Source organism: Actinomadura mexicana (assembly GCF_900188105.1).
GTDB classification, from domain to species: domain Bacteria; phylum Actinomycetota; class Actinomycetes; order Streptosporangiales; family Streptosporangiaceae; genus Spirillospora; species Spirillospora mexicana.
Genome location: NZ_FZNP01000003.1, coordinates 1 through 113,118 on the forward strand (window position 1 = coordinate 1; position 113,118 = coordinate 113,118).

General features: G+C 73.4%; 106 protein-coding genes and 1 rRNA gene (1 of these 107 only partly in view). 46 read left to right on the forward strand and 61 right to left on the reverse strand.

Features of this window, described 5'->3' with window-relative positions:
- Positions 1 to 94, forward strand: a 5S ribosomal RNA gene (rrf, locus tag CHC11_RS08555); the annotation flags it as partial.
- A 95-nt stretch (positions 95 to 189) separates the two neighbouring features.
- On the opposite strand, the gene CHC11_RS08560 is transcribed toward rrf, so the two are convergent.
- The 4 genes from CHC11_RS08560 to CHC11_RS08575 form a co-directional block, all read right to left on the reverse strand.
- Complete coding sequence (locus CHC11_RS08560; protein WP_089311116.1) at positions 190 to 1,842, reverse strand: DNA repair helicase XPB; 1,653 nt, start codon at positions 1,840 to 1,842, stop codon at positions 190 to 192.
- A gap of 182 nt (positions 1,843 to 2,024) precedes the next feature.
- A complete protein-coding gene (locus tag CHC11_RS42510) occupies positions 2,025 to 2,504 on the reverse strand; it encodes a hypothetical protein (RefSeq protein WP_089311117.1) in 480 nt (159 codons plus the stop codon).
- Positions 2,505 to 2,644: 140 nt separating this feature from the next.
- Positions 2,645 to 5,005, reverse strand: coding sequence for a helicase-associated domain-containing protein (locus tag CHC11_RS08570; protein ID WP_089311118.1), 2,361 nt, complete (start codon positions 5,003 to 5,005; stop codon positions 2,645 to 2,647).
- A gap of 95 nt (positions 5,006 to 5,100) precedes the next feature.
- A complete protein-coding gene (locus tag CHC11_RS08575) occupies positions 5,101 to 5,718 on the reverse strand; it encodes a TetR/AcrR family transcriptional regulator (RefSeq protein ID WP_179278751.1) in 618 nt (205 codons plus the stop codon).
- Between the two features lie 168 nt (positions 5,719 to 5,886).
- On the opposite strand from CHC11_RS08575, the gene CHC11_RS08580 reads away from it, so the two are divergent.
- On the forward strand, positions 5,887 to 6,369 hold the full coding sequence (locus CHC11_RS08580; protein WP_245918952.1) for a GNAT family N-acetyltransferase: 483 nt from the start codon (positions 5,887 to 5,889) through the stop codon (positions 6,367 to 6,369).
- Here CHC11_RS08580 and CHC11_RS08585 read toward each other — a convergent pair.
- Entirely contained in the window at positions 6,366 to 6,728 is a 363-nt protein-coding gene (locus tag CHC11_RS08585; RefSeq protein ID WP_089311120.1) for a hypothetical protein, read from the reverse strand. The two genes, CHC11_RS08580 and CHC11_RS08585, sit on opposite strands and share 4 nt — an antisense overlap.
- 212 nt (positions 6,729 to 6,940) lie before the next feature.
- On the opposite strand from CHC11_RS08585, the gene CHC11_RS08590 reads away from it, so the two are divergent.
- Positions 6,941 to 7,582: an HAD family hydrolase gene (locus CHC11_RS08590; protein WP_245918955.1), complete on the forward strand. Its 642-nt coding sequence runs from the start codon at positions 6,941 to 6,943 to the stop codon at positions 7,580 to 7,582.
- Between the two features lie 175 nt (positions 7,583 to 7,757).
- Entirely contained in the window at positions 7,758 to 8,153 is a 396-nt protein-coding gene (locus tag CHC11_RS43345; RefSeq protein WP_089311121.1) for a cold-shock protein, read from the forward strand.
- A gap of 18 nt (positions 8,154 to 8,171) precedes the next feature.
- On the opposite strand, the gene CHC11_RS08600 is transcribed toward CHC11_RS43345, so the two are convergent.
- On the reverse strand, positions 8,172 to 9,566 hold the full coding sequence (locus CHC11_RS08600; protein WP_089311122.1) for an MFS transporter: 1,395 nt from the start codon (positions 9,564 to 9,566) through the stop codon (positions 8,172 to 8,174).
- Positions 9,567 to 9,807: 241 nt separating this feature from the next.
- Here CHC11_RS08600 and CHC11_RS08605 point away from each other — a divergent pair, with 241 nt between their 5' ends.
- Positions 9,808 to 10,584 carry a DUF3027 domain-containing protein gene (locus CHC11_RS08605; RefSeq protein WP_218826013.1) on the forward strand — a complete coding sequence of 259 codons (777 nt, stop codon included), beginning with the start codon at positions 9,808 to 9,810 and terminating at the stop codon, positions 10,582 to 10,584.
- 4 nt (positions 10,585 to 10,588) lie between these two features.
- Positions 10,589 to 13,567 carry a sacsin N-terminal ATP-binding-like domain-containing protein gene (locus tag CHC11_RS08610; RefSeq protein WP_089311124.1) on the forward strand — a complete coding sequence of 993 codons (2,979 nt, stop codon included), beginning with the start codon at positions 10,589 to 10,591 and terminating at the stop codon, positions 13,565 to 13,567.
- A 13-nt stretch (positions 13,568 to 13,580) separates the two neighbouring features.
- Here the strand turns inward: CHC11_RS08610 and CHC11_RS08615 are convergent, their stop codons facing one another.
- Positions 13,581 to 13,841, reverse strand: a complete 261-nt coding sequence (locus tag CHC11_RS08615; RefSeq protein ID WP_089311125.1) for a DUF2530 domain-containing protein — start codon at positions 13,839 to 13,841, stop codon at positions 13,581 to 13,583.
- A 4-nt stretch (positions 13,842 to 13,845) separates the two neighbouring features.
- Entirely contained in the window at positions 13,846 to 14,418 is a 573-nt protein-coding gene (locus CHC11_RS08620; RefSeq protein ID WP_089311126.1) for a TetR-like C-terminal domain-containing protein, read from the reverse strand.
- A gap of 101 nt (positions 14,419 to 14,519) precedes the next feature.
- On the opposite strand from CHC11_RS08620, the gene CHC11_RS08625 reads away from it, so the two are divergent.
- The 3 genes from CHC11_RS08625 (at position 14,520) to thpR (ending at position 17,440) form a co-directional block, all read left to right on the forward strand.
- A complete protein-coding gene (locus tag CHC11_RS08625; RefSeq protein WP_089311127.1) occupies positions 14,520 to 14,990 on the forward strand; it encodes a MarR family transcriptional regulator in 471 nt (156 codons plus the stop codon).
- A 287-nt stretch (positions 14,991 to 15,277) separates the two neighbouring features.
- A complete protein-coding gene (locus tag CHC11_RS08630; protein WP_281258292.1) occupies positions 15,278 to 16,702 on the forward strand; it encodes an MFS transporter in 1,425 nt (474 codons plus the stop codon).
- A 114-nt stretch (positions 16,703 to 16,816) separates the two neighbouring features.
- Entirely contained in the window at positions 16,817 to 17,440 is a 624-nt protein-coding gene (gene thpR, locus CHC11_RS08635; RefSeq protein WP_089311603.1) for an RNA 2',3'-cyclic phosphodiesterase, read from the forward strand.
- Here the strand turns inward: thpR and CHC11_RS08640 are convergent.
- The 8 genes from CHC11_RS08640 to CHC11_RS08665 form a co-directional block, all read right to left on the reverse strand.
- Positions 17,377 to 19,491 (reverse strand): hypothetical protein, encoded by a 2,115-nt coding sequence (locus tag CHC11_RS08640; RefSeq protein ID WP_089311128.1) that lies wholly within the window; start codon positions 19,489 to 19,491, stop codon positions 17,377 to 17,379. The two genes, thpR and CHC11_RS08640, sit on opposite strands and share 64 nt — an antisense overlap.
- A gap of 152 nt (positions 19,492 to 19,643) precedes the next feature.
- The gene (locus CHC11_RS08645) at positions 19,644 to 20,666 is read right to left on the reverse strand and encodes a hypothetical protein (RefSeq protein ID WP_089311129.1); all 1,023 of its coding nucleotides are present in this window, start codon (positions 20,664 to 20,666) and stop codon (positions 19,644 to 19,646) included.
- Between the two features lie 50 nt (positions 20,667 to 20,716).
- Positions 20,717 to 20,848, reverse strand: a complete 132-nt coding sequence (locus CHC11_RS43350) for a hypothetical protein (RefSeq protein ID WP_281258293.1) — start codon at positions 20,846 to 20,848, stop codon at positions 20,717 to 20,719.
- 10 nt (positions 20,849 to 20,858) lie between these two features.
- The gene (locus tag CHC11_RS08650; RefSeq protein WP_089311130.1) at positions 20,859 to 21,482 is read right to left on the reverse strand and encodes a prepilin peptidase; all 624 of its coding nucleotides are present in this window, start codon (positions 21,480 to 21,482) and stop codon (positions 20,859 to 20,861) included.
- A gap of 215 nt (positions 21,483 to 21,697) precedes the next feature.
- Positions 21,698 to 22,117, reverse strand: a complete 420-nt coding sequence (locus CHC11_RS08655) for a DUF3592 domain-containing protein (RefSeq protein ID WP_143226976.1) — start codon at positions 22,115 to 22,117, stop codon at positions 21,698 to 21,700.
- Positions 22,117 to 22,374, reverse strand: coding sequence for a hypothetical protein (locus tag CHC11_RS08660; protein WP_143226977.1), 258 nt, complete (start codon positions 22,372 to 22,374; stop codon positions 22,117 to 22,119). The genes CHC11_RS08655 and CHC11_RS08660 overlap by 1 nt, the downstream gene beginning before the upstream one ends.
- 107 nt (positions 22,375 to 22,481) lie before the next feature.
- Positions 22,482 to 22,673, reverse strand: a complete 192-nt coding sequence (locus CHC11_RS40145; RefSeq protein WP_143226978.1) for a hypothetical protein — start codon at positions 22,671 to 22,673, stop codon at positions 22,482 to 22,484.
- A gap of 9 nt (positions 22,674 to 22,682) precedes the next feature.
- The gene (locus tag CHC11_RS08665) at positions 22,683 to 23,843 is read right to left on the reverse strand and encodes an OmpA family protein (protein WP_143226979.1); all 1,161 of its coding nucleotides are present in this window, start codon (positions 23,841 to 23,843) and stop codon (positions 22,683 to 22,685) included.
- 797 nt (positions 23,844 to 24,640) lie between these two features.
- Here CHC11_RS08665 and CHC11_RS08670 point away from each other — a divergent pair.
- Entirely contained in the window at positions 24,641 to 25,552 is a 912-nt protein-coding gene (locus CHC11_RS08670) for a class II glutamine amidotransferase (RefSeq protein ID WP_089311134.1), read from the forward strand.
- Positions 25,553 to 25,600: 48 nt separating this feature from the next.
- Here CHC11_RS08670 and serC read toward each other — a convergent pair whose 3' ends face one another.
- Entirely contained in the window at positions 25,601 to 26,737 is a 1,137-nt protein-coding gene (gene serC, locus CHC11_RS08675; protein ID WP_089311135.1) for a phosphoserine transaminase, read from the reverse strand.
- A gap of 44 nt (positions 26,738 to 26,781) precedes the next feature.
- Positions 26,782 to 27,165 carry a hypothetical protein gene (locus CHC11_RS08680; protein WP_143226980.1) on the reverse strand — a complete coding sequence of 128 codons (384 nt, stop codon included), beginning with the start codon at positions 27,163 to 27,165 and terminating at the stop codon, positions 26,782 to 26,784.
- A gap of 159 nt (positions 27,166 to 27,324) precedes the next feature.
- Here CHC11_RS08680 and CHC11_RS08685 point away from each other — a divergent pair, with 159 nt between their 5' ends.
- Complete coding sequence (locus CHC11_RS08685; protein WP_089311137.1) at positions 27,325 to 30,216, forward strand: type 1 periplasmic-binding domain-containing protein; 2,892 nt, start codon at positions 27,325 to 27,327, stop codon at positions 30,214 to 30,216.
- Positions 30,217 to 30,316: 100 nt separating this feature from the next.
- Here the strand turns inward: CHC11_RS08685 and CHC11_RS08690 are convergent, their stop codons facing one another.
- Positions 30,317 to 31,429, reverse strand: coding sequence for a citrate synthase 2 (locus CHC11_RS08690; protein ID WP_089311138.1), 1,113 nt, complete (start codon positions 31,427 to 31,429; stop codon positions 30,317 to 30,319).
- A gap of 174 nt (positions 31,430 to 31,603) precedes the next feature.
- Here CHC11_RS08690 and pdxH point away from each other — a divergent pair, with 174 nt between their 5' ends.
- The 5 genes from pdxH (at position 31,604) to CHC11_RS08715 (ending at position 37,954) form a co-directional block, all read left to right on the forward strand.
- On the forward strand, positions 31,604 to 32,263 hold the full coding sequence (gene pdxH, locus CHC11_RS08695; protein ID WP_425427293.1) for a pyridoxamine 5'-phosphate oxidase: 660 nt from the start codon (positions 31,604 to 31,606) through the stop codon (positions 32,261 to 32,263).
- A complete protein-coding gene (locus CHC11_RS08700) occupies positions 32,260 to 33,555 on the forward strand; it encodes an MFS transporter (protein WP_245918961.1) in 1,296 nt (431 codons plus the stop codon). The genes pdxH and CHC11_RS08700 overlap by 4 nt, the downstream gene beginning before the upstream one ends.
- A gap of 183 nt (positions 33,556 to 33,738) precedes the next feature.
- Positions 33,739 to 34,440 (forward strand): iron-dependent transcriptional repressor DtxR, encoded by a 702-nt coding sequence (locus CHC11_RS08705; RefSeq protein ID WP_089311141.1) that lies wholly within the window; start codon positions 33,739 to 33,741, stop codon positions 34,438 to 34,440.
- Positions 34,441 to 34,626: 186 nt separating this feature from the next.
- On the forward strand, positions 34,627 to 36,954 hold the full coding sequence (locus CHC11_RS08710) for an ATP-binding SpoIIE family protein phosphatase (protein WP_089311142.1): 2,328 nt from the start codon (positions 34,627 to 34,629) through the stop codon (positions 36,952 to 36,954).
- 4 nt (positions 36,955 to 36,958) lie between these two features.
- Positions 36,959 to 37,954, forward strand: coding sequence for a zinc-dependent alcohol dehydrogenase family protein (locus CHC11_RS08715; protein WP_089311143.1), 996 nt, complete (start codon positions 36,959 to 36,961; stop codon positions 37,952 to 37,954).
- 14 nt (positions 37,955 to 37,968) lie between these two features.
- Here the strand turns inward: CHC11_RS08715 and CHC11_RS08720 are convergent, their stop codons facing one another.
- Together CHC11_RS08720 and CHC11_RS41185 are read right to left on the reverse strand one after the other, a co-directional pair.
- On the reverse strand, positions 37,969 to 38,883 hold the full coding sequence (locus tag CHC11_RS08720; protein ID WP_179278753.1) for a class I SAM-dependent methyltransferase: 915 nt from the start codon (positions 38,881 to 38,883) through the stop codon (positions 37,969 to 37,971).
- Between the two features lie 219 nt (positions 38,884 to 39,102).
- On the reverse strand, positions 39,103 to 39,264 hold the full coding sequence (locus CHC11_RS41185; protein ID WP_179278754.1) for a hypothetical protein: 162 nt from the start codon (positions 39,262 to 39,264) through the stop codon (positions 39,103 to 39,105).
- A gap of 103 nt (positions 39,265 to 39,367) precedes the next feature.
- On the opposite strand from CHC11_RS41185, the gene CHC11_RS08725 reads away from it, so the two are divergent.
- The 4 genes from CHC11_RS08725 to CHC11_RS08740 all read left to right on the forward strand — a co-directional run bounded on the left by CHC11_RS08725 (position 39,368) and on the right by CHC11_RS08740 (position 44,028).
- Positions 39,368 to 39,769, forward strand: a complete 402-nt coding sequence (locus CHC11_RS08725) for a hypothetical protein (protein WP_218825996.1) — start codon at positions 39,368 to 39,370, stop codon at positions 39,767 to 39,769.
- 111 nt (positions 39,770 to 39,880) lie between these two features.
- Positions 39,881 to 41,914 carry an MFS transporter gene (locus tag CHC11_RS08730; protein ID WP_089311146.1) on the forward strand — a complete coding sequence of 678 codons (2,034 nt, stop codon included), beginning with the start codon at positions 39,881 to 39,883 and terminating at the stop codon, positions 41,912 to 41,914.
- 106 nt (positions 41,915 to 42,020) lie between these two features.
- Positions 42,021 to 43,166, forward strand: a complete 1,146-nt coding sequence (locus tag CHC11_RS08735; RefSeq protein WP_089311147.1) for an acetyl-CoA C-acetyltransferase — start codon at positions 42,021 to 42,023, stop codon at positions 43,164 to 43,166.
- Positions 43,167 to 43,233: 67 nt separating this feature from the next.
- Positions 43,234 to 44,028: an enoyl-CoA hydratase-related protein gene (locus tag CHC11_RS08740; protein ID WP_089311148.1), complete on the forward strand. Its 795-nt coding sequence runs from the start codon at positions 43,234 to 43,236 to the stop codon at positions 44,026 to 44,028.
- A gap of 5 nt (positions 44,029 to 44,033) precedes the next feature.
- Here CHC11_RS08740 and CHC11_RS08745 read toward each other — a convergent pair whose 3' ends face one another.
- Positions 44,034 to 45,161, reverse strand: coding sequence for a hypothetical protein (locus CHC11_RS08745; protein ID WP_089311149.1), 1,128 nt, complete (start codon positions 45,159 to 45,161; stop codon positions 44,034 to 44,036).
- 52 nt (positions 45,162 to 45,213) lie between these two features.
- On the opposite strand from CHC11_RS08745, the gene CHC11_RS08750 reads away from it, so the two are divergent.
- Positions 45,214 to 46,314, forward strand: coding sequence for a DUF6183 family protein (locus CHC11_RS08750; protein ID WP_089311150.1), 1,101 nt, complete (start codon positions 45,214 to 45,216; stop codon positions 46,312 to 46,314).
- Here CHC11_RS08750 and CHC11_RS08755 read toward each other — a convergent pair.
- Positions 46,291 to 46,776 (reverse strand): YcxB family protein, encoded by a 486-nt coding sequence (locus CHC11_RS08755; protein WP_089311151.1) that lies wholly within the window; start codon positions 46,774 to 46,776, stop codon positions 46,291 to 46,293. The genes CHC11_RS08750 and CHC11_RS08755 overlap by 24 nt on opposite strands.
- A 196-nt stretch (positions 46,777 to 46,972) precedes the next feature.
- Between CHC11_RS08755 and CHC11_RS08760 the strand changes: the two genes are divergently transcribed.
- From CHC11_RS08760 to CHC11_RS43355, 6 genes are all read left to right on the forward strand, one after another.
- A complete protein-coding gene (locus tag CHC11_RS08760; RefSeq protein WP_089311152.1) occupies positions 46,973 to 47,410 on the forward strand; it encodes an SRPBCC domain-containing protein in 438 nt (145 codons plus the stop codon).
- On the forward strand, positions 47,407 to 47,760 hold the full coding sequence (locus tag CHC11_RS08765; RefSeq protein ID WP_089311153.1) for an ArsR/SmtB family transcription factor: 354 nt from the start codon (positions 47,407 to 47,409) through the stop codon (positions 47,758 to 47,760). The genes CHC11_RS08760 and CHC11_RS08765 overlap by 4 nt, the downstream gene beginning before the upstream one ends.
- Positions 47,761 to 47,859: 99 nt before the next feature.
- Positions 47,860 to 49,335 carry an MFS transporter gene (locus CHC11_RS08770; protein ID WP_089311154.1) on the forward strand — a complete coding sequence of 492 codons (1,476 nt, stop codon included), beginning with the start codon at positions 47,860 to 47,862 and terminating at the stop codon, positions 49,333 to 49,335.
- Entirely contained in the window at positions 49,269 to 50,006 is a 738-nt protein-coding gene (locus tag CHC11_RS08775; protein WP_089311155.1) for a hypothetical protein, read from the forward strand. Before CHC11_RS08770 ends, CHC11_RS08775 begins: the two co-directional genes overlap by 67 nt.
- A gap of 111 nt (positions 50,007 to 50,117) precedes the next feature.
- The gene (locus tag CHC11_RS08780) at positions 50,118 to 51,149 is read left to right on the forward strand and encodes a CaiB/BaiF CoA transferase family protein (RefSeq protein WP_089311156.1); all 1,032 of its coding nucleotides are present in this window, start codon (positions 50,118 to 50,120) and stop codon (positions 51,147 to 51,149) included.
- 42 nt (positions 51,150 to 51,191) lie between these two features.
- Positions 51,192 to 54,080 (forward strand): helix-turn-helix transcriptional regulator, encoded by a 2,889-nt coding sequence (locus tag CHC11_RS43355; protein ID WP_281258294.1) that lies wholly within the window; start codon positions 51,192 to 51,194, stop codon positions 54,078 to 54,080.
- Positions 54,081 to 54,370: 290 nt separating this feature from the next.
- Here the strand turns inward: CHC11_RS43355 and CHC11_RS08790 are convergent, their stop codons facing one another.
- The 10 genes from CHC11_RS08790 to CHC11_RS08835 all read right to left on the reverse strand — a co-directional run bounded on the left by CHC11_RS08790 (position 54,371) and on the right by CHC11_RS08835 (position 66,761).
- Positions 54,371 to 55,192 carry a class I SAM-dependent methyltransferase gene (locus CHC11_RS08790; RefSeq protein ID WP_089311158.1) on the reverse strand — a complete coding sequence of 274 codons (822 nt, stop codon included), beginning with the start codon at positions 55,190 to 55,192 and terminating at the stop codon, positions 54,371 to 54,373.
- Positions 55,193 to 55,383: 191 nt separating this feature from the next.
- Positions 55,384 to 57,345 (reverse strand): acyl-CoA dehydrogenase family protein, encoded by a 1,962-nt coding sequence (locus CHC11_RS08795; RefSeq protein WP_089311159.1) that lies wholly within the window; start codon positions 57,343 to 57,345, stop codon positions 55,384 to 55,386.
- Between the two features lie 99 nt (positions 57,346 to 57,444).
- Positions 57,445 to 58,587 carry a pyridoxal phosphate-dependent aminotransferase gene (locus CHC11_RS08800; protein ID WP_089311160.1) on the reverse strand — a complete coding sequence of 381 codons (1,143 nt, stop codon included), beginning with the start codon at positions 58,585 to 58,587 and terminating at the stop codon, positions 57,445 to 57,447.
- Positions 58,584 to 59,462 carry a carbon-nitrogen hydrolase family protein gene (locus tag CHC11_RS08805; protein WP_089311161.1) on the reverse strand — a complete coding sequence of 293 codons (879 nt, stop codon included), beginning with the start codon at positions 59,460 to 59,462 and terminating at the stop codon, positions 58,584 to 58,586. The genes CHC11_RS08800 and CHC11_RS08805 overlap by 4 nt, the downstream gene beginning before the upstream one ends.
- Before the next feature lie 13 nt (positions 59,463 to 59,475).
- A complete protein-coding gene (locus tag CHC11_RS08810; RefSeq protein ID WP_089311162.1) occupies positions 59,476 to 60,243 on the reverse strand; it encodes an amino acid ABC transporter ATP-binding protein in 768 nt (255 codons plus the stop codon).
- Between the two features lie 13 nt (positions 60,244 to 60,256).
- Complete coding sequence (locus CHC11_RS08815) at positions 60,257 to 61,246, reverse strand: amino acid ABC transporter permease (RefSeq protein ID WP_089311163.1); 990 nt, start codon at positions 61,244 to 61,246, stop codon at positions 60,257 to 60,259.
- Positions 61,230 to 62,165, reverse strand: a complete 936-nt coding sequence (locus CHC11_RS08820; protein ID WP_089311164.1) for a transporter substrate-binding domain-containing protein — start codon at positions 62,163 to 62,165, stop codon at positions 61,230 to 61,232. Before CHC11_RS08820 ends, CHC11_RS08815 begins: the two co-directional genes overlap by 17 nt.
- Positions 62,162 to 63,010 (reverse strand): urea carboxylase-associated family protein, encoded by an 849-nt coding sequence (locus CHC11_RS08825; RefSeq protein WP_089311165.1) that lies wholly within the window; start codon positions 63,008 to 63,010, stop codon positions 62,162 to 62,164. Before CHC11_RS08825 ends, CHC11_RS08820 begins: the two co-directional genes overlap by 4 nt.
- Complete coding sequence (locus CHC11_RS08830; protein ID WP_218825997.1) at positions 63,007 to 65,073, reverse strand: hydantoinase/oxoprolinase family protein; 2,067 nt, start codon at positions 65,071 to 65,073, stop codon at positions 63,007 to 63,009. The genes CHC11_RS08825 and CHC11_RS08830 overlap by 4 nt, the downstream gene beginning before the upstream one ends.
- Complete coding sequence (locus CHC11_RS08835) at positions 65,070 to 66,761, reverse strand: hydantoinase B/oxoprolinase family protein (RefSeq protein ID WP_089311166.1); 1,692 nt, start codon at positions 66,759 to 66,761, stop codon at positions 65,070 to 65,072. Before CHC11_RS08835 ends, CHC11_RS08830 begins: the two co-directional genes overlap by 4 nt.
- A gap of 229 nt (positions 66,762 to 66,990) precedes the next feature.
- Here CHC11_RS08835 and CHC11_RS08840 point away from each other — a divergent pair, with 229 nt between their 5' ends.
- From CHC11_RS08840 to CHC11_RS08850, 3 genes are read left to right on the forward strand one after another with little or no spacing between them, the layout of a single operon-like run.
- Positions 66,991 to 67,737 carry a PIG-L deacetylase family protein gene (locus CHC11_RS08840; RefSeq protein WP_089311167.1) on the forward strand — a complete coding sequence of 249 codons (747 nt, stop codon included), beginning with the start codon at positions 66,991 to 66,993 and terminating at the stop codon, positions 67,735 to 67,737.
- Positions 67,738 to 67,765: 28 nt separating this feature from the next.
- Entirely contained in the window at positions 67,766 to 68,500 is a 735-nt protein-coding gene (locus tag CHC11_RS08845; RefSeq protein ID WP_089311168.1) for a 4-carboxy-4-hydroxy-2-oxoadipate aldolase/oxaloacetate decarboxylase, read from the forward strand.
- A gap of 32 nt (positions 68,501 to 68,532) precedes the next feature.
- Positions 68,533 to 69,582, forward strand: a complete 1,050-nt coding sequence (locus CHC11_RS08850) for a 4-oxalomesaconate tautomerase (protein WP_089311605.1) — start codon at positions 68,533 to 68,535, stop codon at positions 69,580 to 69,582.
- 21 nt (positions 69,583 to 69,603) lie between these two features.
- On the opposite strand, the gene CHC11_RS08855 is transcribed toward CHC11_RS08850, so the two are convergent.
- Positions 69,604 to 70,281, reverse strand: a complete 678-nt coding sequence (locus CHC11_RS08855; RefSeq protein ID WP_245918964.1) for a GntR family transcriptional regulator — start codon at positions 70,279 to 70,281, stop codon at positions 69,604 to 69,606.
- Between the two features lie 254 nt (positions 70,282 to 70,535).
- Here CHC11_RS08855 and deoC point away from each other — a divergent pair, with 254 nt between their 5' ends.
- From deoC to CHC11_RS08870, 3 genes are read left to right on the forward strand one after another with little or no spacing between them, the layout of a single operon-like run.
- Entirely contained in the window at positions 70,536 to 71,465 is a 930-nt protein-coding gene (deoC, locus tag CHC11_RS08860) for a deoxyribose-phosphate aldolase (protein WP_089311169.1), read from the forward strand.
- 2 nt (positions 71,466 to 71,467) lie between these two features.
- Entirely contained in the window at positions 71,468 to 72,898 is a 1,431-nt protein-coding gene (locus CHC11_RS08865; RefSeq protein ID WP_089311170.1) for an aldehyde dehydrogenase family protein, read from the forward strand.
- On the forward strand, positions 72,891 to 73,745 hold the full coding sequence (locus CHC11_RS08870) for an aldehyde dehydrogenase family protein (RefSeq protein ID WP_089311171.1): 855 nt from the start codon (positions 72,891 to 72,893) through the stop codon (positions 73,743 to 73,745). The genes CHC11_RS08865 and CHC11_RS08870 overlap by 8 nt, the downstream gene beginning before the upstream one ends.
- A gap of 62 nt (positions 73,746 to 73,807) precedes the next feature.
- Here the strand turns inward: CHC11_RS08870 and CHC11_RS08875 are convergent, their stop codons facing one another.
- Complete coding sequence (locus tag CHC11_RS08875; RefSeq protein WP_089311172.1) at positions 73,808 to 74,851, reverse strand: hypothetical protein; 1,044 nt, start codon at positions 74,849 to 74,851, stop codon at positions 73,808 to 73,810.
- A gap of 2 nt (positions 74,852 to 74,853) precedes the next feature.
- On the opposite strand from CHC11_RS08875, the gene CHC11_RS08880 reads away from it, so the two are divergent.
- Together CHC11_RS08880 and CHC11_RS08885 are read left to right on the forward strand one after the other, a co-directional pair.
- Complete coding sequence (locus tag CHC11_RS08880; protein ID WP_089311173.1) at positions 74,854 to 75,099, forward strand: DUF2630 family protein; 246 nt, start codon at positions 74,854 to 74,856, stop codon at positions 75,097 to 75,099.
- On the forward strand, positions 75,096 to 76,058 hold the full coding sequence (locus tag CHC11_RS08885) for an LLM class flavin-dependent oxidoreductase (RefSeq protein WP_089311174.1): 963 nt from the start codon (positions 75,096 to 75,098) through the stop codon (positions 76,056 to 76,058). Before CHC11_RS08880 ends, CHC11_RS08885 begins: the two co-directional genes overlap by 4 nt.
- A 27-nt stretch (positions 76,059 to 76,085) precedes the next feature.
- Here CHC11_RS08885 and argS read toward each other — a convergent pair whose 3' ends face one another.
- The 6 genes from argS to CHC11_RS08915 form a co-directional block, all read right to left on the reverse strand.
- Entirely contained in the window at positions 76,086 to 77,831 is a 1,746-nt protein-coding gene (gene argS / locus CHC11_RS08890) for an arginine--tRNA ligase (RefSeq protein WP_089311175.1), read from the reverse strand.
- Positions 77,832 to 77,883: 52 nt separating this feature from the next.
- Complete coding sequence (gene plsX / locus CHC11_RS08895) at positions 77,884 to 79,005, reverse strand: phosphate acyltransferase PlsX (RefSeq protein WP_089311176.1); 1,122 nt, start codon at positions 79,003 to 79,005, stop codon at positions 77,884 to 77,886.
- A 383-nt stretch (positions 79,006 to 79,388) separates the two neighbouring features.
- Positions 79,389 to 79,802 (reverse strand): flagellar basal body-associated FliL family protein, encoded by a 414-nt coding sequence (locus CHC11_RS08900; RefSeq protein WP_089311607.1) that lies wholly within the window; start codon positions 79,800 to 79,802, stop codon positions 79,389 to 79,391.
- A 102-nt stretch (positions 79,803 to 79,904) separates the two neighbouring features.
- Positions 79,905 to 80,276, reverse strand: a complete 372-nt coding sequence (locus tag CHC11_RS08905; protein ID WP_089311177.1) for a hypothetical protein — start codon at positions 80,274 to 80,276, stop codon at positions 79,905 to 79,907.
- On the reverse strand, positions 80,273 to 81,193 hold the full coding sequence (locus CHC11_RS08910) for an alpha/beta fold hydrolase (RefSeq protein ID WP_245918966.1): 921 nt from the start codon (positions 81,191 to 81,193) through the stop codon (positions 80,273 to 80,275). Before CHC11_RS08910 ends, CHC11_RS08905 begins: the two co-directional genes overlap by 4 nt.
- Positions 81,190 to 81,915, reverse strand: a complete 726-nt coding sequence (locus CHC11_RS08915) for a DUF998 domain-containing protein (RefSeq protein WP_245918967.1) — start codon at positions 81,913 to 81,915, stop codon at positions 81,190 to 81,192. Before CHC11_RS08915 ends, CHC11_RS08910 begins: the two co-directional genes overlap by 4 nt.
- 370 nt (positions 81,916 to 82,285) lie before the next feature.
- On the opposite strand from CHC11_RS08915, the gene CHC11_RS08920 reads away from it, so the two are divergent.
- Positions 82,286 to 83,602 (forward strand): KamA family radical SAM protein, encoded by a 1,317-nt coding sequence (locus CHC11_RS08920; protein WP_245918968.1) that lies wholly within the window; start codon positions 82,286 to 82,288, stop codon positions 83,600 to 83,602.
- Between the two features lie 46 nt (positions 83,603 to 83,648).
- On the opposite strand, the gene CHC11_RS08925 is transcribed toward CHC11_RS08920, so the two are convergent.
- On the reverse strand, positions 83,649 to 84,842 hold the full coding sequence (locus CHC11_RS08925; protein ID WP_089311180.1) for an MFS transporter: 1,194 nt from the start codon (positions 84,840 to 84,842) through the stop codon (positions 83,649 to 83,651).
- 59 nt (positions 84,843 to 84,901) lie between these two features.
- Here CHC11_RS08925 and CHC11_RS08930 point away from each other — a divergent pair, with 59 nt between their 5' ends.
- On the forward strand, positions 84,902 to 85,876 hold the full coding sequence (locus tag CHC11_RS08930) for a winged helix-turn-helix domain-containing protein (RefSeq protein ID WP_218825998.1): 975 nt from the start codon (positions 84,902 to 84,904) through the stop codon (positions 85,874 to 85,876).
- Positions 85,877 to 85,937: 61 nt separating this feature from the next.
- Here CHC11_RS08930 and CHC11_RS08935 read toward each other — a convergent pair whose 3' ends face one another.
- Positions 85,938 to 86,624, reverse strand: coding sequence for a DUF4386 domain-containing protein (locus CHC11_RS08935; RefSeq protein ID WP_089311181.1), 687 nt, complete (start codon positions 86,622 to 86,624; stop codon positions 85,938 to 85,940).
- Positions 86,625 to 86,706: 82 nt separating this feature from the next.
- Between CHC11_RS08935 and CHC11_RS08940 the strand changes: the two genes are divergently transcribed.
- On the forward strand, positions 86,707 to 87,210 hold the full coding sequence (locus CHC11_RS08940) for a MarR family winged helix-turn-helix transcriptional regulator (protein WP_089311182.1): 504 nt from the start codon (positions 86,707 to 86,709) through the stop codon (positions 87,208 to 87,210).
- 51 nt (positions 87,211 to 87,261) lie between these two features.
- On the opposite strand, the gene CHC11_RS08945 is transcribed toward CHC11_RS08940, so the two are convergent.
- The 3 genes from CHC11_RS08945 to CHC11_RS08955 all read right to left on the reverse strand — a co-directional run bounded on the left by CHC11_RS08945 (position 87,262) and on the right by CHC11_RS08955 (position 89,563).
- Positions 87,262 to 87,783, reverse strand: coding sequence for a YbhB/YbcL family Raf kinase inhibitor-like protein (locus CHC11_RS08945; protein ID WP_089311610.1), 522 nt, complete (start codon positions 87,781 to 87,783; stop codon positions 87,262 to 87,264).
- Between the two features lie 93 nt (positions 87,784 to 87,876).
- Positions 87,877 to 88,668, reverse strand: a complete 792-nt coding sequence (locus CHC11_RS08950) for an ABC transporter ATP-binding protein (RefSeq protein WP_245918969.1) — start codon at positions 88,666 to 88,668, stop codon at positions 87,877 to 87,879.
- The gene (locus tag CHC11_RS08955; RefSeq protein WP_245918970.1) at positions 88,661 to 89,563 is read right to left on the reverse strand and encodes an ABC transporter permease; all 903 of its coding nucleotides are present in this window, start codon (positions 89,561 to 89,563) and stop codon (positions 88,661 to 88,663) included. Before CHC11_RS08955 ends, CHC11_RS08950 begins: the two co-directional genes overlap by 8 nt.
- 179 nt (positions 89,564 to 89,742) lie before the next feature.
- Between CHC11_RS08955 and CHC11_RS08960 the strand changes: the two genes are divergently transcribed.
- From CHC11_RS08960 to CHC11_RS08980, 5 genes are all read left to right on the forward strand, one after another.
- Positions 89,743 to 91,365, forward strand: a complete 1,623-nt coding sequence (locus CHC11_RS08960) for a bifunctional phosphatase PAP2/diacylglycerol kinase family protein (protein ID WP_089311184.1) — start codon at positions 89,743 to 89,745, stop codon at positions 91,363 to 91,365.
- Positions 91,366 to 91,398: 33 nt separating this feature from the next.
- Entirely contained in the window at positions 91,399 to 91,629 is a 231-nt protein-coding gene (locus tag CHC11_RS08965) for a DUF6158 family protein (protein ID WP_089311185.1), read from the forward strand.
- A 149-nt stretch (positions 91,630 to 91,778) separates the two neighbouring features.
- Positions 91,779 to 92,657, forward strand: a complete 879-nt coding sequence (locus CHC11_RS08970; RefSeq protein ID WP_143226981.1) for a VanW family protein — start codon at positions 91,779 to 91,781, stop codon at positions 92,655 to 92,657.
- A 22-nt stretch (positions 92,658 to 92,679) separates the two neighbouring features.
- Entirely contained in the window at positions 92,680 to 93,201 is a 522-nt protein-coding gene (locus CHC11_RS08975; protein WP_089311187.1) for a YceI family protein, read from the forward strand.
- Between the two features lie 94 nt (positions 93,202 to 93,295).
- On the forward strand, positions 93,296 to 94,609 hold the full coding sequence (locus CHC11_RS08980; protein WP_089311188.1) for a serine hydrolase domain-containing protein: 1,314 nt from the start codon (positions 93,296 to 93,298) through the stop codon (positions 94,607 to 94,609).
- A 7-nt stretch (positions 94,610 to 94,616) separates the two neighbouring features.
- On the opposite strand, the gene CHC11_RS08985 is transcribed toward CHC11_RS08980, so the two are convergent.
- From CHC11_RS08985 to CHC11_RS09015, 8 genes are all read right to left on the reverse strand, one after another.
- Complete coding sequence (locus tag CHC11_RS08985) at positions 94,617 to 95,402, reverse strand: hypothetical protein (protein WP_089311189.1); 786 nt, start codon at positions 95,400 to 95,402, stop codon at positions 94,617 to 94,619.
- Entirely contained in the window at positions 95,399 to 96,514 is a 1,116-nt protein-coding gene (locus tag CHC11_RS08990) for a glycosyltransferase family 4 protein (RefSeq protein ID WP_089311190.1), read from the reverse strand. Before CHC11_RS08990 ends, CHC11_RS08985 begins: the two co-directional genes overlap by 4 nt.
- The gene (locus tag CHC11_RS08995; RefSeq protein WP_089311612.1) at positions 96,514 to 96,867 is read right to left on the reverse strand and encodes a hypothetical protein; all 354 of its coding nucleotides are present in this window, start codon (positions 96,865 to 96,867) and stop codon (positions 96,514 to 96,516) included. Before CHC11_RS08995 ends, CHC11_RS08990 begins: the two co-directional genes overlap by 1 nt.
- Entirely contained in the window at positions 96,864 to 97,592 is a 729-nt protein-coding gene (locus CHC11_RS09000; protein WP_089311191.1) for a hypothetical protein, read from the reverse strand. Before CHC11_RS09000 ends, CHC11_RS08995 begins: the two co-directional genes overlap by 4 nt.
- 10 nt (positions 97,593 to 97,602) lie before the next feature.
- The gene (locus CHC11_RS09005; RefSeq protein WP_245918972.1) at positions 97,603 to 98,775 is read right to left on the reverse strand and encodes a glycosyltransferase family 4 protein; all 1,173 of its coding nucleotides are present in this window, start codon (positions 98,773 to 98,775) and stop codon (positions 97,603 to 97,605) included.
- Positions 98,772 to 99,743: an NAD-dependent epimerase/dehydratase family protein gene (locus CHC11_RS09010; protein ID WP_245918975.1), complete on the reverse strand. Its 972-nt coding sequence runs from the start codon at positions 99,741 to 99,743 to the stop codon at positions 98,772 to 98,774. Before CHC11_RS09010 ends, CHC11_RS09005 begins: the two co-directional genes overlap by 4 nt.
- Before the next feature lie 171 nt (positions 99,744 to 99,914).
- A complete protein-coding gene (locus CHC11_RS41190; RefSeq protein ID WP_179278756.1) occupies positions 99,915 to 100,091 on the reverse strand; it encodes a hypothetical protein in 177 nt (58 codons plus the stop codon).
- A gap of 171 nt (positions 100,092 to 100,262) precedes the next feature.
- Entirely contained in the window at positions 100,263 to 101,906 is a 1,644-nt protein-coding gene (locus CHC11_RS09015; protein ID WP_089311192.1) for an ABC-F family ATP-binding cassette domain-containing protein, read from the reverse strand.
- Positions 101,907 to 102,155: 249 nt separating this feature from the next.
- Between CHC11_RS09015 and proS the strand changes: the two genes are divergently transcribed.
- Positions 102,156 to 103,604, forward strand: coding sequence for a proline--tRNA ligase (proS, locus tag CHC11_RS09020; protein WP_245918977.1), 1,449 nt, complete (start codon positions 102,156 to 102,158; stop codon positions 103,602 to 103,604).
- 273 nt (positions 103,605 to 103,877) lie between these two features.
- Positions 103,878 to 104,294, forward strand: a complete 417-nt coding sequence (locus CHC11_RS09025) for a hypothetical protein (protein WP_143226982.1) — start codon at positions 103,878 to 103,880, stop codon at positions 104,292 to 104,294.
- Between the two features lie 114 nt (positions 104,295 to 104,408).
- On the opposite strand, the gene CHC11_RS09030 is transcribed toward CHC11_RS09025, so the two are convergent.
- The 7 genes from CHC11_RS09030 to CHC11_RS09060 all read right to left on the reverse strand — a co-directional run bounded on the left by CHC11_RS09030 (position 104,409) and on the right by CHC11_RS09060 (position 110,768).
- Positions 104,409 to 104,921: a DUF6328 family protein gene (locus CHC11_RS09030; RefSeq protein WP_089311195.1), complete on the reverse strand. Its 513-nt coding sequence runs from the start codon at positions 104,919 to 104,921 to the stop codon at positions 104,409 to 104,411.
- A gap of 51 nt (positions 104,922 to 104,972) precedes the next feature.
- Positions 104,973 to 106,958: a SpoIIE family protein phosphatase gene (locus tag CHC11_RS09035; protein WP_089311196.1), complete on the reverse strand. Its 1,986-nt coding sequence runs from the start codon at positions 106,956 to 106,958 to the stop codon at positions 104,973 to 104,975.
- Between the two features lie 112 nt (positions 106,959 to 107,070).
- Positions 107,071 to 107,889, reverse strand: a complete 819-nt coding sequence (locus CHC11_RS09040) for an ANTAR domain-containing response regulator (protein WP_245918980.1) — start codon at positions 107,887 to 107,889, stop codon at positions 107,071 to 107,073.
- 81 nt (positions 107,890 to 107,970) lie between these two features.
- Positions 107,971 to 108,393 carry a CBS domain-containing protein gene (locus CHC11_RS09045; RefSeq protein ID WP_089311197.1) on the reverse strand — a complete coding sequence of 141 codons (423 nt, stop codon included), beginning with the start codon at positions 108,391 to 108,393 and terminating at the stop codon, positions 107,971 to 107,973.
- 116 nt (positions 108,394 to 108,509) lie between these two features.
- Positions 108,510 to 108,884, reverse strand: a complete 375-nt coding sequence (locus CHC11_RS09050; RefSeq protein WP_089311198.1) for an SSI family serine proteinase inhibitor — start codon at positions 108,882 to 108,884, stop codon at positions 108,510 to 108,512.
- A 116-nt stretch (positions 108,885 to 109,000) separates the two neighbouring features.
- Complete coding sequence (locus CHC11_RS09055) at positions 109,001 to 109,621, reverse strand: sigma-70 family RNA polymerase sigma factor (RefSeq protein WP_089311199.1); 621 nt, start codon at positions 109,619 to 109,621, stop codon at positions 109,001 to 109,003.
- A 424-nt stretch (positions 109,622 to 110,045) separates the two neighbouring features.
- Complete coding sequence (locus CHC11_RS09060) at positions 110,046 to 110,768, reverse strand: TetR/AcrR family transcriptional regulator (protein ID WP_089311200.1); 723 nt, start codon at positions 110,766 to 110,768, stop codon at positions 110,046 to 110,048.
- A 200-nt stretch (positions 110,769 to 110,968) separates the two neighbouring features.
- Here CHC11_RS09060 and CHC11_RS09065 point away from each other — a divergent pair, with 200 nt between their 5' ends.
- Positions 110,969 to 113,118, forward strand: the 5' portion of a protein-coding gene (locus CHC11_RS09065; protein ID WP_089311201.1) for an ATP-binding SpoIIE family protein phosphatase. Its footprint extends 307 nt past the window's final position; the window shows 2,150 of its 2,457 coding nt (coding positions 1-2,150); the start codon lies at positions 110,969 to 110,971; the stop codon falls past the right edge of the window.

A 113,118-nucleotide genomic window follows, 5' to 3' on the forward strand; every position in this document is an offset into this window, starting at 1 on the left:
AACACCCGGTCCCATCCCGAACCCGGAAGTTAAGCCCTTCAGCGCCGATGGTACTGCATGGGAGACCGTGTGGGAGAGTAGGACACCGCCGGACTTATATTGCAGAAAGGCCCCGCCGTCACCGGCGGGGCCTTTCTCATTTTCCCGGTCCTCGGCGCCGACACTCGGCCCCGGCCGGAAGAGGATTGATCAGAACTCGTCGCCGGCGAGGACGGTGTCCGCGTCGACGATCCGGTAGGCGTAGCCCTGCTCGGCCAGGAAGCGCTGCCGGTGGGCGGCGTAATCCTGGTCCAAAGTGTCGCGGGCCACGACGGCGTAGAAGCGCGCTCCCGTACCGGAGGCCTTGGGCCGCAGCAGGCGACCCAGTCGCTGCGCCTCCTCCTGCCGGGACCCGTAGGCGCCCGAGACCTGGACGGCTACGGACGCCTCGGGCAGGTCGATGGAGAAGTTCGCGACCTTCGAGACGACCAGGACGTCGATCTCCCCCTGGCGGAACGCCTCGAACAGCCGCTCCCGCTCGCGGATGCGGGTCTCGCCCTTGATGACCGGAGCGTCCAGGAGTGCGCCCAGCTCGTCCAGCTGGTCGATGTACTGGCCGATGACGAGGGTCTGCTCGCCGCGGTGCCGGTCGACGAGCGCCTGGATGAGCTTGGTCTTGGTGTCGGTCGTGGCGCAGAAGCGGTACCGCTCCTCGGGCTCGGCGGTCGCGTAGGCGAGGCGCTCGGAGTCGGTGAGGGTGACGCGCACCTCGACGCAGTCGGCGGGCGCGATCCAGCCCTGCGCCTCCATGTCCTTCCACGGTGCGTCGTACCGCTTGGGGCCGATGAGGGAGAACACGTCCCCCTCGCGGCCGTCCTCGCGGACGAGGGTCGCGGTGAGGCCGAGGCGGCGGCGGGCCTGCAGGTCGGCGGTCATCCGGAAGATCGGCGCGGGCAGCAGGTGGACCTCGTCGTAGACGACCAGGCCCCAGTCGCGGGCGTCGAAGAGCTCCAGGTGCGCGTAGGCGCCCTTCCGGCGCGTCGTCATGATCTGGTAGGTGGCGATGGTGACCGGCCGGATCTGCTTCTTGGTGCCGGTGTACTCGCCGATCTCGTCCTCGGTGAGGGACGTGCGGCGCAGCAGCTCCTGCTTCCACTGGTGCGCGGAGACGGTGTTGGTGACGAGGATCAGTGTGGTCGCCTGGGCGCGGGCCATGGCGGCGGCGCCGACGATCGTCTTGCCGGAGCCGCAGGGCAGGACGACGACGCCGGAGCCGCCGTGCCAGAACGCCGAGGCGGCCTCGCTCTGGTAGGAGCGCAGCTCCCAGCCGTCCTCGGCGAGGGAGATGGCGTGGGCCTCGCCGTCCACGTAGCCGGCGAGGTCCTCGGCGGGCCAGCCGAGCTTGAGCAGGGCCTGCTTGAGGGCGCCGCGCTCGCTCGGGTGGACAGCGACGGCGTCGTCGCCGACCCTGTCGCCGATCATGCCCTTGATCTTCTTGGCGCGCAGCACCTCCTCCAGGACCGACCGGTCGGAGGACGACAGGACGAGCCCGTGCTGGGGGTCCTTCTCCAGCCGCAACCGCCCGTACCGGGCCATGGTGTCGGCGATGTCCACGAGGAGGGCGTGCGGCACGGGGTACCGGGAGAACCGGATCAGGGTGTCGACGACCTGCTCGGCGTCGTGGCCGGCCGCGCGCGCGTTCCACAGCGCGAGCGGCGTCACCCGGTAGGTGTGGACGTGCTCCGGCGCCCGTTCGAGCTCGGCGAACGGGGCGATCTCCTTGCGGCAGGGGCCGGCCAGGTCGTGGTCGACCTCCAGCAGCAGCGTCTTGTCGGACTGGACGATGAGCGGACCGTCGGTCAAAGCAGAAGCCCCCGTCGGGTTTCGGAAGATCGATGCCTCGTCCGGATGAGGGCATCGCTGCCGCACGCTACCCGAGCGGCGACGGCGCTTCGCGCGTTCCGGAGAGGACTGCGGTCTTCAACGCCCGGGCCGCCGCCTTTATTGCGACCGGGCGGCGCGGGCGGGTTCCGGCGCGGCGCGGGTCAGATCCCCTCGGAGGAGCCGTAGCCGGGGTCGGACATGACACCGACCGCGATGTAGATGATCAGAAGGACGATGCCGATGAGGATGGACGCGGCGAAGAGCGACCAGCTCCAGATCGTCAGTCTCCGGGCGGACGGCGGGTCGGTCTGGGTACGGCCGAGGGCGATCGCCGCGGTGATCACGCCGGGGATCGCCACGATGTTGCAGCACAGCACGATCGCGACGGCGTTGCAGACGAGGGCGGCGATGGTGGAGCCGTTGCTCCCCGCCTGGTGGGGGACGCCCGGTGGCCCGTACCCGTACCCGTAGCCGGGCTGGCCGTAGCCGGGCTGTGTGTAGCCGGGCTGTGTGTAGCCGGACTGTGTGTAGCCGTAGCCCTGCCCGTACGGCTGCCCGTAGGCGTCGCCGGCGTCCCAGTTCTGGTTCCCGCCGTAAGGGTCGTCCCAGCCCGACGGCGGACGCCCTCCGTACCCGCTCATCGGGAGCCTCCTCACACCACTCGCCCGGACACGCTATCCCGTCCGATGGGCCGTTGATTGGACCGTATGCGAGGTTCGCCGGTTCCCACCGTTTCCAGCGTCCGTTTCCGGACAGCAGCGGGTTTCGCCGGGGGGTGCCTTCAGGAGGCGTCGTCGAGTTCGGAGACGCCGGTGATGCGGTGCAGCGCGAAGCGGTGCACGGCGGCGCGGGTCGCGTCGTAGCCGGTGAGGAAGCCGCCCTCGACGCGGACGGGCTCGACGATGCGGCTGGACGCCTGGCCCTGCTGGTCGAGGTAGCCGATCCAGACGCGGCCGCCGCGCTCGACGGCGCCGCGGAGCCGCTCCACGGTGGCCATCGCGGGAGAGCGGGGCGGTTCGCCGGACGGGGTCTGCCGGGCGTGCTCGGCGCCGTGCAGGGACGCCTCGTCGCCGGCGCGCAGCGCCCGCACGGCCGCGGAGATCATCGAGGCGTCGGTGCGGTCGTCGGGGCGGAGCCGGACGATCTCGGCGGTGGGCGGCGGATCGGCGCGCTGCGCGTCCGGCCGGGTCACGATCACGCCGCCGCCGGGCGCCTCGGCGACCGGGGCGAGGCCCATGGCGCGCAGGCCGTCGAGCAGGTCGGCGCGCTGCACCCCGGACGCCAGGACGGTCGGGGCGAGCCGGTACAGGCGCAGCGGCGCGGCGCGACGGTCGGCGAGGATCTCGTCGAGGGTGGCGGGCGCGTCGGTGCGGACGTAGGACGACAGGGCGCCGACGCGCAGGTGGCCGTGCCGGCGGCCGACGTCGTCGATCAGGTAGACGAGCGGCTGCGGGAGCGGGGTCGCCGAGTGCCGGGTGAGCAGGTCGGTGACGTCGGCGGCGGTCCGTCCCGCGTCCAGGGCCCGGCGGATGGACTCGGGGGTGAAGCGGTACACGGTGGCGCCGCCGGTGGACTCGACGTCCGCGGCGAGCGCCAGCTCCCGGGCGAGTTCGGTGACCAGCGGGCCGGGCGCGACGGCGGTCAGGTCGGCCTGGACGAGGATCTCGTCGACGGGCTCCGGCAGGTACTTCTCCAGCGCGGGCTCGGGGTCGTCGCCGGCGAGCAGGTCGCGGCCGAACGGGGCCAGCTCCCCGAACCCGGTGAGACCGAGGGCGGCGGCCTCGCGGAGCGTCCAGCCGACGAAGCGGTCGCGGGCGGGGCCGCCGTGGCGGGGCCGCAGCCACGCCAGCCGGGCGAGGAGCGCGTCCTCGCCGACGACGACGCCGCGGCCCGCGCCGGCGAGGACGTCCAGGGCGGCGCGGCGGGTGGACGGCGCGCTGCTGCGCACCATCGCCTCGCTGAGGGCGTTGATGAGACGGTCGCGGTCGTCGCGTTCCCCGGCGAGCCCGGCGGCGCGGACGGACTTCAGCCAGCCGCGGGCCAGCTCCGTCCAGCGCCCGGCGGTGTCGCGCATCAGCCACAGGTCGTAGGCGGGGGTGGGCAGCCATTCGCCGTCGAGGTCGCCGCTGCGGGTCAGCAGGCCCGCCGCGTAGGCGACCTCGACGAGCAGGGCGGCCTTCCACTCCGGGACGTCCAGGAGCGTCGCGGCGGCGCGCAGGTCGCGGACGGCGAGGCCGCCGCTGCGCAGGACGGGCGGCGGTTCCAGGCCCCAGCGCTCCAGCAGTTCCTCGATCAGCCGGACGGCGCCCGCGGCCTCGCCCGCCGCGGCGCGCACGACCACGTCCTCGCGGCGCGGTCCGGCCGCCGGGGTGAGCGGGGGCGGCTCGGCGGGGACGTCCCGCAGCAGCCGCCCGCCGCGCAGGTGCAGGGCGACCTCGCGGGGCAGGGTGACCGTGCGGTCGTCCTCGGCGGCGAGGAGGCCGCGGGCCAGGAGCCGTTCGATGGGGGTGGTCGCGGTGTCGAGCCGGACGGGACGGCGCGCGTCGGCGACCCGCCCGACCGGCGGTCCCCACGCGAGCTGGTCGAGGGCGGCCCGTGCCTCGGGTCCGGCGTCCTCGACCAGCGCGGCGGGGTCGCTCAGCAGCTCGGTGAGCCGGGTGAGGAGGCGGCCGGAGTCGGCGAAGCCGCGCGGCGCCTCGCCGTCCAGGTCGGTGACCAGGTCGGTGAGCCGCTCGACGGAATGGCCCGCGAAGACCTCCCGGGCGGGCGGCCCGAGCCCGGCGGGGTGCGGCAGGCTCTGCCGGACGCCGGGCGCCGCGGCCGGGGCGTCGTCCCCCCAGGCCAGCCCGAACCGGCGGAGTGTGGCGAGCGCGCCCTCGACCTGCTCGGGGGTGGCGTCGAGGGCGGCGGCGAGCGCGTCCGGCGCGGCCGGGGAGGGCAGGACGAGCAGGGCCTCCAGGACGGCGAGGGTGAAGCGGTCCAGCCGGTCGAGCGCCCGGGACACGGCGGCGGGCGTGGCGGCGCGGGCGGCGAGCGCGGTCAGATCGGCGGGGACGGGGGCGAGCAGCTCGGGGCGCGCGGACAGCAGCGCGCGCAGTTCGTCGTCGCCGCGCGCGCGCAACCAGTCCGCATACGTTTCCATGCCGTTCCCCAACTTTAAGTGCGCGTGCATGCCGCAGGCACGCGGGCCTCCAGGTTAGAGGCCCGCGCGAGGTGGGGAACTCCGGTGTGCCGCGATCAGGTGGCCGGCGTGCGCTCCAGGTGCACCAGTCCGAGGCCGAGGCGCGCCCAGCTCTCCACGAACCGCTTCTCGTCGATGCGCGTGGGCGGCTCGTACATCGCCTCGTTCGCGAGCCAGTAGTTCACCACGGCGCCGCCGAGGATCGACGCGACCGCCGGCCAGTCCTCGTCGAAGCCCTCGAACTCGGGCTGCGCCGCCAGCCAGGTGGCGATCCCGTCGTACAGCGGGTTGACGATGCCCTCGCGCATCTCCGCGACCAGGTTCGGGAACTGGTCGAGGTCGCGGAACAGGACCCGGATGAGGTCCTGCTCCTCGCGCATCTTGGCCAGTCCGGCCTGGCACGTCATGCGCAGCCGGGTCTCGAGCGGGCGCTCCTTGAAGGCGGTGGACTGCGTGAGGACGTCGCTGATCTGCCGGCGGGTCCGCTCGATGTGCTCGCGGATGGCCGAGGAGAGGACCTCCTCCTTGGAGCGGAAGTGCCGGTAGAGACCGCCCGCGCCCGGGGACAGGCCGGCCGCGGCCTCGATCTCGGCGACCGACGTCGCCGCGTAGCCCCGGTCGGCGAACAGCCGGAGCGACTCGGTCACGATGCGGTCGCGCGTAGATGTCGTCATGTTGATGAATTCCTCCGCAAGAACAGTAAGGCATGTTCCTGCGGCGGGTCCCCGCGTCACGCGCGGCGCGCCCGAATCCGTGATGCTGCTCGCGGCGGGGCGCCCGGCGACTAGAGTTCCCTCGTCCGCGCCCCGTCGCCGGAAGGGGCGTCGTCGGAAAGGTCGGCGATGTTCAAGTCTCCGCGGAAAGCGGCCGACGGGGCCTTCCTGCCCGAGGACTTCGTGGTGCCCACGCTGGTGGCCGGGCCCGACTTCCAGATCCGTCCGATCACCGTGCACGACGTGGTGAAGGACTACGGCGCCGTCATCGGCAGCCTGGACCGGCTGGCCGGCCGGTTCGGGCCCGAGTGGGGCTGGCCCGACCGCGAGTTCACCTTCGAGCAGGCTCTGATCGACGTCGCGTGGCTGCAGAAGCAGGGGCAGCTGCGGCGCTCGTTCAGCTACGTCGTGATCACCCCGGACGGGGAGCGGCAGCTCGGCCGCATCCACGTCGCCCCGTCGGACCGTCCCGGCTCGGACGCGGTGGTGGTGTTCTGGGTGCGCGCGGACGAGGAGAACTCCGTCCTGGAGAAGGAGCTGGAAGGGTTCGTCCGCGAGTGGGTCGGCACGGCGTGGCCGTTCGACAAGGTCCGCTTCCCCGGCCGCATCTAGCCCAGGCGGCGGACGAGGCCGACGAGGACGCGGCCGACCACCAGGTAGACGAGGGCGGCCAGGCCGTAGTTGACGGCGACCTCCACCTTGGGGTCGCCCGGCTGGAAGACGTCCCTGAACTGCCAGCACAGGTCGGTGGCGCGGTCCCCGAACCAGCGGACGAGGTCGTTGGCGGTGTTGGCCTCGAAGACGACGAAGACGATGTGCACGGCCAGGACCGTCACCACGAGGGTGGTGGCGATGGACACCGCCGCCGCCAGCAGGCCGACGCCGCGGCGGCGCGCCGCGGCGGCGGTGGGAGTCCGGCGGGCGCGCGGGGCGCGGTGGTCACCGCCCGGCTCGGTCTGGGTCCCTGCCATGTGCGGCCTCCTTCACCGGTCGGACGCTGATGGTCCTTGGGGCGGGGATGGGGGGTTCGTATGCTGCGTTTTCCCTGGTCAGGTGGTTTGTGGGCGAGGGCCCGGGTATATCCGGAGCACGGTCCCGCGCTCTCCTACTCGGATCCCGTCGCATCGCCACTACCAGGAGAGCGCGGGTCCTTGCGCGTGTCCAGCCCCATTAGCCTGTGGACGTGCTCGATCTCGCCTCCTCCACCCCGTCCCGCGACGGCCTCGCCATCGGTTTCGACCTCGACCTGACCCTCGCCGACACCCGCGCCGGGATCAGTGCCGTCTACGCGGCCCTGGCGGCGGAGACGGGCGTGCCGATCGACACCGGGCAGGTGGTGAAGCGCATCGGGCCCCCGCTGGAGGAGGAGCTGGCCTACTGGTTCCCGCCGGAGCGGGTGCCGGCGATGGCGGCGCGCTACCGGGCGATCTACGCCGACGTCGCGGTCCCGGCGACCGTCCTCATGCCGGGGGCGTCCGCCGCGCTGGAGGCGGTGCGGGCCCGCGGCGGGCGGGTGGTCGTCGTGTCGGGCAAGAACCAGGCCGACACCGAGCGGACCGTCCGGTTCCTCGGGCTGGCGGCGGACGCGGTGGTGGGCGGCCTGTTCGGCGCCGACAAGGGCGCCGCCCTGCGCGAGCACGGCGCCGGCGCCTACATCGGCGACCACACCGGCGACGTGGACGCCGCCCGGGCCGCCTCGGCGGTGTCGGTCGCCGTCGCGACAGGCGCGTTCGACTCGGCGGCCCTCACCGCCTACGGCGCGGACGTCGTCCTGCCGGACCTGCTGGCGTTCCCCGGCTGGCTCGGCGGTTTCCGGGCGGGCTGAGCCGCCACCGGCGGGCTGAGCTGGGGAGCGATATCCGGGTGCCGTTCCGGGGCGTCCGGGATAGCGTCGATCGCGTTGCCCCGTAGGCGTCGCGGGGCCCCCGGCATGTTCCCCGGCCCGCGGCGAGGGACTAATCTTGGGGTCGATTCAGGACGATTACCGAACGAGGTATCCGGTGCCGACTGGCAAGGTCAAGTGGTACGACTCCGACAAGGGGTTCGGCTTCCTCACCCGCGACGACGGCGGTGAGGTCTTCGTGCACTCCTCGGCGCTGCCGGACGGGGTCACGACCCTCAAGCCGGGCCAGCGCATCGAGTTCGGCGTGGTCGAGGGGCGCCGCGGTCAGCAGGCACTGCAGGTGCGGGTGCTGGAGACGCTGCCGTCGGTGGAGAAGACCATCGCCAAGCAGCGGCGCAAGAAGCCCGACGAGATGGTCGTCATCACCGAGGACCTGATCAAGCTGCTGGACGGGATCTCCAACACCTACCGGCGGGGCAAGCACCCGGCCCCCGCGGACGCCAAGAAGATCGCCATAGTGCTGCGCGCGGTCGCCGACGACCTGGCGTCCTGACGCCTCCCGGCGCCGGGGTCAGGCGCGCATCTCGTGGTGCGCGTCCTTGAGCGGGCCGGTGCGGCCGGGCCCGCCGGCCTGACGCCGGGCTCCGGCCTGCCGCATGACCAGCAGCCCGGACGCCAGGGCCAGCGCCGCCGCGACGACCGCGAGCGCGAGCCGCCCGTCCGCGACGATCGACATGCCGAGGCCGAGCAGCCCGCCGAGGACCCAGCTGAGCTGGTGCAGGGTCTCCGACACCGCGAAGGTGGACGAGCTCACCTCCTCGCCGATCTCGCGCTGCACGACCGCGTCCATGGACAGCTTGCCGAGCACCTGCCCGAGCCCGGCCGCGGTCGCCACGGCGAGGGCCGCCCACAGCCCGAAGAACGCGGCGCCCGCCGCGGTGACGCCGGTGACGGACGCCAGCGTCGCCGACACGATGAACCGCGGCGCCCGCGCCTTCATCCAGGCGCCGAGCGCGGTGCCCATCAGTCCGCCCGCGCCCGCGCACGCCGCCAGCAGGCCGAGGGCGACATGGTGCGACACCGGGTCGAACCGCTCCTGGCGCAGCAGGAACGCCAGGTAGATGATCAGGAAGCCGGAGAACGCGCGGAGCACCGCGTTCGCCTGCATCGCCTCGGCGACGACCGGGCCGACGCGCGGCAGCGCCCGCCACGCGCGGCGCGGGGCGCCCTTGTCCGCACCCGGTTCGGTTTCGGGGACGTCCACGTGCCGGGGCAGCCGCATGGTGAACACGGCGCCCAGCAGGAACAGGATCGTGCCGATGCGCAGCACCCATCCCGGCCCGATCAGCACGGCGAGGCCGGCCCCGGCGGGCGCGGCGATCGACGCGGTGATGAGCCCGGCGAACGAGCAGCGCGCGTTCGCCGTCACCAGCGGGATCTCCTCCGGCAGGACGCGCGGGGTGACCGCGGCGCGCAGCACACCGAAGGCCTTGGACAGCACCAGCACGCCGAACGCCGCCGGCAGGAAGGTGACCTGGTCGCCGTGGGGGAGCGCGCTCGCCAGCGCCCAGCACAGCAGCGCCCGCATCACGAACGTGCTCGCGATGGCGTAGCGGCGGACGTGCCGGGCCCGGTCCAGCGCCGGGCCGATCAGCGGCGCGACGAGCGCGAACGGCGCCATCGTGACGACGAGGTAGAGGGCGACCTGGCTGCGCGCCTGGTCGACGTCCAGGCCGAAGAACAGGGTTCCCGCGAGCGCGACCGTGACCAGCGCGTCCCCGGCGGAGTTGAACGCGCACGTCTCGATCAGGCTGCCGAGCCCGCTGCGGCCGGCGCCCTGCGCGTGGGTGGCGCGGCGGGTGAGCCGTCCCGTCCCGAGCGCGGCCGAGCGCGCTGCGCGGCACGCCCGCGCCGCACCCCCGGTGACGGCGCGCGCGGACCGACCCGCCCGTGTCCGGTCTGCCATGCGCCCTGATCTCTCCTCGCGGTCGTCCCGGCTCGGGGCCGGGGGCGGCCATCGGAGTCCTCGACTGAGAGTACGTTCCCCGCTGGAATGCGGGATCACCTCGCGGACGACGCCCGTCTTGTGCGGGTCACGTGCCCGCATGGGCGAGAATTGACGTGTGAGCCCACAGCGCCAGTCCAGCCCCGCGCGTTCCGCCGCCGCGCGCACCACGTCCGGGGCCGCCCGCCGGCCCCGCACGCCCATCGTCGACTCCGCCTGCGCCGAGGCGGTCGACCTCGCACGCGAGGCCGCCGAGGACACCGCCGGCCCGGCCGAGGTCGGCGAGCACCTCGGCCTGCTCGCCGAGGGCGACCGGGTCGTCACGCACTACTTCGTGTGCCTCGACCCCGCCTACACGGGCTGGCGGTGGGCCGTGACGGTGACCCGCGCGTCGCGCGCCAGGAACGTCACGGTCAGCGAGTGCGTTCTGCTCCCCGGCGACGACGCGCTCCTCGCGCCGCCGTGGGTGCCGTGGCTGGAGCGGCTGCGCCCGGGCGACCTCGGCCCCGGCGACCTGCTGCCGACCGCGCCCGACGACGTGCGGCTCGCGCCCGGCTTCACGCAGGTGGACGAGTCGACCGACCGCGAGACCCAGTGGGAGCTCGGCCTCGGCCGCGTCCGGGTGCTGTCGCGGGAGGGCCGCGACGAGGCCGCCGCCCGCTGGTACGACGGCGTCGCCGGGCCCCGCGCCCCGATCGCCGCGTCCGCCCCCGCCCAGTGCTCCACCTGCGGCTTCTACGTGGTGCTGGCGGGTGCGCTGCGGCAGGTCTTCGGCGTCTGCGCCAACGAGTACGCGCCCGACGACGGCCGCGTCGTCTCCGCCGACCACGGCTGCGGCGCGCACTCCGAGGCCGTCTCCCTCCCGGCGGTGTCCGAGCACAACCCGCCCGTCATCGACGAGCTCGGCTACGAGATCGTCCCCACCGGCGGTGACGAGGACGCCGCGGCCCTCGATGACGAGGCGCTCGGCCACAGCTGAGCCGATGGAGGACGTGTTCGGCGCGCGGGCGCTGCGTGAGCGGGTCCTGCGCGCCTGGGCCGAGTCCCCGGCGCGCTTCCGCGAGGACGCCAACGCCGAGGAGGACCACGCGCTCGGCGGCTACCGCGACCGCGTCGTCATCGAGCTGGCGCAGAACGCCGCCGACGCCGCCCGGCGTGCGGCCGTGCCCGGCCGCCTCAGGCTGACGCTGCGCACCGGCGGGGAGCCGCTGCTGATCGCGGCGAACACCGGCGCACCGCTGGACGCCGCCGGCGTGGAGGCCCTGTCGACGCTCCGCGCCTCGGCCAAGCGCGACGAGCCGGCCGCCGCCGGCCGCTTCGGCGTGGGCTTCGCCGCCGTCGTCGCCGTGACCGACACCCCTGCCATCGCGTCCGGGACGGCGGGCGTCGAGTGGTCGTCGCCGCGGGCCAGGGAACTGGTCGAGGGGATCGCGGGCCTGGCCGGGGAGCTCGGGCGGCGCGGCGGGCACGTGCCGCTGCTGCGGCTTCCGTTCGCCCTGGAGCGGGCCGTCGAGGTCCCGGCGGGCTTCGACACCGTCGTGCGGCTGCCGCTGCGGGACGAGGCGGTCGAGCCGGTCCTGCGGCAGCTCCGGCAGGTGGGGGCGGCGCTCGTGCTGGCGCTGCCCGTCCTGGAACACGTCGAGATCGACGTCGACGGGGACGTCCGGACGCTGACCGCCGAACGGCGCGCCCCGGGCGAAGTGGTCATCGACGGCGGCCTGTGGCGGACGGTCGAGGAGCACGGGGAGATCCCCGCGGCGCTCCTGCGTGACCGTCCCGTGGAGGAGCGGGCCCGGCCGTTCTGGCAGGTGCGGTGGGCCCTGCCCGAGGGCGGGCTCCCCGAGGGCACGCCCGGCGTGCTGCACGCGCCCACGCCGAGCGACGAACGCCTCGACCTCCCCGCGCTGCTCATGGCGTCGTTCCCGCTCGCGCCCGACCGGCGGCACGTCGCGCCCGGCGCGCTGACCGACTTCCTCGTCGACCGGGCCGCCGACGGCTATGTGCGGCTGCTGGGCGAGCCGCCCGTCTCCCCGAAGGTGCTGGAGCTCGTGCCGGGGCCGATCGCCGCCGGCGAGCTGGACGCGCGGATCCGGCGGGGGATCCGGGAACGGCTCCCGGAGGCGCCCGTCCTGCCCCACCGGACGCGCGGGCGGGACGCGGTCGCCGTGGACGCGCCCGCCGCGTTCGTCGATGTGCTCCGCGGCCGGGACGCCGAGGGGGACACCGGGGGCGACGTCGTCGTCGGCGGCCTGCTGCCGCCGGAGTGGCCCGCGCGGAGCCCGGCGCTGGCCGCGCTCGGCGTGCGGCGGGTGGAACTGGCCGACGTGATCGACGAGCTGGCCGCTGTGGACCGGGAACCGGCGTGGTGGAAACGGGTGTACGAGGCGCTCGCCGGGGCCTCCACGGAGGCTCTGGGGGCTCTCCCGGTGCCACTGGCGGGTGAGGCGGGACGCGTGGTGCGGGGGCCGCGCGGGCTGCTGGTCGCGGACGGCGTCGATCCCGCGGGTCTGGACGCGCTGGGGCTGCGCTTCGTCCACCCGGAGGCCGTGCACCCGCTGCTGACGCGGCTCGGCGCGGTCGAGGCGGGGCCGCGGGCCGTGCTGGCGGACGCCGCCGTGCGGGCGGCCGTCGAGGAGTCCTTCGACACCGACGATCCCGACGCGGTCGCCGAGGCCGTGCTGGGACTGGTCGCGGCCGCGCACGCCGATCCCGGCGACGAGCCGTGGCTGGCCGCGCTGGCCCTGCCCGGCGACGACGGCGAGCTCTACCCGGCGGGCGAACTGCTGCTGCCGGAGAGCCCGCTGCGGGGGCTCATGGCCGATGACGCGCCGTTCGGCGTCGTGGACGGCGGGATCCTGGAGCAGTGGGGCGCGGAGACGCTCACGGCCGCCGGCGTCCTGGACGGGTTCGCGCTGGCCAAGGCCGAGGACGTGGACCTCATGGGCCTCGCCGACGAGGCCGAGAGCCTCGACCTCGACGACGAGGACCTGTGGGCGGACGACGTGCTGCGCCGGATCGGCGAGCAGGACCTTCCGCCGCTCGTCCCCGAGTTCACGGCGGTCCGCGACCTCGAACTCGTCGACGACTGGGCGGCGGCGCTGAGGGTTCTCGCCAAACCGCCGTGGCGGTCCGCGATCGTGGATCCCGCCCACGCCACCCTGCACAACGGGCGGCGTGTCGCCGTCCCGTCCTACACGGCGTGGTGGCTGAGCCGCCGTCCCGTTCTGGACGGCCGAAGGCCGGGCGAGTTCCGCCTGGGCGGCGACGAGGCGCTGGCAGGGCTCTACGACGTCGCGCCGCAGGGCCTGGACGAGCACCTCCTGCTCGCCCTGGGCGTCCGCACGTCACTGGTGGAACTGCTCGATGAGCCCGGGGGCGCGCAGGAACTGCTCGATCGCCTGGGCGATGCCCGGCGGTCGGTGGGACGGGCCCAGCTGGGCGGGCTCTGGACTGCGCTGGCAGATGCCCCGGACGCGGCCGTCGAACCGCCCGACCGCGTGCGGGCGGTCGTGGACGGCGGCGTCGAGGTGGTCGACGCGGCGGACGCCCTCGTGCTCGACGGCCCCGACGTCCTGCCCCTCCTCGAAGGGCAGCCCCTCGTCATCGCCGCGCAGGGCCGCGACGTGCGCCTCGCCGAACTCCTGGACCTGCCGCTCGCCGGGGAGGAGATCCCGGGCCTCGTGGAGCCGGACGGCGAGAAGCGTCCCGTCCCGGAGGCCGTCAGGGCGGTCCTGCCCGACGCCCCCGCCGACTACCTCGCCCATGAGCGCCTCATCGTGGACGGCCAGGACGTCCCGTGGTGGACGAGGGACGGACGGGTCCACGCGAGCGGCGTCGCCGGACTGGCGCGGGCGCTCGCCTGGTCGGCCGGGCACTGGGGCGACCGGCTCCTGCTGGAGGCCGTCCTGCGCGCCCCCGAGGCCCTGCCGGTCCTGCTCGCCGAGGACGATCTGGAGCACTAGGGCCCGGCCGGTCTCAGCGGGACGCCTCGCGCTTGGCGGCGCGGTCGGCCTCCTGCCGGGCCCGCCCGGCCTGGAGCCGGGGGGTGTACCACATGCCGAACAGCCCGATCACGATGCCGACGCAGCACACCCACAGCCACCAGCGGTCCTGCGACGGCAGCCCGACGATCAGCAGCACGACGAGCCCCACCGCCCACGCGGCCGCCCCGGCGGCCGCGATGCGGACGTCGTTGGTCTGCATCGGCGGCGGATCCGGGCGGCGCGGAGGGCTCATGGGCTCAGGCTACGCGGCCCCGGCCCGCCAGTCCGCCGATGACCATCGTGACGAGCAGCTCATAACTGGCCTCCAGGTCCGCGGGCAGCCCGAAACCGCCCGCCGCCTCCAGGACGGCGAACCCGTGGACGGCCGAGCGCAGGCAGCGCGTCGCGTGGACGAGTTCCGGCCCTTCCAGGGCGTAGCCGCGCAACGTCCCGTACAGGATGTTCACCAGCCGCTCCGCGGCGCCGTCCACCGACCCGCCCGCCGGGGCCGCCGTCTGCTCCATCGCCCCGTAGCGGCCCGGATGCTCCACCACGTACGCCCTGTAGGCGTACATCAGCGCCCGGACGGCGTCGTCGCCGGACCGCCCGAGCGCGGCCTCCCCGAGCCGTCCGGCGAGCTCCTCCAGGACGCGCGCGGTCACCAGGTGTCGCAACTCGGCGAGATTGCGGACATGCTTGTACAGGGAGGGCGTCGCGACCCCGGCCCTTCCCGCCACCGCCGCCAGCGTGAGGGCACCGGGGCCCTCGGCGTCCACGACGGCGACGGCGGCGTCCACGACCGCGTCGGGCGACAGTCCCGCACGGGGCATCGCGACCCTCCTCTACGATTCTTTAGCTGTGAGGCTAAGAAGATTAGCGAAGGTGTCAAGCGGCGGCGTGGCAGCATGGGCAGCACAGGAGACCGAAGACGATGACTATGCCACCGATCCGCGGCCGCACGGCGTCCGCGCCCGGGCTGGCCGAGGAGCTGCGCATCTCGATCGCGCGGCTGTCGCGCCGGCTGCGCACGCTGCGGCCGTCCGCGGCGGGCGAGGGCGGCCCGAGCCCGCTGTCGCTCACGCAGTTCGCCGCGCTCGCCGCCATCGAGCGGCACGGGTCGATGACGCCGCGCGAGCTGGCCGACCACGAGAAGGTGCAGCCGCCGTCGATGACCCGCGTCATCGCCTACCTGGAGGAGCGGGGGCTGGTCGCGCGCAGCCCGCACCCGACCGACGGGCGCCAGGTCGTGCTGAACGCCACCGAGGAGGGCGCCGCCCTGCTCGCCGACGAGCGCCGCCGCAAGGAGGCATGGCTCGCGATGCGCCTCAGCGAGCTGACCGACGAGGAGCGAGAGATCCTCCGCCGCGCCGCCCCCGTCATCGACAAGCTCAGCCGGTCCTGACCCCGCCCTCCGGGCCGGGGCGGGCGTGATCGGGTCTCCTCGCACTTGCCGGAATGAGGGTGGGGCGATTACCGTTAGCGTTGGTAATGACTTCTGCTAACGAAACCCCCGACGAACCCGAGGGAACCGCGACGCGCGGGGCCCGCGGGCGGCGGGCCGCACATCCAGCCCGGGCCGCCGCCGTGGCGAGTCCTGCCCGCTCCCGCCGTCGCCGGCCCGCCCCGCGTCCCGCCCCGCGTGCGTCCGCCCGCCCCGTCACGCGGCCGGACGCCGCCCCCTCCGCCCCCGTGAAGGACCAGGCCGGAACGTTCCACGAGGCCGTGGCGGACGTCCCGGAGCAGCCCGAGCCCGCACCGTCCGCCCCCGCGACCCCGGACCCGGAACGGCCCGACAGCGCCGAGACGCCCCCCGAGGAGCCCGAGGGCCGCGCCGGCATGTTCCGCTCCCTCCACAACCACAACTTCCGCCTGTACACCGCGGGCCAGGTCGTCTCCAACACCGGCACGTGGATGCAGCGGATCGCGCAGGACTGGCTCGTCCTCGATCTCGCCCACGGCAGCGGTACCGCGCTCGGCATCACGACCGGCCTGCAGTTCCTGCCGATGCTGCTGTTCGGCCTGTGGGGCGGCGTCATCGCCGACCGCTACTCCAAGCGCCGCCTGCTGATGCTGACGCAGGTGGCGATGGGCGTGCTCGCGCTGGTCCTCGGCCTCCTCGTGATCTCCGGCACGGCGCAGGTGTGGCACGTGTACGTGCTGGCGTTCGGGCTCGGCGTCGCGACCGTCGTGGACAACCCGGCCCGCCAGTCGTTCGTGGTCGAGATGGTCGGCAGGCGCGACCTGCCGAACGCGATCGCGCTGAACAGCGCCACCTTCAACGGCGCACGGCTGCTCGGCCCGGCCGTCGCCGGAGTGCTGATCGCGCTGATCGGCACCGGCCCGGTCTTCCTGGTGAACGCCGCGTCCTTCGGCGCCGTCCTGTTCGGCATCTACGCGATGCGGACGGACGAGCTGCGCCAGGCCGCCCCCGTCAAGCGCGCCAAGGGCCAGCTCCGCGAGGGGCTCCGCTACGTGCGCGGGCGCCGCGACCTGATGCTCGTGCTCATCCTCATCGGCTTCCTCGCGACGTTCGGCATGAACTTCAGCACCACGGTCGCCCTGGTGGCGAAGCAGGTCTTCCACACCGACGCCTCCGCGTTCGGCCTCGCGTCCAGCATGCTGGCGCTGGGCGCGCTCGGCGGCGCCCTGCTGGCCGCCCGCAGGGTCGCCCGGCCCCGGCTGCGGCTGCTGGTGGCGATGGGCCTGGCGTTCGGGGTGCTGGAGGTCCTCACCGGCCTGATGCCGACGTACTGGTCGTTCCTGGCGCTGCTGGTGCCGACCGGGATCGCGATGATGACGATCATGACGGCGGCGAACGCGTCCGTCCAGCTCGGCGTCGCGCCGGAGATGCGCGGCCGCGTCATGGCCCTCTACATGCTGGTGTTCCTCGGGACGAACCCGCTGGGCGCGCCCGCGGTCGGCTGGCTGGCCGAGCACTTCGGCGCGCGGGCCTCCCTCGTCCTCGGCGGGCTGGTCTCCGTGGTCGCCGCCCTCGCCGTGGGCGCCCTGGCCCTGCGGTGGAGGACCGACGAGCAGAAGGGGACGGCGGACGAGCACGGGGCGGTGCGTCCCGCCCTGGCCCGGCTCCGCCGCGCCCGGGCCGCTGAGCGGTAAAGGTCGCGCGCGGTCCATAAGACCGGCCGGGTGAGGCGATTCGGTTGGCCCTATTTGCGTGACAAGGAACGCCGCCTGCTGAAAAGCTGGCGGGGTGGCCCTGTGGAAGCGTTCATGAGGCTTTTCGTGGCGCTCGTCCCGCCGCCGGAGGTTCTGGACGAGCTCGCGGAGGCCGTCCGGCCCCATCTCGGCACGGTCTCCGAGCTGCGCTGGATCCGGCGCGAACTGATGCACGTCACGCTGACGTTCCTCGACGAGGTCGACGACCGCACCCTCGAGCGGCTGCTCCCGAGGCTGGAACGCGCCGTCCGCCGCCACGAGCGGATGACGCTGTCGCTGGCGGGCGCGGGCGCGTTCCCCGGCAGCGGCGCGCACGCCCGCGTCCTGTGGACGGGCCTGTACGGCGACCGCCGCGCCCTGGCGAGGCTGGCCGCCTCCACCACCGCCGCGGGCCGCCGCGTCGGGACGATCCCCGACAAGCACCGCGGCTTCCGCCCGCACATGACGCTGGCGCGGTCGCGGCTGCCGGTGGACGTGCGGTCGCTCGTCGAGGCCCTGTCCTCGTTCGCGGGGACGCCGTGGACGGCGGACTCGGTCCACCTGATGCGCAGCCACCTGCCCGGAAAGGACAACGCCCAGCTGGAGTACGAGCCGCTGATGACGTGGCCGCTGCGTCACAGCTCCGGCGGCGGAGGGGCGGGGCGGTCGGCGTCCGGCGGGCCCCAGGGGACGCCGTAGCGCTCGCAGGCGCGGCGCAGCTCGGCGAGGTCGGGCGGGAAGGTGATCTGGCGCAGCACCCGTCCGGACGGCGCCCACACCACCAGCCGGGGCATCCGCTCGACCGCGTCGTCGATGCCGACGCCGCCGAGGCGGTCGCGGGCCAGGTCCCACTCGACCCGGCCGCGCCGGGTGACGACGGCGACCCCGGCGGACGACACCCGCAGTTGCGACCGGTTGCGGTCGTACAGCCAGTAGCCGAGAAGCCCGATCACGAGCCCGGCCGGCATCGACCACAGGGCCGTGGTGTTGAACCCGCCCAGGTCGGGGCCGAGCCACACCGCGCCCAGCAGCGCCACCGCCTCGCACAGCAGGACGCTCATCCCGTAGGTGCCGGCACGGGACCGGCGGGTCGCGTCCAGGACCGTGCCCGGCGCGGTCGCCGGGGTGGGCGGAGTGTGGGCGGGGAAGACGAAGCCGGGCTCCTCGGACGGCTCCGGCCGGGACGCCGCGCCCTCGTGCGCGACGCCCTGCGCCGACTGGGCCGCGGCGGGCTCGGGGCCGGGGGCCGACAGCGAGGACATGGCCGAGTGGAACGCGGCGCTCAGGTAGGCGTCGTACTCGGCGTCGTTGACCGGGAGCCCCGCGCGGCGGGCGGAGTCGCGCAGGTCGGTGCGGGAGATCCGCAGCGCCGACAGGGGCGAGGAGAAGAACTCGTCGCCGTCGGAGTCGTACAGCCGGACCCAGGCGTGCCCGGACACGGTCAGCAGCTCGATGCCGCCGATGCGGTCGTGGGGCATCTTGAGCACCACGTCGCCGGCGGCGTCCGCCCAGCCGAGCCCGTCGCCCTCGACGACCAGGCGCCCGCCGGGCACCTGGGCGAAGATCTCCGGCAGCCCTTCGAGCCCGTAGTCGGGACGGCGCGGCGACCGCGCCCCCGGGGTGATCACGCGGTAGCCGTGGTCGTCGAGGGCGTGCGCGAGCTGGAAGCCGTCCAGGCCGTGCGCGGGCAGCCGGGCGACCAACTCCAGCCGGTGCCCGAACGCCAGCGCGGCGAGGTCGGCGCGGCGCGGCTCGCCGCTCACCGGGTCCAGGCGCAGGCCGGGCCCGACGACGACCGCCGCGACGTTCTCGGCGGGCAGGTCCTGGGTCTCGCGGCGGCGGCCGGGGCGGGCCCGCACCAGCAGCCGCTCCGCCGTGATCGTCCAGCGGACCTGCGCGGCCCGCAGCAGCCGGCGGCGCGCCGCGAGGACGCCGCCGATCGCGGCGAGCGCCCAGCAGCCCGCGGCGAGCCGGGCGCCGAACTCGCCCGTCCCGTCCAGCGCGATCCGGACGATCATGACGGCGCCGAGCAGGGCGGTGAGCGCGCCGAGGAAGACGATCCGGCGGCGGCTCGGGAGCGGCTCGGGCGTGGCCAGCCGCTGCTCGTCGGGCGCCGCGCGCGACGCGCGGCGCGAGGGCGTCTCGGGGGGCGGCTCGTGCGCCGCCGCCAGCAGGGCCGCCTCCTGGTCCAGCAGGCGCTTCTCGGCCGCGTGGTCGCGCGGCAGGGGGCCGCCGCCGGGGACGTCGTCCTCCAGCCCGGACACGCGCAGGGCCTCGTCGAGCGCCGGGTCGAGCAGGTCGGTGGCCTCGCCGTCCAGGACGTGCATGGGGATGCCGAGCCTGCGGGCCGCCACGAACACCGCGAGCGGCTCCAGGCCCATCGCCGTCATCCCGCCCACGGCGGTGCGGCCGAACCGGTGGAAGACGGTCAGGACGCCATCGCCGGTGGTGATGGCCAGGCCGTCGATCCGGGACCGCTCGTAGGAGACCATCGTCAGCCCGCCGGGGCCGACGCGTTCCAGACCGGCCGCCGACAGCCGCCAGTACGGGCGCGGGCGGCGGCGGCGCGCCTCCGGGATCGCGCCGAGCAGCCACGGGAACGCTGCGACGGCGCCGATCAGCGCGGCCCACAGCCACACCGGCCTGATCGGCAGCAGCGCCAGCGCCACCGCGAGGACGGTGAACGGGCCCGCGGCGACGGGGCGCCACCGGCCGCCGGATCCCGCGAGGCCCACCAGCTCATGCTCCACAGTCCGCATCCTCACACGGGTCCCCGCGGGACCGTCGCCCCCTTCCACGATCCGGTCGCCCTCCGGAACCGACATCCATCGCGCCGGTCAGGTCGGGGCTCCACCGCCGTCATATGAGTCTCACCGGTCACGTGAGTCCCGCAGCCGTGCTTTCACCGCCGGCGCCGCAGCAGGCCGTAGCCGACCGCCGCCGCGATCGCGAGGGCGAGGAACAGCGCCGTGCGGGTGTTGGTCGCGTCCCGGCTGCCGCCCGTGGTGTCCTTTTCCGCGCCCGCGTTCCCGGGGGAGGACGCCGGGGACGGGCGCGCCTCCTCCGGCAGCGGCAGCCGGTAGACCGGCTGGTTCCTGCCCTCGGACCCCACCAGCAGCGACCTCCCGTCGGGGGTGTAGGTCACCGACTCGCCCTGCACCTGCCTGGGCAGGTCGAGGGACTCGATCGTCTTGCCGGGACGGCCGTCGGCGCCGACCGAGTACAGGCGGGCCCCGAAGTAGGTGCGGATGACGCAGGTCCGCCCGTCGGGGGCGAACGCGCCGTCGGTCGCGATCGCCGGGGCGTCCCCGACCTTGCGCAGCACGTTGGAGCCGCCGGTCCGCAGCCGCGCCGGCGCCTCGTAGACGTCGCCGCCGAACAGCTTGCTGACGATGTAGAGCCGGTTCGTGCGCGGATTGATCATCATGGTCTCGGCGTTGCGCGGCCCGTCCTCGTACTTGATCTGGAACCGGGTCGCCCGGAGCGTCTGGCTCACCAGCCGCGCCGGCTCGGGAATCCGGTAGACGGTCACGTAGGGCCACGCGCCGCCGAGGTTGTCGCCGATGTCCGCGACGAAGATCGCCGGACGGCCGCGGCCGTCCTTGCCGATCGCCATCGCCTCCCAGTCGCGGGCCCCCGCGCCGGCGAGCGTGAGCACGGCGGCGACCCGCCCGTCCGGGCCCAGCGCGTAGACCTTCGGGACGCCGCCGGAGTCGTTGTGGGTGTACACGACGCCCCGGTGCCGGGCGCTGGCGGCCAGGCCGCTGGACTCGGTGATCCGCGGGTCCTTGATCGTGAAGGCGACCGCGTCGCCGCGGCCCGTGCGGGCGGCGGCGGAGGCGGAGGCGGGGGAGAGCAGGCAGACCGGGGCGCCGGCGAGGACGATCGCGGCGCCCGCGCGGACGGCGGCCCGGCGTGCTGACATGGATCGATCATCCCCGTTCCGCGCCCCGACGATCACCTGATCCGCGCCGCTCAGCCCAGCAGCGCCCCGACGACCACGGCCAGGATGAGCGCGGTCAGCACGGTGGGCAGCAGCCATTGGGGCGCGCGGTTCACGCCCCTGAGCTTATTCGGCCTCCCGGCCGCCGCGAACCGTCCGCCCATGATCTGCATCTCATCCCGCGGGCAGGGACAGCACCGCGACGAGCGCACCGGCGAGCATGCAGGGGCCGAACGGGAACTCGCCCTTGCGCGACCTGCGGACGATCATGATGCCCACGGCCACGAGGCCGCCGAGCAGGTAGGTCGCCAGCAGGCCGACGACCCACGCGTCCCGGCCGTACCAGCCGAGGTAGAGGCCGAGCACGCCGGACAGCTTGACGTCCCCCAGCCCGATCCCGGACGGGACCGCGAACGCCTGCGCGAAGTACAGCGCGAGCAGCGCGGCCATGCCGACGAGTGCGTGCCCGAACCGCTCCGGGCCGTCCTCGGTGAACGGCGCGGCCGCCGCCAGCAGCGCCGCGGCGATTCCGTAGGAGGGGAGTGTGAACCGGTCGGGCAGCCGCTTGACGCCGACGTCGATGAAGCCCAGGAGCGCGCCCACGGCCGCGAGGTACAGCAGCGCGGGCAGGACGGGCCCGAACCCGACCCGCCACCCGAGCACGCCGAAGAGCGCCGCGGTGACCAGGCCCAGGACGACGCCGTGCCGGCGCGGGACGTCACCGACGTACGGCGCAGCCAACGGCACCGCGAGCAGGCCGACGGCGAGCCCGACGGGCACCAGCACCAACGCGACCATCGACCCTCGCCCCGATCCGCACTCTGCCACGCCCCGGCACCTGACCGGACGGACGCCGGCGGCGGAGGGCCCCGCGCCATTCAACCCGCCGCACCGGCCCCCGCGCATGGGCCCCCGGACCCCGATCGGGGCTCCGGGCGTTGTGCGGGCCCTTCCGGGCGAAGGCGGATGTCATGTCGAATCTGACCCCGGGGCGCTGCGGCCCGGGCTCCCTGTCAGAGCCGGCTCGCGAAGAGCAGGCCGACGCCGAGCAGGACGAGGAAGAAGCCGAAGGCCACCATGCCGACCGAACTGGCCGTCCCCCTCCCGGACGAGGTGTCCATCCGTGCCGCGCGCGGGTTCCGCGGGTCGTAGAACACGGCCACCTGCCGGCCCTTGAGCCGGGTCAGCTCGAACGACCCGCCCCTGGTCTGGCCGACCGTCTCGATCTCGGCGCCCTCCAGCGTCCGGAAGCGCAGCACCGGGAAGAACTCGGAGGTGTCGGTCCTGTCGACCCGGTGGACCCCGGCGACGACTCCCGCGACCCGGTGCGCGGAGGCCATGAACGCCCGGCCCGCCCGGTAGCGGTGGACGCCGACGGCGCAGAAGGCCGCACCGAACCCCAGCGCCATGAGACCGAACAACCACACCGGCATCACCAGTACCCGCCGAGTTCCGAACGTCTGACGCTGATGAGCGAGGCCAGGGCCAGACCGGCGGCCGCCCCGGCCACCCCCTCGGCAACGTACAGCACCGCGGAGAGCGCGCCGGCGTCCCCGGCGACCGGGGCCGCCGACCCGGCGAGGACGGCCAGCAGCGGCGGCGGAAGGACGCTCGCGAGCCAGCGCGCCCGCCGCGTCCGGTCGCGCTGGACGGCGCCGGCCACCACGACCACGGCATTACCGTCCGGCAACGAATTGGGTCCCAGGGCCCAAGCCCTACCGAAGAACGATGAACCGCCGCTGACCGGAGCGTTCCGGGCCGCCCGCGTGGCGCCCGGAACACGCCGGTTCGCGTCGGCTAACTGACGGCTATGCCCTTCATCCGGAGACCTTCCTGGCCGGACCAGGGGAAGTCGATGTCCACGGTCCGGGCCTCGGGGGGAAGCCGGTAGACGCCCGAGTAGGTCACGCTGTCTCCGGGGTTGAGGACCTTCTTCGCGTCAGCGCGGGGCAAGGAGGTGCAGACGCACTCGGCGCTCGATGCGCGCAACGGGTAGTATCAGACGCCACTGGCCGTGTCGCGAATGGAGATGCCGTCGGTGCTCTGCGAGACGGGGCTCAGCCTGCCGTTGTACTGGAGGTCCAACTGGAAAGCCGAGCCCGCGTCCGCCTGGGACTGCCCGTTGTTGCGCAGCGTCCAGACGAAAGTGGTCAAGCCTGCCGGATCGCGGTGCATGGAGTTCACCTCCACCTGGAGGTTCTCGGCCTCTGCCGCGGTGAAGGCGGCCGTCTTGGACGAGGTCGGCTTGCCGGGCGCCCAGCGGTAGGGCTGCCCGCCCGCCGGGGCGGGCGGGGGTGGCGGCATGGTGAAGCTCGCGGTGACCCGGCGGTTCTTGCGGCGTCCGCTGCCGGTGCTGTTGGAGGCCACGGGGTCGGCCGATCCGTGCCCGGCGGTCTGGAAGGCGACGCCGGTGCGGGTGACCAGTTGCCGGAGCCGGTCGGCCACGGCCTTGGCGCGCCGCTCGGACAGCGGCTGGTTGATGGCGTCGTTGCCGCTGGAGTCGGTGTAGCCGTCGACCTTGACCGTGCTGCCGCGGGAGGCGTCGACCTGCTTGGCGACGCCGCGCAGGAGCTCGTCGGCCTGCGGGGTCAGGTCGGCCTTGTTCAGCGCGAACAGCACGTCCGACGACAGCCGCACGGCACGTTTGTCGCCGTCGTCGTTTACGGACTGCTCGTCGCCTTCGGCGACCCCGGCCACGGTGAGGATGCGCGGCGCCGCCAGCGGCACCGAAGCCGGATCGGTCTGGTCCGGCAGTGCCCGGAGAGGGCCGTTGGAGATCGGCACGTCCTGCATCGGCACGGTCAGCGGGAGCGTCACCGTCACCCTGTTCACCCCGGCGGGCGGGGCGGGGAACACGGCGTAGACGTCCAGTGAGGCGCCGGGGGCGAGACTCTTGTCGCCGAGTGCGGAGCACAGGCACTTTCCGTCGGCCGTCCTCAGCGGCATGTAGAGCTTGCCGCCGACACCGTCGAGCAGTCCGATGCCGTTGGCCTCCAGGCTGCGGATGTCGCCCTCACGGCCGCCTTCGAACAGGCTGATGTGCAGGTTCAGTTCGCTCTGCCCGTCGTTGACGATGCGGAACTGGCCGGTGACGGCGCTACCGGATGTGCGGGCTAAGGCGAGGAGTTCGACATGCGCGGGCCCGGCACGGTGCGCCATGGGAACCGCGACTCCTGTGCCGGGATTCTTACCGGCCGGCCTGCCGGTCGTCTTCGGCGGGTCGGAGCCGTCGTCGCCGCCGCCGCACGCGGACAGGGCCAGGAGAAGGGCGACCGCACCCACTCCGAGCCGAAGAACCCAAGACTGATCCCGGCCACGTTCAACCATTTCTCTGCTCCCGTCCCACGGAATGAAGAATCCATGCGAAAGCGACAGGGAGAGCCACCGGCTCGGCCGGTGGCTCCACGGGCACCTCGGATGATCTTTGGGCCTCACCGGGCGGATCCCTCCCGTCCTGAACGGCGACCGAACGGCAGGCGGCCTTTTCGCCTGGTCACGGAATCGCTGACTATAGTCATTACGGCTGTAACCATTCAAGAGATTGGTCCTTCCGGCAGGGGTGTCGGCCTCAAAACCGGGAGCAACGCATTGTTCGATGTCAGGCGCGGCGCCAAGGTTCCCCTCGGGGGTGACACGTTCGAGAAAGCTTGTCACGTCCGTCCTGACATGCGCCTACGGAAAGAGTGTCCTGCCTGGCCGGGGCGTGTGCGGGCCGGGAGTCGGCCGCCGTCGTCGCCGACGTACTCCCGGAAGAGTGGAATTTTCCACTCTTCCCTTCCGGGCCGCCCCACCTGGCCATTCTCGCCGGAGCGCCGACTGTTGATCAACGGCGAGCGAAAGGTCCACATTCGGCGGGAGGTCACACCCGGCCCGGCGGTCCTCGCCGGTCGGCGGCGGGCAGGCCGACCGGTGCGAGAAGGCCGAACCGTCCGCCCAGGATCTGCATCTCATCCTGCATGTGCGGATTGTTCGGGGTGGTGCGCTCGCCGTTCGCGCCCGACCCGGGTCGGGCGTCGGACGTGTTCGTCATGCTGGGCGCGTTCGCCGAGGAGCGGGGGACCGACTCGGCCGGCCTGGCGCTGCTCGGCGCCCCGCCGGGGCTCGGCGGGGAAGGCGGCGGGGGCTGCCGGGTGGTGAAGGGGCGCGGCCGGTTCTCGGGGGTCTGGCGGCCCGAGTTCCTGCCCGGGCTGGACCGTGCGGCCGTGGCCATCGGGCACACCCGCTGGGCGACGCAGGGCTCCCCGACCGAGGCGGCCAACGCCGGCCCCATGGTCGTCCCCGGGCCGTCGGCCACGGTCGTGGGTACGCACAACGGCGACATCGACGCCGCGGGCCTTCGGGAGCGGTTCGCGCCGCCGCCCGCGTCCGGCGCCACCGACAGCGAGCCGATCTTCCAGCTGCTGGCCGGCCGCCGGGCCCCGGACGACATCACCGGCGTCCTCCAGGCCCTGGTCGGACGGGTCGCGCTGGCGTGGGTCGAGCGCGACCGCCCCACCGAGGTGCACCTGGCGCGCGGCGCGCTCAGCCCGCTGACCGTGGCCGTGGACACCGACCAGAACATCTACTGGGGGTCCAACCCGCGCTGGTTCCGGGAGGTCGAGCGGCACACCCGGGTCCGGTTCGCCACCGTCGTGCTGCTGCGCGAGGGCACCTACCTGAAGGTCGGCATGGAGCGCCGCCCAGGGCGCCGCGACCTGCCCGAGGTCCTCGCGACGGCGGCCTTCGCGCCCACGGCGCGGGACACCGACATGGACCCGCGCGTCTGGACGGGCTTCACCCCGGCCGACGCCGAGGCCGACAAAGCCCGCCTGCTCCACCGCGTGGTGGAACGGGCGGGCGGCACCGGCGGTCTGCTGACCGTCGCCTGAACCGGCCCTCGGGGGAGCGGCGTGGCCCCCCGAGGGCTCCGGCTCGTCTCAGAGGCGCTCGACGACGTAATCGACGCAGGCGGTCAGCGCCTCGACGTCGGCGGGGTCGATCGCGGGGAACATGCCGATGCGCAGCTGGTTGCGGCCCAGCTTGCGGTACGGCTCGGTGTCGACGATGCCGTTGGCGCGCAGCGCCTTGGCCACGGCCGCCGCGTCCACCTCGTCAGAGAAGTCGATCGTGCCGACGACCTGCGAGCGCTGCGCCGGGTCGACCACGAACGGCGCCGTGTACGAGGTCTTCTCGGCCCACGTGTAGAGCCGCTGGGACGAGTCCGCCGTGCGGGACGTCGTCCAGCGGAGGCCGCCCTGCCCGTTCATCCACTCGATCTGCTCGGCGAGCAGCAGCAGCGTGGCCACGGCGGGGGTGTTGTACGTCTGGTCCTTGGCGGAGTTGTCGACGACCGTCTTCAGGTTGAAGAACTCCGGGACGTACCGGTCGGACGAAGCGATCTCGTCGATCCGCTCGAGCGCCGCCGGGGACGCGAGCGCGACCCACAGGCCGCCGTCCGCCGCGAAGCACTTCTGCGGAGCGAAGTAGTAGACGTCGGTCTCGGACACGTCCACGGGCAGGCCGCCCGCGCCGGACGTGGCGTCCACCAGGACGAGGCCGTCCCGCGCGGTCGTGCCCGCCGGGCGCTTGATCGGCATGGCGACGCCGGTCGAGGTCTCGTTGTGGGTGAGCGCGTAGACGTCCACGTCCTGCTCGGCGGACGCCTCGGGGTGCGTTCCGGGCGGGGCGGAGATGACGGTGGGGTCCCCCAGCCAGGGCGCGCCCGTGGTGACCTTGGCGAACTTGCTGGAGAACTCGCCGAAGGTCAGGTGCTGCGACCGCCGGCGGACGAGGCCGAACGCGGCCGCGTCCCAGAACGCCGTGGTGCCGCCGTTGCTGAGCAGGACCTCGTACCCCTCGGGCAGCGAGAAGAGCTCGGCCAGCCCCTCCCGGACGCGGCCGACGAGGGACTTCACCGGCTTCTGCCGGTGCGAGGTGCCCATGTAGGTCGAGCCGGACCCGGCCAGGGCCGCCAGCTGCTCGGGACGGACCTTGGAGGGACCGCACCCGAAACGGCCGTCGGCGGGCCTGAGATCGGCGGGGATGTCGATGGTGGGATTCGCGCTGTCGGTCACTCACACGAGGCTATCTGACCTGCGGCGAAGATCGTGGCTCGGGTTCACATCCCGAGACGCCGCCGGCGCCACCCCCAGGTCAGCAGGGCGACCAGGCAGGCGGCGCAGGCGCCGCCGACCACGGCCGGGGGGTAGATCCAGGCGTCGCCCCTGGAATGCGCCCGCACGGCCGTGGTGGTGGAGTCGTAGGTGAGGAAGACCAGGAAGAGGGCGGCGACCGCGACGGCGATCCGTCCCGCGACGGCGTTGGTGGCGCGGCGGCGCTCCTCGCGCTCCGCGTCGAACCGCCTCAGCGCCTGCGCCGCCTCCACCGCCTCCGGGACCGCGGGCGCCGCGGCGGGGCCGGACGCCGCATGGGAGGCGCCGCCGGCCGCGGGGCCGATGTCGCCCTCAAGCGGCTCGTCGTGTCCGGCGGGGGCTTTTGTCATGCCGCCCATGATGACAAAGTGGCCGGGTTTCGGGAACCGGCGCACGATCAGCGGAAAGTTTCGATCCGATCGACCGTTCACCGCGTCCAACCTGAACGAGGGCGGGCGAGTCGGGGGGCCGGGCAGAGGCGGGCGAGACACGGAAGCGAGGCGTGGCGCATGGCGGGCGACGGCGACCGGATCCTGAGCGAGGATCGGCTGCGCGGGGTCCTCGACCTGTTCGAGCGGCTGCGGGAGCGGCCGCCGTGGCGGTGGCGGGAGCGGCTGCGGCCCCTGCTCCTGCTGCTCGGGCCGGACCGCGCCGCCTCCCACGCCGCCGAGATGCTCAAGTCCCGCTGCGAGGACGAGCGGGCCCCGGTGTCGCACATCGCCGCCGACACGCCCGCCACCGACGTCGCGGGCGTGCTGCGCGAGGCCAAGCGCGAGCTGTCGCAGCCGAGCAGCCGCGCCCGGGGCGAGCCGGCGCTGCGGTTCCCGCTGCTGGAGATGGCCCTGTGGCTGCGCGACCTGCGGGAGATCCGGCTGGCCGGCGAACGCCCGCCGCCGCGCGGCGCCGCCTCCTCCGAGCGCGAGAACCACCTGCTCGTCCGGCGGCTGACGCACCCGCCGGTCGGCGACAACGAGAACACGCGCCGCCGCGAGCTCAACCGGGTGATCCGGCGGCGCGGCCGGGACGTGCTGCGCGACCTTGAGGAGGTGCCCGGCAGGCGCGCCACCTTCTTATCGTTCCTGGAGCAGATCGCCCCCATCGGCATCGCCGTCGTCGCGCTGGTCAGCGCGGGGACGGCGGCGGCGCTCGACCTGGCCTACGCCGTGCTGGCGGCCGTCGTCGGGCTGGCGTTCGTGACCGTGCAGATCGTCGCCCGGACGCGCGGCTGGTACGGGGTGCGGCGGTTCGGCTGGTTCCTGCGCCAGCCCTACGTCGACCGCGACTCCACCGGCTTCCTCGGCTTCGCGCTGGGCGTGTTCGACCCCCGCCCGGTCGAGCCGGACGACCACGGCGAGCAGCTCGACCTGCTGCTCGTCGCCGCGTTCCTGGAGGACCTGCGCCGCAACTACCGCCGCGACTACCGGCGGGCCGCGTGGGCCCGGGTCCGCTACCCGGTGCTGATCTTCGAGCACCTGTCCGCCGGGCATCCCGGGGTGGCGTTCGTGGAGCTGGTCGAGCGGGTCCGCGCCGACGGCCGGGCGAGCGACCGGCTGCCCGGCTTCGACCCGCTCATCGTCGTCGCCGGAGTGGACCCGGCCGCCCCCGCGAGCGTGGATCCGCCCGACCCGTCCGGGCTCCGGCTGCTGGAGCGGCTCGCGCGGGCCGTCCGGGTGGACGTGGCCTCGGACGAGCCGCAGAGCGTCATCGCCGCGCGCGGCCTGTGGGACCGCTACACGCGCGAGCAGCGGCGCGTCGGCGCCCTCGGCTCGCGCCGCGAGCTGCGCGTGGACGTCACCCGCGACCCGGGCGGCGACCTGCCGCCGGTGCGCCCGGTGCGGCGCCGCCCGCGGCTCGCCCATCCGGCGCTGCCGTGGATCGCCATGGTCGCGGTCGCCGCCGCGTCCGTCTCGGTGATCTCCGTGCAGGTGGTGCGGTACTGCTCGCCGTTCGGTATCAGCCGGATGCCGAACGGCGAGTGCGTCGGCATCACCGACGGGTCGTTCCGCTTCGGCGAGGACTCCGGCGGCAAGAACAACGACAACCGGCTCAACAAGGTCCTCGACCGGATCGAGTCGCTGAACGACCACGTCATGGAGTCCGGCAAGCCGTACGCGACCGTGGTCTACCTCGGTCCGGTGACCGCCGACCCGTCCATCAAGAACAAGCGGATCGACCTGCTCGCCGGGGTGCAGGGCGAGCTGATCGGGCTGGCGATCGCGCAGAAGCGGTTCAACGACGCCGCCGAGGGCGACGACCTGCGGCTGCGGCTGCTGGTCGCCAACGCGGGCGCCAAGTTCCGCTACGCCGAGGACGTCGCCGAGCAGATCCGCGGGCGGGCGCTGAAGGACCGCTCGATCGTCGCGGTGATCGGGTTCGAGCAGAGCCGCCGGCAGACCCAGCAGGCGATCAGGCTGCTGGCCAAGTCCGCGCTGCCCCTCGTCGGCACCGCCAACAGCTACGACGGGACGGCGCTGCTCGACGGCGACGCCGGCTACTCGCCGTACTACTTCCGGCTCGCGTCCCCCAACGCGCGGACCGCGCGGCACGCCGCGTTCTGGGCGCGGCACGGCGACGTCGGCGGCAGGAAGGCGGACGAGGCGGTCGTCATCTACGACGGCGACCCCGACGACCTCTACAGCGCGAACCTGGCGACCGACTTCCAGAAGTCGTTCCGGCCCGGCAAGGCGCTGATGCGCCCGTACAAGAACCCCGGCGAGCTGAACAAGGCGGTCAGGGAGGCGTGCCAGGACCAGCCCGACCTGTTCTACTACGCGGGGCGGTCGGACGAGTTCCGCTCGTTCGTCAACGTCCTGGAGCTCTCCTGCCCCAAGCGCCCGCTGGTCCTCGCCGACGACGAGATCGCCAAGTACGTCAGCGACAACGCCGAGGAGCTCGGCCGCAAGAACACCTTCGACCTGTTCTTCACGCCGCTGGCCGCCCGGGAGGCGTGGACGTGGCGCTGGATCGGCGACCAGTCGCCGCAGACGTTCTACTCCGACTACGACCCGGGGGTCCGGGAGATGACCGACGACGGAAACGACCCGTCGGGACGGCGGCCGTCCATCACCCGCGCCGCCGTCAGCTACGACGCGGCGACCCTCGTCGCGACCGTGGCGAGCAAGGTGTACTGGCAGGAGAAGGCGCTGCCGTCGGCCGGCTCGGTGTTCGCGGCGCTCAACGACCCCGACCACGACGTGCTGCGCAACGGCGCCAGCGGCGTGCTGCGGTTCGGCTCCCGCAACGGCGGCCACCAGGTGATCGACCGGCCGGTGATCCTCGCGACGATCCGGCAGGACGGGACGACGGAGGTCAAGCAGGTGTGCGGGCGCCTCGTCGCCGGCGGGCAGGGCCCGGCCGACTGCCCGCCGGGGGGAGGGCGGGGCGGCGCCTCGCCGAAGTAGCCGGGCACGGCGGCGCCCCGGACACGGCGCCCCGGACACGGCAAAGGCCCCCGGTTCGACCGGGGGCCTCAGGCGCGTCGGTGCGGGGGGACGGGCCGGATCAGCCGCCCTGGCGCTTGAGGACCTCCGCCGCGCCGGCGACCTCGTCGAGGGAGCGGGTGCCGGGACCGGTGTAGCGGGCGCTCGGCCGGACGAGGCGGCCGGTGCGCTTCTGCTCCAGGATGTGCGCCGCCCACCCGGCGGTGCGGCCGCAGGTGAACATCGCGGGCATCATCGCGGTCGGGACCTCGGCGAAGTCGAGGATGACCGCGGCCCAGAATTCCACGTTCGTCTCGATCGGGCGGTCCGGGCGGCGCTCGCGCAGTTCGGCCAGGGCCGCGTCCTCCAGGGCCTTGGCGGCCTCGAAGCGGGGCGCGTCCAGTTCCCTGGCGGTACGGCGCAGCACGCGGGCGCGCGGGTCCTCGGCGCGGTACACGCGGTGCCCGAAGCCCATCAGCCGGTCGCCGGAGTCGAGGATGTCGGTGACGACCTTGCGGGCGTCGCCGAGCTGCTCGACCTTCTCGATCATCGGCAGGACGCGGGCGGGGGCGCCGCCGTGCAGGGGGCCCGACATGGCGCCGATCGCGCCGGCGATGCTGGCCGCCACGTCCGCGCCGGTGGAGGCGATGACGCGGGCGGTGAAGGTGGAGGCGTTCATGCCGTGCTCGGCGGCCGAGACCCAGTACGCGTCGATGGCCCGGACGTGCTTGGGGTCGGGCTCACCGCGCCAGCGGACCATGAACCGCTCGGTGATGGTTCCGGACTCGTCGATCCGGTGCTGCGGGACCATCGGCTTGCCGACGCCGCGCGCGGACTGCGCCACGAACGACAGCGCCGTCACCGACACCCGGGCGAGGTCGGCGCGGGCCTCCTCGTCGGAGATGTCGAGCAGCGGCTTCATCCCGTACGCGGTGGCGAGGGTGGGGAGGGAGCTCTGCACGTCCACCCGCACGTCGCCGGAGGTGACCGGGAGAAGGTGCGGGTCGGCGGGGGCCAGGCCCGGGGTGAAGCTGTCGTCCACGAGGAGGCCCCAGGCGTCACCGAAGGAGACGCGCCCGACGAGTTCCTCGATGTCGACGCCCCGGTAGCGGAGGGCGCCGCCCTCCTTGTCCGGTTCGGCGATCTCCGTCTCGAAGGCGACGACCCCTTCGAGACCGGGTTTGAAGTCGGACATGTCGTCCTGCCTTTCGTCCCCAAGAGTGATAAGGCGGTGCCGTGCCATTGAACCCTGCCCGCCTTACTGACCAGTACCCAGGGGTCCTGCGAGTTGCACAGGGCCCAGGTGAGAGGCTCTGACGCTGTGGATTCCCCAACGCCCGATCCCGCACGGCTCCGGAGATCTTACGAGGTGGGCGAATTGTCCGAGTCGGCGCTCCCCGCCGATCCGCTCGCCCTGTTCGCCGCGTGGTTCGCCGAGGTGCACGCATCCGGACTGGCCGAGCCGAACGCGATGATCCTCGCGACCGCCTCCGGCGACGGGGTCCCGAGCGCCCGGACGGTCCTGCTCAAGGGCTACGGGCCGCAGGGCTTCCGGTTCTTCACGAACCTGACGTCCCGCAAGGGCCGCGACCTCGCCGAGAACCCGCGCGCGGCGCTGGTGTTCCCGTGGCATCCGCTGTACCGGCAGGTCCGGGTCGCGGGACCGGTGTCCGAGCTCCCGCGCGAGGAGACGGCCGCCTACTTCCGGACCCGCCCGTACGGATCCCGGATCGGCGCGTGGGCGAGCGAGGACCAGTCGGGCGTCATTCCGGGGCGCGAGGTGCTGGAGCGCCGCTACGCCGAGGCGGCCGGGCGCTGGCCGGATCCGGCCGCCGGGCGGGCGGAGGCGCCGGAGGGGGACGCGGCCGGCGCCGTCCCGCTGCCGGACTTCTGGGGCGGCTACCGCGTCGCGCCCGAGTCGGTCGAGTTCTGGCAGGGCCGCCCCGACCGGCTCCACGACCGGATCCGCTACCGGCGGGCGGCCCCCGGGGGCGCGGAGGAATGGGCGGTGGAGAGACTGGCTCCGTGACACCGCCGGTTGGAACGGTCCGCCGCAGGCGGCTCCGGGGGCTCGCGATCGACACCCGGCCGCTGGCCCGTCCGGCCTACCGGCGGCTGTGGCTGGGGCAGGGCGTGTCGTTCGTCGGGTTCCAGGTCACCGCCGTCGCCGTCCCCGTCCAGGTCTACGACATGACCCGCTCGTCGTTCTGGGTGGGCGCCCTCGGCGTCGTCAACCTCGTCCCGCTGATCGTGTTCGGGCTGTGGGGCGGCGCGGTGGCCGACCACATGGACCGGCGCAGGCTGCTGTTCGCCTCGTCCTGCGTCATGTGGGCGGCGACGCTGCTGCTGCTCGTCCAGGCGCTCCTGGGCGCCGGCAGCCTCGCGCTGATCATGGTCGTGGTGGCGGTCCAGGCGATCGGGTTCGCGGTGTCCTCGCCCACCCGCAGCGCGATCATCCCTCGGCTGGTCGACCGGCCGCTCGTCCCGGCGGCCAACACCCTCAACTTCACCGCGAGCCAGTTCGGGATGCTGGCCGGGCCGCTGTTCGCCGGCGTCCTGCTGGCCCACTGGCACTACGCGGCGGCGTACGCGCTCGACGCCGTGCTGTTCAGCGTCGTGCTGTACGCGGCGCTCAGGCTCCCGCCGATCCCGCCGCTCGGCGACGTCACCGGCACGCCCGGCCTGCGGTCGGTCTTCGACGGGCTCCGCTACCTGGCCACGCAGCCGGTGCTGCTGATGTCGTTCGCGGTGGACGTCATCGCGATGGCGGTCGCCATGCCGCGCGCCCTGTTCCCCGAGGTCGCCGAGACCCGGTTCGGCGGCGAGGGCGCGGTCGGCTACCTGTTCGCCGCGATCGCGGTCGGGGCGTTCCTCGGCGGGCTGTCGTCGGGCTGGGTCGGGCGGGTGCACCGGCAGGGGATCGCGCTCGTGGCGTCCATCGCCGTGTGGGGCCTCGCCGTCGCGGCCGCCGGGCTGGCCGGCCGCCTGTGGCTCGCGGTCGTCCTGCTCGCGGTCGGCGGCGCGGCCGACCTGGTGTCGTCGGTCTTCCGCCAGTCCATGCTCCAGACGTACGCGCCCGACCAGATGCGCGGACGGCTCCAGGGCGTCTTCACCGTCGTCGTCGCCGGCGGCCCCCGGCTCGGGGACGTCCGGGCGGGGGCGACCGCGAGCGCCGTGGGCGCGACCGCCTCCTGGGTCGGCGGGGGCCTGGCCTGCGCCGCCCTGGTCATCGCGGTGGGATTCGCCGTCCCGGCACTGCTCCGCTATGACACCCGCACCGCCGAGACCGTCTCGGCCGAGCCGCTGCCCGTGGAGGACTGAGCCGCCGTCGGCGAGGGCCGAAGCGACGACCCCCGGATCGTCTCGGGCTGAACCGCTCCGCGTCGCGGGAAGGTTTCGCGTTCATCTCGCGTTCCCCCGTACCCGGCTTCGGGGGATATTCGCAGGGCCCGGCGACGTGGGGTCCGAGCAAGTAGACTCATGACCATAAGACTGGAGGGAGCTGTGACCTCACACGGCCTGATCGATACCACGGAGATGTATCTCCGGACGGTCTTCGAGCTCGAGGAAGAGGGGATCATCCCCCTTCGCGCGCGCATCGCCGAGCGGCTCTCCCAGAGCGGCCCCACGGTGAGCCAGACGGTCGCGCGCATGGAGCGCGACGGGCTGCTGCGGGTCGAGGGCGATCGGCACCTGGAGCTGACCGACAGCGGGCGCGGTCTCGCGACGCGCGTCATGCGCAAGCACCGCCTCGCCGAATGCCTCCTGGTCAACGTCATCGGACTGCCCTGGGAGGACGTCCACATCGAGGCGTGCCGGTGGGAGCACGTGATGTCGGAGGATGTCGAGCGCCGCCTGGTCGCGCTGCTGGACAACCCGACCACCTGCCCGCACGGCAACCCGATCCCCGGCCTGGACGAGCTCGGCGGGCACGGCGGCGAAGCCGAGGAGTCTCCGCTGGCGGTGATGACCGCGGTGGCGAGCCCCCAGGGCGCGGGCGCGGTGATCCGCCGGATCAGCGAGCAGGTGCAGAGCGACAGCGACCTGATGCTTAGACTCAAGCAGATAGGGATACAACCGGGACGAGAGGTGATTCTCCGGGCGACCGACGACGGGGTACGGGTGATCGGTGACGACGAGGACGACAGTCCCGCGACGGAACTCTCGCGCGGCATCGCCGAGCACGTCTTCGTCAGCAGGCGCTGACGCGGTCAGTGTGTGCACCCCCGCCTCGACGGTCTATACCGAAGATCTCCATAACATCGCGTCTTTCGGGCGTATCCCGGCGGCGGGTTCGTCGTTCAATACGACGAGGCGACCACGTAGGACGTCCGTGCCGCGACGCGCGGTGATCATCGGGGCGAGGATCGGGACTGGTATCGGGATGGGGAGATGAGCCACTGGGGGGAAGCGCCTGACGAGGCGCACCTGCCGCCCGAGACCGTCCTCACGCAGATGGAGATGGCGGTCATCGTCTGCGACCGCTTCAGCAACATCATCTACGGCAACTCCTTCGCCCGGCAGCTGTTCGGCTTCGGCGGGGACGCGATCATCGGCCATTCCATCCTGTCGCTCGGCATCGCCGAGGAGGACCACGAGCAGGCCACCGAGCTGGCCAAGCACGTCCTCAAGGGCGGCGTGTGGGAGGGCACCTTCTGCAACCTGCGCGCCGACGGCACCACCGTGTACACGCGGGCGCACGCCGTCCCGCTGCGGCACCCCTCCGGCGCCGTCGACGGAGTGGTGATCTTCGCGCGCGAGGCGCTGCGCTCCAACCAGCGCGAGCAGGACCGCTACGGCCTCATGGAGCGGATCGGGGAGCGGCTGGCCGGGTCCCTGGAGCTGGAGAGCACCCTGCGCCGCGTCGCCGACACGCTCGTCCCGCAGTTCGCCGACCACTGCTTCATCGACCTCTACAGCGGCGACCGCCTCTACCGGCGGGTGTCGCGGCACGCGGGCGGCTGGGAGCCGCCGCCCGGCACCTGGGCGGAGGTCGGCGACCCCGTCTCCTACCCGCCCGGCCACTTCAGCGCCAAGGCGATGGACCGCCGCGACGCCGTCCTCGTCGAGGACATGATCCAGCACCGGTTCACCGCGCCGAGCGAGTCGTCCCAGCGGCTCGGCCACGAGATGGGCATCACCTCGGTGATCTCCGCGCCGCTGTTGGTGCGCGGCGAGATGCTCGGCGTGATGAGCCTCGCGCTGTCGAACCTGTCCAAGCGGCCCGACCCGCACTACGACGGCTTCGACCGCGACCTGCTCGGCGCGATCGCCAGCCGGGTCGCGCTCGCCGTCGACAACGCGCTGCTGTTCGAGGAGGAGCGCGAGACCGCGCTCGCCTTCCAGAAGCACCTGCTGCCCGGCGACCGGCCGCCCCCGCTGGACGGCCTGCAGATCGCCTGGCGGTACGAGCCGGCGCGTCCCCTGGAGTCGCACGGGCACGGCATCCAGACGCAGGTCGGCGGCGACTGGTACGACGTCATCCCGCTGTCGGCGGGACGCGTCGGCCTCGTCATCGGCGACGTCGAGGGCCGCGGGGCCCGCGCCGCCGCCGTGATGGGCCAGCTGCGGGCCGCGCTGCGCGCCTTCGCCCAGGACGACAAGCCGCCCGCCGACATCCTCCGCAAGCTCGACGAGTGGGTCCGCACGATGACGCGGCCCGAGCGGATGCGGTCCGGCTGGAACAGCGACGACCTCGTCCGCCCGCCCCTGGTGTCCTGCACCTACTTCGTCTACGACGCCTGGTCGCGGGTCCTGGAGTTCGCCAACGCCGGGCACGACCCGCCCCTGCTGATCGTCGACGGCGAGGTCTGCGAGCTGGACTTCGAGAGCGAGGGCGGCATGCTCGGCCTGCGCGCCCCCGGCATGGGCGGCGAGCTGCTGTTCAACGAGGAGTCGGCCGAGCTGAAGCCGGGCTCCACCCTCGTCCTCTACACCGACGGCCTGATCGACCGGCGCGCCAAGGACGACGGCGACTACCACACGCGCGAGGAGGCGCGGGAGATGGTCCGCGCCGCCGTCGCGGGGGTCTCGCGCGGCGGGGTCGAGGCCATCGCCAACGCCGCCTACGACGCGGTGCCCGGCGACATCGACGACGATGTCGCGATCGTGGTGATCCGCACCGCCGGCGAGGAGCTGGCCGTGGAGGAGCGCGTCTTCACCGCCGAGCCGATCATGGTATCGGAGGCGCGCCGGATGGCCTCCGACGCGTTCGCGACCTGGGGCATGCTCGACGAGCAGGCCGAGCTCGCGTGCCTGCTGGTGTCGGAGGTCGTCACGAACGTCGTCCTGCACGCCACCGCCACGCCGTCGCCGCGCCGCGAGATGGTCCTCCCGGTCCCGGCCGGGCAGCCGGGACGCGGCGGCGAGCCGCTGGGCGCGCCGCCGCCCGTGCAGTTCAACACCGACTTCGCCGCCCTGGACGCCGACCCCTTCGAGGGCGGCGCGTTCGACGAGGACGACTGGAACCTCGGCGCCGACCTCGGCCGCCGCGAGCCGCCCACCAAGGAGTTCCGGCTCCGGCTGCGGCGCGGCGCGGACGCGATCTGGGTCGAGGTGTTCGACTCCGACATGCGGCTGCCGCGCATCCGCAGCGCCGGCGAGACCGACGAGGGCGGCCGCGGCCTCTACCTCGTCGACCAGCTCGCCACCCGCTGGGGCGCCCGCCCGACGTCCGACGGCAAGGCCGTCTGGTTCGAGCTGCCGCTGAACCCGGCGTGAGCCGGTGCGCGCCTGGGCGGTGGAGCGGCCGGCCCCGATAGAGGCGGGGCCACTGCGGCGCGCCGACCGCGAGGTGCCCTCGCCCGGTCCGGGCGAGCTGCTGGTCCGCGTGCTGGCCTGCGGCGTCTGCCGTACCGACCTGCACGTCGCCGAGGGCGACCTGCCCGTCCACGTGCCGGGCGTGACGCCGGGCCACGAGATCGTCGGCCGGGTCGAGTCCGCGGGCCCCGGCTGTCTGCACGGCCCCGGTGACCGCGTCGGCGTCGCCTGGCTGCGCGGGACGTGCGGCGCTTGCCGGTTCTGCCGCCGGGGCGCCGAGAACCTGTGCCCGTCCTCGGTCTACACCGGCTGGGACGCGCACGGCGGCTACGCCGAGTACGCGCTCGCCGTCGACGCCTACGCCTACGCGCTGCCCGCCGAGCTGGACGACGTGCGCGCCGCCCCGCTGCTGTGCGCCGGGATCATCGGGTACCGGGCGCTGCGCCGCGCGTCCCCGCCGCCGGGCGGCCGGCTCGGCATCTGGGGGTTCGGCGGCTCGGCGCACCTGGCCGCGCAGATCGCGCTCGCCGAGGGCGCGGACGTGCACGTGTTCACCCGCAGCCCGGCCGCCCGGGAGCTGGCCCGCGAGCTCGGCGCGTCCTGGGCGGGCGACTCCTTCGACGCCGCCCCCGCCCCGCTGGACTCGGCGATCGTCTTCGCGCCCGCGGGCGAGCTGGTGGCCGCCGCGCTCGAACGCCTCGACCGCGGCGGGACCTGCGCCGTCGCGGGGATCCACCTGAGCGACGTCCCGTCGCTGGACTACCGGCGGCACCTGTTCCAGGAGCGGGAGGTCCGCTCGGTCACGGCGAACACGCGGGCGGACGGCGAGGAGTTCCTGACGCTGGCCGCGCGCTTGGACGTCGCCGTCACGACCCACGCCTACAGTCTGGACGACGCGGACCGCGCCCTGGCCGACCTGGCGGCGGACCGCTTCACGGGCGCCGCGGTCCTCGTCCCCTAGGCACCGGTTCCGCGCTAGGGGATCGGTTCTGCGGCGACGTGCGCCCAGGACTGGGTGAACCAGAGTTCGCCGCCGATGACGCGCGGCTTGGCGCCGGTGCGGGGACCGCCGTCCACCTCGTCGAGCATGGCCGCGCGGATGCGGTCGGCCGCGGCGTCGTCGCGGGCCCCGGCGAGCCACGGCTCGACGGGGCGTTCCACGGTGAACACGTCCAGCCGCCGGATGCTGCCGCCCACCGAGGTGATCATCTCGGTGAGCCGGGCGATGGACGGGGTGCCGGGATGGTCGGGGTCGCGCAGGCGCTCGATCCGGTCGCGCTCGGGCCCGGCGAGGTTGCCGCGGACGAGGTCGGCGATGACCACCCGCCCGCTCGGCCGGCACACCCGCAGCAGCTCCCGCAGCACGTCGTCCGGATCGCCCAGGGTGTGGACCGAGAAACGGGCCGTGACCAGGGAGAACGTATTGTCTCGGTACGGCAGCGCGGTGGCGTCCGCCTTGATCGGTTCGCGCGGGGCGGGCCGCGCGGGCCGCGGCCGCCGGTCCTCGCGCGTCATGGCGGCCGGGGGCCTCGGGCGGGCCCGGCCGCCGTCGTCATGGCCGCCGCGGGCACCGTCCGGGCCGCGGGCGCCGTCCGTGCGGGCGCCGTCCGGGCCGCGGGCACCGCCCGTGATGCGCACCGGGCCCGTACCGAACTCCACCGTCTCCATCCGGCCGGTCCTGGCCGGCGCGGACGCCGCCGCCACGGGCGTCGCGTCCACCGCGGTCACGTGGCGGACGTGCGGGCCGAGCGCGGCGGGCATCGGGCCGCGGCCGCGCGCGACGTCCAGGCACACGTCGCCGGTATGGGGTTCGACGAACTCCAGCAGGCGCCTCAGATGCGGGGCGATCGTGCCCCCGGTCTCCTGGACGGCGGTCGCCGGATGTGGCACGGGCGCTCTCCCTCGGCTCGGCCGGCTTCGCCGTACGGGGCACCGTTCGCGTCCACCGTGCAGGCGCGTGCCGGGGGATGCCGCCCGGGACGGGCGGGGCGCGCCGGCGCCGGCGGGCAGCGAACGGGCGTGAAGCCGGTTTCGCCAGTTATGACTCCCCGCGGGGCCGGGAGGTTCGGATCCGGCCCTGGAAATTCACTCGCCGTGCATGTCCGCCGGTCAGTTCCGCAGGTGCTGGCCGTACAGCGCCAGGGCGACGATGACGAACACGATGATCACCGCGGCCCGGGCCGGCATGGGCAGCCGGAGCCGCACCGCGGCCCAGCGCACGCAGAACGCCGCGAGCAGTGACGCGACGATGAGGGTGAGGATGCCTTCCATGGCCACCTTCGTCCGGGGAGAGCCGCCTTCCTGAACCATAGACGTGTAAGGAGGGGGTTACCCGCCGGTCGGGGAGCGGAGGCGGGCCGATACCCTCACTTTTGTGGCAGATGCGAAGGAAACAGACGGCCGGGACAGGGTCGACGCGATGGCGACCAGCCTGGCGCGCGGGCGGATCGCGCTCGGGCTGGCGGCGCTCGCCGTGCCGAGGCTGACCGTGAAACTGATGGGCCTCGGCGGCGCCGCCGACCCGGGCCGCGACTACGTGGCGCGGATGTTCGCCGCCCGGGAGATCGCGCTCGGCGCGGGCTACCTGCTCAGCGGCGACGACTCCGGGCGCCGGCTGTGGGCCCGGATCGGCCTCGCCGTCGACTCGGTCGACGTGATGAGCGGGCTGAAGACCCGCAAGGGCGTGCCGCTGTGGGTGACGGCGGGCGCGGTGGCGGTCGCCGGAGGGGCCGCCTCGATCGGCGCCGCGAAGGTCGCCGGCGACCTGGTGCGCTGACTCGTCCCGCCGGGCCGCGTGATCCCGTCCGGCTCGTGGGTAGGCCTCCTCCCGCACGTACCCGGCACATGTGCGGCGGCAGGGGGACGACGGCATGACGGCGACGACGGCATGACGGCGACGGCGACGCGGGACGAGCGGGCCATGCCGAAGGGCAGGGACCTGTACGTCGTCCTCGGCGCCCTCATGCTCGCCATGCTCCTGGCGGCGCTGGACCAGACGATCGTGTCCACCGCGCTGCCGACGATCGTCAGCGACCTCGGCGGCCTCAACCACCTGTCATGGGTGGTCACGGCGTACCTGCTCGCCTCCACGGCGTCCACGCCGCTGTGGGGCAAGCTCGGCGACCAGTACGGCCGCAAGCGGCTGTTCCAGGCGTCGATCGTCATCTTCCTGATCGGGTCGGCGCTGTGCGGCCTGTCGCAGAACATGACGGAACTGATCGTTTTCCGCGCCCTGCAGGGCCTCGGCGGCGGCGGGCTGATGGTGCTCGCCGTCGCCATCGTCGGGGACGTGGTGCCGCCCCGCGAGCGCGGGCGCTACCAGGGCCTGTTCGGCGCGGTCTTCGGCGTGGCCAGCGTGTGCGGCCCGCTGCTCGGCGGCTGGTTCGTCGACAACCTGACGTGGCGCTGGGTGTTCTACATCAACCTGCCCATCGGGGTGGTGGCGCTGGCGGTGATCGCCGCCGTGCTGCACGCGACGGGCGAGCGGGAGCGCCACCGCATCGACTACCTCGGCACGCTGCTGATCGTCGGCTGGGCCGTCGGGCTGGTGCTGATGACGACCTGGGGCGGGACGCGCTACGCCTGGACGTCCGCGCCGATCATCGGCCTGGCCGCCGGCTCGGTGGCGCTGATCGCGGTGTGGCTGCTGGTCGAGCGGCGCGCCGCCGAGCCGGTCATGCCGCCCTCGCTGCTGCGCCACCCGGTCTTCGCGCTCGGCGCCGCGATCAGCTTCGCGGTCGGCTTCGCGATGTTCGGCGCGCTGACGTTCCTGCCGATCTTCCTGCAGGTGGTGCACGGGGTCTCGCCCACGCTGTCGGGCGTCTACCTGCTGCCGATGATGCTCGGCATGCTGATCAGCTCGATCGGCTCCGGCCAGCTGATCACCCGGTTCGGCCGCTACAAGATCTACCCGGTGGTCGGCACACCGATCATCGCGCTGGCGCTCTACCTGTGCTCCTCGCTGGACGAGAACTCCACCACCCTGAGCATGAGCCTGCGGTTCGCGCTGCTCGGCTTCGGGCTCGGCCTGGTCATGCAGGTGCTCGTCATCGCCGTCCAGAACGCGGTGTCGTACGAGGACCTCGGCTCCGCGACGTCCGGCGTCACCTTCTTCCGGCAGATCGGCGGGTCGTTCGGCGTCGCGGTGTCCGGCTCGATCTTCAGCAACCAGCTCGCCGGCCATGTGGCGGACCTGGCGCGGGTCCTGCCGCCGGGGTTCGACCCGGCGGCCGTCCAGGGGAATCCGGGGCTGCTCGACCGGTACCCGGCCGCCGTCAAGGACGCCGTCCTGCACGCCTACGCGGAGTCGATCGACTCGGTGTTCTTCTGGGCGGTCCCGGTGGCGGCGGTCGCGTTCGTGCTGACCTGGTTCCTGCGCGAGGTCCCGCTGCGGGCGACCTCGCAGACGTCCGACTACGGGGAGGGCTTCGGCGCGGCGCCGACCGTCCGGTCGTCCAGGCACGAGATGGAGCGCGCCCTGAGCGAGCTGATGCGCAGGGATGCCAGGGCCTTCGAGCTGTACGACCGGCTGGCCGCGTTCTCGGGCGTGTCCCTTCCGGCGGGCAGCGTGTGGGCGCTGTGCCGGATCGCCAAGGACGGGACGGTCACCGGCCGGGACCTCGCCGACCGCGCGGGCGTCCGGGTCGAGCAGGGCCGCCCGTACGTCGACCGGCTCGTGGACGCCGGCTACGTCCTGCGGCGCGAGGGGTCCCTCACCGTCACGCCGTCCGGGCGGGTCACCGCCGAGCGCCTGTTCGCCGCCCGTCGCGAGGGGCTCGCCCGGCATCTGGACGGCTGGGCTCCCGAGGAGCATCCTGAGCTGGCGGACGTCCTGTCGCGGCTGGCGGAGGCGTCCCTCGGCGACGAGTCGGACGGCGAGGTCCTCGGTCCCGGGACGCGGCCCGCGGCGCGGGGCGTGTAGCCCGAGACCCACCTCACAGCGCGTTGCGCCGGGAGGGATGTAATCTCATACTGACTAACCGAATCACACTCGGTTTCGGGACGGAACCCCAGATTTTGGAGGCGTAGTGGCCGAGGCGTACATCGTCGGCGCGGTCCGTACCCCCGTCGGCACCAAGAAGGGCGCCCTCAAGGACGTCCACCCCGCCGACCTCGGGGCGCACGTGCTCAAGGAACTCGTCAACCGCACCGGGGTCGACCCCTCCGGGGTCGAAGACGTGATCATGGGCTGCGTCATGCAGGTCGGCCCGCAGTCGCTGGACATCGCGCGCACCGCGTGGCTTTCGGCCGGGCTGCCGGAGAGCGTGCCCGGCGTGACCATCGACCGGCAGTGCGGGTCGTCCCAGCAGGCGATCCACTTCGCCGCCCAGGGCGTGCTGTCGGGCACCCAGGACCTCGTCGTCGCCTCCGGCGTCGAGCAGATGGCGGTCGTCCCGATGGGCTCCTCCGTCGCCATGGCCCTGGAGAAGGGCATGCCCTTCCCGTACGGCGAGGGCTGGGCCGAGCGCTACGGCATGCAGGAGGTCTCCCAGTTCCGCGGCGCCGAGCTGATGGCCGAGAAGTGGGGCTTCACCCGCGAGGACCTGGAGAAGTTCGCGCTGGAGAGCCACCAGCGCGCCGCCAAGGCCATCGAGGCCGGCTACTTCGACCGCGAGATCGCCCCGATCGCCGGGCTGTCCAAGGACGAGGGCGCCCGCGCCGACACCACGCTGGAGAAGATGGCGGGCCTGAAGACCCTGCGCGAGGGCGGCCGGATCACCGCCGCCGTCGCCTCGCAGATCTCCGTCGGCGCCTCCGCGGTGCTGGTCGCCTCCGAGGAGGCCGTCAAGCGGTACAACCTCACCCCGCGCGCCCGCATCCACACCCTCGCGGTGTGCGGCTCCGACCCGGTCTACATGCTGACCGGTCCGATCCCGGCCACCGAGAAGGCCCTGGACCGCGCCGGGCTGAAGATCGACGACATCGACGTCTTCGAGGTCAACGAGGCGTTCGCCCCGGTCCCGATGGCATGGGCGCACGACACCGGCGCCTCGCTGGACAAGACCAACCCCAACGGCGGCGCGATCGCCCTCGGGCACCCGCTCGGCGCGACCGGCGGCGTCCTGATGACCAAGCTGCTGCACGAGCTGGAGCGCACCGGCGGCCGCTACGGCCTGCAGACGATGTGCGAGGGCGGCGGCCAGGCCAACGCCACCATCATCGAGCGCATCTGAGTCCGTCGAGGTACCGCCCCCTGGAGCCCGCTCCAGGGGGCGGTACCGTTCGGAGGTGGGCGGGGACATGTACGAGACCATCCTGTATTCGGCGGACGAGCGGATCGCGCGGATCACGCTGAACCGTCCCGGCGCCCGCAACGCGCTCAGCGACCAGATGATCGTCGAGCTGCTCGACGCGTTCGAGCGGGCCAAGGCCGACCCGGAGGTCCGGGTGATCGTGCTGACCGGCGCCGGGGACCGGGCGTTCTGCGCGGGCGCCGACCTCGGCGGCCTCGGCCGGGCGCAGGCGGACGGCCGGTCGGTCGCCGACGCCGCCGCCATCCGGGACAGCGCCCCCTTCCGGCTCTTCACGGCCTTCCCCGGGCTCGGCAAGCCGATCATCGCGCGGCTGGCCGGGCACGCCGTCGCGGGCGGCCTCGGCCTCGCCGCCGCCTGCGACCTGGTGATCGCGGCGGACGACGTCAAGCTCGCCACCCCCGAGGTCGAGGTCGGTCTCTGGCCCATGATGATCATGGCGATCATCAACCGGAACGTCGCCCCCAAGCACGCCTTCAAGCTCTACTACACCGGCGCCCGCGTCACCGCCGCCGAGGGCCGCGACATCGGCCTGGTCACCGAGGTCGTCCCGCGCGCCGACCTGGACGCCCGCGTGGACGAGCTGGCCCGCGTGATCGCGTCCAGGAGCCCGGCCGGCCTGCGCCGCGGCCGCGACGCGTTCTTCGCCATCGAGGGCCGCCCCCTGGAGGACCAGGTCGCCCACCTCCTGTCCGAGCTGGTCGAGCTGGCCGCCACCGAGGACGCCAAGGAGGGCATCACGGCCTTCCTGGAGAACCGCCCCCCGGACTTCCGGGGCCGCTGAGCCGCCTAGTCCGCGGGTGCGAGCTCGGCCAGGGCGAGGTGGAAGAGGGCCTTCAGGCCGCGGGTGCGAGGGGTGAACGGTTCCTCCAGCAGGGCGGAGACCTCCTCGTCCCATGAGGCCGCGGCGAGCGTCAGGTCGCGGACGGCGTCGCCGTCGCCCTCGCCGGACATCAGGGCGAGCGCGAGATCGAGAGCGGGGCTCGGGCCGTCCAGCCGCCTCCGGAACTCCGCGAACTCGGGCCGCGGCTCCGCGCCGGGGCTGACGGCCGCCAAGACGATCAGCCACGCGCGCGCCGGGGCGGGCAGGTCCGGCCAGAGGGCCAGCAGGTCCGGGAGGTGGTCGATGACCGCGCGGCAGGCGGCGGCCTCGTGCGAGCCGGCCTCGCCGGTGGCCGGGACGGGGTCGATCGTGGCGATGTAGGCCAGGTGGATCAGCAGTTCCAGGCGGTAGGCGGGAGTCAGCCGCGGTGCGCGGACGAGCCGGACGAGGAACCTGATGGTCTCCGCCGTGCAGTCGTAGCAGGTGTCCTGGTGGACGACCGTGCTGAAGTACTCGTGGACGGCCTCGTCCCACCCCTCGTCGTTGGCGGCGAGGCCCCGCAGGATGTCCGGGACCTCGCCGGCCGGTCCGTAGGCGCCGGTGAGAGAGGCCCAGTCGACGTCGTCCAGACCGTCCAGGACGATCGGCTCGCCCGTCGGGCCGCCGGACGGCTCGCGCCTTCGGAGTCCGTGGACGATGGCCGGCGGGGGTGTGCGGGCGGGCTCGCGGGACAGGACGTCCAGCCGCGCTCGGCGCACGTCGCCGACGCTCGGAGCGCAGAGGCCCTCTCCCGCGGGGAAGAGGCGGCGGGCGGTCTCGGGGAGGGCCATCGAGCACGAGAAGCGACCGCCGAGCTCCTCGGCCAGCACCGCGACGGCGCGGTACTCGGCGGCGGCCCACCACTGCTCGTCGCCGTCCGGATAGGGGCCCTCGTCGAGGCTGTCGATCCGCCACCCGGAGCCGGTCGCGGTATCGGGGGCGACGCGCACGAGCGCGTGGCCGCGTCCGGTGAGCGTCCGGGCCCCCGCGCGGGCGGCTCCCTCGTCCGGAACGAAGAGGCTGTAGGTGGTGGCATGCCGGGGAACCGTGATCACCGGGTCAGCCTAGAGGTCGCCTCCCGGCATCTCGGGTGTGAGACTGCGCGGTGTGGAGATCGAAAAGGCCGTCCGGCGGATGGGGCTTGCGGACACCTACGAGGACCGGCACTGGGACAGGGCCGTCAAGGTGACCGACGACACCGTCCAGAAGGCGGAGCCGGAGTGGCTCGAAGGGCTGCTGGCCGCGTTGCTGGAGGTCGGGAAGCCGACCTACCCGATGCGGTACGGCTTCGAGGTCGCGTTGAGACGGCTGGCGAGCGCACCCGGGGACGCGGGGCGGGTCGCGCGCGTCCGCGCCCTCGCGGCCGAGGGACGGACGTGGGGCGGCGGCCTCCGCTACGACCTGCCGGAGGTCGCGGAATGGCTGGCCTGCGCCCAACCCCCCGAGCATCTCCTCGCGGTGTTCGACGACGCCGAGGCGTCGGACGAACTCGCTGCCTGCCTGCTCCAGGAGACGGCCCTGCGTTACGACGCGACGTCCGCCGCCGGGTTCGCCGAAAGGCTGCGGGCCGCCGGGCACCCGCTGGCGGAGCTCCCGCTTCGTCCGACCGAGACCGAGCGGCATCTCTCGCCGCCCCGGTATCCCGGCCTGGCGCAGCCCTGGCGTCCGCCCGGTGAGGGGGCGCCGGACGCGCCGGGACCCTCCGGTCTCGACATCGGGGTGGCGGCGGTCGACTGGCCCGGCGCGCGGCAGGCGTTGAGCGCCTACCGCAACTGGCCGTCGGGCGCCGATGCCGTGGAGGCCGCACTGTTCCGGCTGGACCGCCCGCAGGACCCCGCCGACTTCGGCGCCTCGCTGCTTCGCCTCCTGCCGGCCGCCAGCACCGGTGCGACCGTGGCCGGAGTGCGGCGGGTCACCACGGCCGACGTCCTGCGGACGCTCTTCAGCGGGGCCGCTTCCGGCGGTGCCTACGGGCCCCGCATGCACGGCGCCTATGCGCGCAGGGCGTCATGGGAGTCGCTGGCGGCGCTGGCGGACGTCGAAGAGACCGGCCTGGAGGCGATCGAGCGGGCCGCCGACCGGTGCACCTGGCTCTTCTACGGCTCGGACTGGCATCTCCAGGTCGTCCCGCCACTGGACGCGGGCATCGCCGTCCTGCGGCCGGACCGCCGGACCGTGGCCGTGCTAGCCGTCACCGACTCCGACTGACCCGCGAGCGGCCAGGAGATCATCGATCTCGGCCTGCCGAGCCCCGTCGAAGGCGGCCTTGGGGAGGAACACGGCGGGCCGGCCGTCCACGTACAGCAGCCAGAACCCGGGGCTGGAGAGGACGTTGGAGAACCCGGCCCAGTGCATCGTCGTGGTGGACTCGTCCGTCCGGCGGTCGTAGCCGGTGTCGGTCACCCGCGCCGTCGTGGGGACGCAGAGGAACGAGAGCTGCTTCCGCGCGCGCCTGCGAAGCCACCAGGTTCCCGCCAGGGGAAACAGCGCCGCTGTGACCAGCATGGTGACGCCCATCGTCAGGTTGCCCGCGACGAACCTGACCGTCGCGCCCACGGTGAGGGCGGCGACGAGAACCGCGTACACGGCCGTGAGCTGCCGCCTGAACCCCTGGGTGAACGCCTGGGCCACGTCGTCCGCGGTGGGCTCGTATCTGACCGTGATGTCCATTCTGCCGCCCTCTGCTCCAAGATGCGGATCATCCTTCCCGGGCCCGCTCACCAGCGCAACCGCACGCGGGGGGGCACGCGTCCGAGATGACACAGCAGCGGCCGTCCCCAGTTAAGTGCAACCGTAGGGTTGCGTCTCTGGCGCCACATGTGCAACCCTGGGGTTGCAACGATGGCCGAACCGAGGGAGCAGCCAGATGAGCGAGAACCGGATTGAACGCGAAACCCTGATCGCGGCATCCTTGGAGCGGGTCTGGTCGCTGGTGGCCGACCCCGGGTTCTGGGTGGCCGACGTGCCGGGCCCGCCCAGCGGGGCCGCGGAGGGCGAGTCGATGGTGGTGAAGAACGCCGAGCACGGCGACTTCCCCGTGCGCGTGGAGAAGGTCGAGCCGCCGACGTACGTCGCCTACCGCTGGGCCAGCGCCTTCCCGGGGGAGGAGTTGCGCGACGACAACAGCACCCTCGTGGAGTTCACGCTGACCCCCGAGGGCGGCAAGACGCGGCTGCGCGTCGTCGAGAGCGGGTTCGCGGCGCTGGCCGGATCCGAGGACCTGCGCCGCAAGGCCGTGGAGGACAACACCGGCGGCTGGCCCCAGGTGCTGGACGCCTTCAAGACCCGCGTCGAAGCCGCGTGACCGACACCCCTGACGACGGCGCCGCGCCGGTCGACGGCGTCCTCGCGGCGCTGGCCGATCCGACGCGGCGCCGCCTGCTCGACCTGCTCGCCGCACACGGCGAGGCCACCGCCACGACCCTCGCCGGGCCGCTTCCGGTCTCGCGGCAGGCGGTGGTCAAGCACCTCAACGTCCTGGAAGCGGCCGAGCTGGTCTCCAGCGGCCGGGTCGGACGCGAGGTGCGGTACGCGGTGCGGCCCGCGGCCCTGAACGCGACGGCGCGGTGGATGGCCTCCCTCGCGGCCGACTGGGACCGCCGCCTGGCGAACGTCAAGCGCATCGCCGAAGAAGCGGAACGCGACGCCCGCTAGTCCGTCCCCCATGCCATCGGCCGCTCACGGCCATTGCCCGCCGGACGACGCCCTGATCGTTCCGCGACCCCGGATCCCTTACGGAAAGGGCGTTTCGTCATGCCCACAGAGACGACCTCACCCTCGCGCATCGGCGGCAGGGAGCGGCTGATCCTGCTCGTCCTGCTCGGCGCCGGTTTCACGCTCTCCGTCGATTTCTCCATCCTGAACGTCGCCCTCCCGCTGGCCGGTGAGGGCGTCGGGATGGGCGTCGACGGCCTCCCCTGGATCATCGCCGCGTACGCGCTGCCGGCCGCCGGCTTCACGCTGGTGTTCGGCCGGATGGCGGACCTGTTCGGCCGCCGCAGGCTGTTCCTCGCCGGGATGGCGCTGCTGACCGGGGCCTCGCTGCTCGGCGGCTTCGCCTCCGGCCCCGAGACGCTCCTGACCGCCCGGGCCCTCCAGGGGTTCGCCACGGCGATGGCGACCCCCGCGGCGCTGTCCATGATCACCAGCACGTTCGCGGAGGGCCCGCTGCGCGAGCGCGTCCTCGGCCTCAACGGCGCCCTGCTCTCCGCGGGCTTCACCGTCGGCGCCCTGGTCGGCGGCGCTCTCGTCAGCCTGCTGAGCTGGCGGGCGGCGTTCTTCGTCAACGTCCCGGTCGCCGTGGCCGTGCTGCTGGCCACCCCCGCCCTGATCGGCGAGAGCAGCCGGCCCGCCCGGCTCCGGCTGGACCTGCCCGGCGCGGTGACCGTGACCGGCGGCCTGCTGGCCGCGATCTACGCGGTCATCGAGCAGAACGTCCCCGCGGCCGTCGCCGGCGTGCTGCTGCTGGCCGCCTTCTGGATGATCGAACTGCGCTCTCCCGCGCCGCTCGCCCCGGTGCGCATCCTTCGCCGTCCCACGGTGAGATGGGGCAACTACGCGGGCCTCGTGGTGTTCACCATGGAGCCGGCCATGATCTTCCTGACGACGCTCTACCTGCAGAACGTCCTCGGCTTCTCCCCGCTGGCGACCGGCCTCGTCTTCGGTGTCCCCGGCCTGGCGTCCGTCGCCGCCGGAGTGATCGCCGGACGCGTCATCGGGCGCTTCGGCGCCCGGGCCGTCCTGACCGGGGGCCTGGCCGTGCAGGGCCTGGCGACCCTGCCCCTGGTGCTCCTCGGCGCGGACCGCGCCGCGCTCGCGATCCTGATCCCCGCGCTGTTCATCGGATTCTTCGGGCACGTGACGTCCATCGTGGCGTACACCGTGACCGGCACCTCCGGGCTCCCGAACGACGAGCAGGGCCTGGCGAGCGGGCTGACGCTGATGACCCAGCAGGTGGCCATCACCATCGGCATCCCGATCCTCAGCTCGGTCGCCGCGACGCAGAGCGTGGAGATGACCGGCATCCGCCTCGCCCTGAGCGTGAACGTGGCCGTGACCCTGGCCAGCGTGGCCCTCGTCTGGTTCGGCCTCCGTCCCCGCTCCGGAGAGGGCTCCGGCCGGCGCGGAGGTGGACTTTACCCGCCTCGGGGAAGGGGGCGGGTGTGGGGGAGTGGTTCACTCGCGAGATCGCGGACGCCGGACGGCTCCGGCTGTTCTGCTTCCTCGTGACGTTCATCGCGGCGTTCGTGTTCATCCGGTTCAGCGTGCGGATGATCCGGCGGCAGGTGCGGTGGTGGCCGGGGAACGTGACGCCCGGCGGGCGGCACATCCACCACGTCGTGTTCGGGCTCGTCTTCATGTGCGCCGGCGGCGTGGGCGGGCTGGCCCTCACGGACGACTCGTCCTGGTGGGCGGCGGCCGCCGCGGCCGTGTTCGGGGCGGGCACCGCGCTCGTCCTCGATGAGTTCGCCCTGGTCCTGCACCTCCGGGACGTCTACTGGAGCGAGCAGGGCCGGTTGTCGGTCGAGGTCGTCTTCATCACGATCGCGCTCTGCGGGCTGATGCTGCTGGGCCTGAGCCCGCTGGGCGTGGACGACGCCGCCGGGGACGGGGTGCTGGGCGTCGCGGGCATCCTGCTGTTCAACCTGTGCGTCGCGGTGATCGCCCTGCTCAAGGGCAAGGTCTGGACGGGCGTCATCGGCCTGTTCATCGGGCTCGTCGCGATCATCGGTGCGGTCCGGCTGGCTCGGCCGGACTCGCCGTGGGCGCGGCGCCGCTACGCGGAGGGGTCCCGCAAGGAGCGGCGGGCGCGGACACGGGAGCGCAGGTACCGCCTCCCCGTCCAGCGCCTCGGTGACCGGCTGAGCGATCTCATCGCCGGACGCCCGTCCAGCAGGTAGCGGCGCGAGCGGCCCGTCTTCCTTTCCGGCGCCGGACGTGAACCAAGCGCTCGCTTGACTGTGGGTGCGGCCGACCGGCACGGTGGGGGTCCCCGACCCGGGAGGAGCGCCATGGCGCCGCTGGACGGACTCCGCGTCCTCGATCTGACGATGTGGCGGCCCGGACCGTACGCGACGCAGCTGCTGGCCCAGCTCGGCGCCGACGTGATCAAGGTGGAACCGCCCGGCGGGGAGCCGATGCGGATGTTCCGCGACCATTTCGACGTCCTCAACCGGCACAAGCGCGGCATCGCGCTCGACCTCAAGTCCGAGGACGGGCTCGCGGCGCTCACGGAACTGGCCAGGGACGCCGAGGTCTTCGTCGAGGGGTTCAGGCCCGGTGTCGCCGAGCGGCTGGGCGTGGGCCACCAGACCCTCAGGGCGCTCAACCCGCGGCTCGTCTACTGCTCCATATCCGGGTACGGGGCTGAGGGCCCGCTCAGGGACGTTCCCGGGCACGACGTCAACTACCGCGCCCACGCGGCCGCGCTGCCGCCCGACGCCGTCTCGCCGGAGGCCGACGAGCTCCCCCTCGCGGACATGGCGGCCGCGACGATGGCCGCCTTCGCGATCACCGCCGCCTGCCTGAAGGCCCGCGAAACAGGTGTGGGCGACCGCATCGACCTCGGTATGGCGGACGTCCTGGCGCACTGGGTCGGCACCGTCCCGGCGGCGACGCGGCGGTCGGGCGTGGGGCCGGTGCCCGGCTACGGCGTCTACCCGACCAGGGACGGCCAGAAGATCACCCTCGGCGTCGTGTCCGAGGAGAGGCTCTGGGCCGCGACCTGCCACGCGCTCGGCATCGGCGAGCACGCCGCCGTCCCGTTCGCCGAGCGGCTCCAGCGGATCGGCGAGCTGGACGGCGCGGTCGCCGCCGCGGTCGCCGGACTCACCCGGCAGGAGGCCATCGAACGCCTGACGCGGGCGGGAGCCCCGGTGGCGCCCTTGCTGTCGCGCGCCGAGATGCTCCGACTCGACCACTTCAAATCGCGCGGGATCCAGGAGGAGGGCCCGGTCCGGACGGCCGTCCACCCGCCGCTTGCGCAGGGGGCGGTCCCGGAACTGGACGAGCACCGGGGCCAGAGCTGGCGTCTCACGAAGTGATACTCGGGTGGGAATGTCCGATCCGTTTGGCATGCTTGTGACGTGAACGCGCGTGCGATGAGTCCCGTCCTGATCGGCAGGTCGGCCGAGCTGCGGCAGTTGCGGGACGCCCTCGCCGCCGCGCCGGGCGCCGTGCTGCTCGGCGGCGACGCCGGACTCGGCAAGACCCGCCTGATCAGGGAGTTCAGCCGGGACACCGACGCCAGGACGCTGGTCGGCGGCTGCCTTGAGCTCGGTTCCGACGGCCTTCCCTTCGCACCGTTCACCACCGTCCTGCGCGGGCTCGTCCGCGACATCGGCATCGAGGGCGTCGCCGGGCTCGTCCCGCGCGGCGACACCGGCGCCCTCGCCCGGCTGCTGCCCGAGTTCGGGGAGCCGGAGAGCGACGCCGCGTCCGGCGAGGAGCGCGCCCGGCTGTTCGAGGTCGTGCTGACGCTGCTGGAGCGGCTCGCCGAGCGCGGCCCGGTCGTGCTCGTCATCGAGGACGCCCACTGGGCGGACCGCTCCACCCGCGACCTGCTGGCCTTCCTGATCCGCAACCTCGGCTCGGCGCCACTGCTGATCGTCATGACCTACCGGTCGGACGAGCTGCACCGTACCCATCCGCTGCGCCAGCTGCTCGCCGGCCTGGAGCGGCTCGAACGCGTCCGCCGGACGGAGATCGGCCGGCTGGCCCGCGCCGACGTCGCCGCGCTCGTCACCGAACTGCTCGGCCAGATCCCGCCGCCCGGCCTCGTCGAGCGGATCGAGGCCCGCAGCGAGGGCAACCCCCTGTTCATCGAGGCGCTGCTCGACGACGACGGCACGCTGGCCTGCGAGCTGCCCGAGTCGCTGCGCGATCTGCTGCTGGCGGGCGTCCAGCGGCTTCCCGAGGAGACGCAGGACGTCCTGCGGGACGCCAGCGGCGGCAGTACCCGCATCGAGCACGCGCTGCTGGCGGCGGTGTCCCGGCTCGACGACGCCGCGCTGACCCGCGTCCTGCGGCCCGCCGTCGCGGCCAACGTCCTGGTCGTCGACGGCGACGGCTACGCGTTCCGGCACGCCCTGATCCGCGAGGCCGTCCACGACGACCTGCTGCCGGGCGAGTACACCCGCCTGCACACCCGCTACGCCGAGGCCCTGGAGAAGGAGCCCGGGCTCGTTTCGGCCGGGCGCCTCTGGGTCGAGCTGAGCTACCACTGGATGCAGGCCCACGACAGCACGTGGGCGCTGGTCGCGTCCTGGCGCGCGGCGAGGGAGGCCCGCAGGGCGGTCGCCTACGCCGAGTGCCTGGCGATGCTCGAACGCGTCCTCCAGCTGTGGGACAAGGTCCCGGACGCGGCGGAGCGCATCGGCGCCGACCACGTCTCGGTCCTGGAGGACGCCGCGTCCGCCGCCGACCAGGCCGGCGAGTTCGACCGCGGCATCAAGCTCGCCACCGCCGCGCTGAAGGAGGTCGAGGCCGCCGACGGCGAGCGCGACACCGCCCGCTGGGCGGCGCTGCTCGAACTGCGCGGCCGCATGCTCTACCACGTGGCGCGCCCCGGCTTCGTCGAGGACCTGCGCGCCGCGGTGGACGCGCTGCCCGCCGACCCGCCGACCATCCTGCGCGCCCGGGCCCTGTCCACGCTGGGCAACTACGTGCGCATCACCACCTCCATGGACGAGGCCCGCGAGGCGGCGCTGGAGTCCCTGTCCATCGCGCGCGCCCTCGGCGACCCCGTCGCGGAGACCGAGGCGCTGATCACGCTGTTCTGCGCCGGCATCGACTACGACGACGAGGCGCGCGTCGCCGAGGTCGGGGAGAGCGCCGAGCGCAGCGGCAGCCACAGGGTGCTGCTCCGCTACTACGTGATCAGGTCGCACTTCCTGGAGGGCGCCGGGCGGCACGAGGAGGCCGCCGCCGTCGCCGGGCACGGCGCGGAACTGGCCCGCCAGTACGGCGTGGGCCGCACGCAGGGCACGTTCCTGTCCATCAACGAGGCCGAGCCGCTGGTCTCGCTCGGCCGGTGGGACGAGGCCCTGGCCGTGATGAACCACGCCATGGAGCAGGACCCCGCCATCACGACCCGCACCTCGCTGCTCGTCCTGTCCGGCTGGGTGGCGCTCGTGCGCGGCGATATCGCGACGGCCAAGGCGCAGCTGGCCAGGTCGCGCGAGATCATGAAGCTCAAGCTGAAGTGGATGAAGACGCAGGACTACTTCAGCACCCTCTGGCTCGAGGCGAACATCGCCTTCGCCGAGGGACGCCCCGAGGCCGCACTCGCGGCGCTGGACCCCGTCCTCGAACACACCGGCATGCCGGACGACGCCCGCTACGCGTGGCCCGCGCTCATCGTCGGCGCGGCGGCCTGCGGCGAACTCGGCGGCGCCGCCGAGGACCGCCTGCGCCGGCTGGAGGAGCGCGCCGCCGGCCTCGTCACGAGCGGCCCGCTCCAGCACGCGCACTGCCTGACGTTCAGCGCCGAACTGGCCCGGGCGCGCGGCATCCTCGACCGGGCCGCCTGGGAGGAGGCCGCGGCCGCGTGGGAGGCGCTCGGCAACCCCTACCACCGGGCGCGGGCCCTGTCCCGCACGGCGGAGGCCGCGCTCGCGGCCGGCGACCACGAGGCCGCCACGGCGGCGCTGCACACCGCCGCCGCGCTCGCCGGCGGGCTGGACGCCAGGCCGCTCGCCGAGAGGGTCGCCGACCTGCTGCGCCGCACCCGGATGCCGCGCCGCGGCGAAGCCTCGGCGCCGCTCGGGCTGACGCCCCGCGAGTTCGAGGTGCTGCGCCTGGTCGCCGAGGGCCGCAGCAACCGCGACATCGCCGAGGCGCTGTTCATCTCGGTGAAGACGGCCAGCGTCCACGTGTCGAACATCCTCGGCAAGCTGGAGGTGGCGAGCCGCGGCGAGGCCGCCGCGACCGCGCACCGGCTGGCCCTGTTCGCCACCCCGAAGGTCGGCGCCTGAGCCGCGCGCCCACCTGATTCACGGCGGGGAACCTCCCCTCCCGGATTCCCCACCGCGAACCGTCGGACCACACGGGAACTTTTCGTGGCTGGCCTTTCGGGGACGCGGCCCGCGGAAGCAGGCGGTGCTTCTCCGCCCGGAGAGGCGGACCGGGACCCGTCCGGCCACTGCACAGTCTTGCGGTCCCGGGCCGGGACGCGGTGCGGGACATACCGTGTTCCGGCCAGGAAAAAAGCGACGGGGACGGGCCACCGCTGGTGACCCGTCCCCGTCGCGCGAGGAGCGCGGCGCTAGCGCGGGACGCGCGCGACGCAGAAGACCGTCTGGCCGAACGGCGGCTTGACGAAGCGCTCGATGGTGCGGGTGAGCGGCACGACCGTCCGGTCGTAGATCTTGACGAGCTTGGGGTCGGGGTAGCCGGCGCCGCCGCGGCGGACCGCGAACCACCAGGCGATCCCGCCCAGGAAGTTGATCGGCTTGAGCACCTCGGGGACGAGCCCCGCCTCCCGGACCGACGCCTCCAGCGTGGCCGGCGTGTACCGGGTGACGTGCCCGACCTTGCGGTCGAAGTCGCCGTAGAGCTGCATGTAGCCGGGCACCCAGATGACGATGCGGCCGCCGGGCTCGGTGACGGCGGCGAGGTCGCGCAGCGCCTGGACGTCGTCCTTGATGTGCTCCAGGACGTTCATCATCACGACCGTGTCCACCTTGCGCCGGATCGTGATGTCGGCGGGCAGGGCCAGGTCGATGACCTCGACGTCGTCGTTGCCGTCGTAGCGCTTGCGCAGCTCGCCGACGCAGTACGGGTCGTTGTCGCTGACGACGAGGTAGTCCAGGCGCCCGGCGAACTGCTCCGAGAAGTGCCCGAGGCCGGAGCCGACCTCCAGCATGGAGCGGCCGACGTGCGGGGCCACGGTCTGGTACTCGTACTCGCGGTAGTTGCGGGCTTCGTCCCCGCCCAGGTGGTTCTCCAGCGCGCCCTCCCCGGCGGCGGGCTGGACGACTTCCCCGTCAGGGGCCGGCCCGGCGGCCGGTGCGGCCTTCTTCGGGCGGCTGCCGACGAGGTTGAGGAGGGTGCCTGCGATGGACTTCTTCTGACCAGATGACTGCATTACTTCCCGCTCGCTGGGTGCGTTGGCGTTCGGCTTCTCGTTCGCCGGACCGTTCCCCCGCCCCTCGGGACGGTTCGATCTCTGGCGCGAAGGTCGGGTCAGTCTACTCCCGCGCCGAAGCCGGACGCCCCGCGACGCCGGGACGCCCTCCCGCGACGGCGTGTCGCCCTTCCGCGACGGCGCGTCGCCGGTCAGCCGATGCTCCGGTGCACGTCCTCCCGCTCGCTCGGGCCCGGCTCGGACGGCGCGATCCACGGCCCCGGGATGGACGGGTCCAGGACGCCCTCCTCCACCCAGGCGAAGTCCCCGGCGAGAACGGCCCGCGCCAGCTTCACGTCCATCGCGTCGGTGTTGCGCCACAGCCCGTCGAACAGCTCCTCGACGCGGACGCGCGCCTGCCGGCAGAAGGCGTCGGCGAGGAGCACGGCGGACTTTCCGGGTGCCGTGGCCGGCCCGATGCCGTTCGAACCCATGCCGCCGAGCGGCCCCTGCGCGGACGCGTCGGCGTGGGCGCGGACGCAGACCGCGCTCATCGCGAACAGCTCGGCGCCGATGTCGACCATGCGGCCGAGGAACCCCTGCCGGTACTCCAGGCCGCCCTGCCAGCGTCCCGCCGCGTAGAAGGTCGACCGGGCCAGCTTGCGGGACGCCCGCTCGACGTACCGCAGGTGCCGGGCCAGCGGGCCGAACTCGGCGTAGGCGTTCGGGCGGTGCCCGGCGCCGGTGACGAGCGTCGGCAGCCAGCGCGCGTAGAACCCGCCCGCCTTCGCCGCGGCCCGCGCCCTGCGTCCGGTGGAGGCGTCCGGATCGATGATGTCCCCGGCCACCGACAGGTGCGCGTCCACGGCCTCGCGGGCGATCAGCAGGTGCATGATCTCGCTGGAGCCCTCGAAGATCCGGTTGATGCGCAGGTCGCGGAGCAGCTGCTCGGCGGGCACGCCGCGCTCGCCGCGCGCCGCGAGCGACTCGGCCGTCTCGTAGCCCCGGCCGCCGCGCAGCTGCACCAGCTCGTCGGCGACGCGGCACGCCATCTCCGACGACCACAGCTTGGCCAGGGCCGCCTCGATCCGGATGTCGTTCCGCTCGTCGTCGGCGAGCTGGCCGGACAGGTCGAGCATCGCCTCCATCGCGTACGCGGTCGCCGCGATGAACGCGATCTTGGTGGCGACGGCCTCGTGCTCGCCGACCGGCCGCCCCCACTGCACCCGCTCCCTGGACCACTGCCGCGCGATCCCGGCGGCCCACTTGCCGCCCGCGGCGCAGATCGCCGGCAGCGACAGGCGCCCGGTGTTGAGCGTGGTCAGCGCGATCTTCAGGCCCGCGCCCTCCGCGCCGATCAGGTTCGCCTTCGGAACGCGCACGTCGTAGAACCGCGTGACGCCGTTCTCGATGCCGCGCAGCCCCATGAACGCGTTGCGGTTCTCGACGGTGATGCCGGGCGAGGCCATGTCCACGATGAACGCGGAGATGCCGCCGCGGTGCCCGTCCGACTTCGGCACGCGCGCCATCACCACGACGAGGTCGGCGACGACGCCGTTGGTGGTCCACAGCTTGACGCCGTTGAGGATGTAGTCGTCCCCGTCGGGGACGGCGGTGGCGCGCAGCCGCGCCGGGTCGGAGCCGACGTCGGGCTCGGTGAGCAGGAACGCGCTGACCTCCCGGGCGCAGCGCGGCAGCCAGGCGTCCTTCTGCTCCGGCGTCCCGAACATCTTGACCGGCTGCGGGACGCCGATCGACTGGTGCGCCGACAGCAGCGCGCCGATCGCCGGGCTGACCGACCCCGCCACCATCAGCGCCCGGCCGTAGTAGAGCTGGCTGAGCCCGAGGCCCCCGTACTTCTCGGGGATCTTCATGCCGAGCGCGCCGAGGTCGCGCAGGCCCCGCACGACCTCGTCGGGGATGCGCGCCTCCCGCTCGATCGCCGCCGGGTCGATGCGTGCGGTGCAGAACGCGGAGAGCTCGGTGAGGAAGGCCTCGCCCTTCGCGCGCTGCTCCCGCGACGGGCGGGGATGCGGATGGATCAGATCGAGGCGCAGGTCGCCGAGGAACAGCTGCTTGCCGAAGCTCGGCAGCCGCCATTCGGCCTCCCGGGCCTCCTCGGCCACCTTGCGGGCCGTCCGCTCGTCGACGTGCTCGTGGGTTCGCTGGCTCATGAGATCGAAGTTTCCACTGGTCGGAAGCGGAAACCCCCGGCCGGGCGCCGGGGCGGGGACGCGCCGGCGAAGCCGGGGCCGCCGGCGGCCCCGGCCGGATCACGCGGACGCCGATTCCTCGAACATGTCGCGCAGGATGAGGAGCCCCTTGGTCAGGGTCTCCCGGTCCGTGGCGAACGACAGCCGGACCGATCCCTCACCGCCGAACTCGCTCCCCGGGCGGATCGCCACCCCCCGCTCGCGGGCGTTCGCGGCCACCTGCACCGACGTCAGTCGCGCGCCGTGCCCGACGAAGGCGTAGAAGGTGCCGTCGGGGGCCCGCAGCCGGGTGCCGGGCACGCCGTCGAGCAGCCGCATCACCAGCTCGCGCCGCCCCCGGTACTCCGCCAGCATCCGCTGGACGGACTCCTGGGGCCCGGTGATCGCCTCCAACGCCGCATGCTGAACCGCGGTGTTGAGGGGACCGGCCATCCGGGTGTGCACCACCGCGGCCGCTGCGACCACGTCGGGCGGTGCGACGAGGTACCCGATGCGCCAGCCCGTCATCGCGTACGTCTTGGAGAACGTCTGGACGTACAGCACCCGCTCGGCGAGGCCGGGGATGTCCAGGACGGAGGTGAACCGCCCGGGGTCGTAGACGATCTGGTCGTACGCCTCGTCGGCGAGGACCAGCAGGCCGTGCCGCTCGGCGATGTCCCGCAGCCCTGTCAGCTCCTCCGCCGAGTACACGACGCCGGTCGGGTTGCACGGGTTGCAGATCGCGACCATCCGGGCGCCGGGAGCGGCCGCGGCCACCGCGTCCAGGTCCAGGTGCAGGTCGTCGCGCTGCGGCACGAGGACGGGCTCGCCTCCGGCCATCCGCACCAGGTCGGCGTAGAGGGAGTAGGTCGGGACGGGGATGACGACCCGGTCGCCGGGGTCGACGCAGGCGAGGATCGCCGCGGCCAGGGCTCCGCTGCCGCCGTGGGTGACCAGGACCTGGTCCGCCGCCCGTGCGGGCCGGCCGGGGCCGCCGGCCTGCCGGGCCAGCGCCTCCCGCAGGTCGGGGGCGCCGTTCCAGGCCGCGTAGTGGGTGGCGCCCGCCTCGACCGCGGCGGCGTGCGCCGTGCGGATGTGCTCGGGGGTCGCGAAGTCCGGCTCGCCCGACGCCAGGGAGATCACGTCCGCCGGCGGGCGGGTGGAGGGCCGCAGGGAGTGCCGGAGGACCTCCTGCACGCGGTCCGATGAGATGAAGGTGGTCACGGGTGCTCCTGCTGGCTCATTGCCGACGGTTCCGGTGAGGCGGGGGAGAGGTCGCCGTAGATGTCGGGCCGCCGCTCGCGGGCGACGTCCACGACGCGGCGGGCGTCGGCCAGCGGCCGGCCGTGGAGGCGGGCGCGGACGACGGGGTCCCGCGCACCGTGGGCGCCGGTGAGGATCTGGCCGGTGGGTCCGGCGACCACGCTGCGGCCGGCGAAGTCCGCCCCGTACTCGCTGCCCAGGCGGTTGGCGAGCACGTAGTAGGCGCTGCTCTCCCACGCGCGCGTCACCGTCCGGTGGGCGAGGATGTCCGCGGGGACGCCCGGGTCGGGGGCGTAGGCGAAGACGCAGACCAGGATCTCCGCGCCGGCCACGACCTGCCGGCGCGTGGCCTCGGGGAACCGCGAGTCGTGGCAGACCGACAGCCCGACGCGGCCGAGGCCGGTGTCCAGGACGTCGAACCGGCTCCCGGTGCTGAAGTACTTCGGCTCCTGGTCCCACAGGTGCACCTTGCGGTGCGCGCCGATGGTCCCGCCGTCCGGGCCGATGAGGAGGAGCGTGTTGTACAGCTCCTCGCCGCCCCCGCGTTCGGCCAGGCCGACGATGACATGGGTGCCGGTCTCGCGTGCGACGCGGCCGAGCGCCTCGGTGGTGCGGCCGGGGATGGTGTCGCCGGCGGCGGCCAGCCGGCGCCGGAAGTCGTCGCTGTAGTCCGGCGGGAGGTAGCCGGTGGTGGCCAGTTCGGGGAAGACGACGAGGTCGGTGGGCCGGCCGGCCGCCTCCGCCCGCACGGCGGCGGCCATGGCCTCGAGGTTGCCGGCCAGGTCGAGCGGGCGCGGATCGAACTGGACGATCGCGACGTCGACGTGGTCCTTCATGCCGTGCCGCCTTTCACAGGATCGTCGAGAGGAACCCGCGGGTCCTCTCGTGCAGGGGGTCGGCGATCACGTCGCGGGCGGGGCCGACCTCGACGACGCGGCCCTCGTCCATGAAGACGAGGGTGTCGCCGGCCTCGCGGGCGAACCCGGTCTCGTGGGTGACCACGATCATCGTCATGCCGGTCCGGGCGAGGTCGCGGATCACCGCGAGGACCTCGCCGACGAGCTCGGGGTCCAGCGCGGAGGTGGGCTCGTCGAACAGCATCACCTTGGGGTCCATCGCGAGGGCGCGCGCGATCGCCACGCGCTGCTGCTGCCCTCCGGAGAGCTGCCGGGGATAGCTGCCGGCCTTGTTGGCGAGCCCCACGTCGGCGAGGAGCTTCCTGCCGGTGACCTCCGCGTCGCCCGGCCTGACCCCCTTCACCCGGATCTGGGCGGCGGTGACGTTCTCCAGAACGGTCATGTGCGGGAAGAGGTTGAAGTGCTGGAAGACCATGCCGATCTGAGACCGCTGGCGGCAGACCTCCCGGCCCCCCAGGTGCTGGAGGCGTCCTCCCCTCCCCTCCCGGTAGCCGACGAGTTCGCCGTCGACCCGGATGCGTCCGGCGTCGATCGTCTCCAGATTGTGGATGCAGCGCAGGAAGGTGCTCTTCCCGGAGCCGGACGGCCCCATCACGCAGACCGTCTCGCCCCGCTCGACCGTCAGCGACACGCCGTTGAGGACCGGCGTGGCGCCGTAGGACTTGTGCACGTTGTCGGCGCGCACCATCGGTTGCTCCATGGCGGCCCTCCTCCTAGAGCTTCCGCAGTATGGGCATGCGCCGCTTGAGGGCGGCGAAGCGGTCGACGCCGTCGTCGAGGTGACCGCGTGAGAAGTACCGCTCCACGTAGCGCTGGCCGATCGACAGGACGGTGACGAGGACGAGGTACCAGATCGAGGCGACGATGAGCAGGGGGATCGTGCCGAAGGTGCGGTTGTAGATGGTCTGGGCGGAGTGCAGGAGTTCGGGCACCGCGATGACGCTCGCCAGGGCCGAGTACTTGAGCATGGCGATGATCTGGTTGCCGGTGGGCGGGACGATCGCCCGCATCGCCTGCGGGAGAACGATGCGCCGGACGACCTGGACGGGGGTGAAGCCGAGCGCCTTGGCGGCGACGGTCTGCCCCCGGTCGACCGACAGGATGCCCGCCCGGACGATCTCGGCGTAGTACGCCGCCTCGTTGAGGCTCAACCCGATCACGGCCGCGGTGAAGGACGTCATCACCCGGTTGCTGTCGACGGACGCGAACTCCGGGCCCCCGAAGGGGATCCCCAGCTTGAAGTGCGGGTAGAGCGTCGCGATGTTGTACCAGAAGATCAGCTGGACCAGGACGGGCGTGCCCCTGAAGAACCAGACGTAGGCGCTCGAGGCGAGGTAGGCGGCCGAGTTGTTCGACAGGCGCATCACGCCGAGGACGATCCCCAGCGCGATGGCGATGAGCATCGACAGGGCGACGAGCTGCGCCGTGACGGCGGTGCCCCTGAGGATCTCGGGCGCGAAGAGGTACTGGCCGACGACGTCCCATTCGAACCCGGGATTGGTGAACAGGGCGTGGGTCAGCCACACCGCCACGAAGGCCACGAGGAGCCATGCGATCCAGTTGCCCGGCTCCCGGGCGCGGCCGGCCTCGACCGGTGTCGCCTCGCTCGGATCGGGTCGCGGTACGACCTCGTGGGCGCGGGGGCGTCTCGGCCGCCCGCCGCCGGAGGCGGATGGCCGCGCGACGTCAGGACCCTGTTTCATTGCGGATCTCGCTCGTCTTGAGGGCCTGGTCGGTGACCTTCCACTTCTCGAGGATCTTCTGGTAGGTGCCGTCGTTCATCAGGGACAGCAGCGCCGCCTGCACGGCCTTCCCGACTTCGGGCTTCTTCTTGGAGTACGCGATCCCCGAGAGGGTGCGCGAGCCGGGGATCGTCTCCTTGCCCATCACCAGGCCGTTGCCCGAGGTGGCCGCCACGTACTCGCCCACCGCGCGGTTGGTGAGGAAGACGCCGCGCTTGTTGCCCACGGCGAGGATCGTGGCCGCGCTCTTGTCGAAGACGTGGATCGTCATCTTGGGCTTGCCCTTGGCGACGCATTCCTTCTCGGAATACTGCCGGGTGAAGTCGAGCGGCCCGGTCCCCTGGGTGCCCACGAAGGTCTTCCCGCACATGTCGCCCGGGGTGACCTGGGGGGAGTAGTCCTTGTGCTGGATGATGCCCAGCGTGTTCTGGATGTAGTCGACGAAGTTCACCGCCCGGAGCCGTTCGGGCGTGGTGACGAGCTGGCTGACCGCCACGTCGTAGCGGCCGTTCTGCACGCTGGGGATGATGGTGTCGGCGCCCAGGTCGGCGATGCTGGCCTTCAGGCCGAGCTTCCTGCCGATCGCCTGGACCATGAGGACGTCGATGCCCGTGGTCTGCCCGCTGCCGTCCTTGTAGGAGAACGGCGGCCAGTCGAGCTCGCTCGCCACCTTCAGGGTGCCGGACTTCTTCAACGCCTCCGGCAGTTCGGCCTGCGCCTTCGTGTCGACGGCTATCGCGTCGATCTTGAGGGCGGCGCCGGTGTCGGGTCCCTCGCCGTCCTCCGCGGGGGTGACCCCGCAGGCCGCCAGGGCCACGGCCGCCGAGACGGCCAGGAGCAGCGCGCGGTCACTTCGCCGAGCGTGGCGCAGTACGTTCATGGGGTCCTCGTTCGGGTGGTGCCGTGTCCTTGGGGCCCGCCGTAGGAGGACGGCTCGGGCATGGTCCAGCCGTCCAGCAGGGACGGGTCGAGGTCGAAGATCTCGATGTGCAGGGGGCGGCAGTGCTCGGTGGTGTCCTGCGCGCCCGGCCCCCAGCGGGGCTGGGAGAGGTCGCCGCCGCGGCAGTTCGACAGCGCGCACAGCAGGGGGATCTCGGCCAGGAACTCGATGTGGTCGCCGGCCTTCGCGGGGGACGCCGCGGTGTAGTACTTGCCGTCGACCAGCCCCGTCAGCTGGAAGACGTTCAGCACGTCGTGCACGTCCATCTCGTCCAGCCCGAACGGCTCGACGGCGGAGACGAGGTTCGTGTGGCAGTGGTCGTCCACGTCCACGCCGGTCAGCAGCTTCTTCATGTGCGGGTCGCAGCGGGAGCCGAGCAGGTCGTGGCAGCCGCCGCCGTACTCGTCGACGCCGTAGGCGACGCTGTCGCCGGTGATCGTCAGCATCGGCCGCAGGTAGGGCAGGCAGGACCACAGGCGGTCGCCGGTCGTGACGTGGGTCCCCTGGATCTGGCGGGTGCGCGCGGCCCAGAACCGCTCGCGCGGGTTGCCCGCGTTCCAGAAGTTGAAGTCGCCGACCTGCGGGCCTTCGGGTGTCGACACCCGGCAGACCTGGCCCGCCTCGACGCGCCACGCCTTCCCCGTGCGGATGGGGAGGGTGAACTCCTCGACGAGGGTGCGGCGGTCGGTCGCCTCGCCGATCGCCTCGTACATCGCGGTGTCGGTGTATCTGCTCGGCAGGATGCCGGTCGGATAGATCGGCTCGGGGCGCTGAGTGGTGGTCATTCGCCGTCTCCGCTCGTGATGGTCATGACGAGATTGCCCATGTCGTCGACCCGGACGGATCCGGAGGGGCCGACGACGACGGTCGACTCGGTCTCCTCGATCAGCGCGGGCCCGCTGACGGTGCCGCCCGGGGCGAGGCCCGCGCGGCGGTACACCGGTGTGTCGGTGTAGTCGCCGAGTTCCGCGAAGTACGCGGGGCGGGTGCCGAGGGGGGCCGCGGAGTGCCCGGCGGTGCCGGCGGCCAGTTCCACGGTCTTCACCACGGGTGAGGAGAGCGCGCGCAGCCGCCAGGAGATGACCTGGGCGGGCATGCCCTTGAGGACCCGGTCGAACCGGGTGCGGTACTCGGTCTCGAAGGCTTCGACCAGGCCGGCCGTGTCGTGGCCGCGGACGACGTCGAGCGGCAGCGGCACGGTCAGCTCGTATCCCTGGCCCACGTACCGCATGTCGGCCGCGGCCTCCAGCCTGACGTCCGCGGGGTTGACGTCCGCCTCGTCGAGCTGTGCGCGGGCCTGGCCCTCCAGGTCCTTCAGGACGGCGTCCACGGCGTCCCAGTCCGGTTCGTCGAGGGGGACGACCAGCGACGTCGTGCACTCGACGGCACGGGGCGCCACCAGCATGCCGATCGCGGACGCGACGCCGGCCCCGCGCGGGAAGACGACCTCCCCGATGTGCAGGAGCCGGGCGACGTCGTAGGCGTGCACGGGCCCGGCCCCGCCGAAGGCGACCATCCGGTAGCGGCGCGGGTCGCGCCCCTGCTCGGAGATGTAGAGGCGGGCCGCGGTCGCCATGGCGTTGTTGACGACGTCGGCGATGCCGGCGGCCGTGGTGCGCCTGTCGGTGCTCAGGCGGGCGGCCAGCAGGTCCAGGGCCTGGCCCGCGGCGGCGGTGTCCAGGGTCATGGCGCCGCCGAGGAAGCTGTCCGGTGCCAGGTAGCCGAGCTCCAGGTCCGCGTCGGTGACGGTGGGCTCTGTACCGCCCTTGCCGTAGCAGGCGGGGCCGGGGACGGCGCCGGAACTGCGCGGGCCGACCTTGAGCAGCCCGAGGTCGTCGACCCAGGCGACGCTGCCGCCGCCGGCGCCGATCTCGATGAGGTCGACGGTCGGCACCCGGACGGGGAACCCGCTGCCCCGCTTGAAGCGGTGGGCGCGGGCCACCTCCATCAGGTGGGTGCGCGCCGGCGCTCCGTCGTGGACCAGGGAGACCTTCGCGGTCGTGCCGCCCATGTCGAACGCGACGACGTCCTCGAACCCGCAGGTCGTCGCCATGTGGGCGGCGGCCATGGCGCCGGCGGCCGGTCCGGACTCGACCAGCGCGATGGGGCGCTCGGAGGCTGCGCGGGCCGTGGTGATGCCGCCGTCGGACAGCATGATCATCGGCGGGATGCCGAGCCGGTCGGCGAGCCGTCGCAGGTACCGCGTGGTCAGCGGCTGCACGAAGGCGTTGGCGGCCGCGGTGGAGAACCGCTCGTACTCCCGGATCTCGGGCGCCACGTCGGCGGAGGCGCAGACCGTGAGCTCGGGGAACGCCGCCCGCAGGATCTCGACCGCGCGCCGCTCGTGCGCCCCGTTGCGGTAGGAGTTGATGAACCCGACGGCGACCGCCTGCACGCCCTGGTCGAGGAGCCGGCGGCCGGCATCGCGCACCGCGTCCTCGTCGAGCGGCTCGACCTCGGAGCCGTCGGCCCCGATCCGCCCGGCCACCGTCAGCCTCAGGTGCCGGGGCACCAGCGCCTCGGCGCGGCGCAGGAAGAGGTCGAAGGTGTCGTAGCGCAGTTCGTTGGCGATCTCGAGGACGTCGCGCCACCCGGCGGTGGTGATCAGTCCGGTCGGCGCGCCGCGGCGCTCGATCAGGGCGTTGGTGACGAGGGTGGTGCCGTGCACGACGAGCGGGGACCCGCCGAGGGCGTTCAGGCCGTCGATGATGGCGTCGGTCGGGTCGTCCGGGGTGGTCGGGAGCTTGTGCACCTCCACCACGCCGCGGACGGGATCGTGGACGGCGATGTCGGTGAAGGTTCCACCGACGTCGACACCGGCGATTCTGGGGACCTGGATGTCGTTCACAGTCCGTAGACCTCCCGGGCCGCGGACTCCGAGACGAGTCCGGCGTGGACGTCGGCGCGGACGGCGTCGCGGTCGCGCTCGGCCGGGTCGCCGTAGCCGCCGCCGCCCGGATAGTTGATGTTGATCCGGTCTCCCGGACGGATCCGGCTGCGGCCCTTGAGCGGGAAGCCGTCGCCGCGGCCGTTGATCGTCACCCGGGAGGCCCCGCCCGCGTGGCCGCCGAGGATGCCCTCGGGGCGGTTGCGGACGTGTTCCACGAAGAGGGACAGCGTGCACTCGCCGGGGGCGAGCAGCTCGATCTCGACGTTCTGCCCGAGGCCGCCGCGGTACGTCCCCGCTCCGCCGGAGTCGGGGAGGAGTTCCTTGCGCCGGATGCGCAGCGGGGCGGTGGCCTCCAGGGCCTCCATGGAGCCGGCCTCGATGTTCGAGGGGAAGCACGTCGTCGACAGGCCGTCGGCGACCGGGCGGGCCCCCATGCCGCCGTTGATGAACGGGATGGCGGTGAACTGCCTTCCGGACTCGTCGCGCGGGCCCGAGATCACGGCGCGCAGCGACGGTGCGCTGCCCGATTCGGCGATCACCCGGTCGGGGATGACGGGTGCCAGGGCCTTGTAGAGGGTGATGGCCAGGCAGTGGCCGACGAGCTGGCGGGCGTTGACCGGTGCGGGGTAGCGCGGGTTGAGGATCGAGCCCTCGGGGGCCGAGACGGTGATGCAGCGGTAGGAGCCTTCGGCGCGCGGGGTGTTCGGGTCGAGCACGCACTTGAGGGGATAGCAGGTGTACGCGTCGGTGTAGGGCTTGACCACGTTGAGAGCCCGGGTCACCTCGGGTGAGGTGCCGGTGTAGTCGACCGTCATGGCATCGCCCTGGACGGTGACGGCGACCTCCAGATGGACGGCCTCCCCGTCCATCGTCCCGTCGAGGTCGTGGGCCGCGCGGTAGGTCCCGTCGGGGATCGCGGACACGGCCCGGCGCATCGACCGCTCGGAGAGCCGGCAGATCTCCCCGGAGATCTCGTCGAGGGAGTCGACGCCGGTCTCGTCGGCGAACTCGATCAGGCGCTGGGCGGCGGTTCGGCCGGCGGTGACCTGCGCCATCAGGTCCCCCACCACCTCGACCGGCATGCGCAGGTTCGCCCGCAGGATCCTCAGCAGCGTCTCGTTGAGCTCGCCCTGCTCGATGAGCAGCATCGGAGGGATGAACATGCCCTCCTCGTAGACCGAGCGGGTGTCGGCGGACCAGAGGGCGCCGCTGATGTCGGCCATGTGGGCGATGCTGCCGGTCCAGCCGAGGAGGCGGCCCGCGCGGAAGACCGGGGCGATGACCGTCACGTCGGGCAGGTGCCCGGAGGTGATCCAGGGGTTGTTGGTACAGGCGACGTCGCCGGGCCGCCACTGGTCGGCGGGGCGCCAGGCGAGCATCTCGGCGAGGGTCACGCCCATCGTCATGTTGAAACTGGGGATGCCGATGGTGTTCTCGGCGATCGCGTTGCCGCGGGCGTCGAAGACGACGCAGGCGAAGTCGTTGGACTCCGTGACGATGGGCGAGAAGGCCGTTCGTTTCAGGGTGGTCGCGGCCTCGTCGGCGATGGCGATCAGCCGGCTCCAGAGGATCTCCAATGTGATCGGGTCGATGCGCGCAGAGGGCGCCAGCTCCTCGTCGGCGGCGCCGATGTCGACTGCGGTCATAGCCCACTCCCTCCGTTGACCTGGGTAAAGGTGGGTGGCCCTATGGTTGGCGCGCCCGCGGCGCGCTGTCAACTATTCTGGCTGACAATTTTGTGGACCTAGATTGTTGACAATCCGTCGGGCACCTCACATGCTGAAGACGGCCCGCCATTCGAGGCGCCCCCGCCGCATCCCCGACGCGTCCTCCCGGGGCGGCGGGCGAGCATCCCCCCCGGAGATGAGGTAGAGCATGTCCCCAAATCCACTGAAGAGTTCGGCATCGCTCCTGGTCGTCAGCGCCCACGCCGGCGACTTCGTCTGGCGCGCCGGAGGCGCGATCGCGCTGGCCGCCGAACGGGGCGAGAGAGCCACCGTCGTCTGCCTGAGTTACGGCGAGCGCGGGGAGTCCGCCCGCGCCTGGCGTGAGGGCAGGCTGCTGGACGAGATCAAGGAGATGCGGCGCGCCGAGGCCGAGAACGCCGCGAAGGCCCTCGGCGCGGAGGTCATCTTCCTCGACGCCGGCGACTACCCCCTGCGGGAGACCCCCGAGCTGGTCGACCGCCTCGTCCGCGTCTACCGCGACGTGGCCCCGAGCGTCGTCCTGACCCACACGCTCGCGGACCCCTACAACGGCGACCACCCGGCCGCCGCTCGCATGGCCCTCCAGGCGCGCGTGCTCGCCCAGGCCATCGGGTACGACGCGCCGGGCGACCCCCTCGGCGCCCCGCCGGTGTTCTGCTTCGAACCGCACCAGCCGGAGATGTGCGAATTCCGGCCCGACGTCCTGCTCGACATCACGTCCACGTTCGAGCGCAAGCGCGCCGCGATGGAGTGCCTGCCCGCCCAGCAGCACATGTGGGACTACTACACCGATCTGGCCCGGCGGCGCGGCGTGCAGCTGAAGCGGAACGCGGGGCCGAACCTCGGCCTGCCGCACGCCACGATGGGCGAGGCCTACACGCGGCTCTACCCGCAGGTCACCGGGGTGCTGGCATGAGCGCTCGCCAGATCCGGGAGGGGTCCTGATGGACAAGGTGATCGTCACCGACGCGCCGCGCGCGCCGCTGGACCGGGTCGACGCGCTGGCCGCCCACGGCGTGGCCACCGTCCACGAGGCGCTCGGCCGCGAGGGATACCTCGGGCCGGGCATCCGGCCGGTGCACCTCGGCTCGCGCATCGGCGGGACGGCCGTCACCGCGCTGTGCTGGCCCGGCGACAACCTCATGATCCACGCCGCGGTCGAGCAGTGCCGCCCCGGCGACGTCCTGGTCGTCGCGACGACCTCGCCCTGCGCGGACGGCCTGTTCGGCGAACTGTTCGCCACCGCGCTGATGAAGCGGGGGGTGCGCGGACTGGTCACCGCGACCGGTGTCCGCGACGTCGACGACCTGCACCGCATCGGCTTCCCCGTCTGGTCCGCCGCGGTCAGCGCCCAGGGGACCGTCAAGGCCACCGCCGGAAGCGTCAACACGCCCGTCGTCATCGGCGGGCAGACGATCCGGCCGGGGGACGCCGTCCTGGCGGACGACGACGGGGTGGTGTGCGTCCCCCGGAGCGCGGTCGACCGGGCCCTGGCGGCGTCCCGGGCGCGCGCCGAGAAGGAGGAGGCCACACGCGCCGCCTTCCAGGAGGGCGAACTCGGTCTGGACCGGTACGGGCTGCGAGCCGCGCTCGTCCGGCTCGGCGTGCGTTACGTCACCGCGCAGGAGTACGCCGCGGAGCGCGCGGCCGCGGACCGCGTGACGGGCAGCGCCCCGTGACGGCGGGAACGGCGGAGCGCGGCGTGCCCTGCATGCTCCTGCGCGGGGGCACGTCCAAGGGCGCGTACTTCCTCGCCGAGGACCTTCCCGGCGACCCCGCGGAACGGGACGACCTGCTGCTGCGCGTCATGGGCACCCCCGATGCCCGGCAGATCGACGGGCTGGGCGGGGCGACGTCCCTGACCAGCAAGGTCGCGGTCGTCTCGCGCTCCGCCCGTCCCGGCGCCGACGTCGACTACCTCTTCCTCCAGGTGGGCGTGGACGAGGCCGTGGTCAGCGACCGCCAGAACTGCGGCAACCTCCTGGCGGGAGTGGGCCAGTTCGCCGTGGAGCGGGGGCTCGTCCCCGCCGGCGACCCGGAGACCGTGGTGCGCGTCCGCATGGTCAACTCCAGCAGCGTGGCCCGCACGCGGTTCCCGACTCCGGGAGGCGTCGTGCGGTACGCCGGCGGCACCGCGATCGCCGGCGTCCCGGGGACGGCGGCGCCGGTCGTGCTGGAGTTCGCCGACACCGTCGGGTCGGCGACCGGCCGGCTGCTTCCCACCGGCAGCGTGCGGGACGTGGTCGACGGGATCCCCGTCACCTGCGTCGACAACGGCATGCCGGTGGTCGTCGCCGCGGCCGCCTCGTTCGGCCTGAGCGGCCACGAGTCCCACGGCGAACTGGCCGCCGACCAGCGGCTGCTGGAACGCGTCGACCGGTTGCGGATCCGGGCCGGCGCGCTGATGGGGCTGGGGGACGTCACCGCGTCGTCCGTCCCGAAGACCACGCTCGTGGCCGAGCCGAGGGACGGCGGCATGCTCGCCACCCGGACCTTCATCCCCGTCGACCCGCACACCGCGATCGGCGTGCTCGGCGCCATCTCCGCCGTGACCGCCGTGCGCCTGCCCGGCGCCGTCGGCCACGACCTCACGGCGTCCTGGCCGGCCGGCGGCACCCGCGTGGACGTGGAGCACCCGACGGGGCACCTGGTGATCGAGGTGGACGTCGACCCGGTCGCCGAGCCGCCGGCGGTGCGGCGCAGCGGCGTCGTGCGGACGGCGCGCAAGCTGTTCGACGGGACGGTGTTCCCCCGCGGCTGAGGAACCGGGCCGCCGGGGGCCTCACTCGGCCGGGAGCGGTCCCAGCGCCAGCTCGTCGCCCTCGCCGAGGGCCCTGATCACGTCCATGACGTGCTCGCGCATGGCCGCCTCGGCGCCCTCGGCGTCCCCGCCGGCGACGGTCGTGATGATCCGCAGATGCTGGGGCAGGGACTGCCCCGGCCGCCCGGGGCGCAGGGCCAGCCGGAAGCGGTGCCGGACCAGTTGCGCGTGCATCCCGTCGAGCATCTCCATCGCGACCGGCTGGGCCGCGATCTCCCGGATCCGGGTGTGCAGCCGCTCGTTCAGCTGCGAGTACCGGAGCGGATCCCCGTCCCGGACGGCCGCCTCCATGCTCGCGCCGATCGTGCGCAACTGCTCGGCCTCGTCCTCGGTGACGTTCTCGGCGGCCTTGCGCGCGCACAGGCCCTCCAGCACCATGCGGCACTCGTACATCGCGATCGCCTCGGCGACGGTGATCACCCGGACCCGGGCGCCGCGGTTCCTGATCCGCTCGACGAGCTTCTCGGCGGTGAGCTCCACCAGTGCCGTGCGCACGGCCGACCGCTTCACCTGGAGCAGTTCGGCGAGATCGCCTTCCACCAGGCGCTGCCCCGGGGCCATCTCGCCCGCGAGGATCAGCGCGCGCAGACGGTCCGCCGGGCTCTGGCCGTCGGCGGTTCGACCGCTCCCTTGGGACACCAACGGGGACGCTCCCTCCTGATGCCCGCCGGGTCTCGACGGGCACCTATATTTGCAACAATATTAGCGCCATTATTTCAGGCGCGGGGCGCGGAGGAAGTTCGCGCCGCGGCCCGCGCCGGCCACCGCCGGTAACGGGACGGGCTGAGCGGCGGCTACCGGGTGGCGAGTTCCGTAAGGCGGGTCCGGACCGCCGAACCCCTGGACCGAGCGACCGTTTTGTGCCTGGGGCGTAGTTCGGCGATGCTTGGGGGGTGTCAACGGAGACTCAGAACAGCACCGCCGAGCTGCGCGCCTTCCTGCACGGCCTCCCCGGGGTGGACCGGGTCGGCGCAGAGGAGCGGGCGGCGAGGCTCGCCACCCGGTCGATCAAGACGTCGGCGAAGGCCGCGGCGATCGACCTGGCGATCTCGATGGTGGACCTGACCACGCTGGAGGGCGCGGACACGGCGGGGAAGGTGCGGGCCCTGTGCGCCAAGGCCGCGCGGCCCGACCCGTCGGACGCCTCGGTGCCGAAGGTGGCGGCGGTCTGCGTGTACCCCGACATGGTCGAGGCCGCGGTGCGGGCCCTGTCCGGGACGGGGATCGGCGTCGCGAGCGTGGCGACGGCGTTCCCGTCCGGGCGGGCGCCGATGGAGGCCAAGCTGGCCGACACCCGGGCGGCGGTCGCGGCGGGCGCGTCCGAGATCGACATGGTGATCGACCGGGGCGCGTTCCTGGCCGGCGACTACGCCAAGGTGTTCGACGAGATCGTGGCGGTCAAGGACGCGTGCGGGCCCGCGCACCTGAAGGTGATCCTGGAGACCGGCGAGCTCGCCACCTACGACAACGTGCGGCGGGCCTCCTGGCTGGCGATGCGGGCCGGGGCCGACTTCATCAAGACCTCGACCGGCAAGGTGGCGCCGGCGGCGACGCTGCCGGTGACGCTGGTCATGCTGGAGGCCGTCCGCGACCACCGGGCCGCCACGGGGCGGCAGGTCGGGGTCAAGCCCGCGGGCGGGATCCGCACCACCAAGGACGCGATCAAGTACCTGGTCCTGGTGAACGAGACCGCGGGCCCCGACTGGCTGGCGCCCGAGTGGTTCCGGCTGGGGGCCTCCTCGGTGCTGAACGACCTGCTGATGCAGCGCCGCAAGCTCGCCACCGGGGTGTACTCCGGTCCCGACTACTTCACGTTGGACTGATCATGGTCTTCGAGTACGCGCCGGCACCCGAGTCCCGGTCCGTCGTCGACATCCGCGGCTCCTACGGGCTGTTCGTCGACGGCGAGTTCACGAGCGGGCACGGCGAGCCGTTCAAGTCCGTCAACCCGGCCGACGAGAGCGTCCTGGCCGACATCGCCTGCGCTGACGAGTCGGACGTCGACCGCGCGGTGCGGGCCGCCCGCACCGCCTACGACAAGGTCTGGGGCCCGATGCCCGGGACCGAGCGGGCCAAGTACCTGTACCGGATCGCGCGGATCGTCCAGGAGCGGTCGCGGGAGCTGGCCGTGCTGGAGTCGATCGACAACGGCAAGCCCATCCGCGAGTCGCGGGACGTGGACGTGCCGCTGGTGGCGGCGTGGTTCTTCTACTACGCCGGCTGGGCCGACAAGCTGCGCCACGCCGGGTTCGGGCCCGACCCGAGGCCCGTCGGGGTGGCGGGGCAGGTCATCCCGTGGAACTTCCCGCTGCTGATGCTGGCCTGGAAGATCGCCCCCGCGCTGGCGTGCGGCAACACCGTCGTGCTCAAGCCGGCGGAGACGACGCCGCTGACGGCGCTGCTGTTCGCCGACATCTGCCGCCAGGCCGAGCTGCCGCCCGGCGTGGTCAACATCGTCACCGGCGCCGGCGAGACCGGCGCGGCCCTGGTCGCGCACCCCGGCGTCGACAAGGTCGCCTTCACCGGCTCCACCGAGGTCGGCCGGCAGATCGCCCGCACCCTCGCCGGGACCGGCAGGAGGCTGACGCTGGAGCTCGGCGGCAAGGCCGCCAACATCGTCTACGCGGACGCCGCCCTCGACCAGGCCGTCGAGGGCATCGTCAACGGGATCTTCTTCAACCAGGGCCACGTGTGCTGCGCCGGGTCGCGGCTGCTGGTCCAGGAGTCGGTCGCCGAGGAGGTCCTGGAGCGGCTCAAGGCGCGGATGGCGACGCTGCGGGTCGGCGACCCCCTCGACAAGAACACCGACATCGGGGCGATCAACTCCGCCGAGCAGCTGGCGCGGATCCGGGAGCTGTCGGACGCCGGCGAGGCCGAGGGCGCCGAGCGCTGGACGCCGCCCTGCGAGCTGCCGTCCCAGGGGTTCTGGTTCGCGCCCACCCTGTTCACCGGCGTGGCGCAGTCGCACCGGATCGCCCGCGAGGAGATCTTCGGGCCCGTGCTGTCCGTGCTGACGTTCCGCACGCCGGACGAGGCCGTCACGAAGGCCAACAACACGCCGTACGGGCTGTCGGCGGGCATCTGGACCGAGAAGGGGTCGCAGATCCTGTGGACGGCGCAGCGGCTGCGGGCCGGGGTGGTGTGGGCCAACACGTTCAACAAGTTCGACCCGGCCTCCCCGTTCGGCGGCTACAAGGAATCAGGGTTCGGCCGCGAGGGCGGACGCCACGGACTGGAGGCCTACCTCGATGCCTGACCGTCTCGCCGTACGCAAGACCTACAAGCTCTACATCGGGGGCGCGTTCCCCCGGTCCGAATCCGGCAGGTCCTACCCCGTGACCGACTCCAAGGGCCGCTTCCTCGCCAACGCCTCCCAGGCGTCCCGCAAGGACGCCCGCGACGCCGTGGTCGCCGCCCGCAAGGCCTTCCCCGGCTGGTCCGGACGCACCGCCTACAACCGCGGCCAGATCCTGTACCGGATCGCCGAGATGCTGGAGGGCCGCCGCGACCAGTTCGTGGACGAGCTGCGCCAGGCCGGCGCGTCCAAGGGCGCCGCCGGGACGGAGGTGGACGCCGCCGTCGACCGCTGGGTCTGGTACGCGGGCTGGGCCGACAAGCTGGACGCCGTCGCCGGGGCCGCCAACCCCGTGTCCGGGCCGTTCTTCAACTTCTCCACGCCCGAGCCCACCGGCGTCGTCGCCGTCGTCGCGCCCGACTCGCCGCTGCTCGGCCTGGTGTCCGTCCTGGCCCCGGTCGTCGTGTCCGGCAACACCGCCGTGGTGGTCGCGTCCGAACCGGCGCCGCTGCCCTCCGTCACCCTGGCCGAGGTGCTGGCGACCTCCGACCTGCCGGGCGGTGTCGTGAACCTCCTCACCGGCCGCCGCACCGAGATCGCGCCCTGGCTGGCCGCCCACATGGACGTCAACGCCCTCGACCTCGCCGGCGCGCTCCCCGAGCACGTCCGGGAACTGGAGGACAAGGCGGCCGGGAACCTCAAGCGCGTCCTGCGCCCCGCGGGCGACGACTGGGCCGGCGAGCCGGGGACCGCACGTATGACCGCGTTCCTGGAGACCAAGACCGTCTGGCACCCGGTGGGCGTCTGAGCTGAAATGACGCCGCGTGTGTAGAGGGTCACGAAGTGTGGAATAGATCTCCCCGTAACTGATCACAGTGGGGGGAGATCAGTGCCTACCAAGACCGCATCGCGTACGGCGAGCCGAGGGTCGGCCGCCCGTACGAAGAGCACATCAGCGACCAAGTCCACCGCCGCCAAGAAGCCGGCGGCCAAGCGGACCTCGGCGGCGAAGGCGCCGTCGCGGTCCACGACCAGCCGCACGACCGCGACCAGGAGCAGCACGGCGAGGAGGCCGGCGGCGTCCAGCCGCTCGTCGTCGTCGGCCGCGACCCGCGTCACCAAGGCCGCGAGCCAGGCCAAGACCGCCGCGACGCAGATGAAGTCGGTGGCGACCAAGGCGTCCTCGTCGGCCAAGGCCATGACGGCGATGACCAAGGCGATGACCAGCGCGACCAAGGCCATGTCCGACGCCGCCAAGGCGATGGACGCGGCGGCGAAGGTCATCACCACCAACGGGAAGTCGACGGGGACCCGCGCCACGCCGGCGAGGAAGACCGCGGCGGCGAGCCGGAGCGGCACGAGCCGGACCACGGCCCGCAAGTCCACCACGGCGGCGTCGAGCCGGTCCAGGACGACGGCGTCGGCCCGGGCGGGTGCCGCGAAGACGTCCACGGCGCGCAAGTCCACGTCCAAGGCGGCCACGTCGCGGACGTCGAGCGCGGCGAAGCCCTCGGGCACGGCGAAGCCCTCGGGCACGGCCAAGGCATCGGGAGCGGCGAAGACCTCGGGCACCGCGAAGACGCCGAGTGCGGCGAAGACGTCGGGTGCGGCGAAGACGTCGGGCACGGCACGGAAGACGGCCGCGCCCAAGTCCAGGACCAGCGCCGCCCGCAAGTCGACGTCGGCGCGGACGACCGCGGGCACCGGCTCGGGCGCCGCGAAGGGGTCGGCCAGATCGGGGACCGCCAGGTCCGCGTCGTCGGCCCGCAAGACGCCCGCGCGGACGACCGCCGCGCAGCCCGCGCCGCCGCCGTCCGTCGTGGAGCCGAAGACCAACTCGCTCCAGCACTCGACGCGGACGGACGGCGGGTTCCTGAGCGGGCTCACCGACGTCGGCCGCGAGCGCTGAGACACCGATGGACGACAAGGACATCCTGGCCCGTATCGACGAGTACGTGGTGGAGGAGCGGCGGCTGCGCGAGCGGTACCAGCGCGGCGAGCTCGATCGCGAGGAGGAGCACCGGCGGCTGGAGCGGCTGGAGGTCGCGCTCGACCAGTGCTGGGACCTGCTGCGCCGCCGCAGGGCCAGGCTGGAGGCCGGCGAGGACCCCGGCGGCGCCGAGGCCCGGCCGCCGGACGAGGTCGAAGGCTACCTGCAGTGACGCCGCCTCGACCGAGGCGCCCGCTGCGGTTCGGCCTTTCCCTGGTGCCGGACTCCTCCGCCCCGCTGGTCCGCACCGCCCAGGAGGCGGACCGGTACGGGCTCGACCTGTTCGGGATCCGCGACCAGCCGTACCGGCGCGACACCGCCGACGCGCTCGCGCTGATGGCGGCCGTGCTGGCCGGCACGTCCCGGATCCGGGTGCTGCCCGCGGTGGCGTGCCTGCCGCTGCGCCCGCCCGCCGCGCTCGCCAAGGCGATCGCGACGATGGACCGGCTCAGCGGCGGCCGTGCCGAACTCGGTCTCGGCACGGGGATGGAGCCGGGCGGCGTCGAGGTCTACGGCGGGCCGCGCCTGGACGGCGCGGCGTCGCGCCGTGCCCTGGAGGAGGCGGTGCAGCTCATCCGGCTGCACTGGAGCGACCAGAACGGGCTGCGGTTCGTCGGCGAGCACTACCGGTTCGCGGCGTCGCAGGCGGGCCCGGCGCCCGCGCACCAGATCGGCATCTGGCTCGGCGTCACCGGTCCGCGCGGCCTCGACCTCGCCGGGAGGGTCGCCGACGGCTGGATCGCGCCGTCGTCGCTCGTCCCGCCGAAGCGGCTCGCGGACGGGCAGCGCCGCCTCGACGACGCCGCGCTGAGGGCCGGCCGGGGCCCCGGCGAGATCCGCCGCGTCTACGTCCTCGAAGGGGACATCGACGGGCGGGAGTCGCGGGGCTTCCTGCACGGCCCGCCGCGCCAGTGGATCTACGAGCTGACCGAGCTGGCCGTCGGGCACGGCGTCGACTCGTTCCTGTACGGCGGCGACCCCGGGCAGCTCCCGGTGTTCGCCATGGAGATCGTTCCGGCCGTCCGGGAGCAGGTCACCCGCGAACGGGCCCGGCCCGCGCAGGGCGAGCCCCGGCCGGAGGGTCCGCCCCGGGCCGGCCGGCCCTCGCCCCACGGTACGAGCGTGCCGTGACGTGCGGCGCCGCGAGCGGCGCCCGCCTCACATGCGCTCGGGGACGGGGACGCCGAGGAGGCCGAGGCCGGTGACGAGCGTGCGCAGGGTCGCCGCGCACAGCGCCAGCCGCGACCCCTTCGTCTCCTCGTCGGGGGCCTTCAGCACCGGGCAGTTCTCGTAGAACGTCGTGTAGGCGTCGGCGACCGAGTAGACGTAGCCCGCCAGCCGGTGCGGCTCGGCGGTCTCGCCGGCCTGCTTCAGCACGGCGCCGAACTTGAGCAGCTCCAGTGCCAGCGCGCGCTCGGCCGGGTGGGTGAGCGTGATCGGACCGGTCGCGTCCTCGGGGGCCACGCCGCCCTTCCGGAAGATCGACCGGATCCGGGCGGCCGCGTACTGCAGGTACGGGCCCGTCTTGCCGTGGAACGAGATCATCCGGTCGAGGTCGAAGGTGTACTCGCTGTCGCGCGCCACCGACAGGTCGGCGTACTTCACCGCGCCCATGCCGACCGCCTGGACGATCCCGGCCCGGGTCGCGTCGTCGAACGGCTCGTCGTGCTGGATCTCGTCGAACACGGCGCCGGCCCGCTCGACCGCCTCGTCCAGCAGCTCCGACAGCTTGACGGTGCCGCCGGCCCGGGTCCGCAGGATCTTGCCGTCGGTGCCGAGGACGTTGCCGATCTGCGCGTGCTCGGCCTTCACCTCGTCGTTGAGCCAGCCCGCCATCCGCGCGACGGCGAACACCATCTGGAAGTGCAGCGACTGGGGCGCCCCGACCACGTAGACCATCCGGTCGACGTGCTCGGTGTCGACCCGGTACCGGATCGTGGCGAGATCGGTGGTGGAGTAGTTGTAGCCGCCGTCGCTCTTGCGGATGATCACCGGGAGGGGCTCGCCCTCGCGGCCGGTGAACCCGGGCGGGAACGCGCACAGCGCCCCGTCGCTGATCACCGCGATGCCCTTGTCCTCCAGCTCCCGCGCGGTCGGGGCCAGCAGGTCGTTGTAGTAGCTCTCGCCCTTGATGTCGTCGTCGGTGAGCGTGACGCCGAGCCGCCCGTAGACGGAGTTGAAGTACCGCTTCGACACCTCGACGAGGACGTTCCAGAGCCGCAGCGTCTCGGCGTCGCCCGCCTGGAGCGCGACGACCCTCCGCCGGGACCGGTCGGCGAACGCCTCGTCGCCGTCGAACTTCTCCCGCGCGGCCTGGTAGAAGGCGGTCAGGTCGCCGACGGACGAGTCGTCCCGTGCGGCGGTGTCCTCCCCGAGGTCGAGCAGGTGCTCGATCAGCATGCCGAACGGGGTGCCCCAGTCGCCGACATGGTTGTCCCGGACGACCTCGTGCCCGAGGAACGCCAGGATCCGCGCGATCGCGTCGCCGACGATCGTGGTCCGCAGGTGCCCGACGTGCATCTCCTTCGCCACGTTCGGTGAGGAGTACTCGACGACGACCTTCTGCGGCTTGTCGGCGAGGGGGACGGCGAGCCGCTCGTCCTCCAGGGCCCGCTGCGCCTCGCCGGCGATCCACCCGTCGCTGAGCGTCAGGTTGATGAAGCCGGGTCCGCTGACCTGCACGTCCGACACGACGCCCGCGGTGTCGAGGTTCGCCGCGATCTCCTCGGCCACCTCGCGCGGCCTGCGGCCCAGCTTCTTGGCCAGCGGCAGCGCCACGTTGGCCTGAAGGTCGGCGAACTGCGACGGCCGGATGACCGGGTCGGTGTCCGCGTACGACGGTCCGAATGCGGCGCTCAGCGCGGCCTGGACCCGGGCGGCGAGTACGAGTTGCGGATCGGGCATGTGCCAAGGTTATCGGCGACGCGACAGGGCCCGGAATCGGTTTTGCGCGGGGCTAGGGCGCGGCGGGCGGCTCCTTGCGGTCGGGGACGGTGTCGGCCGCGGGGGAGGGGACCTCCGGGACCCTCTCCCCGGGCCTGTCGGCCGGCTTCTCGGCGGGCCTGTCGCCGTCCCGCTCGCCGTGCGTCCAGCGTCCGAACCGGGACGTGCGGGTCGCGGCGACCTGCTCGCGGATCCGCTCGACGATCCGGCCGGCGGCCAGACGGTGCGCCAGGTCGCAGGCCGCGGTGACGGCGCGGGCCCGGGAGGCGCCGTGCGCGATCACGACCGTCCCGTTCAGGCCGAGCAGGACGCCGCCGCCGTAGGTGTCGGGGTCGAGGCGGTCGCGCAGGTCCTGGAGGCGGCGGCGCTGCAGCAGCGCGCCCATCCGGGCGGCGGGGGTGGAGGTCATCGCGTCGCGGATCTCCGTGAACGCGGTGGCGACCGTGCCCTCCACGGTCTTGAGCGCGATGTTCCCGGTGAACCCGTCGGCGACGATGACGTCGACGCGCCCGCCCAGCAGGTCGTGGCCCTCCACGTTCCCGGCGAACTCGATGCCGTGGCTGCCGGTCGCGAGCAGCTCGTGCGCCCGCTTGGTGAGCTTGTTGCCCTTCCCCGGCTCGGTGCCGATGTTGAGCAGGCCCACGGTCGGGCGGTCCACCCCGAGCAGGATCTGCGCGTAGGCGGTGCCGAGCGCGGCGAACTGGACGAGCCCCTCCGGCTTGACGTCCGCGGTGGCGCCCGCGTCCAGCAGGATCGTGGGGCGCGGCCGGGTCGGCAGCGCCACCGCGATCGCCGGCCGCACCACGCCCTGCTGGCCCTTGAGCCGCAGCCGCGACGTCGCCACCACCCCGGCGGTGCTGCCCGCCGACACCAGCGCCGACGCCCGCCCCTGCTTGATCAGGTGGCAGGCGATCGCGATGGACGAGCGGGGCTTGCGCCAGCTCGCGAGCGCGCCCTCGCCCATGTCCAGGGCCTCGTCGGCGTGCACGATGGGGATCGTCCCGAGGACGCCGTGCAGGTCCAGCTCCCGCCGGATCCGCGCCGCCCGCCCGACCAGCACCAGCCGGACGCCGTGCTCGCGGACCGCGGCCACCGCCCCCGCGATGATCTCCTCGGGGGCGTGGTCGCCGCCCATCGTGTCGACCGCGATCGGCAGCGGGCGGACCGTCGCCGGACGGCGCGGCGCCGGGCGCGGCGCGGTTCTCCCGGGCGGCGGCGGAGCGGCCCGCGGCGGCGCCGGGCTCGTGCGTGACGGTGCCGTGCGTGACGGTGCCGTGCGTGACGGTGCCGTGCGTGACGGTGCCGTGCCGGGCTCCGCGGGGCCGGGCACCGGCGGGCCGGGCTCCGCCGGGCGAGGCGTCACGGGCCGCGACGGCTCGCCGGTGCCGGTCATGGCCGCTCCAGGAGGACGAAAGGAAACACGGTGGGCCGCAAGAACGCAGCTCATCGCATCGTATGGCGTCCTTTCACCTGCCTTGGCGCCCCACGCCCGGAGTGGCGATCCTCACCCCGCCGGGATCAGCCCTCCTTCTTCCGGCAGTCGGCGCCCAGGCACGACGCGTTCTCCACGACGGGCCGGCCGTCCACGAGGATCGTGTAGTAGTTCCTGCGCGTCTCCTGCTCACCGCTGCCGATGACCTCGACCGGCTTCTCGTCCGAGGTCATGCCGGTGCAGGACACCCGCATCTTCTTCGTCGTCCAGCCGGGCAGGTCCGCGCATCGAAGCGGCGCCCCCAGCCGCACGCCGTGCTGGTGCAGCTCGGCGGTGGCGGCCGCGGGAAGCGCCTTGCGCAGCGCGGCCTGCGTCTTGTACTGCAACTCCTCGCCGCCCGACAGCAGAAGGAACGCGCCGCCGCCCACCGCGGCGATCACGAGGAGTGCTGCGGACCCCAGGATCAGGGCCGGCTTGCGCCCGATCTTGAGGCGCGGCATCTTCACGCTGGGAATCTTCACACCCGCTACGTCACCGACGGTACGGGTATACATGCACTGCGTGATGGGTTTTTCCGTTCCGTATGCGGATTCCTTGCCCGGTCAGCCGTTCGGGTGCTCGCAGCCGAGGCCGAGGCACTCCTTGCGCAGCACCTCGCGCCCGCCGACGGTGACCACGTAGGACTCGCGCGGACGTTCGGTGTCGGCGTCGCGGGCGATCCCCGCCACGGCGACCGGCTCCCCGGTCGTGGTCCGTGCGGTGCAGTCGACGCGCACCACGGAGTCGGTCTCACGCCCCGGCGACTCGCAGTCCGGGCGTGCACGCAGCTCGATGCCCCGCGCGTCCAGCTCGTCCACGACCCCGTCGCTGACGGCGTTGCGGTACGCCCCGTCGGAGATCCTCTGCATGACCTTGCAGCCGGACATCGTCACGGCGAGCAGGAGGGCGAGCACGGCGGCGGGAAGGCGGCTCATGCGGCCCCCTCCACCCGGCCGAGGCCGGCGACCGCGTCGGCCACCGCGTCGGGACGGTCGAGCGGGACCATGTGCAGGGCGTCCGGGAGTTCGATCCGCCTGCCGTGCGGGGTCATCCCGGCGAGCCGCTCGTGCGCCTCGGCCCAGGCGCGCTTGCGGTCGTCGCCTTCGACGTCGCCCAGCGCGGTCACGACGGCCAGCGGGACGGGCGGGAAGGGGCGCCGCTCGCGCAGCCCCGCCAGGTCGGCGGCCATCTCCCGGTAGGCGAGCTCCTCCGCGAGGACCGCGGCGAGCACCGTCCCGCGCCCGTACACCGACCGCACGACCTCCTCCGGGACGGCCTCGTCCCGGAGGCTGGTGCGCCTGAGGACCATCCGGCGGCCGAACGGCCCGGCGGCCCGCGCCAGCCGGGTCGCGCCGAGCACCGCGCCCATCGCCGCGGCGAGCGGGGCCAGCGCGGCGGCCAGCCGCACGGGCACCCACGCGTCGCCCTCGTAGCTCGGGTCGAGCAGCACCATGCCCCGCACGGGCCCGTGGCGCGTCCTGGCGAGCGCCTCGGCGGCGAACGCGGCCATCGAGTGCGCGAGGACGATCACCGGCCGGCCGGCCCGCTCCGCCAGCGCCCCCATGACGGCGGTGTCGCGGCGCAGCGAGGGCGGCGCGGCCGCGGCGGGGCTGAGCCCGAGGCCCGGACGGTCGTAGACGATCACCCGGTGCTCCTTCCGGAGCAGCGCGACGGACGGCTCCCAGTCGAACCAGGCGCCGCCCAGCCCGGAGCTGAGCAGCAGCGGCGGCCCGTCCGCCGGGCCCGACTCGACGACGTGCACTCGCTCGCGGCCCACGTTCACGATCTCGCCGGGGCCGCGGTCCGCCCTGTCGTCCGCCCTGTCGTCCGCCCTGCCGTTCGTGCGGCTCACAGGCACGCCTCCTCCCGCGCGGACGACGCGTCCCGTGCCTCGCGCGCCGCGTCCCGCCGGTCGGAGTACAGCGCCCACGCGATGGTCAGCAGCCCGAGGCACAGGATGCCGATCTGGACGCGCTGGACGACCCCGAGCCACTGCCCCATGTACATCGCCACCAGCGTCCCGAGCGCGGCCGCCGACTCGGCGAGCGCCAGCAGCCAGCCCCAGCGGGCCAGGGCGGGCCACCAGCCGTACCGGCGGGCGGCCAGGGACAGCAGCAGCAGCGCCGCCACCCCGCAGACGATCACGGCGCTGCTGGTCACCGAGTGGAACTCGTGGGAGAACGACACGTTCTCGGAGCGCTCCCGGAGGGCGCACCAGGTCTCCAGGCTCGGCGCGCAGTCCAGGGGGAAGGACGCGTCGCCGATGGCGCACACGCCGAACAGCCCGAGGAACACCCATCCGGCGGTGGCGAGGGGCTTGCGGGTTTGCTTGCGGAGCGTCCCGGCCGCCACCAGGATCGACAGCACGCCGGTGATGAGGTCGCCGGCACTGTAGACGAAGTGGTACGGCTGGTCGGAGGCGGACAGCTCGCTCACGTAGCCGTTGAAGAAGTCGAGCTTGGGGCTGAGGGCGTTCTCCAGCACGAAGCTGGCGTAGGTGACCGACGCCAGGGCGGCGAGGACGATCAAGCGCATGGGGACGACACCCGGCCCGCCCCGCTGGTCAGCGTTCACCCGGTCCCCTCCCGCCCGCACGGTCCGTGCGCCGATCGGTCCTACCCGCCCCCCAGTATTTCCGAACCGGCCGCGGATGCGTGACCTGGGTCGGCCTTAGCCGAGTATCCGCTGGCCGAAGGCTTACCGCGGGCTGAAGGAGAAGTTGACGTCCCGTAGTCGTTGGACAAGACATGGGGGTTCAACGATGATGACCAGGCTATTTGTCGGGATCGTCCTGACCTTGGCTTTGTCGGTGGCGCACAGGGGGTATTAATTGGTCATGAAGCCACCCCAAACGGTTGAATAGGGTGGCCCGAGCAGTCCCGATCACGGTACGTGACGGCGCCCCCGGGTGCGCTTCCCCGCTGACAGCAAGGAGTACCAACACGTGACACTGGTGAACGACGCGGCTCCCGCAATGCGATCCACCGGTCGCAAGTTCCGCGCCTTCACGGCGAAGCACCTCGACGAGCTCACCGCTCGCGCGGGGCTGACCCCCGCGCAGCGGCTCGCGACCCGGGCGGTGGCGACCGTCCTGCCGTTCAGAACGAACGCGTACGTCGTGGACGAGCTCATCGACTGGTCCGCCGCGCCCGACGACCCGATCTACCGGCTCGTCTTCCCGCAGGAGGACATGCTCGCCCCCGAGGACGTCGCGCTCCTGTCGGACCTGCTGAGCCGCGAGGCGCCCAAGGCCGAGGTCGAGGCCGCCGCCCACCGGGTGCGGATGCGCCTGAACCCGCATCCGGCGGGCCAGATGGAGCTCAACATCCCGAGCTTCGGGGACGGCAAGATCCCCGGGATGCAGCACAAGTACGACGAGACGGTGCTGTACTTCCCCAAGCAGGGCCAGACGTGCCACGCGTACTGCACCTACTGCTTCCGCTGGGCCCAGTTCGTCGGCGAGGCCGACCTGAAGATGGCCGGCGACGAGCCCGCCGCGCTGCGCGAGTACCTCCTCGCGCACCCCGAGGTGACGAGCGTCCTGTTCACCGGCGGCGACGCCATGATCATGGGCGAGCCGGTACTGCGCCGCTACGTCGAGCCGCTGCTCGACCTCGACCAGCTCGAATCCATCCGGATCGGGACCAAGTCGCTGGCCTACTGGCCGCAGAAGTTCGTCACCGACCCTGACGCCGACGCCATGCTCCGGCTGTTCGAGCAGGTCGTGGCCTCGGGCAAGAACCTGGCCTTCATGGCGCACTTCACCCACCCGCGCGAGCTCGAACCCCTCATGGTCGCCGAGGCGTGCCGCCGCATCCGCGACACCGGTGCGATCATCCGCACCCAGTCGCCGGTGATCCGGACGATCAACGACGAGGCCGCCACCTGGCAGAGCATGTGGCGCACGCAGACGCGGATGGGCCTCGTCCCCTATTACATGTTCGTCGAGCGGGACACGGGGCCGCAGGACTACTTCGCCGTCCCCCTGGCCCGGGCGTACGAGATCTTCCGCGACGCCTACAAGAACGTCTCCGGGCTCTCCCGGACCGTCCGCGGCCCGTCCATGTCGGCCACGCCCGGCAAGGTCTGCGTGGACGGGGTCGTGGAGATCGCGGGCCAGAGGGCCTTCGCGCTGCACTTCATCCAGTGCCGCGACGCCGATCTCGTCGGCAAGCCCTTCTTCGCGCAGTACGACCCCGAGGCCGTCTGGCTGGACGACCTCAAGCCCGCCTTCGCCGAACGCTTCCCCTGGCAGGAGTGACCACCGCGGCGTGTTCGCCCGCCCCAGGGCGGACACGCCGCACCCCTCAGCGGAGGGGCCGGTGGAGGAAGAGGCACGCGATCAGTGTCGCGGCGCCGCACAGCACCACGACATGACCGGGCGCCATCACCTCGCCCAGGGCGCCCGCCGCGCCGATACCGGCCGCCTGGCCGGTCATGAGGCCGCTGCCGTACAGGCCGACCGCCTGCCCGCGGATCTCCTCGGGCACCGCGTCCACGAGCCGCCGCTGGACGACCAGTTCGTAGCCCAGCCCGGACGTCCCCGCCGCCATCAGCGCGCACGCCGCCGGCAGGCCGGGCCCGAAGGCGAACAGCAGGAGCGGCGCGCCGGTCAGCGCGGCCAGCGGCAGTGCGAGGCGATCCCGCAGCTCCGGGCGGACCCAGCGGGCCGCCACCAGGTTGCCCGCGAACATCCCGGCCGCGGCGGCCGACAGCAGCAGCCCGGCCGCGTCGGGGCGGCCCAGTTCCCCCGCGTAGGGGACCGCGACCCCCTCCGCCGCCACCGACAGGGAGATCGGCAGCCACCCGGCCAGGAGCAGCCCGCGCGTCGTGCGGCGGCCGAGCAGGAGCCGGTTGGTCCGCCATGTCGCCCGCGCCGTCCCGGTGGACGCGGGCCGGGACGCCACCGGCACGTCCGGGAGGCGGAAGCGGGCGAGGCCCGCGGCCAGCGCCGCGCCGGCGGCGGCGAGCCAGAGCGTCCCGGCCGGGGCCAGCACCGAGAGCAGCAGCCCGCCGGCGGCCTGGCCGGCGATCTGGGCGCCCGCGCTGGTCATCGAGAACAGGGAACGCCCGAGCACGTAGCCGTCCCCGGGGAGCAGGACGGGCAGCCGGGCCTGGACGGTCGCGCTGCCGACCGGCGCGAACAGGCCCGCCGCGACCAGCAGCGCCATGATCAGCGGCAGCGGGAGCCCGCCCACCGCGAGGACGGCCGTGACCGCCAGGCGCAGCAGGTGGTAGCCGGTGAGCAGCCGCCGCGCCGGGATGCGGTCGGCGAGCGAGAGCAGCAGGGCGCCGCCGACCACGTACGGGAGCATCCCGGCGGCGAAGACGAGCGCCGCCGCGACGGGCGAGCCCGTGCGTTCGAACGTCTGGACCGACAGCGCGATCGTGCGGACCGAGTCGCCGCCCACCTGGAGCGTCTGCAGGGAGAACAGCGTCCGGAACTCGGGGACGCCGAAGATGTCGCGGTACCGCGCGGAGGTCGTCGAAGGAGCGGTCATGGCGGCGACTCTGCGGCCGCCGGTCCCGTCATGGACAATGTTTCGGGGAGGAGCGAAACGTGTACCGCATCGTGGTCGGACCCGGAGACCTCGCGGCGAGCCGGTTCGGGGTCGCCCCTCTGATCGAGGTGCACAGCGCGCTCGGCGTGCTCGCGGGCCGGATGCCGGTCGGGCCGCTCGGGCCCTGGGTGGAGCGGGTCCGCCCGGCGTACCGGCGGGTGGCCGGGGACCCGGCCCTGCGCGCGCTGGCCTTCCTGCGCCGCCCGCACGGGTACATGGCCGACTTCGTCGTCCCGCCGCCCGCCCGCCCGAACCTGACGGTCGCCGATCAGCTGGTGACCGTGCGGGCGACACCGCTCGGCCAGGCGCGCCGCGAACTCGCCCGCAACCTCGAGGGGCTGCCTGAGCCGGACGCCGCCGTCCGGGACGTGCTGGAGGCCCCCGACGTGGCCGAGCGGCTCGCCGCGGGGCTGGAGACGGCCTGGCGTGCCCTGCTGGAGCCGGACTGGCCGGTGCTGCGCTCGATCCTGGAACGCGACATCGTCCACCGCGCGGGACGCCTGGCCGCCTACGGCTGGGCGGCGGCGCTGGACGGCCTGTCCCGCAGGGTGCGCTGGCGCGACGGCGTCATCGAGGCGGACATCCACGGCGACGCCACCTACCGCCTCGGCGGGGCCGGGCTGACGTTCGTGCCGGTCGTCTTCGCCGAACTCGGCGCGGCGCTCGACCAGGACTGGCCGTACACGCTGATGTACCGGGCCAGGGGAGTGGCGGCGCTCTGGGAGAGCCGGGAACCGCGCGGCGAGGACGCTCTGGCCAGGCTGGTGGGCCACACGCGGGCCGATCTGCTGCGCCTGCTCGCCGAGCCCGCCACGACCAGCTGGCTGAGCGCCCGCCTCCGGATGAGCGTCGGCGGGATCGGCGACCACCTCGCGGTGCTGCGGGAGTCCGGGCTCGTCACGCGCGAGCGCAGCGGCCGCTCCGTCCTCTACCGCCGGACGGCCGTCGGGGACGTCCTCATCGGAACCGGCTGAGGGTCGTCGAACCGGCTGAGGCCGCCCCGGAGGGGGTCCGGGGCGGCCTCGGCGCGGACGCTCACGCGCGCCTGGGGCGGCTGCGGGGCAGCAGGGCGGCCGCGGCCACCAGCCACAGGAGGCCGCCGAACCGGATGACCGGCAGCAGCGGCGCGAACCCGTCGGCCAGCAGGGACAGCGTGGACAGCATCCCGGCGGCGGCCAGGGCCAGCCCGATCCAGGTCAGCGGGCGCGGCAGCAGCCCGGCGAGCAGGCCGGTCACCGAGACCCCGGCCACGAGCATCGCGAAGCCCGCGCCGTAGAAGGGGCCGCCGGCCAGGAACGACAGGTCGGCGAGCGCGCGGGCGAGGGCGGGGCTCGCGTCGTCCGGCAGCCGCCCGCCCGTCCAGGCGGTCATCGCGCTCAGCGTCAGCGCGACCGAGGCCAGCAGCCCGCCCGCCATCGTGATCGCCGAGCCCGGCGCGGTGATGCCGAGCGCGCGCAGCCTGCGGTACAGGACGGCGGCCAGCAGCGCCAGCGGGATCGCCGAGGCCAGCAGCAGCCACGAGCCCGCCCTGATCGCGGTGCCGTGCTCCCGCGCGTACCGCAGCACTTCGGCGCCCGTCGCATCCGGGTGCGGCGTGGCGCGGTTGGCGATCACGTAGCCGACGGTCAGCGCGGCGAAGGACAGGACGGGCACGAGCAGCGGCGGCCCGGACTGCGGGCGGCGGGCCGGCGCGGATCGTTCCGGAACGGATGCGGTGGTCATGAGCTCTCCTCGATCGGTCCATCGCTATACACTCGATAATGATTACAAACTGGAACGATTGTCAAGTCGCTATCATGTACACATGGGTATGAACGATGAGGAGGGCCGTCCCCCCGTGCAGGTCGGGGTGGCGTTCCTGCTGGCCCAACTGGGCGCGCACGCGGCAGGCCGGTTCGCCGAGCGGATCGCGGAGCTCGACCTGACCCCGCCGCAGGCCGGGCTGCTGCGCATGCTGGCCGGCGCGCCCGGCCGCAGCCAGCGGGAACTCGCCGACGAGCTCGGCATGCCGCCGAGCCGCTTCGTCCCGTTCGCGGACGAGCTGGAGGAGCGCGGGCTGATCGAGCGCCGCCGCAACCCCGAGGACCGGCGCCTCTACGCGCTGTACCTGACCGAGAAGGGCTTCGCCCTGCTCGCCGGGCTGGCGGAGGCGGGCGCGGCGCACGAGAAGGAGATGTGCCGGGCGCTGTCGCAGGACGAGCACCGGCAGGTGAAGGCGCTGCTGGAGCGCGTCGCCGAGCAGCAGGGGCTCGGCAGGGGGATCCACCCCGGCTTCCGGCGCCTCAGACCGGGCCGCGAACCGGGGTGAGGCGCGCGAGGCCGTCCCGGAACCCGGGACGGCCTCGGAGCGCGGACGGCGTCAGACGCCGTACTCCGCGACGATCGTGGCGCGCGCCAGGGTGTGGGCGGTGATGTTGAAGCCCACGACGGCGGGGGAGGTGTCCGGGCCGAGGCCGAGCGAGTCCACGTCCAGCGCGTGGACGGTGAAGACGTAGCGGTGCGGGTCGCCGGGCGGCGGGGCGGCGCCCCCGAACGCCCTGACCCCGTAGTCGTTGCGGGCGTGCACCCCGACCTCGGCGTCCTCGGTCCCGGCGCCCGTGGGCAGCTCGGTGACGCTCGCGGGGATGTCGAACAGCGACCAGTGCCAGAAGCCGCTGCCGGTCGGCGCGTCCGGGTCGTAGCAGGTCACCGCGAAGCTCTTCGTCGCGTCCGGGAACCCGGACCAGCGCAGGTGCGGCGACGCGTTGCCGCCGCTGAAACCCCAGTCGTCGAAAACGTGCCGGTCCGCGAGCCGCTCGCCTTCGGCGATGTCGTCGCTGGCGACCGTGAACGAGGGGACCTCGGGCAGGTGCTCGTGCGGGAGCGGGGGCTTGCCGGCCATGGCGACCTCCTCCATCAGGATCATCGTGACACCCCATCTCTACCAGGGGGCGTCACGTTCCGCCGGTCCCCGTCGCGAACCCGGCGACAGGTGCTACTTGCCGGTCGCCTCGATGTAGGCGGCGATGACCTCTTCGGGGTCGCCGTCCATGTGCATGCGGCCCTCGTCGATCCAGATGACGCGGTCGCACATCTCCTTGACCGTGTCGAGCTGGTGCGCCACCAGGAACACCGCGCCGGCGTCGTTGCGGAGCTCCTCGATGCGGCGCTTGCTCTTGACCCGGAACTTGGCGTCGCCGGTGGCGAGCGCCTCGTCGATCAGGAGCACGTCGTGGGTCTTGGCCGCGGCGATCGCGAACCGGAGGCGGGCGCCCATGCCGGAGGAGTACGTCCGCATGGGGTACTGGATGAAGCCCTCCTTCAGCCCGGCGAACTCGACGACCTCCTTGTACTTGGACCGGGTCTCCGCCGGGGTCATGCCCATCGCGAGGCAGCCGAGGACGATGTTGCGCTCGCCGGTGAGGTCCTTCATCAGGGCCGCGTTCACGCCCAGCAGGGACGGCTGCCCGTCGGTGTAGACGCCGCCGCGGTGCGGGGGCAGCAGGCCCGCGATCGCCTTCAGCAGCGTCGACTTGCCGGAGCCGTTGGTGCCGATGATGCCGACGGCCTCGCCCCGGTACGCGACGAACGACAGTCCCTTGATCGCGTGGACCTCGGTCATGGACGGGCGGTGCTTGCGGCGCAGGACGCGCGAGAACGCGCTCGCGGCGTTGCCCTTGCCGCCCGCGCCGTACACCCGGTAGACGATGTGCAGGTCGTCCACGACGACGATCGGCTCCCGGGTCGGGTCGATCGAGGCGGACCCGCGGACCTTCGTGTCAGCCACGGCCGTATCGCTCCTCGGCACGGTAGAAGAACAGGAACCCGCCCACCAGCATCACCGCGGCCCACACGAGGGCGTAGAGCCACAGTTGCCCCGTCGGGGTGGCGTGCGCGAGACCTTCGACATAGGACCGGTACTCACCGAGCAGGACGTGCCGGCTCAGCTCCACGTACACGTACGCCGGGTTGAGCTGCATCAACTCGCCCAGCCACGGGTACTCGGCCAGCCGGCTGCCCGGCTTCATCAGCGACGGCAGGCTGAAGATCACACCGGACGCGTAGAGCCAGGTCCGCATGACGAACGGCAGGAGCTGGGTGATGTCGCGGTTGAACGCCCCGAGCCGGGCCATGACCATGCTGATGCCCACGTTGAACATGAGCTGGAGCGCCACCACCGGGACGAACAGCAGCATTTCGGGCCCGATCGGCTCGCCCCATGCGAACACGATCACGAACAGCACGACCAGCGCGAGCAGCAGCTGCTGCAACTCCACGATCGCGATCGCCAGCGGCAGCGTGGCGCGCGGGAAGTGCAGGGCCCTGATCAGCGAAAGGTTGTCGCCGACGGACTTGGCGCCCGATGTGACCGACCGCTGCGTGAACCCGAAGAGGAAGACGCCCGTCACCAGGAAGGGGATGAAGTCGTCCACCCCGCGCTTGGTGTTCAGCAGCACACCGAAGATCAGGTAGTAGACCCCGGCGTTCAGCAGCGGGGTCAGCAGCTGCCACACCTGACCCAGTCGGGAGTCGGTGTACATCGAGATGTTCTTGGCGGATGCGAACGCCCAGATGAAGTTCCGGCGAGCCCACACATCCTGGATGTACTTGCGCAGCGGGGGGCGCGCAGCGCTCTGCCTCAGCCCGTATCGTGCGGCGTAGTCGGCCAGGGTTCCGTTCACGTGAGGAGGCTCCGCGATCGTTCCGACCGACTCGCCACCCGGGGTTCCGAGCCGTTCCGGGTGACTCATGCCGCGAAGCCTATTGCAGTCGCTGAGTCCAGAGTGACGTTCGCCCGCATGTGACCCCCGATTTGAGATCTTTACGGAATCATGTCGGCCTCCCTGGGGATACCCGGGAGATGCGCGTCAACCATTCCCGGCGCACTTGTGCGCCGTCACGGTCCGTCACCCGGCGCCGGTCGCGGCACGCCCAGGAGCATCGGGCCTGGCCCCAGCGCGTCCCCCTCCTGCGCAGGCTCGGCCGGATGGACCGGTGGGCGTTCGACCAGGTGGCGTCGGCGCGGCTGCGCGGGCTGGAGTACGTCCTGCCGCGGCTGTCGCGGTTCGCCGACCACGGGGTGCTGTGGTTCTCGGCGGCCGGCGCGATGGGGATCGCGGGACGGCCGCGGCTGCGCCGCGCGGCGCTGCGCGGGGCCATCGCGATCGCCGTGGCGAGCCCCGCGGTGAACGTCGTCGGCAAGCAGGCCTTCCGCCGCAGGCGCCCCGTCGTCGACCTCGTCCCCCCGATCCGGATCCGGTGGAAGCTGCCGACCTCGCACGCCTTCCCCTCCGGGCACTCGGCCTCGGCCGCCGCGTTCGCGACCGGCGTCGCGCTGGAGGCGCCGGCGGCGGTGGGCGTCCCGGTCGCGGCGACGGCGGCGGCGGTGGCCTTCTCCCGCGTCTACACCGGCGCCCACTATCCGGGCGACGTCCTGGCTGGGCTGGGGATCGGCGCGCTCGCCGGGATCGGGACGCGGATGGTGTGGCCCGCCCGCCCTCCGGTGGCGCGCGTGGCCCCGGCCGGGGACGGGGACGTGCGGGTCGCCCAGGACGGGCGGGGCGTGGTGGCCGTCGTCAACCTGGGCTCGGGCCCCGCGGCCGAGACGGACGCGGGGATCCTCCCGAGGCGTTCGGAGATCGCGCTCGCGCTGATCGAGGCCGAGCTGCCGGCGGCGGAGATCGTCCGGCTGGAGCCGGGCGCGGACGTCGAGAAGGCGTGCGCCGAGGCCGCCGAGCGGGCCGACGTGCTGGCCGTGGTCGGCGGCGACGGCACCGTGAACGCGGCCGCGCGGGCCGCGCTGGGCCGCGACGTCCCGCTGCTGGTCGTCCCCGGCGGGACGTTCGACCACTTCTCCCGCGCGGTCGGCGTGGAGACCGCGACGCAGGCGATCAGGGCCTACCGGGAGGGCCGGATCGGCCGCGCGGACGTCTCCTACGTGACCCCGCTGTCCGCCGAGGTGGAGGACGAGGCGGAGCAGATATTCCTCAACACCGCGAGCATCGGCGCCTACACCGAGGTGGTCGAGCGGCGCGTCCGGCTGGAGAGACTGATCGGGAAGTGGCCCGCGCTCGCGGTCGCCGCCGTCCGCACGCTGCGGCACTCCGAGCCCGTGGAGCTGGTGGTGGACGGCAGGCGCCGGCGGGTCTGGCTGGCGTTCGTCGGCAACGGCGTCTTCGGCTCGTGGGGCGCCGCGCCCACCTGGCGCGAGCGCCTCGACGACGGGCGCCTCGACGTCCGCATGGTCACGACCGGGAGCCGCGCGCCGCGCGTCCGCGCGGTCGCCGCGATCATCGTGGGCCATCTGCGCGTCACGCCCGGGTACCGCTCGTGGCGGACCACCGGCATGGAGGTCGTCTCGCCGGCCGGTGACCTGCGGCTGGCGCGCGACGGCGAGGTGGCGTCGCTGCCGCCCGCGGTGCGCTTCGGCAAGCATCCCCGTGCCCTGCGAGTGTTCACGGTTCATGCCCCGGTGACCGGGTAAGGCACGGGACGCCATGAAGGAGGAGATCACACGATGACAAGCCGTGACCTGGGAGTCGCGCCCGGCGACCTCAGCGACGACGACCTGCTCCGTGAGCTCGGCCACCTGTACGAGACGAGGCTTGACGCGCTGCGGCACGCCGCCGACCAGGCCTACGGCGAGCACACGCGGCGCATGAACGAGATGGAGGCCGAGTACCTGCGCAGGCGTCCCGGCCGGGAGATCGACCCCGAGCGGATGCGCGCCGGGGCCCGCGCCCGCTGACGGCGCTCGGCGCCCCCCCGCGCCCGCCGTCCCGTAGGGCCCGTGTTGTTCGGACGTTCGTTCTGTTCGGGTAAAGGCGCGGGTGCCCGCCGCGGGTGGGCGGCAGGGTCCGTGAAAGATCCCGTTGGGATCGTCGGGGGGTGTGGTCGGTGGGGCGGATCGGGCCTGGGCGCCGTCGGGAGGGACGGGGGCGCCGCGAGCGGCTGCGGCGCGGCGTCCGGCGGTGGTGGCCCGTCGCGGCGGGCGCCGTCGCGTCGACGGGGCTCCTGCTGGCCGCCTACCTGGAGGGCCCGCGGCTCTCGGGGGTGTCGGCGGCGCTCACCGTGCCGCACCGCGACCCGGCCGGGCGCGGCGGGCCCGGCGCGCTGCCGCCCGACCGCCTGATGAGCACGTTCACCACGCGGTTCGCGGCGGGCGAGCCCCGCGTCCGCAACATCGAGCTCGCCGCCCGGGCCCTGGACGGCCATGTCGTCGAGCCCGGCGCGACGTTCTCGTTCAACGACGCCGTCGGGCCCCGCACCAGGAGCCGCGGGTACGTGCCCGCGCCCGCGATCATGGGCTCGCGGCTGGCGAACGACGTGGGCGGCGGCATCTGCCAGGTGTCCACGACCCTGTTCAACGCGGTGTTCCTGGCCGGGCTGGACATCCGGAAGGCGAGCGCCCACACCCTGTGGATGCCGGAGTACCCGGAGGGGCGCGAGGCCGCGGTGTTCTATCCGCAGCTCGACTTCGCCTGGAGGAACGACACCGGCGAGCCGGTGCGGATTCAGGTGGCCTACTCGGCGACGTCGCTGACGGTCGACCTGTGGGGCCGGCGCAAATACGAGGTGCGGTCGCGGACGTCCGACCGGTACGGGTTCAGGCCGTTCGGATCGGGCGTCGGCCGCGGCGGCGAGTGCATCCCCATGACGGGCCGGGAGGGCTTCGAGGTCGACGTGTGGCGGACGCTGCTCGCCGGTGGGCGCGAGGTGCGCCGCGAGAGGTTCCACACCGAGTACCGCTCGCAACCCGAGGTGGAGTGTCTGTGACCCGCGTGGCAGGGTGGGATGCATGGACGGAGAGTTCGAGCTCGGGCCGCAGGACGGTCGGCTGCTCGTCCGCACGGGGCGCAGCGGGCTCGGCCGGCGCGCGGGGCACGACCTGACCATCGAGGCCGCGCGCTGGTCGGCGGCGGTCGAGGCGCGCGAACCCCTGGACGCCTCGTCGGTCGAGGTGACCGTCGAGGTGGACGGGCTGGAGGTGCGGGAGGGCGCCGGCGGCGTGAAGCCGCTCACCGACCAGGACCGCGCGGAGATCGTGAAGAACCTGCGGAAGGTCCTGGACGTCCGGCGGTACCCGCAGATCCGGTTCGTCTCCACCGCGATCGGCGAGGACGCCGTCGAGGGCGACCTGACGATCATGGGACGGACCAAGCCGGTTCGGCTCGCGGCCGCCCGGGACGGCGAGCGGGTGCGCGGCGGCGTCACCGTCGAGCAGAGCCGCTGGGGCATCAAGCCCTACTCGGCGTTCTTCGGCGCGCTCCGGCTCGCCGACGAGGTCGAGATCGAGTTCGAGATCCGCCTGCCCGAGTAGGCCCCGCCCGGGTCGACCCTGCCCGAGCAGGTCCTGACCGGCGGCGCAGGGCCCCGCGTTCGCCCACCACTGAAGATCGAATGCACTAGAGTTCATGATCACCGCTTTCCGGACATTCGATCTTCAGGGGGCCGCGGTGGCGGAGCTGAGCAGGCGGAACTTCGGGAAGGCGGCGGGCCTGGCGGCCGCGCCGGCGCTGCTCGCGGGCTGCGCTTCCGGGGGGTCCGGGGCGTCCAGGACGGTGCGGGCGGCAGCGGCGGCCCGCACGTGGGGAGTGACCGGCAGGGCGCTCGCCGGACTCGGCGGCTTCGACTCCACGCTGAAGAGCTTCATGCAGGCGCGCGCGATCCCCTGCGGGCAGCTCGCCGTCGTCCGCAAGGGCAAGCTGGTCCTGTCGCGCGGCTACACCTACGCCGAGGACGGCGCCTTCAAGACGCAGCCGACCTCGCCGTTCCGCATCGCCAGCATCTCCAAGCCCGTCACGGCGACCGCGGTGCTCCGCCTCGCCCAGGACGGGAAGCTGAAGCTCACCGACCGGGCGGCGACGCTGCTCGGGCTCCCCACGACGGCCGATCCCCGCCTCGCGGACGTCACGGTGCTGCGGCTGCTGCAGCACCTCGGCGGCTGGGACTCCGGCATCTCGCCCGACCCGATGTTCCGGGACGCGGCGATCGCCAGGGAGCTCGGCGTCGCGCTGCCGGTGTCGCAGGCGAACATCATGAGGTACGTGTCGGCGCGCGCGCTCGACCACGCGCCCGGGACGCAGTACGCCTACTCCAACTACGGGTTCCTGCTGCTCGGCCGGATCATCGAGAAGGTCACCGGGAAGAAGTACGAGGACTACGTCCGGCAGACCGTGCTCGCGCCCCGCGGCATCACGCGGATGCGCCTGGGCAGGACGCTCACCAAGGCCGCCGGCGAGGTCCCGTACTACTCCGGCTACACGGGCACCACCGTGTTCGACAACAGCGGCACCAAGGTGCCCTTCCCGGACGGCGCGTTCAACCTGGAGAACATGGACGCGCACGGCGGCTGGCTTGCCACCGCCATGGACCTCACCCGTTTCGCGGGCGTCTACGACGGCGGGACGTCCGTCCTGACGTCGGCGTCCGTCAGCCGGGCGTTCGCCAAGCCGGAGACGGGCGTCAACGCCGACGGCTGGTACTACGGCTGCGGATGGCAGGTGCGCCCGGTGACAGGGGGCCGCAACACCTGGCACAACGGGAGCCTGGCCGGGACGTACACGCTGCTGGTCCGGCGGTACGACGGGCTGTCGTGGGCGGTCCTGTTCGACCAGCGCCAGGAGGGCGACGCGGCGAGCTACGCCGACATCGACTCGCTGCTGCACAAGGCCGCGAACGCGGTGACGACCTGGCCGACCGGCGACCTGACCTCCACCTACTTCTAGCGCGCACCTATTTCTGGCGCGAGGACCCGCCTCTGGCGCGGGCCGCGCGGGTGTACTGGTCGTCCAGGCTGCGCGGGAACGGCATCATCCGGTGCCGTCCCCGCCAGGGTGCGTACTGGCGGACGGCGTTGAACCCCGCCGCGGTGACGATCCGCTCGACGTTCGGGCCGGGAACGCAGGCGGGATAGACGTCCAGGTGGACGACGTGCGGCGGCAGGCCGTGCGGCCTGGCGGGCGACACCAGCGTCATCGGCGGACGGACCCGTTCGAGCGACGCCATGTCCTGCGCGTAGGCGACGAGCTGGAGCGTCTCCGCGTCTGGGCCGCTGTGCACGATGAGCCAGCCGTGCACGTCGACCGGCTCCGACGGGGGATCGGCGAGTGTCAAAGGCACGACCTCGTCCGAGACCGTGCGCAGGTAGGCATGGTGGGCGGGGTCGAGCTCCTCCAGGACGAACGCCCGGTCGAAGCGGGGCGGGTCCGGGGGGAGCAGGGGCCGGTAGGCGTCCCAGCGCAGCAGCCGCGCCAGATGCGTCGTCCGCGTCCCGGAAGGGAATCGGGTCAGCTCGCCCCTCAGCCCGGCGGGGAACGCGTCGACGATCACCTCGTCCGGCTGCGGGGCCGCCGGGCCGGCGGTCTCCACGACGTCCCAGCCGCCGGTCACGCGCGGGTCGGCCGCGAACCGCGACCCGGTCACCACGGTGACCGGCCCTTCCCGCCCGAGGGTGTGCAGGGCGGACCGGAGCCGCGTCAGATGCCCCAGCCCGTCACCGGCCGCGTAGCAGACGATCAACGCGCCTCGTCGAGGACGGCCAGGTAGCCCGCGGTCTCGGCGGCCGGGGTGAAGTCGCGCCGGATCCGCTCGGCGCCCGCCGCGCCGAGCTTCGCCAGCTCCTCGCCGCCCGCCCGCGCGGCCCGGTCGACCGCCGCGCGGCACGCGTGCGGGTCGCCCGCCGGGAAGGTGAACCCGATCTCGTCGTCGGCCACGTCCGCCAGCCCGCCGGCGTCCGAGGCGATCAGCGGCACGCCGAGCGCCGCCGCCTCCAGCGCCACGTTCGGCATCCCGTCGTAGAAGGAGGGGAGCGCGACCAGGTCGCAGCTCGCGTAGACGGCCGGAAGGTCGTACCGCTCCAGGAACGGCAGGAACGAGTGCGGGACGCCGCGTTCCACGAGCCACTCCCGCACGGAGTCCTCGACCTCGCCCACGAGCAGCAGGTGGAAGGCGTCGGTGCGGCGCGACGCCGCCAGTGCCTCCAGGAAGAAGCCGACGCCCTTCTTGACCTTGAGCTGGCCGATGAGCCCGATCGTCCGGCGGCCGGGGGCGACGTTGCCCTCCCGCCAGGCCCGCCCCCGCTCCCGTTCGGAGGGCAGCACCCGCCACTGTGCGGTGTCGACGCTGTTGGCGACGAACGCGACCGCCGCGCCGGGGGCGAGCGCCGACACGAGCGGCGCGTGCGACCGGGCGACGACGCACACGCGGGACGAGGCGCGCAGCGCGTCCGCCAGCACGCCGCGCCGCCGCATCGAGAAGGCGCCGACGTCGATGTCGTTGCCGCGCAGCAGCGTCACCAGCGGCGCGCCGAGCAGCGCGGACAGGACGGGCGCGGCGAGCATCGCGTGGACGCCGCCGAACGCCACGACGTGGCTGTACCCGGTCAGGTCCGCGGCGGTGATCGTCGTCCACAGGCGGCGCAGCGCGTGCTCGGAGTCGTCCCCGAGCGGCGCGGTGACGAGCCGCCCGCCGTGCTCGCGCGACACGCCCCACGGCCGTGACCGCCGGGTCAGGTGGGCGACGTCGACCTCGGCGCCGGCGCCCCGCAGGCCCCGCACGATCCGGTCGCAGGACTGCGCCATGCCGCCCCGGCTCGGCGGGTAGTGCTCGGTGATCCACAGGACGCGGGGCATCAGCTGTCCACGAAGCCGGTGTCGTCGTCCGGTTCCCAGTCACCGCCGTGGGAGTAGTCGTCGCCCGGGTTGAAGGCGCCCCGGTCGTACTCGTCGAACGAGGAGTACCAGTAGCCGTCGTTGTAGGTCTGCGAGCTGCCCTGGTAGTACTCGCGCCGGTACCCGTGCGTCCAGCCGGGGTGGTGCGGGTCCTGCGTCCGGTACCCCTGCGCCGCGGCGCATTCGGGGCACAGCGCGTTCGGTCCGGCGTGCGCGCCGCAGACGGGGCGGCCGCACTGCGGGCACGTCGCCACGGCGGACCGGCCGCAGCGGCCGAGCACGAAGAACCCGGTGGTCACGGTGCAGCGGTTCACGTGGTCCTCCTCGCGGCCGTGCCGGGCGGCGTCCACCGGAACGGCTCCGTCGACACCTGCAGGATCCGGTCCACCAGGACCCTGTCCTCCACCGGCCCGGGGAACTTCCCGCTCGCGCGGATCACCAGCCGCCTGCCCTGCTTCACCTGCACCCTGACCCAGCGCGGCGGCGGCGACGAGGGCCGCCGGACGGCCGCGTCCCTGGCCAGCCGCCGGGTGACCCGCACGAGCTGCACCGTCTTCGACTTGCTCTTGTACTTGGTCTTCCCGCGCGCGTTCCTCTTGCGGTACTTGCGGTGCCGCACCCGGTCGGTGACCGACAGCTCGACGACGCTGCCGTCGCGCAGCTCCGCCCGCATCCGCAGCCACGGGTCGAACGCGTACCACTGCCTGAGCCCCGAGATCGGGGGCCGGGAGGGCAGCGACTGCTGGGGGCCGTTCTTCTCCGGGACGCGGGACCCGCGCATGTCCGCGGACACCGACAGCACCCCGTCGGGGGGCATGTCGGCCGACAGCACCCGCAGCAGCGGCACGAGCACCCCCGGGACCCGCCCGTGCAGCCGCCACCGGCGCCGCCGCACCTGCGCCCCGTGCTGCGCGAGGCTCTGGATCACCGGCTCCCAGTCGTCCCGCCGCAGCGAGACGGAGAAGCCCTGCTCCAGGGTCAGCGCCCTGTGCAGCGGATGGAACCGCTCGATGGCGGCCTTCTGCTTACGCCAGAACATGACGAACCACCTATCGACCCCGTGTCGTCGTGCGGTAGACCTCGGCCAGCCGGGCGCGCGACCGCGCCCAGGTCAGGCTCTCCTCGATGTGCGCGCGGCCCCTCCGCCCCATCGCCGCCGCCTCCTCCGGGTACTCCAGCAGGATCCGGACGGCCCGGGCCAGCTCGGCGGGACGGTCCGCCGGGACCAGCCGCCCGTGCCGCCCGTCCGCCATCAGCTCGCGGACTGCGGGCAGGTCCGAGGCGACCACCGGGACGCCCGCCGCCATCGACTCGATCACCTTCAGCGGCGCGCACCCCTGGTCCAGGTTGCGGGCGCAGCCGGTCAGTGGCGCCACCGACACCTCGGCGTGCGCCAGCCACGCGGCGACCTCGTGGTGCGGCAGCGCGAACCGCCAGTCGACCCGCTCGGCGACGCCGAGGCGCTCGGCCAGCCGCCGCACCGGCTTGGCCCGCCGCTCCGGGACGGACGCGCACACCACCAGCCGCAGGCCGGGCAGGTCGGCGAGCCGCGCGAACGCGCGCATCAGCACGTCCAGGCCCTGCCACGGCTGGAGCGCGCCGACGTAGACCAGATACCGCTCGGGCGCGCCCGCGGGACGTTCCGGCCTGCCGCCGACGTCGGCGCCGTTGGGCACCAGGTGGATCAGGCCCTCCGGAACCCCGAGTCCCCGGACGGCCTCGCCGATCACTCGCGACGGCACCACCACCGCGTCGCTGCGCTCCAGGCAGAATCGCTCCAGTTCGCGGATCTTGCCGAGCGTGGCGGGCGCGGCCCAGGGCCAGGTGTGGCTCATCTCGATGGACGGCAGCCCGTTGACCTCGTACACGACCTTGTGGCGCCGTCCGTCCGCGACCGCCGGAAGCGCGCTCCACGGGTCGCGCACGTGGCAGACCTCCAGCGTCTCCCAGTGCGGCCGCAGGTGGGCCGCGACCCAGCCGGAGAACGCCTCGGCCCGGTCGATCAGGTTGGGGATCGACGCGTCGAACCGCGCGACCTCCCGCGTCCCCTCCCGCTGGTAGCGCGGCAGGTCGCCGCCGCCGATCGCGGCGAGCAGGCCGCCGTCGAACCGGGTGAACAGCTCGTCGGCCATCTGCGCGATGTGGACCGCCGACCCCTTGCTGGACGGGAACCGGTCGAACGCGACGTACGCCGCCCTGTGCCGCAGGGGACCGTGCATCATCCGACCGCCGCCCCTTCCGGCACGGTCCGCAGCCCGCGGTGCCAGGCGATCTGGTCCGCGAGCCCCTCGGCCAGGTCCGTCGCGGCCGTCCAGCCGAGCAGCTCCCGGGCGCGGGACGTGTCGGCCCAGGTGCGCGCCGCGTCCCCGGCCACGGGCGTCTCGCGCCGGATCTGCGCCGGGACGCCCAGTGCGCCGGTGAGCATCGCGATCGCGTCGCGGACCGCCACATGCTCGGCGTGCCCGATGTTGACGGCGACGCCGGGCGGCAGGTCCTCGGCCGCCGCCGCCAGCGTGGCCGCGACGACGTCCCGCACGTGCGTGAAGCTCCTGGAGCTGCGGCCGTCTCCGAACACCGGCAGCGGGCGCCCGTCCAGCGCCGCCTCGACGAACCGGTGGAACGCCATGTCGGGGCGCTGCCGGGGGCCGTAGACGGAGAAGTACCGGAGCAGCACCGTCCGCAGCCCGCTCCGGGCGGCCGTCCGCGCGAGCCGCTCCGCCTTCGCCTTGCTCACCGCGTACGGGCTGGCCGGCTTCAGCGGATCGTCCTCCCGGTTCGGACGCGGTCCCGCCGACCCGTACACCGACGAACTGGACGCGACGACGACCTTCGGCCGCGACCGGGGCGGCCGCTGAACGCAGGCCGCGAGCAGCCGCCGCGTCGCCGCCACGTTGTCCCGCTCGACGACCGCCTTGCCCGGCCCCCACGAGTCGCGCACCCCGGGACGTCCCGCCAGGTGCACGACGACGTCCGCGGCCGAGACGGCGGCGAGATCGTCCACCGCCAGGTCGAGTTCGGCGGCGACGACCCCCGGCCTGGTCGCGACCCTCGCCCACGTCCGCCGGGCGACGCCGGGACTCAGCGAACGCTCCGGCGCGTCGACGGCCAGCACCTCATGCCCCGCCCCCGAGAACGCGTCGACGACATGGCTCCCGATGAACCCCGCCGCACCAGTGACCACCACCCGCACCCGGGCACCTTATCCATCACAGCCCGAATTGGGACAGGGCTCCCGTCCCTGCTCACAAGGGACTTCCCGCCGGGACACGGGCTCGGCCCGGGATCGAGTGAACGAAAAAGGTGGCCGGACTCTCGTCCGGCCACCAGAAACGGTCCTCACCGCGTCAGCGGCGAGGTCCGGTCAGCTCTGGCCCGTCGTTCCCTCGGGCTTGGGCTTGGCGCCCCCGGGGTGGGAGCCGTCCGTGTCGTTCTCGGCGTCGCGCAGCTGCACGAAGCCCGCCGCCCGGACATCCGGGTCCGAACTCGAGGTCATGTCCAGACCGGTTTGCCACTTCTTGGGGTCGTGGGTGTCAGCCACTTGAACCACATCCTTCGGTGTATTTGGTTCCGTTCCCCGCGACGCGAGGCGACCCGGCCCTGATGGCCGGGTCGCCGAAGACCCTAAACGATCTTGCCGCCGCGTGCACGCTCACGGAGCGTCCGCCGGTGTCCAGCACCTCGGCGCCGAGCGTGCGGGCGCCCGCGCGGCTCAGCGGGGGCGGGACACGCGGGTCTCGTCCCAGACGGGATCCGCCGACTCGTACACCGAGCCGTCGGACCCGAACACCAGGTGGCGGTCGAAGGCGCGGGCGAACCAGCGGTCGTGGGTCACCGCGACGACCGTCCCCTCGTAGGACTCCAGACCCTCCTGAAGCGCTTCGGCGCTGGCCAGGTCGAGGTTGTCGGTGGGCTCGTCCAGCAGGAGCAGGGTGGCGCCGCCCAGCTCCAGGAGCAGGATCTGCAGGCGGGCCTGCTGCCCCCCGGAGAGGGTCTCGAAGGGCTGCTCGGCGCACACGTTCAGCTCGTAGCGGGTGAGCGCGCTCATCGCGTCGCCCCGCAACTTCGCGTGCTCGGTCATGACGATCTCGCACGGGGTGCGTCCGGCCAGGTCAGGACGGGCGTGGGTCTGCGCGAACAGGCCCGGCACCACCCGCGCGCCCAGCCGGGCCACGCCGGTGTGCGCGACGGGCTTCACCGGCGTCGCGCCGCGGGGAAGCGCCTCCGCGACGGCCGCGAGGAGGCGCAGGAAATGCGATTTCCCGGAGCCGTTCGAGCCCAGGACGGCGACGCGCTCCCCGTACCAGACCTCGGTGCCGAACGGCTTCATCAGGCCCGTAAGTTCGAGCTCCTCGCAGACCACCGCGCGCTTGCCCGTCCTGCCGCCGCGCAGGCGCATCTTCAGGTTCTGGTCGCGGGGCGGGATCTCGGGCGGCCCCGCCTCCTCGAACTTGCGCAGCCGGGTCTGCGCCGCGCGGTAGCGGGACGCGAAACCGTCGTTCACCGTGGCCTTGGTCCGCAGGGTGTTGACCAGCTCCTTGAGTTTCGCGTGCTCCTCGTCCCAGCGGCGCCGCAGCTCCTCCAGGCGGTCGTTGCGGTCGCGGCGGGCGGCGGCGTAGGTGGAGAACCTGCCGCCGTGGATCCACACCCGGGACGCCTCGACGGTGACGATCCGGTCGGCGGTGCGGTCGAGCAGCTCCCGGTCGTGCGACACCAGCAGGACGGTCTTGGGCGTCTCCCGCAGCCGCTCCTCCAGCCACCGCTTGCCCGGGACGTCCAGATAGTTGTCGGGCTCGTCCAGGAGGAGGACCTCGTCGGGGCCGCGCAGCAGGGCTTCGAGCGCGAGCCGCTTCTGCTCGCCGCCCGACAGGGTGCGGACCTCACGCCACCGGCACGAGTCGTAGGAGACGCCGAGGGCCGCGACGCAGCACGCGTCCCAGAGCACCTCGGCCTCGTAGCCGCCCGCGTCGCCCCATCCGGCGAGGGCCGTGGCGTAGCGCAGCTGGGCGGGCTCGTCGTCGCGCTCCATCATCACCAGCTCGGCCGCCTCCACCGCGGCCGCCGCGTCCCGGACCCGCGGCGGCGCCAGCGACAGCAGGAGGTCGTGCACGCTCGACCCGTCCCGCACGCTGCCGATGAACTGGCGCATGACGCCGACGCCGCCGCTGTGCGCGACGGTCCCGGACTGCGGCACCAGGTCGCCCGCGATCAGGCGCAGGAGCGTCGTCTTCCCGGCGCCGTTCGGGCCCACCAGGGCGGCCGTGACACCGTCGCCGACCCGGAAGGAGACGTCGTCGAGCAGCATCCGGCCGTCCGGCAGCACATGGCCGACGTGGCCCACCTCGACGTGTCCCATGCTGCCGAGTGTCGAGAACCCCCGCCGGACCGTCAATCCAATTAACCACGCCTGAGGGCTCGGTCATGCCGGGCCCCTCACCCGTCAGGCCCACGCCGTCCAGTGTCGGGAAGGCCCGCCGGCCACCGGCCGATTCAACCCCGCGAACAGGGACCGAGAAGCGGTCGGAGGCGTATTCCGGGATCGACGGATCCCGGGAGCGTGGCGTATGTGCCCTGACCAACGCCGATGGTCAGTACCCTTGGGGCCGTGAGTCGAGAAGGTGTGACGCCGCAGAGCGAGGATTTCTCCGCCTGGTACAACGAGCTGGTGGTGCAGGCCCAGCTCGTCGACCGCGGACCGGTTCGCGGCACGATGGTCATCCGCCCGTACGGTTACCGGGTGTGGGAGCTGCTCCAGGCCGACCTGGACCGGCGCATCAAGGAGGCCGGGCACGACAACGCCTGCTTCCCGATGCTGATCCCGGAGTCCTACCTCAAGCGCGAGGCCGAGCACGTCGAGGGCTTCTCCCCGGAGCTGGCCGTCGTCACGCACGCCGGCGGCAAGGAGCTGGAGGAGCCGCTGATCATGCGGCCGACCTCCGAGACGGTCATCGGCGAGTACATGGCCAAGTGGATCGACTCGCACCGCGACCTGCCGCTGCTGCTGAACCAGTGGGCGAACGTCGTCCGGTGGGAGATGCGCCCCCGGATGTTCCTGCGCACCACCGAGTTCCTCTGGCAGGAGGGCCACACCGCGCACGCCGACGAGGACGACGCGATGCGCGAGACGATGTGGGCGCTGGACGCCTACGCGAGCGTCGCGCGGGACCTGGCGGCGATCCCGGTCGTGGCGGGGGAGAAGACGCCCGGCGAGCGGTTCGCCGGCGCCGTCCGCACCTACACGATCGAGGCGATGATGCGCGACGGCCGGGCCCTGCAGGCCGGCACGTCCCACTACCTCGGCACCAACTTCGCCAAGGCGTTCGAGATCCAGTACCAGGACGAGGAGGGCAGGCTCACCCTCGCGCACACCACGTCCTGGGGTATGAGCACCCGCATGATCGGCGGCGTGATCATGACGCACGGGGACGACAAGGGCCTGGTGATGCCGCCCCGGCTCGCTCCCTACCAGGTCGTGATCGTGCCGATCGGCCGCAAGGAGCAGGGCGAGCAGGCCGCCGAGCAGGCCCGCCGGCTCGGCGCGGCGATCAAGTCGACGGGCATCCGGGTGCACGTCGACGACAACCGCCCGCAGCTGACGCCCGGGTTCAAGTTCAACGAGTGGGAGATGCGCGGCGTCCCGATCCGCATCGAGCTGGGCAAGCGCGACATCGAGGCCGGCGTCGCCACCGTCGTCCGGCGGCTCCCGACCGTCGAGGGCCAGGGCAAGGAGCAGATCCCGCTGGACAAGGTGCCCGAGGTGCTGCCCGGGATGCTCGCCGACTTCCAGTCGTTCCTGCTGGCCAGGGCCGAGAAGTTCCGCGAGGACAACACCGCCGTCGTGGACGGCTGGGACGCCTTCGCCGCACAGGTCGCCACCGGCTGGGCCCGCGCGTTCCACTGCGGCGACACCGCGTGCGAGGACGACATCAAGGCAGAGACCGCCGCGACCCCGCGCGTCATCGCGACCGACGCGCCCGAGGAGACCGGCGTCTGCGTGAAGTGCGGCCGCCCCTCCGCCTACGGCAAGCGCGTCATCTTCGGCCGCTCCTACTGAGGCGCCTCTGGGCGGGCCCGCCGAGGGGCGGGCCCGCTCCGGGCCGGCCGGCGAGTGGCCCGACTTTTCGGTTTCCACGGTCGATTCAGGCAAGTCCATCGACATTGACAGGGACGGTCACGTTCCTCTCGTGATGCGTGCGCACTCTCGCTCCCTCCAGAGTGATTCTCCGGTCTCGCCATCGATTTGGTTTCTCGGCGAGACAGCGGAAAGGTATGCATCGCTGCGGATATCGGACCGCAGAGCAGACCTCAACGCATCCGAGGAACTCTCATGGACTTCTTCAATAAATATCGCTGGGCCTTACTCCTCTCCCTCGTGGTGGCGGCAGTGGGCGGCATCCTGGCGATGGCGGGCGGCTCCAAGGCCGACCGCGACACGCACCCCGGCAACGTCGGGGACTGGGGCACCTGCCCGAACGGCAAGGAGATCAAGTCCCTGGCCCGCGGGTTCTCGACGCCGAAGGACGGTGTCATCACCCGGCACCTCGAACAGCCGGGGTGCTCCGCCGCCGTCAAGGACCCGACCGGGACGGTCCTCTACACCGAGGTGATCCGCTCGCACCGCTACGTGGTGGTGACGGGCAACGGGCTCACCGTGACGAGGCTGGTCGACGGACGCGACCCCGAAGACTGCAAGATCGGGCGACCGTACCGCCGCTGCCTCGCCTCCCACGATGCCGTTGACTGAGGGGCTCCCTCGGCCGACGGCCGGCACCTGGATCCTCGGAGCGTGCCACGCGCGCTCCGAGGGTTCCTTCGCCGCGTTCGCGGCCGCACCGGCCGGAACCCGGGCGACCGCGTTTCAGGACTCCTCGGCCTCCGGCGCGCGGGCCTCCGTGCGCCGCCTCGTCAGGTACGGCTGGACGAACCACGCCCACCCGCCGAGGACCACGGCGACCGCGGCCGTCGCGGCGGCGGCCGCCGCCTCGTCCGACAGCGACTCGACGAGCAGCGTCGTCGCCGCGGTCATCGAGACGCCCAGCGCGAAGGCGCCGGCGATCCCGAACCGGTTGGCGCGCCGGATCAGCAGGGCCTTCTGCCCGAGCCGGAAGAGGATCCGATGCTGGATGACCGGGGCGATGAAGCACACGGACGCAAGGCCCGCCCCGAACAGCGCGACGTAGAACAGCACCCTGCCCGTCTCGCCGACCTCCTCGTCGAAGCGCGCGGAGAACGGGACGGTCAGCAGGAACGCGAAGAGCACCTGCACACCGGTGGTCGCCACACGGAAGCCCTGGAGGAGCTCCATCAGTTGCCGGTCCAGCCGCTCGTGCTCTGTCTCGTTACGGGGCTTGCTGGCGGGATCGACGCTCATGAAAGCCGTTTACCCCAGCAAAACGCCGGTCAGTCGCGCGGCCGGGACGTTCTAGTCGAGGCTCGGCGGCTCCACCCGCAGCGCGAGCATGGACACGTCGTCGCGCAGGTCGCCGTCGCAGTAGTCGAGCAGCGCCCGCTCCACCCCGGCGAGCATCTCCTCCGGCGGCTTCCCGGCGTGCCCGGCGAGCGCCTCCAGCAGCCGCTCCTGGCCGAACTCCTGCCGCGTCATGTCGCACGCCTCCAGGACCCCGTCCGAATGCAGGATCAGCGTGTCGCCGACGGACAGGTCGATCGTGTCGAGCCCGGCCTCGAAGTCCTCGAACAGGCCGAGCGGGACGCCGCCGCGCGACGCCGACCGGATCACCCCGTCGGCGCGGACGACGATCGCCGGCGGGTGGCCCGCGGTGCCGAGCGACACGATGATCCGCTCGGTCTCCAGCGTCATGCTCGCCATCACGGCGGTGACGAACCGGTCCTCGTCCAGCAGGGCCTCGTTCACGGTCGCGAGCACGTCGCCGGGACGGGCCTTCCACCGCGACGCGAGCCGGACGCAGTGCCGGGCGGTCGACGTCACGGCCGCCGCGTCCTCGCCCTTGCCGCACACGTCGCCGAGGACGAGCCCCCACCCGTTCTCGGTGCGGAACACGTCGTAGAAGTCGCCGCCGACCTCCGAGCCGTGCGTGGACGTCAGGTACCGGGCCGCCACGCTCACCCCCGGGATGGACGGGAGCGTCTTCGGCAGCAGCCCGGCCTGCAGCGTGTCCGCCACCTCGGCGCGGCGCCGGTAGAGCCGCGCGGCCCGGATCACCAGGGCCAGGTAGCGGCCGAGCCGCTGCACGACCCCGAGGTCCATGAGGTCGAACGGGCCGTACTCGCCGCTGGCCGCCAGCGTGATCGTGCCGATGGCGCGGTCGCCGTCCTCGATGGGGACGCTGAGCACCGACGTCGCACCGATCTTGCCGCACACCGGCAGCCCGTCCGGGCACATGCCGAGCACGTCGAGGTCCTCCACGTGCGGGCGCAGCGCGCTCTGCCGGGTGACGAACACGTCGTGGGGAAGCGTGTCCTCGGCGGGGTCCACCTCTTCCAGCATCCTCGCGGCCTCGACGGACCGCTCGTCCTCCGGGCCCATCACGACCTGGCGGCGCAGCGGGAGCGCCGCGCCTGCCCTGGTCGCGCCGCCCTGCGCGCCCGCCGGCGGACCGCCGCCGCCAGGGCCGGTCAGGTCGATGAAGGCCCAGTCCGCCAGCTCGGCGGCCAGCAGCCGTGCGCAGCGCCGGACGGCCACCGTCTCGTTGAAGACCGGCTCGTCCAGCAGCAGCTCGCTGGCGGTGGCGAGGACGTCCATCCGGTGCACGATCGTGGCCACGGCCTCGTCGTCGCCCTGCCCGCCGTCCCCGGCCCGCACCCGGGCGGCACCCGCCGCCTGGGCCCTGGACGCGGGCGGCCCGCCGTCGTCGGCGGGGGTGGTCGTCGGCCCGGCGGCCACCACGACCATCGGGTCGGGCTCGCCGCGGATCCACACGCGCGCCACCGTCAGCACGGCGTCGATCGGATGGTCGCGGCCAAGGAACCGGACGCTGACGCGGCGCCGCTGCCCCGTCCGGATCACCGCCGCCAGCTGCGACCGGACCGCCGCCCGGGTCGCCATGTCGCAGAACGCCGTGAACTGCTTGCCCGACACGTATCCCGCCGACGTGCCGAGCAGCATGGCCGCCTGGCGGTTGACGCGGCGGACGTTCGTCGTCCGGTCGAGCAGGAACAGCGGCACGGGGGCGTCCTGGAAGACCGTGCGCAGCACGCGCCGCTCGTTCTCGGCGGCGGCCGACCCGCTCGGCTCGCCGGCCTGCTCGCCGCCCATCGTGCGCAGCACGGTCAGCGCCAGCTCCAGCTCGACCAGCGCCGCGTCCAGCGTGGCGCGCAGGTCGGGCTCGGGCACGCCGGCGGCCTGGCGCAGCTCGCCGATGCGTCCTTCGAGGTCCGAGACCTCCCGCAGGAGGGTCTCGGGCTCGAGCTGGTCAGGCCGATCGTGCATCTGGTCTCCTTTCGTCCGCGTCGCCACGGTGGAACCAGGCGGCTCCCGCCCGTCCCGGGCCGGACACCGTTCTACGGGGCCGCTCCACGCAGCCTATGCTCCCCGCCCGCACCTAGGGCAGGCCCTGGTGACCGACGATACGCTGGGCAAGTGCGGTGAGCTTCACGTGGCGTGTCTGTGAGATGCGACGCATCTCGGCGAACGCCTCGTCGGCGTCGCAACCGAGCGCGTGCATGAGAATTCCCTTGGCCTGGTCGACGACCGCACGCGCCTCGACGGCCGCCTGGAGCTGGACGGCGGTGCGGTGCACGTCGTCGTACTGCTGGCTGTTGGAGAAGGCCGCGGTGCCCTGCGCGACCAGCAGGGAAGTGATCGCGTGCCGCTCGGGCCCGAGCGCCTTCGCCGTCACCCCGTACAGGGTGAGCGTGACGAGGACCCGCGGGCTCGCGTGCGGGGTGGTGGCGAAGCAGCGCACCCCGCGGCGCAGCATGTCCGACATCGCCTCGGGCCAGCGGGTCTCGGCGAGGATGTCGTCGGAGGTCAGCGCCCGGCGGTCGGCCACCACGTCGAACAGCGGACCGTGCCCCCGGGACAGCTGCCGGTCGGTCACCTCGGCGAGGTCGGGATGGCTGGCCGCGGCGGCCAGCGGTTCGGGCCGGTCCTCCTGCGCGGCGGCGCCGTGCCCGTCCCTCGGGGACATGCCGGGCATGCCGCTCGCCCGGTCGGGCAGGCCGACCGTTGAGCCCGCGCCGCCGTGCGCGCTCGGCACCGCCCAGCGCACGCTCGCGGCCCCCGCGCATCCGGGCACCGCCCGCGCCGCGAGCTCGGTCACCCGGTGCAGGGTGCCCACGTCCGAGGACTCCCCGACCATGCCCAGCCGGGCGATCTCCAGCGCGAGCTGGTCGGTCAGGACCGTTTCGGTGGGCGTCACCTTTCCGAGAGTAGCCTGCCCCGGGGGATGCGCAGGCGGGCCCTGCTCGGCCGGGCGGCCCTGGTACCTCACGGGGGAGTCCTAGTTGTTGGGCGGCGCCTTGCTGATCTCGGGGAGCGGGCCGGAATCGCCGTTGGCCAGGGCCAGGTCGCCGATGCACACGATCCCGACGGGGTGGTGCTCGGCGTCCACGACCGGCAGGCGCCGGATGGCGTGCTCGCTCATCAGCCGCGCCACCGTGTCGGTGTCGTCCTCGGGGTGGACGGTGGTCAGCTCGGCCGTGCACACGTCGCCGAGCGGGGTGAGCGAGGTGTCGCGGCTCTCGGCCACCGCGCGGATGACGATGTCACGGTCGGTCACCAGGCCGCAGAGCCGTCCGGCGTAGGTGACCAGCACGTCGCCGATGCCCTCGTCCCGCATGATGCGAGCCGCCTCGTAGAGCGTCGCGTCGAGCGGCAAGGACTGGGGCGCCGCCGTCATCACGTCGCTGATCCTCGATGACATAGCGCGCACATCCTCCCGAATAGCCGACGCCTCGCGTGGCCCGTGTGTGCGCGCCTTACCCACGGTCGGCGGCCTCATTCGGACGGTTTGCGAATCGGCCGCCGACCTGCGCCGGGTCAGAACGCGAAGACCGTTCCGGTGCGCGACAGCATGACGCAGTCGTTGCCGTACTCGGCCTTGAAGCGGGCCGGTCTGCCCTTCCACCGCCCCTCTGCGCGGGCGACCACAGGTGCGTGGACGGCGGTGCACATCCGGCCGTCCGGCCGGTGCTCGAACCGCCCGCCCGACCCGTTCAGCTCCAGGCAGGCCCGCGCCGCCTCGGGGTGCTCGCCCCCCGCCGGATCGCAACGCAGCGTGACCGTCCTGCTCCCGGACGTACTACTGCCCGGATGCGTGACGGAAAGCCGCAACGACGTCTCCGGCCCGGAAGGCGCGGTGGGCATCAAGGCGACCACCGCCCCCACGACGACCGCACTGAGAAAGTTCGGCATACGCGACTCCCGAGATTCCGAGGGATGTCGCACAAAGTATCCGACCAATAACAGACCGTGCAGGAAAATGAACAACCCGCAGCCACAAATGCAGCTGCGGGGTCATTGTCGCCTAACTACGCGGCCAGGGTGTGCGCGGCGCGGTGGTCTCCGAGGGAGTCGCGGAGCTGCTTGCGGCCGCGGTGGAGGCGGGACATGACGGTGCCGATGGGGGTGCCCATCATGTCGGCGATCTCCTTGTAGGCGTAGCCCTCGACGTCGGCGAGGTAGACGGCGTCCCGGAAGTCCTTGGGGAGGTCGCGCAGGGCGGCGACCACCTGCGAGTCGGGGATGCGGTCGAGGGCCTCGGACTCGGCGGACCGGAAGCCGGACGCGTGCGCCTCGGCCTGCGCGATCTGCCACTCCTCCAGCTCCTCGGAGCCGGCCCGCTGGGGTTCGCGCTGCTTCTTGCGGTAGGTGTTGATGAAGTTGTTGGTGAGGATGCGGTGCAGCCACGCCTTGAGGTTCGTGCCTTCCTGGAACTGGTGGAAGTTCACGTACGCCTTGGCCAGCGTCTCCTGGACCAGGTCCTCGGCCTCGGCGCTGTTGCGGGTCATGCGGACGGCGCTGATGTAGAGCGGGTCGGCGAGGGGCAGGACATCGCGCTCGTAGCGGTGCGCGTCGTCGGACGTGGCCGTGCCGTCGCGGCCGTTGTCGCCCTTGGCGTTGCGGTGGACGGGCGTGGTGACAGCGGTCATCGTCGCTCCCCGTGGTTGTGTCCCCGGTCAGAGGGGACGGTTGCCTGGCGCGTGGTCGGGGGCACGCGCGGGCCGGGCGGATGAACCGCCCCCCGTCAAGTGGTACGTGCCACCGTTCCCGGCGGGTTCGGTGTGGCCTCGGCCTCGCATGGAGGGTGGGCCGAGGGTTCGGCGCGCTTCGGCGATGCCAGAGCGACCCCGTACTTGGGACGTCGCGGGCCTGCCCGATCGAGCGCTTCCGTCCGCCGGTGGGTCTTCCTGCCCTGTAAGACGCATGGAACGCGCCAAATGGTTGCCAGGATCCACGTGGCCTCCATCACACCGAGTCGTTTCTTGGTCAAAGCGGTACTGATCGGCGGGTATAGAGCCCGCCTCCGGGCCCGCACGCCGAGCTGGTCGGGCCGTGGGCCGGTCGTCTCCCCGGTCAGGGCGCGGCGAGGTGGCCTGCGAGGACGGCCCGGACCAGCCCGGCCGCGAACTCCTCCGGCTCGGGCGGGAGCCCGGCGCCCGCCGCCACCGTCTCCGCGCCCGCGAGCCGGGTCAGGAAGGCGTGCTGCTGGCAGCCGCCCAGCAGGGCCGCGGCGATGAACGGCAAGGGTGCGCCGTCCGCCAGTCGTCCGGCCTTCCGCTCGGCCTCCAGATATCCGATGAGCGCGGCGTGACCCATCACCGGCCCCGCCGCCGGCCCGCCGGGCGGGCCCGCCGGAGGACCGCCCGGCGCCCCGGGAGGCGTCGGCTCGCCGGTGGGGTGGCCTCTGCTCCACGCGCGCGACTTGGCGGCGGCCTCGTCCTGTGCCTTTCCGGGGCCGTCGCTCCGCAGCCACGCGATCAGCTCCGGGTCGGCCAGGACCGGGCCGGTCATCGGCAGCAGTTCGCCGTAGAAGCGGACCATCTCCGTCGCCAGGCGGGTGAGGTTCTCCTCCACCGTGCTCTGCCCGACCGACCCGAGAAGCCCCGTCATCGCGGTGCGCGCGGTCTCGGTCACCTGGGTCAGGGCCGCCGCGAACAGCGCGGTCTTGTTCGCGAAGTGGTTGTAGAGGCTGCCCTCGGACACGCCCGCGGTGCGCGCGATCTCCTTGGTCGTCGCGGCCACGATCCCGCGCGTCCGGATCACCGTGACCGCCGCGGCCAGGATTCGGTCCCGCATGGGTTCCGTCCGTGTCGCCAACCCGTCCCACCTCGCTTCCCTGCTGGACGTTAGCACGGGTCACGCGCAATGAGTGAGTGCTCACCCGGAGGCATTCGGCGGATCCCGAGGCGATCCGCCCTCACAGCATGTAGCTTCACTTTCACCGTGAGTCGCCGTAGGGCTCGCGGGCGTCGTTCCACTCGGGGGAGGGGGACCGCATGGTGATCGCGGATCTGCTGGGCGTCACGAGGATGACGGCCGTCACGGTGAACGACCGCGGCCGCATCAGCCACTGGGACGATACCGCCGCCGACCTGTTCGGCGCCGCGCGTCCGCAGGCCATGGGCCGCCCGCCCGGCGATCTCCTCCGGCTCCCCAGGGAGCACCGCGGCGCCTTCGAGCCGGAGGCCTTCGGGCAGGTCTGGTGCGGCGCCTGCACCCTGCGGCGGGCCGACAACGGGGAGCCCGCCGAGGTCGGCTGGTGGATCTACCCCATCGACGGCGCCCCGGGCGACCACGGCGTCCGGGTCCTGGCACTGGCCGCCGACCTGCGCAGGCTCCGCCGCGACGGGATCGGCATCACCGTCGGCGACCTCCTGCTCGCCCCGCCCGGCGAGCCGGGCCCGGCCGGCGCCGCCGCCCTCCGCCCGGCCGCCGTCCGGCTGCTGCGGGTCGAACCCACGCTCGCGGGCCCCTCGCCTGACGGGCCCGACCCGTTCGCGGGCCCGTTCGCCGACCGCCTCGCCGAACTGCTGCCCGCGCTCGACCCCCTCGCGTTCGGGAAGATCGCCTCGCAGGTCCTCGGCCTCGGCTGCCCGGCGGTGTCGTTAGGCCTGACCATCCGGCTGCCCATCGTCCCGCACACCGAGGCCGCGCCGGCCCCCGCGCCGACCGTCCCGCTGCCACGGCCGGTGCCGCGCGTCCCGGCGCCCCGGCCGCCGCGCGCCCGCCGGAACCTCTCCCACGCGCTGGAGCCGCTCGCCTTCCTCGGCGCGGCCGGCGAGCAGATCGGCAGCTCGCTCGACCACCTGCAGGCCGCCCGGACGCTCGCCGAGGTCCTCGTGCCGCGACTCGCCGACCTCGCCGCCGTCGAACTGCTCGAAAGCGTCGTCACCGACTCCGCGCCGCCCGCCGGCGAGGTCGACGAGACCACGCCGATGCGCCGCGTCGCCGTCGCCCACAACGACGAGCCCGGACGCTGGGACGAGGCCGTCCCCGAGGACGAGCCGCTGTCGGTGCCGTCCTGCACCCCGTTCGTCCAGGCCATGCGGACCGGGCGGCCCGTGCACGTCCAGCGCGTCGACGACGGGAGGGCCGCCCGGCTCGCCGCCGCCTTCGGCGCCCGCGACCTGCGTCCCCTGTTCACCGGCCGGGCGCTGCTGGTGGTCCCGCTGATCGCGCGGGGACGGGTGCTCGGCACGTTCATGCTGCTGCGCAAGCCCGACCGGCACGGGTTCGACGAGCTCGACCTCGCCATGGTCGACGAGCTGGCCCGGCGCGCCGCGCTCTGCGTCGACAACGGGCGGCTGTACCGGCGCGAGGTCCAGGTCGCCGAGGAGCTCCAGCGCAGCATGCTCCCCGACGTCCCGCCGGACGTCGACGGGGCCCGCGTCCGCTACCGCTACCGGCCCGCCGAGCAGGCCGCCCAGGTCGGCGGTGACTGGTTCGACGCCATCCCGCTGCCCGGCTGCCGGCTCGGCATCGTCGTCGGCGACGTCATGGGGCACGGCCTCACGTCCGCGGCGATCATGGGCCAGCTGCGCACCGCCGTCCGCACCCTGGCCGCCGAGGACATGCGGCCCGACCGGCTGCTGCGCCAGCTCGACGGCCTCGCCCGCCGGCTCGGCGAGGACTATCTCGCCACCTGCCTGTTCGCCGTCTACGACCCGGTCGAACGGCGCTGCACGGTCGCCAGCGCCGGGCACGTCCCGCCCGTCCTCGTCACGGCGGAGGGGGAGAGCCGCGTGCTGCCCGTCCCGCCGGGAGTGCCCATCGGGGTCGGCGGCGAGCCGTTCGAGACGGTGGAGTTCAAGGTCGAGGACGGCTCCCGGCTCGTGCTGTGCACCGACGGCCTCCTGGAACGCCGCGACCGCGACCTCGACACCGGCCTGGAGGAGCTGCGCGCCCGCCTCGCCGAGGCGTCCGCCGACCTCGACGGCACCTGCGACGACCTGCTCGACCGGCTCGCCGGGCCCACCCCCGCCGACGACATCGCGATCGTCGCGGTCGGGTTCGACGGCATCCCCCTCGACGACGTCGTCACCTGGCAGCTCGAAGCCGTGCCCGCCAGCGTCCCCTGGATCCGCGCCCAGGTCGGCGCCCTGCTCACCGGCTGGGGCCTGCACGACCTCGCCGAGAGCGCGCGGCT

Coding starts and splice junctions, on each gene's coding strand:
- CHC11_RS42510 (WP_089311117.1), bottom strand. CDS start 2,504: ATGAGCGGGTACGGAGGGCGTCCGCCGTCGGGCTGGGACGACCCTTAC.
- CHC11_RS08570 (WP_089311118.1), bottom strand. CDS start 5,005: ATGGAAACGTATGCGGACTGGTTGCGCGCGCGCGGCGACGACGAACTG.
- CHC11_RS08575 (WP_179278751.1), bottom strand. CDS start 5,718: ATGACGACATCTACGCGCGACCGCATCGTGACCGAGTCGCTCCGGCTG.
- CHC11_RS08580 (WP_245918952.1), top strand. CDS start 5,887: ATGTTCAAGTCTCCGCGGAAAGCGGCCGACGGGGCCTTCCTGCCCGAG.
- CHC11_RS08585 (WP_089311120.1), bottom strand. CDS start 6,728: ATGGCAGGGACCCAGACCGAGCCGGGCGGTGACCACCGCGCCCCGCGC.
- CHC11_RS08600 (WP_089311122.1), bottom strand. CDS start 9,566: ATGGCAGACCGGACACGGGCGGGTCGGTCCGCGCGCGCCGTCACCGGG.
- CHC11_RS08610 (WP_089311124.1), top strand. CDS start 10,589: ATGGAGGACGTGTTCGGCGCGCGGGCGCTGCGTGAGCGGGTCCTGCGC.
- CHC11_RS08615 (WP_089311125.1), bottom strand. CDS start 13,841: ATGAGCCCTCCGCGCCGCCCGGATCCGCCGCCGATGCAGACCAACGAC.
- CHC11_RS08620 (WP_089311126.1), bottom strand. CDS start 14,418: ATGCCCCGTGCGGGACTGTCGCCCGACGCGGTCGTGGACGCCGCCGTC.
- CHC11_RS08625 (WP_089311127.1), top strand. CDS start 14,520: ATGACTATGCCACCGATCCGCGGCCGCACGGCGTCCGCGCCCGGGCTG.
- thpR (WP_089311603.1), top strand. CDS start 16,817: ATGAGGCTTTTCGTGGCGCTCGTCCCGCCGCCGGAGGTTCTGGACGAG.
- CHC11_RS08645 (WP_089311129.1), bottom strand. CDS start 20,666: ATGTCAGCACGCCGGGCCGCCGTCCGCGCGGGCGCCGCGATCGTCCTC.
- CHC11_RS43350 (WP_281258293.1), bottom strand. CDS start 20,848: ATGGGCGGACGGTTCGCGGCGGCCGGGAGGCCGAATAAGCTCAGGGGC.
- CHC11_RS08650 (WP_089311130.1), bottom strand. CDS start 21,482: ATGGTCGCGTTGGTGCTGGTGCCCGTCGGGCTCGCCGTCGGCCTGCTC.
- CHC11_RS08655 (WP_143226976.1), bottom strand. CDS start 22,117: ATGCCGGTGTGGTTGTTCGGTCTCATGGCGCTGGGGTTCGGTGCGGCC.
- CHC11_RS08665 (WP_143226979.1), bottom strand. CDS start 23,843: ATGGCGCACCGTGCCGGGCCCGCGCATGTCGAACTCCTCGCCTTAGCC.
- CHC11_RS08670 (WP_089311134.1), top strand. CDS start 24,641: ATGTGCGGATTGTTCGGGGTGGTGCGCTCGCCGTTCGCGCCCGACCCG.
- CHC11_RS08680 (WP_143226980.1), bottom strand. CDS start 27,165: ATGACAAAAGCCCCCGCCGGACACGACGAGCCGCTTGAGGGCGACATC.
- CHC11_RS08685 (WP_089311137.1), top strand. CDS start 27,325: ATGGCGGGCGACGGCGACCGGATCCTGAGCGAGGATCGGCTGCGCGGG.
- CHC11_RS08690 (WP_089311138.1), bottom strand. CDS start 31,429: ATGTCCGACTTCAAACCCGGTCTCGAAGGGGTCGTCGCCTTCGAGACG.
- CHC11_RS08710 (WP_089311142.1), top strand. CDS start 34,627: ATGAGCCACTGGGGGGAAGCGCCTGACGAGGCGCACCTGCCGCCCGAG.
- CHC11_RS41185 (WP_179278754.1), bottom strand. CDS start 39,264: ATGGAAGGCATCCTCACCCTCATCGTCGCGTCACTGCTCGCGGCGTTC.
- CHC11_RS08730 (WP_089311146.1), top strand. CDS start 39,881: ATGACGGCGACGGCGACGCGGGACGAGCGGGCCATGCCGAAGGGCAGG.
- CHC11_RS08740 (WP_089311148.1), top strand. CDS start 43,234: ATGTACGAGACCATCCTGTATTCGGCGGACGAGCGGATCGCGCGGATC.
- CHC11_RS08755 (WP_089311151.1), bottom strand. CDS start 46,776: ATGGACATCACGGTCAGATACGAGCCCACCGCGGACGACGTGGCCCAG.
- CHC11_RS08760 (WP_089311152.1), top strand. CDS start 46,973: ATGAGCGAGAACCGGATTGAACGCGAAACCCTGATCGCGGCATCCTTG.
- CHC11_RS08770 (WP_089311154.1), top strand. CDS start 47,860: ATGCCCACAGAGACGACCTCACCCTCGCGCATCGGCGGCAGGGAGCGG.
- CHC11_RS08780 (WP_089311156.1), top strand. CDS start 50,118: ATGGCGCCGCTGGACGGACTCCGCGTCCTCGATCTGACGATGTGGCGG.
- CHC11_RS08790 (WP_089311158.1), bottom strand. CDS start 55,192: ATGCAGTCATCTGGTCAGAAGAAGTCCATCGCAGGCACCCTCCTCAAC.
- CHC11_RS08795 (WP_089311159.1), bottom strand. CDS start 57,345: ATGAGCCAGCGAACCCACGAGCACGTCGACGAGCGGACGGCCCGCAAG.
- CHC11_RS08805 (WP_089311161.1), bottom strand. CDS start 59,462: ATGAAGGACCACGTCGACGTCGCGATCGTCCAGTTCGATCCGCGCCCG.
- CHC11_RS08810 (WP_089311162.1), bottom strand. CDS start 60,243: ATGGAGCAACCGATGGTGCGCGCCGACAACGTGCACAAGTCCTACGGC.
- CHC11_RS08815 (WP_089311163.1), bottom strand. CDS start 61,246: ATGAAACAGGGTCCTGACGTCGCGCGGCCATCCGCCTCCGGCGGCGGG.
- CHC11_RS08820 (WP_089311164.1), bottom strand. CDS start 62,165: ATGAACGTACTGCGCCACGCTCGGCGAAGTGACCGCGCGCTGCTCCTG.
- CHC11_RS08825 (WP_089311165.1), bottom strand. CDS start 63,010: ATGACCACCACTCAGCGCCCCGAGCCGATCTATCCGACCGGCATCCTG.
- CHC11_RS08835 (WP_089311166.1), bottom strand. CDS start 66,761: ATGACCGCAGTCGACATCGGCGCCGCCGACGAGGAGCTGGCGCCCTCT.
- CHC11_RS08840 (WP_089311167.1), top strand. CDS start 66,991: ATGTCCCCAAATCCACTGAAGAGTTCGGCATCGCTCCTGGTCGTCAGC.
- CHC11_RS08845 (WP_089311168.1), top strand. CDS start 67,766: ATGGACAAGGTGATCGTCACCGACGCGCCGCGCGCGCCGCTGGACCGG.
- CHC11_RS08850 (WP_089311605.1), top strand. CDS start 68,533: ATGCTCCTGCGCGGGGGCACGTCCAAGGGCGCGTACTTCCTCGCCGAG.
- CHC11_RS08865 (WP_089311170.1), top strand. CDS start 71,468: ATGGTCTTCGAGTACGCGCCGGCACCCGAGTCCCGGTCCGTCGTCGAC.
- CHC11_RS08870 (WP_089311171.1), top strand. CDS start 72,891: ATGCCTGACCGTCTCGCCGTACGCAAGACCTACAAGCTCTACATCGGG.
- CHC11_RS08880 (WP_089311173.1), top strand. CDS start 74,854: ATGGACGACAAGGACATCCTGGCCCGTATCGACGAGTACGTGGTGGAG.
- argS (WP_089311175.1), bottom strand. CDS start 77,831: ATGCCCGATCCGCAACTCGTACTCGCCGCCCGGGTCCAGGCCGCGCTG.
- plsX (WP_089311176.1), bottom strand. CDS start 79,005: ATGGGCGGCGACCACGCCCCCGAGGAGATCATCGCGGGGGCGGTGGCC.
- CHC11_RS08900 (WP_089311607.1), bottom strand. CDS start 79,802: ATGCCGCGCCTCAAGATCGGGCGCAAGCCGGCCCTGATCCTGGGGTCC.
- CHC11_RS08905 (WP_089311177.1), bottom strand. CDS start 80,276: ATGAGCCGCCTTCCCGCCGCCGTGCTCGCCCTCCTGCTCGCCGTGACG.
- CHC11_RS08925 (WP_089311180.1), bottom strand. CDS start 84,842: ATGACCGCTCCTTCGACGACCTCCGCGCGGTACCGCGACATCTTCGGC.
- CHC11_RS08935 (WP_089311181.1), bottom strand. CDS start 86,624: ATGACCACCGCATCCGTTCCGGAACGATCCGCGCCGGCCCGCCGCCCG.
- CHC11_RS08940 (WP_089311182.1), top strand. CDS start 86,707: ATGGGTATGAACGATGAGGAGGGCCGTCCCCCCGTGCAGGTCGGGGTG.
- CHC11_RS08945 (WP_089311610.1), bottom strand. CDS start 87,783: ATGGCCGGCAAGCCCCCGCTCCCGCACGAGCACCTGCCCGAGGTCCCC.
- CHC11_RS08960 (WP_089311184.1), top strand. CDS start 89,743: ATGCGCGTCAACCATTCCCGGCGCACTTGTGCGCCGTCACGGTCCGTC.
- CHC11_RS08965 (WP_089311185.1), top strand. CDS start 91,399: ATGACAAGCCGTGACCTGGGAGTCGCGCCCGGCGACCTCAGCGACGAC.
- CHC11_RS08975 (WP_089311187.1), top strand. CDS start 92,680: ATGGACGGAGAGTTCGAGCTCGGGCCGCAGGACGGTCGGCTGCTCGTC.
- CHC11_RS08980 (WP_089311188.1), top strand. CDS start 93,296: ATGATCACCGCTTTCCGGACATTCGATCTTCAGGGGGCCGCGGTGGCG.
- CHC11_RS08990 (WP_089311190.1), bottom strand. CDS start 96,514: ATGCCCCGCGTCCTGTGGATCACCGAGCACTACCCGCCGAGCCGGGGC.
- CHC11_RS09000 (WP_089311191.1), bottom strand. CDS start 97,592: ATGTTCTGGCGTAAGCAGAAGGCCGCCATCGAGCGGTTCCATCCGCTG.
- CHC11_RS09005 (WP_245918972.1), bottom strand. CDS start 98,775: ATGATGCACGGTCCCCTGCGGCACAGGGCGGCGTACGTCGCGTTCGAC.
- CHC11_RS09015 (WP_089311192.1), bottom strand. CDS start 101,906: ATGGGACACGTCGAGGTGGGCCACGTCGGCCATGTGCTGCCGGACGGC.
- CHC11_RS09025 (WP_143226982.1), top strand. CDS start 103,878: ATGGACTTCTTCAATAAATATCGCTGGGCCTTACTCCTCTCCCTCGTG.
- CHC11_RS09030 (WP_089311195.1), bottom strand. CDS start 104,921: ATGAGCGTCGATCCCGCCAGCAAGCCCCGTAACGAGACAGAGCACGAG.
- CHC11_RS09035 (WP_089311196.1), bottom strand. CDS start 106,958: ATGCACGATCGGCCTGACCAGCTCGAGCCCGAGACCCTCCTGCGGGAG.
- CHC11_RS09045 (WP_089311197.1), bottom strand. CDS start 108,393: ATGTCATCGAGGATCAGCGACGTGATGACGGCGGCGCCCCAGTCCTTG.
- CHC11_RS09050 (WP_089311198.1), bottom strand. CDS start 108,884: ATGCCGAACTTTCTCAGTGCGGTCGTCGTGGGGGCGGTGGTCGCCTTG.
- CHC11_RS09055 (WP_089311199.1), bottom strand. CDS start 109,621: ATGACCGCTGTCACCACGCCCGTCCACCGCAACGCCAAGGGCGACAAC.
- CHC11_RS09060 (WP_089311200.1), bottom strand. CDS start 110,768: ATGCGGGACCGAATCCTGGCCGCGGCGGTCACGGTGATCCGGACGCGC.